The 115,343-nt window shown below is 70.2% G+C and carries 93 protein-coding genes, 2 tRNA genes and 1 pseudogene (1 of these 96 only partly in view); 43 read left to right on the top strand and 53 right to left on the bottom strand.

Features of this window, described 5'->3' with window-relative positions; all coding sequences use genetic code 11:
- Nucleotides 1–393: 393 nt before the first annotated feature.
- Complete coding sequence (locus ACFY12_RS24640) at nt 394–2,109, top strand: hypothetical protein (protein ID WP_390718051.1); 1,716 nt, start codon at nt 394–396, stop codon at nt 2,107–2,109.
- On the opposite strand, the gene ACFY12_RS24635 is transcribed toward ACFY12_RS24640, so the two are convergent.
- The gene (locus ACFY12_RS24635; RefSeq protein ID WP_390718050.1) at nt 2,110–3,186 is read right to left on the bottom strand and encodes a DUF6083 domain-containing protein; all 1,077 of its coding nucleotides are present in this window, start codon (nt 3,184–3,186) and stop codon (nt 2,110–2,112) included.
- A gap of 675 nt (nt 3,187–3,861) precedes the next feature.
- Here ACFY12_RS24635 and ACFY12_RS24630 point away from each other — a divergent pair.
- Nucleotides 3,862–5,382 carry a UvrD-helicase domain-containing protein gene (locus ACFY12_RS24630; protein WP_390718219.1) on the top strand — a complete coding sequence of 507 codons (1,521 nt, stop codon included), beginning with the start codon at nt 3,862–3,864 and terminating at the stop codon, nt 5,380–5,382.
- A gap of 91 nt (nt 5,383–5,473) precedes the next feature.
- On the opposite strand, the gene ACFY12_RS24625 is transcribed toward ACFY12_RS24630, so the two are convergent.
- The 7 genes from ACFY12_RS24625 to topA all read right to left on the bottom strand — a co-directional run bounded on the left by ACFY12_RS24625 (nt 5,474) and on the right by topA (nt 18,031).
- Entirely contained in the window at nt 5,474–6,082 is a 609-nt protein-coding gene (locus ACFY12_RS24625) for a hypothetical protein (protein WP_390718049.1), read from the bottom strand.
- 708 nt (nt 6,083–6,790) lie between these two features.
- On the bottom strand, nt 6,791–7,411 hold the full coding sequence (locus ACFY12_RS24620; RefSeq protein ID WP_390718048.1) for a hypothetical protein: 621 nt from the start codon (nt 7,409–7,411) through the stop codon (nt 6,791–6,793).
- Between the two features lie 267 nt (nt 7,412–7,678).
- Nucleotides 7,679–7,752: transfer RNA gene (locus tag ACFY12_RS24615), tRNA-Thr, on the bottom strand.
- Nucleotides 7,753–7,855: 103 nt separating this feature from the next.
- Nucleotides 7,856–9,448, bottom strand: coding sequence for an alpha/beta hydrolase (locus ACFY12_RS24610; RefSeq protein ID WP_390718047.1), 1,593 nt, complete (start codon nt 9,446–9,448; stop codon nt 7,856–7,858).
- Nucleotides 9,449–9,761: 313 nt separating this feature from the next.
- Complete coding sequence (locus ACFY12_RS24605) at nt 9,762–11,084, bottom strand: DNA polymerase III subunit delta' (protein ID WP_390718046.1); 1,323 nt, start codon at nt 11,082–11,084, stop codon at nt 9,762–9,764.
- 342 nt (nt 11,085–11,426) lie between these two features.
- Complete coding sequence (gene tmk, locus ACFY12_RS24600) at nt 11,427–14,939, bottom strand: dTMP kinase (protein WP_390718045.1); 3,513 nt, start codon at nt 14,937–14,939, stop codon at nt 11,427–11,429.
- Nucleotides 14,940–15,148: 209 nt separating this feature from the next.
- Nucleotides 15,149–18,031, bottom strand: a complete 2,883-nt coding sequence (gene topA / locus ACFY12_RS24595; protein ID WP_390718044.1) for a type I DNA topoisomerase — start codon at nt 18,029–18,031, stop codon at nt 15,149–15,151.
- 707 nt (nt 18,032–18,738) lie between these two features.
- Here topA and ACFY12_RS24590 point away from each other — a divergent pair.
- Complete coding sequence (locus ACFY12_RS24590) at nt 18,739–19,077, top strand: hypothetical protein (RefSeq protein WP_390718043.1); 339 nt, start codon at nt 18,739–18,741, stop codon at nt 19,075–19,077.
- The gene (locus ACFY12_RS24585; protein ID WP_390718042.1) at nt 19,074–19,481 is read left to right on the top strand and encodes a DUF2752 domain-containing protein; all 408 of its coding nucleotides are present in this window, start codon (nt 19,074–19,076) and stop codon (nt 19,479–19,481) included. Before ACFY12_RS24590 ends, ACFY12_RS24585 begins: the two co-directional genes overlap by 4 nt.
- A 125-nt stretch (nt 19,482–19,606) precedes the next feature.
- Here the strand turns inward: ACFY12_RS24585 and ACFY12_RS24580 are convergent, their stop codons facing one another.
- From ACFY12_RS24580 to bldG, 8 genes are all read right to left on the bottom strand, one after another.
- Entirely contained in the window at nt 19,607–20,014 is a 408-nt protein-coding gene (locus ACFY12_RS24580) for a hypothetical protein (protein ID WP_390718041.1), read from the bottom strand.
- Nucleotides 20,015–20,320: 306 nt separating this feature from the next.
- Nucleotides 20,321–20,518 (bottom strand): hypothetical protein, encoded by a 198-nt coding sequence (locus ACFY12_RS24575; protein WP_390718040.1) that lies wholly within the window; start codon nt 20,516–20,518, stop codon nt 20,321–20,323.
- 66 nt (nt 20,519–20,584) lie between these two features.
- Nucleotides 20,585–22,162, bottom strand: a complete 1,578-nt coding sequence (locus ACFY12_RS24570) for a methyltransferase (RefSeq protein ID WP_390718039.1) — start codon at nt 22,160–22,162, stop codon at nt 20,585–20,587.
- Nucleotides 22,163–22,341: 179 nt separating this feature from the next.
- Nucleotides 22,342–22,923 (bottom strand): small secreted protein, encoded by a 582-nt coding sequence (locus ACFY12_RS24565; RefSeq protein WP_390718038.1) that lies wholly within the window; start codon nt 22,921–22,923, stop codon nt 22,342–22,344.
- A 271-nt stretch (nt 22,924–23,194) separates the two neighbouring features.
- Nucleotides 23,195–25,600, bottom strand: coding sequence for a sodium-translocating pyrophosphatase (locus ACFY12_RS24560; RefSeq protein ID WP_390718037.1), 2,406 nt, complete (start codon nt 25,598–25,600; stop codon nt 23,195–23,197).
- A gap of 731 nt (nt 25,601–26,331) precedes the next feature.
- The gene (locus ACFY12_RS24555) at nt 26,332–27,228 is read right to left on the bottom strand and encodes an IS982 family transposase (RefSeq protein WP_390718036.1); all 897 of its coding nucleotides are present in this window, start codon (nt 27,226–27,228) and stop codon (nt 26,332–26,334) included.
- A gap of 54 nt (nt 27,229–27,282) precedes the next feature.
- A complete protein-coding gene (locus ACFY12_RS24550; RefSeq protein ID WP_390718035.1) occupies nt 27,283–27,729 on the bottom strand; it encodes an ATP-binding protein in 447 nt (148 codons plus the stop codon).
- A 107-nt stretch (nt 27,730–27,836) separates the two neighbouring features.
- A complete protein-coding gene (gene bldG / locus ACFY12_RS24545; RefSeq protein ID WP_328300060.1) occupies nt 27,837–28,178 on the bottom strand; it encodes an anti-sigma factor antagonist BldG in 342 nt (113 codons plus the stop codon).
- Between the two features lie 162 nt (nt 28,179–28,340).
- Between bldG and ACFY12_RS24540 the strand changes: the two genes are divergently transcribed.
- Nucleotides 28,341–30,740 carry a DEAD/DEAH box helicase gene (locus ACFY12_RS24540; RefSeq protein WP_390718034.1) on the top strand — a complete coding sequence of 800 codons (2,400 nt, stop codon included), beginning with the start codon at nt 28,341–28,343 and terminating at the stop codon, nt 30,738–30,740.
- 129 nt (nt 30,741–30,869) lie between these two features.
- Here the strand turns inward: ACFY12_RS24540 and ACFY12_RS24535 are convergent.
- From ACFY12_RS24535 to ssd, 7 genes and pseudogenes are all read right to left on the bottom strand, one after another.
- Nucleotides 30,870–31,142 (bottom strand): annotated as a pseudogene (locus tag ACFY12_RS24535) (Rv3654c family TadE-like protein); the annotation flags it as partial.
- A complete protein-coding gene (locus ACFY12_RS24530) occupies nt 31,117–31,572 on the bottom strand; it encodes a TadE family type IV pilus minor pilin (RefSeq protein ID WP_390718033.1) in 456 nt (151 codons plus the stop codon). The gene ACFY12_RS24530 and the pseudogene ACFY12_RS24535, both read right to left, overlap by 26 nt.
- Nucleotides 31,559–31,876 carry a DUF4244 domain-containing protein gene (locus ACFY12_RS24525; RefSeq protein WP_390718032.1) on the bottom strand — a complete coding sequence of 106 codons (318 nt, stop codon included), beginning with the start codon at nt 31,874–31,876 and terminating at the stop codon, nt 31,559–31,561. Before ACFY12_RS24525 ends, ACFY12_RS24530 begins: the two co-directional genes overlap by 14 nt.
- 155 nt (nt 31,877–32,031) lie before the next feature.
- Nucleotides 32,032–32,850 (bottom strand): type II secretion system F family protein, encoded by an 819-nt coding sequence (locus ACFY12_RS24520; RefSeq protein WP_390718031.1) that lies wholly within the window; start codon nt 32,848–32,850, stop codon nt 32,032–32,034.
- The gene (locus ACFY12_RS24515) at nt 32,847–33,812 is read right to left on the bottom strand and encodes a type II secretion system F family protein (RefSeq protein WP_390718030.1); all 966 of its coding nucleotides are present in this window, start codon (nt 33,810–33,812) and stop codon (nt 32,847–32,849) included. Before ACFY12_RS24515 ends, ACFY12_RS24520 begins: the two co-directional genes overlap by 4 nt.
- The gene (locus ACFY12_RS24510) at nt 33,809–35,035 is read right to left on the bottom strand and encodes a TadA family conjugal transfer-associated ATPase (protein ID WP_390718029.1); all 1,227 of its coding nucleotides are present in this window, start codon (nt 35,033–35,035) and stop codon (nt 33,809–33,811) included. Before ACFY12_RS24510 ends, ACFY12_RS24515 begins: the two co-directional genes overlap by 4 nt.
- A 50-nt stretch (nt 35,036–35,085) precedes the next feature.
- Nucleotides 35,086–36,336: a septum site-determining protein Ssd gene (ssd, locus tag ACFY12_RS24505; RefSeq protein WP_390718028.1), complete on the bottom strand. Its 1,251-nt coding sequence runs from the start codon at nt 36,334–36,336 to the stop codon at nt 35,086–35,088.
- A gap of 503 nt (nt 36,337–36,839) precedes the next feature.
- Here ssd and ACFY12_RS24500 point away from each other — a divergent pair.
- Complete coding sequence (locus tag ACFY12_RS24500) at nt 36,840–37,742, top strand: HAD family hydrolase (protein WP_390718027.1); 903 nt, start codon at nt 36,840–36,842, stop codon at nt 37,740–37,742.
- Nucleotides 37,743–38,161: 419 nt separating this feature from the next.
- On the opposite strand, the gene ACFY12_RS24495 is transcribed toward ACFY12_RS24500, so the two are convergent.
- Nucleotides 38,162–39,019 carry an oxidoreductase gene (locus tag ACFY12_RS24495; RefSeq protein ID WP_390718026.1) on the bottom strand — a complete coding sequence of 286 codons (858 nt, stop codon included), beginning with the start codon at nt 39,017–39,019 and terminating at the stop codon, nt 38,162–38,164.
- Nucleotides 39,020–39,120: 101 nt separating this feature from the next.
- Here ACFY12_RS24495 and ACFY12_RS24490 point away from each other — a divergent pair, with 101 nt between their 5' ends.
- The 7 genes from ACFY12_RS24490 (at nt 39,121) to ACFY12_RS24460 (ending at nt 48,573) form a co-directional block, all read left to right on the top strand.
- Complete coding sequence (locus ACFY12_RS24490; protein ID WP_390718025.1) at nt 39,121–40,107, top strand: ATP-binding protein; 987 nt, start codon at nt 39,121–39,123, stop codon at nt 40,105–40,107.
- 311 nt (nt 40,108–40,418) lie between these two features.
- Nucleotides 40,419–42,791 carry a SulP family inorganic anion transporter gene (locus tag ACFY12_RS24485; protein WP_390718024.1) on the top strand — a complete coding sequence of 791 codons (2,373 nt, stop codon included), beginning with the start codon at nt 40,419–40,421 and terminating at the stop codon, nt 42,789–42,791.
- Between the two features lie 148 nt (nt 42,792–42,939).
- Entirely contained in the window at nt 42,940–44,925 is a 1,986-nt protein-coding gene (acs, locus tag ACFY12_RS24480) for an acetate--CoA ligase (protein ID WP_390718023.1), read from the top strand.
- Between the two features lie 380 nt (nt 44,926–45,305).
- Complete coding sequence (gene nhaA / locus ACFY12_RS24475) at nt 45,306–46,700, top strand: Na+/H+ antiporter NhaA (protein WP_390718022.1); 1,395 nt, start codon at nt 45,306–45,308, stop codon at nt 46,698–46,700.
- A 44-nt stretch (nt 46,701–46,744) separates the two neighbouring features.
- Nucleotides 46,745–47,203: a phage holin family protein gene (locus ACFY12_RS24470; protein WP_390718021.1), complete on the top strand. Its 459-nt coding sequence runs from the start codon at nt 46,745–46,747 to the stop codon at nt 47,201–47,203.
- Nucleotides 47,200–48,138: an alpha/beta fold hydrolase gene (locus ACFY12_RS24465; protein WP_390718020.1), complete on the top strand. Its 939-nt coding sequence runs from the start codon at nt 47,200–47,202 to the stop codon at nt 48,136–48,138. The genes ACFY12_RS24470 and ACFY12_RS24465 overlap by 4 nt, the downstream gene beginning before the upstream one ends.
- A 237-nt stretch (nt 48,139–48,375) precedes the next feature.
- Nucleotides 48,376–48,573: a hypothetical protein gene (locus ACFY12_RS24460; RefSeq protein WP_066931205.1), complete on the top strand. Its 198-nt coding sequence runs from the start codon at nt 48,376–48,378 to the stop codon at nt 48,571–48,573.
- Nucleotides 48,574–48,684: 111 nt separating this feature from the next.
- On the opposite strand, the gene ACFY12_RS24455 is transcribed toward ACFY12_RS24460, so the two are convergent.
- The 3 genes from ACFY12_RS24455 to nth form a co-directional block, all read right to left on the bottom strand.
- Complete coding sequence (locus ACFY12_RS24455; RefSeq protein ID WP_390718019.1) at nt 48,685–49,884, bottom strand: MarP family serine protease; 1,200 nt, start codon at nt 49,882–49,884, stop codon at nt 48,685–48,687.
- 13 nt (nt 49,885–49,897) lie between these two features.
- Nucleotides 49,898–50,644, bottom strand: a complete 747-nt coding sequence (locus ACFY12_RS24450; protein ID WP_390718018.1) for an NUDIX hydrolase — start codon at nt 50,642–50,644, stop codon at nt 49,898–49,900.
- A 78-nt stretch (nt 50,645–50,722) separates the two neighbouring features.
- Nucleotides 50,723–51,652 carry an endonuclease III gene (gene nth, locus ACFY12_RS24445; RefSeq protein ID WP_390718017.1) on the bottom strand — a complete coding sequence of 310 codons (930 nt, stop codon included), beginning with the start codon at nt 51,650–51,652 and terminating at the stop codon, nt 50,723–50,725.
- Nucleotides 51,653–52,070: 418 nt separating this feature from the next.
- On the opposite strand from nth, the gene ACFY12_RS24440 reads away from it, so the two are divergent.
- Complete coding sequence (locus ACFY12_RS24440; protein ID WP_003981529.1) at nt 52,071–52,745, top strand: Crp/Fnr family transcriptional regulator; 675 nt, start codon at nt 52,071–52,073, stop codon at nt 52,743–52,745.
- A gap of 120 nt (nt 52,746–52,865) precedes the next feature.
- On the opposite strand, the gene ACFY12_RS24435 is transcribed toward ACFY12_RS24440, so the two are convergent.
- The 4 genes from ACFY12_RS24435 to ACFY12_RS24420 all read right to left on the bottom strand — a co-directional run bounded on the left by ACFY12_RS24435 (nt 52,866) and on the right by ACFY12_RS24420 (nt 55,772).
- A complete protein-coding gene (locus ACFY12_RS24435; protein ID WP_390718016.1) occupies nt 52,866–53,705 on the bottom strand; it encodes an MBL fold metallo-hydrolase in 840 nt (279 codons plus the stop codon).
- Nucleotides 53,702–54,913: an NUDIX hydrolase gene (locus tag ACFY12_RS24430; RefSeq protein ID WP_390718015.1), complete on the bottom strand. Its 1,212-nt coding sequence runs from the start codon at nt 54,911–54,913 to the stop codon at nt 53,702–53,704. The genes ACFY12_RS24435 and ACFY12_RS24430 overlap by 4 nt, the downstream gene beginning before the upstream one ends.
- A 227-nt stretch (nt 54,914–55,140) precedes the next feature.
- Nucleotides 55,141–55,605 (bottom strand): RidA family protein, encoded by a 465-nt coding sequence (locus tag ACFY12_RS24425; protein ID WP_390718014.1) that lies wholly within the window; start codon nt 55,603–55,605, stop codon nt 55,141–55,143.
- Nucleotides 55,602–55,772, bottom strand: coding sequence for a DUF4177 domain-containing protein (locus tag ACFY12_RS24420; RefSeq protein WP_390718013.1), 171 nt, complete (start codon nt 55,770–55,772; stop codon nt 55,602–55,604). Before ACFY12_RS24420 ends, ACFY12_RS24425 begins: the two co-directional genes overlap by 4 nt.
- A gap of 1,252 nt (nt 55,773–57,024) precedes the next feature.
- Between ACFY12_RS24420 and ACFY12_RS24415 the strand changes: the two genes are divergently transcribed.
- Together ACFY12_RS24415 and ACFY12_RS24410 are read left to right on the top strand one after the other, a co-directional pair.
- On the top strand, nt 57,025–58,179 hold the full coding sequence (locus ACFY12_RS24415) for an ArsA-related P-loop ATPase (RefSeq protein WP_390718012.1): 1,155 nt from the start codon (nt 57,025–57,027) through the stop codon (nt 58,177–58,179).
- A 14-nt stretch (nt 58,180–58,193) separates the two neighbouring features.
- On the top strand, nt 58,194–59,606 hold the full coding sequence (locus ACFY12_RS24410; protein WP_390718218.1) for an ArsA family ATPase: 1,413 nt from the start codon (nt 58,194–58,196) through the stop codon (nt 59,604–59,606).
- Nucleotides 59,607–59,722: 116 nt separating this feature from the next.
- Here ACFY12_RS24410 and ACFY12_RS24405 read toward each other — a convergent pair whose 3' ends face one another.
- Nucleotides 59,723–60,064 carry a WhiB family transcriptional regulator gene (locus ACFY12_RS24405; RefSeq protein WP_384427848.1) on the bottom strand — a complete coding sequence of 114 codons (342 nt, stop codon included), beginning with the start codon at nt 60,062–60,064 and terminating at the stop codon, nt 59,723–59,725.
- Nucleotides 60,065–60,446: 382 nt separating this feature from the next.
- Between ACFY12_RS24405 and ACFY12_RS24400 the strand changes: the two genes are divergently transcribed.
- The gene (locus ACFY12_RS24400) at nt 60,447–62,669 is read left to right on the top strand and encodes a transglycosylase domain-containing protein (RefSeq protein WP_390718011.1); all 2,223 of its coding nucleotides are present in this window, start codon (nt 60,447–60,449) and stop codon (nt 62,667–62,669) included.
- A gap of 242 nt (nt 62,670–62,911) precedes the next feature.
- On the opposite strand, the gene ACFY12_RS24395 is transcribed toward ACFY12_RS24400, so the two are convergent.
- Nucleotides 62,912–63,376: a GatB/YqeY domain-containing protein gene (locus ACFY12_RS24395; RefSeq protein ID WP_390718010.1), complete on the bottom strand. Its 465-nt coding sequence runs from the start codon at nt 63,374–63,376 to the stop codon at nt 62,912–62,914.
- A 190-nt stretch (nt 63,377–63,566) separates the two neighbouring features.
- On the opposite strand from ACFY12_RS24395, the gene ACFY12_RS24390 reads away from it, so the two are divergent.
- Entirely contained in the window at nt 63,567–64,493 is a 927-nt protein-coding gene (locus ACFY12_RS24390; protein ID WP_390718009.1) for a metallophosphoesterase, read from the top strand.
- A gap of 178 nt (nt 64,494–64,671) precedes the next feature.
- Nucleotides 64,672–64,745: transfer RNA gene (locus tag ACFY12_RS24385), tRNA-Pro, on the top strand.
- A 123-nt stretch (nt 64,746–64,868) separates the two neighbouring features.
- Here the strand turns inward: ACFY12_RS24385 and ACFY12_RS24380 are convergent.
- The 3 genes from ACFY12_RS24380 to ACFY12_RS24370 all read right to left on the bottom strand — a co-directional run bounded on the left by ACFY12_RS24380 (nt 64,869) and on the right by ACFY12_RS24370 (nt 67,452).
- Entirely contained in the window at nt 64,869–66,383 is a 1,515-nt protein-coding gene (locus ACFY12_RS24380; RefSeq protein ID WP_390718008.1) for a LacI family DNA-binding transcriptional regulator, read from the bottom strand.
- Between the two features lie 27 nt (nt 66,384–66,410).
- Nucleotides 66,411–66,791, bottom strand: coding sequence for a helix-turn-helix domain-containing protein (locus ACFY12_RS24375; protein WP_390718007.1), 381 nt, complete (start codon nt 66,789–66,791; stop codon nt 66,411–66,413).
- A 118-nt stretch (nt 66,792–66,909) separates the two neighbouring features.
- A complete protein-coding gene (locus ACFY12_RS24370; protein ID WP_390718006.1) occupies nt 66,910–67,452 on the bottom strand; it encodes a helix-turn-helix domain-containing protein in 543 nt (180 codons plus the stop codon).
- 344 nt (nt 67,453–67,796) lie between these two features.
- On the opposite strand from ACFY12_RS24370, the gene ACFY12_RS24365 reads away from it, so the two are divergent.
- From ACFY12_RS24365 to ACFY12_RS24330, 8 genes are all read left to right on the top strand, one after another.
- Nucleotides 67,797–68,714 (top strand): hypothetical protein, encoded by a 918-nt coding sequence (locus ACFY12_RS24365; protein ID WP_390718005.1) that lies wholly within the window; start codon nt 67,797–67,799, stop codon nt 68,712–68,714.
- Entirely contained in the window at nt 68,711–69,418 is a 708-nt protein-coding gene (locus tag ACFY12_RS24360) for an ATP-binding protein (RefSeq protein WP_390718004.1), read from the top strand. Before ACFY12_RS24365 ends, ACFY12_RS24360 begins: the two co-directional genes overlap by 4 nt.
- Before the next feature lie 92 nt (nt 69,419–69,510).
- A complete protein-coding gene (locus ACFY12_RS24355) occupies nt 69,511–70,332 on the top strand; it encodes a DUF2637 domain-containing protein (RefSeq protein ID WP_390718003.1) in 822 nt (273 codons plus the stop codon).
- 409 nt (nt 70,333–70,741) lie between these two features.
- The gene (gene mobC, locus ACFY12_RS24350) at nt 70,742–71,128 is read left to right on the top strand and encodes a plasmid mobilization relaxosome protein MobC (protein WP_390718002.1); all 387 of its coding nucleotides are present in this window, start codon (nt 70,742–70,744) and stop codon (nt 71,126–71,128) included.
- A gap of 4 nt (nt 71,129–71,132) precedes the next feature.
- On the top strand, nt 71,133–72,842 hold the full coding sequence (locus ACFY12_RS24345; protein WP_390718001.1) for a relaxase/mobilization nuclease domain-containing protein: 1,710 nt from the start codon (nt 71,133–71,135) through the stop codon (nt 72,840–72,842).
- Between the two features lie 238 nt (nt 72,843–73,080).
- Nucleotides 73,081–73,413 carry a WXG100 family type VII secretion target gene (locus ACFY12_RS24340; protein WP_390718000.1) on the top strand — a complete coding sequence of 111 codons (333 nt, stop codon included), beginning with the start codon at nt 73,081–73,083 and terminating at the stop codon, nt 73,411–73,413.
- Nucleotides 73,410–74,753: a WXG100 family type VII secretion target gene (locus ACFY12_RS24335; protein WP_390717999.1), complete on the top strand. Its 1,344-nt coding sequence runs from the start codon at nt 73,410–73,412 to the stop codon at nt 74,751–74,753. Before ACFY12_RS24340 ends, ACFY12_RS24335 begins: the two co-directional genes overlap by 4 nt.
- Before the next feature lie 11 nt (nt 74,754–74,764).
- Nucleotides 74,765–75,220, top strand: coding sequence for a hypothetical protein (locus tag ACFY12_RS24330; protein WP_390717998.1), 456 nt, complete (start codon nt 74,765–74,767; stop codon nt 75,218–75,220).
- Between the two features lie 55 nt (nt 75,221–75,275).
- On the opposite strand, the gene ACFY12_RS24325 is transcribed toward ACFY12_RS24330, so the two are convergent.
- Nucleotides 75,276–75,830 (bottom strand): flavoprotein, encoded by a 555-nt coding sequence (locus tag ACFY12_RS24325; protein WP_390717997.1) that lies wholly within the window; start codon nt 75,828–75,830, stop codon nt 75,276–75,278.
- Entirely contained in the window at nt 75,827–77,089 is a 1,263-nt protein-coding gene (locus tag ACFY12_RS24320; protein WP_390717996.1) for a helix-turn-helix domain-containing protein, read from the bottom strand. The genes ACFY12_RS24325 and ACFY12_RS24320 overlap by 4 nt, the downstream gene beginning before the upstream one ends.
- A gap of 177 nt (nt 77,090–77,266) precedes the next feature.
- Here ACFY12_RS24320 and ACFY12_RS24315 point away from each other — a divergent pair, with 177 nt between their 5' ends.
- The 8 genes from ACFY12_RS24315 (at nt 77,267) to ACFY12_RS24280 (ending at nt 85,019) form a co-directional block, all read left to right on the top strand.
- Nucleotides 77,267–77,704 carry an ATP-binding protein gene (locus ACFY12_RS24315; protein ID WP_390717995.1) on the top strand — a complete coding sequence of 146 codons (438 nt, stop codon included), beginning with the start codon at nt 77,267–77,269 and terminating at the stop codon, nt 77,702–77,704.
- A 2-nt stretch (nt 77,705–77,706) separates the two neighbouring features.
- A complete protein-coding gene (locus ACFY12_RS24310) occupies nt 77,707–79,029 on the top strand; it encodes a UDP-N-acetylglucosamine 1-carboxyvinyltransferase (RefSeq protein ID WP_390717994.1) in 1,323 nt (440 codons plus the stop codon).
- Nucleotides 79,026–80,249 carry a metallophosphoesterase gene (locus ACFY12_RS24305; RefSeq protein WP_390717993.1) on the top strand — a complete coding sequence of 408 codons (1,224 nt, stop codon included), beginning with the start codon at nt 79,026–79,028 and terminating at the stop codon, nt 80,247–80,249. Before ACFY12_RS24310 ends, ACFY12_RS24305 begins: the two co-directional genes overlap by 4 nt.
- Nucleotides 80,246–80,785 (top strand): dCTP deaminase, encoded by a 540-nt coding sequence (dcd, locus tag ACFY12_RS24300; protein ID WP_390717992.1) that lies wholly within the window; start codon nt 80,246–80,248, stop codon nt 80,783–80,785. Before ACFY12_RS24305 ends, dcd begins: the two co-directional genes overlap by 4 nt.
- Nucleotides 80,782–81,321 (top strand): deoxycytidine triphosphate deaminase, encoded by a 540-nt coding sequence (locus ACFY12_RS24295; protein WP_390717991.1) that lies wholly within the window; start codon nt 80,782–80,784, stop codon nt 81,319–81,321. Before dcd ends, ACFY12_RS24295 begins: the two co-directional genes overlap by 4 nt.
- Nucleotides 81,318–82,415: a glycosyltransferase family 4 protein gene (locus tag ACFY12_RS24290; protein WP_390717990.1), complete on the top strand. Its 1,098-nt coding sequence runs from the start codon at nt 81,318–81,320 to the stop codon at nt 82,413–82,415. Before ACFY12_RS24295 ends, ACFY12_RS24290 begins: the two co-directional genes overlap by 4 nt.
- A gap of 82 nt (nt 82,416–82,497) precedes the next feature.
- Nucleotides 82,498–83,541, top strand: a complete 1,044-nt coding sequence (locus ACFY12_RS24285) for a serine hydrolase domain-containing protein (protein WP_390717989.1) — start codon at nt 82,498–82,500, stop codon at nt 83,539–83,541.
- Between the two features lie 983 nt (nt 83,542–84,524).
- Complete coding sequence (locus ACFY12_RS24280; protein WP_390717988.1) at nt 84,525–85,019, top strand: hypothetical protein; 495 nt, start codon at nt 84,525–84,527, stop codon at nt 85,017–85,019.
- A gap of 10 nt (nt 85,020–85,029) precedes the next feature.
- Here the strand turns inward: ACFY12_RS24280 and ACFY12_RS24275 are convergent, their stop codons facing one another.
- Nucleotides 85,030–85,587, bottom strand: coding sequence for a hypothetical protein (locus tag ACFY12_RS24275; RefSeq protein ID WP_390717987.1), 558 nt, complete (start codon nt 85,585–85,587; stop codon nt 85,030–85,032).
- A 481-nt stretch (nt 85,588–86,068) separates the two neighbouring features.
- Here ACFY12_RS24275 and mgtE point away from each other — a divergent pair, with 481 nt between their 5' ends.
- Nucleotides 86,069–87,436, top strand: a complete 1,368-nt coding sequence (mgtE, locus tag ACFY12_RS24270) for a magnesium transporter (RefSeq protein ID WP_390717986.1) — start codon at nt 86,069–86,071, stop codon at nt 87,434–87,436.
- Between the two features lie 85 nt (nt 87,437–87,521).
- On the opposite strand, the gene ACFY12_RS24265 is transcribed toward mgtE, so the two are convergent.
- Nucleotides 87,522–92,282, bottom strand: a complete 4,761-nt coding sequence (locus tag ACFY12_RS24265; RefSeq protein WP_390717985.1) for an HAD-IC family P-type ATPase — start codon at nt 92,280–92,282, stop codon at nt 87,522–87,524.
- A gap of 199 nt (nt 92,283–92,481) precedes the next feature.
- On the opposite strand from ACFY12_RS24265, the gene ACFY12_RS24260 reads away from it, so the two are divergent.
- Nucleotides 92,482–92,952 (top strand): hypothetical protein, encoded by a 471-nt coding sequence (locus ACFY12_RS24260; protein WP_390717984.1) that lies wholly within the window; start codon nt 92,482–92,484, stop codon nt 92,950–92,952.
- A 51-nt stretch (nt 92,953–93,003) separates the two neighbouring features.
- The gene (locus tag ACFY12_RS24255; RefSeq protein WP_390717983.1) at nt 93,004–93,330 is read left to right on the top strand and encodes a transposase; all 327 of its coding nucleotides are present in this window, start codon (nt 93,004–93,006) and stop codon (nt 93,328–93,330) included.
- A 104-nt stretch (nt 93,331–93,434) separates the two neighbouring features.
- Here the strand turns inward: ACFY12_RS24255 and ACFY12_RS24250 are convergent, their stop codons facing one another.
- The 3 genes from ACFY12_RS24250 to ACFY12_RS24240 all read right to left on the bottom strand — a co-directional run bounded on the left by ACFY12_RS24250 (nt 93,435) and on the right by ACFY12_RS24240 (nt 95,398).
- The gene (locus ACFY12_RS24250) at nt 93,435–94,010 is read right to left on the bottom strand and encodes a sigma-70 family RNA polymerase sigma factor (protein ID WP_390717982.1); all 576 of its coding nucleotides are present in this window, start codon (nt 94,008–94,010) and stop codon (nt 93,435–93,437) included.
- A 418-nt stretch (nt 94,011–94,428) separates the two neighbouring features.
- Nucleotides 94,429–95,079: a hypothetical protein gene (locus tag ACFY12_RS24245; protein ID WP_390717981.1), complete on the bottom strand. Its 651-nt coding sequence runs from the start codon at nt 95,077–95,079 to the stop codon at nt 94,429–94,431.
- Nucleotides 95,080–95,125: 46 nt separating this feature from the next.
- Entirely contained in the window at nt 95,126–95,398 is a 273-nt protein-coding gene (locus tag ACFY12_RS24240; RefSeq protein WP_390717980.1) for a hypothetical protein, read from the bottom strand.
- A gap of 200 nt (nt 95,399–95,598) precedes the next feature.
- On the opposite strand from ACFY12_RS24240, the gene ACFY12_RS24235 reads away from it, so the two are divergent.
- Both ACFY12_RS24235 and ACFY12_RS24230 read left to right on the top strand, forming a co-directional pair.
- Entirely contained in the window at nt 95,599–96,720 is a 1,122-nt protein-coding gene (locus tag ACFY12_RS24235) for an MFS transporter (RefSeq protein WP_390718217.1), read from the top strand.
- Nucleotides 96,721–96,732: 12 nt separating this feature from the next.
- Entirely contained in the window at nt 96,733–97,809 is a 1,077-nt protein-coding gene (locus ACFY12_RS24230) for a sugar ABC transporter permease (RefSeq protein WP_390717979.1), read from the top strand.
- Here ACFY12_RS24230 and ACFY12_RS24225 read toward each other — a convergent pair.
- Nucleotides 97,799–99,016, bottom strand: a complete 1,218-nt coding sequence (locus tag ACFY12_RS24225) for an acyl-CoA dehydrogenase family protein (protein WP_390718216.1) — start codon at nt 99,014–99,016, stop codon at nt 97,799–97,801. The genes ACFY12_RS24230 and ACFY12_RS24225 overlap by 11 nt on opposite strands.
- 177 nt (nt 99,017–99,193) lie before the next feature.
- On the opposite strand from ACFY12_RS24225, the gene ACFY12_RS24220 reads away from it, so the two are divergent.
- Complete coding sequence (locus tag ACFY12_RS24220; protein WP_390718215.1) at nt 99,194–100,999, top strand: CoA transferase; 1,806 nt, start codon at nt 99,194–99,196, stop codon at nt 100,997–100,999.
- Nucleotides 100,996–102,711 (top strand): class I adenylate-forming enzyme family protein, encoded by a 1,716-nt coding sequence (locus tag ACFY12_RS24215; RefSeq protein ID WP_390717978.1) that lies wholly within the window; start codon nt 100,996–100,998, stop codon nt 102,709–102,711. Before ACFY12_RS24220 ends, ACFY12_RS24215 begins: the two co-directional genes overlap by 4 nt.
- A 58-nt stretch (nt 102,712–102,769) precedes the next feature.
- On the opposite strand, the gene ACFY12_RS24210 is transcribed toward ACFY12_RS24215, so the two are convergent.
- The 6 genes from ACFY12_RS24210 to ACFY12_RS24185 all read right to left on the bottom strand — a co-directional run bounded on the left by ACFY12_RS24210 (nt 102,770) and on the right by ACFY12_RS24185 (nt 112,453).
- Nucleotides 102,770–103,591 (bottom strand): ABC transporter substrate-binding protein, encoded by an 822-nt coding sequence (locus ACFY12_RS24210; RefSeq protein ID WP_390717977.1) that lies wholly within the window; start codon nt 103,589–103,591, stop codon nt 102,770–102,772.
- Entirely contained in the window at nt 103,534–104,412 is an 879-nt protein-coding gene (locus tag ACFY12_RS24205; RefSeq protein ID WP_390717976.1) for a metal ABC transporter permease, read from the bottom strand. The genes ACFY12_RS24210 and ACFY12_RS24205 overlap by 58 nt, the downstream gene beginning before the upstream one ends.
- On the bottom strand, nt 104,409–105,074 hold the full coding sequence (locus tag ACFY12_RS24200) for a metal ABC transporter ATP-binding protein (RefSeq protein WP_390717975.1): 666 nt from the start codon (nt 105,072–105,074) through the stop codon (nt 104,409–104,411). Before ACFY12_RS24200 ends, ACFY12_RS24205 begins: the two co-directional genes overlap by 4 nt.
- 933 nt (nt 105,075–106,007) lie before the next feature.
- Entirely contained in the window at nt 106,008–107,174 is a 1,167-nt protein-coding gene (locus ACFY12_RS24195; protein WP_390717974.1) for a serine hydrolase domain-containing protein, read from the bottom strand.
- Nucleotides 107,175–107,333: 159 nt separating this feature from the next.
- Complete coding sequence (locus ACFY12_RS24190; RefSeq protein ID WP_390717973.1) at nt 107,334–110,468, bottom strand: BTAD domain-containing putative transcriptional regulator; 3,135 nt, start codon at nt 110,466–110,468, stop codon at nt 107,334–107,336.
- Between the two features lie 428 nt (nt 110,469–110,896).
- Entirely contained in the window at nt 110,897–112,453 is a 1,557-nt protein-coding gene (locus ACFY12_RS24185; protein WP_390717972.1) for an FAD-dependent monooxygenase, read from the bottom strand.
- Nucleotides 112,454–112,490: 37 nt separating this feature from the next.
- Between ACFY12_RS24185 and ACFY12_RS24180 the strand changes: the two genes are divergently transcribed.
- Nucleotides 112,491–113,237: a TetR/AcrR family transcriptional regulator gene (locus ACFY12_RS24180; RefSeq protein ID WP_390717971.1), complete on the top strand. Its 747-nt coding sequence runs from the start codon at nt 112,491–112,493 to the stop codon at nt 113,235–113,237.
- Nucleotides 113,238–113,314: 77 nt separating this feature from the next.
- Here ACFY12_RS24180 and ACFY12_RS24175 read toward each other — a convergent pair whose 3' ends face one another.
- The 3 genes from ACFY12_RS24175 to ACFY12_RS24165 all read right to left on the bottom strand — a co-directional run.
- The gene (locus ACFY12_RS24175; protein WP_390717970.1) at nt 113,315–114,220 is read right to left on the bottom strand and encodes a maleylpyruvate isomerase family mycothiol-dependent enzyme; all 906 of its coding nucleotides are present in this window, start codon (nt 114,218–114,220) and stop codon (nt 113,315–113,317) included.
- Between the two features lie 153 nt (nt 114,221–114,373).
- Nucleotides 114,374–114,997 (bottom strand): hypothetical protein, encoded by a 624-nt coding sequence (locus ACFY12_RS24170; RefSeq protein ID WP_390717969.1) that lies wholly within the window; start codon nt 114,995–114,997, stop codon nt 114,374–114,376.
- Between the two features lie 261 nt (nt 114,998–115,258).
- Nucleotides 115,259–115,343, bottom strand: the final stretch of a protein-coding gene (locus ACFY12_RS24165; RefSeq protein WP_390717968.1) for an ABC transporter permease. The gene runs 2,642 nt beyond the window's last position; only the last 85 of its 2,727 coding nucleotides appear in the window; its start codon lies beyond the right edge, outside the window; the stop codon is at nt 115,259–115,261.

Genomic DNA, 115,343 nt, shown 5'->3' with positions numbered 1-115,343 from the left:
ATTGCGGCCGACCTCGTTACGGTGCAGCCCTCGGAGGAGGACCCACACCTGAAGGTGATCATCACCGCCGATGTCTCCTCCGAGGTGCGCTCGATGTGCCTGGCCTACTGGGCACTGGCCCCGGACGGGGCCTGGAAGCACGCGGTACCAGACCCATCGACCACAGCAACGGTCTCAGCCAGCTCCCATGCCGTGGCGTTGCGGTTGGCGTGCTCCCAGTGCGGGCATCCCGTGTCCGTTCGTACCCGAGGTCAACTGGCCCGGCTCCAGTCCCCCGGGCGCCGCTGCGCTTCCTGTACTTCCTCGGTAGTGCCACGGCCCGCAGACGGCGAAGCCGCAACATCGACCGGACGGAATGACGAGCCTGAGCCCCAGGCCCTGATCCCCCGGCCTGTGATCGAGCCGGTCGCCGAAGCACCTGAGGAACTGGTCGCGCTGGGGCGACGGTACTGGGAGATCGTCGCGCGGGACCCGAACTCAGCCTGGGTCGCCTGGCGTTTCAGAGCGACGAGCTTGGAAATCCATGGCTGGGGCAAGCCCCACGTCGCCGCGGCCGCAGGGGTCCGGGCGATCCTGCCCGACCGGTCCTGCCCACGCTGCGCGGGACCACTGACTCTGACCTCGCGGTGGGCCTATCAGCAGTTGTCCGAAGGCGGCGACCCTGCCTGCGTGGACTGCACCCCGCGCATACAGGACGCACTCCGCCGCCTGCACGCCCCCGAACACGTTGCCGAACGTACGGCCTTGCAGGAGCAGGCGCAGCGCGCACGAAGCGAGCAGGACATCAAGCGCCAGTGGTCAGCACAGCAACGGGAGGCCATCCGGGATGGCTATCCGGTGCGCCACCTTAAGGAAGCGCCGATCCCACATGCGGCTGTCCGCACCGAACTTACTGCGCTAGCGCTGCTGCGCTACGCCGCGAGCGCGAACCCGCTGGGCCCGGTCGACCAATGGGAGGCCCTGCTTCTTCCGGAGCCGCAGCTGGTGGCGGGCGCGGTAGCCGAGACCGTCCGGGCTGGGCTGTTGGCCGTCCACCCCGACAGCGTCACCAGCGCCTTCATCTGGGAGGAACCCCAGACCGCCGAGGAGGCTCTCGCAAAAGCCGGCGGTGACCTGGACGCGGTTGGGCAGCCTGAGCTGTCGGACCGCTACTATCCGACACGCGCTGCGCACTACTCGCCTTACGGATCCGGCCTGGGCACGGGCGCGGCTGGCCTGGACGCCCATCTGATCGACCGCCTCAACCCGGCCCGGATGACACTCGAACGGCAGCACGAGCTGATCGACGTGCTGGTAGAACTCATCGCCCGTGAAGCCCTGCGCTACTTCGACTACCAGCTCCAGGTCCGGCACCTGCCCGCCGTGCCAGACACGCACTTCGTCCGGCTTCGCGATGCTACCGAACGCGCCGCAGGGGCACTGTCCCTCGGCGAGATCAACAATCTGGCCTGGCGCGCCGCAGTTCGGGCAGCCGACGCCGCACAGATCCATCCCGGCGCCCCACGGGCGAACATGAGCACCCACGCGGTGAACCGCTTCGAAGCGTACGTGCAGGACGCCATGGGCGGAGGGCTCGACTATCCGCTCAAGCCATACACGAACAGCAATGTCGAACTCAGCGCCGCGACACGGACGCTGTTCTACACCGTGCTGGAAAAGAATCCCGTCACTACCACCCGTGCCGACGCAGAGAGGGACATGCCCCCAGCCGTCCCACCTGCCACCCCGGGCGAAGACACGTCTCCGGACACGGTTCAGCCGCTGCCCTTGGACGCATCGCTGGCATGGCTGCGCCTGCACCCAGAGCACTGGACCCCCGAAGGCTTCATCGAGTACCTCCAGGGGCTGCAGAGTCTGGAAGACGGCCCCGATACCAACACCAGCGCTTCAGTGCTGGCCGAGGCCGCCACGTCCCTGACCGCCGTATGGCGCGATCTGTCCGGGGCCACCGGTGACGCCCACACCGCAGCTCTCGGTGCCGCCTCCGCGGCGCGGCTGATGACTACCCCGGTTATCTACGACCTGGTAGGCGGGAACTGCGGGCAATGGATCCTCGACGGCTTCGTTACGCAGTCCGAGGCGAGAAGAGAATCGGAAGCCGGAAAGTGACTAAGGCAGGGTGCCGTCGGAGGCGGTGGTGCCTTGTTCAGCGACCGTCGGCTCCTCCTCGGTGGAAGGCGCTCGGACGGCTGATGCCCCGACCTGCCACTTTGCGTGGACGGCGCGTCGGCGATTGGCTCGCTTCTCGCATTGCCAGCACAGCCAGCCGTGTTCGACGGCGATGACCGTGCTGTTGTGGCAGTCGTCCGTGGCGCAGCGTTGCCGTTTTGCGCGGCCCAAGGGGAGTTCCCATTCTCGGGCGGACGAGGCCCGGTAGCCTGCGGGTCGGTCGCTGATCAGAAAGTCGCCGTGCCTGTATGGGTCGAAGGTGACCAGTTCCATGGGGGAAGCATCGGGGTAGGACCCGTACTTCCCGTGGTCGTGGCAGCGTTGGCGCAGCCATCGCAGCGCATGCTGGTAATCGATTTTGTCGATACTCCACACCCACGTCCGACCACGGAGCTCGAGGAAGGTCATCTGCCCCGCACGGCCCGGCAAGTGGGGAGCGTCGATCTGTTCCCAATACCCCTCGTCTTCGTCGAGGACCAATCCCTCGCAACGGCCTTCGGCTGTGGCAGCCACACAGGTCAGCTCATCTAGAGGGCCAGGGCAGATACGGAGCAGTCCGCTGCATTTGATGAGATGACGAATACCGCCACGCTCTTCCGCAGTAGCCGGATCAGGCTCTTGCACCTCGGCCTCGCCACGCGGCCCGACCGGCGCAGGCACGAACAACCCCTCGGCGATCGCCTTCTGTATGCCGATGGCCAGGGCGCGCACCAGGGGCTGCATGGCGGGATCGAGGTCGTCGTGTTCGACGGCCGGACAGACCGAGGAGTGCTTTACACGGCAGTGGCCATAATCTCGTGGATTGGCTCCCAGGTAGGCGGTGCCGTTCGACAGGTGCCAGCGGTATCGGGGAGGCACAGCCCTGACGGGGAATTCCCGCGGGATGATCGGGACGCGAGTTCCCTCGAAAGTGTCATGCCACTCGACGGAGTTCCCACACCAAGTGCAGCGCTCGACAGAGTCCTTGACTGGCGTCTTCGACTGGCTGCTGTGCCAGATCCGCATCCGTGAACTCACGGCGACTCCCGGAGAGACAGGGGAGAAGGGCCGGCCGTCACAAACGGCCACTTCGCCCAACACGAAAGGCAGGTCTCCCGTTTTGGGCAGTTCGGGTGATTTACGGTTCCGGATTGGCGTCCCGATAAATTACCCTCTGCACTCAATCGAGTACTCTCAGGGGAGGCGTGGATGAGTGGCGAACCGCCGTCAGAGGAGCGGAAAGCGCAGTCGGCCCCGCCCAACGATGACCAGATGGAGCTGTTTACAGCGCCTGCCGAGGCGCCGCCGATCCCGGTACGTTCCGCCGCGCTCCATCCCCAGGCCGAACTGCGCCGTCTCGTTGCCGAACTGACGCGACGCTCGGGCTTGCCTTACCCAGAGGTAAACAACCGCATCAACCGCGAAATCGGCGTGCGCAGCCGGGCGGGTGCCGACCTGGACGTCATCCAGAAGGCAGTGGCCTTCGCACGAGGCTGGCTGGAGCAACTACGGGCTTCCACCCCGGACGAGCCCGAACGCGCGGCACCGCTGACAGCGCCTGACCTGCAGATCAGCCATCGCGATCGGCCGCCGTCTGCACCTGTCCCGCAGTCCTCCGTCTCCGCGCCAGGCGCGCTTGACAGGTCGGGCTACGACCGAGGTCTCCCGGCGCCCCGCCATCGCCCCTCTCCGACAAGGGAGCAGGAGGCAGCCATCGCCGGATTCCGCTCGGGCCAGAACCTCGCACTGCAGGCCGGTGCTGGCACAGGGAAGACCACTACGCTGGTGATGCTGGCCCAAAGCGACCGCCGACGGGGCCGGTACGTGGCCTACAACACGTCAATTGCAACAGACGCCCGTAGGAAGTTCCCGGCCAACGTCAACTGCCGGACCGCGCATTCTCTGGCCTTCGCGGCTGTCGGCAACCGCTACACCGAACGGCTCAACGCCCCTCGCCAGCCCAGCTGGAAGACAGGCGAGGCTCTAGGTATCGCCGTCAACATGACCGTGCGGATCGGTGACCGCAAGGTGACCAACAAAGCCCTCTCATACACCGTGCTGCGCACCGTGAAGCGGTTCTGCTACTCGGCCGACACCGACTTCCGCCCGCACCACGTCCCCATGCTCCGCGGCCTGGAAGACCAACACTTTCACTTCCAGCTGGCCAACATCGTCCTTCCCTACGCCCGCCGAGCCTGGGAGGACCTGCAGCACCCCGAGGAAGGCGTGGTCCGCTTCGAGCACGACCACTACCTGAAAATGTGGGCCCTGAACAAGCCGAAGATCCACGCCGATTACCTGCTCCTGGACGAAGCCCAGGACACCAACCCGGTGATCGAGGAGGTCTTCACCAACCAGCGCACGCATGCCCAGCTGGTCATGGTCGGCGATTCCGCCCAGGCCATCTACGGCTGGCGGGGAGCACGGGACGTCATGACCGACTTCGACGGCGACCAGCTCTCCCTGTCGCAGTCCTTCCGGTTCGGCCCAGCCCTGGCGGAGGAAGCCAACCGGTGGCTGGCGATCGTAGAAGCACCAATCCGCTTGCAGGGCGCCCCCGACATAGACACCTTCATCGGGCCGGTCGCGGACCCGGACGCGATCCTGTGCCGCACCAACGTCGGCGCCATGATGGAGATCCTCGATCTGCTCAACAACAACCGCCGGGTCGCTCTGGTTGGAGGCGGCGATGCCCTGGCTGCCCTGGCCAACGCCGCGGCTGATCTCAAAGCCGGGCGCCGCACGACCCATCCCGAACTTGTGCTCTTCCAAAACTGGGGCGAGTTGCAGGAGTACGCCACCTACGATCCATCCGGGCAGGACTTGCTGCCCCTCGTCGACGTAATCGACGAGCACGGCGTCGAAGTCATCCTGGACGCCGTGCAACGCCTCAGCCCCGAAAGCCAGGCAGAAGTCACCGTCTCCACCGCCCACAAGGCCAAAGGCCGCGAATGGCCATCCGTACGGATCGCACCGGACTTCGAGCCCGCCCCCAGCGACGAAGTCGACGAAGAAGGCGACCCGCTACCCAAGGAACTCAATCTGGAAGAGGCCCGCTTGGCCTACGTCGCCGTCACACGAGCTCGCCGCCGACTCGACCCAGGCGGTCTCGGCTGGATCAGCGATCACCCCGACGGCAGCCCGGATGACAGCCCCGCACCAAACGCTCCGCTTTCGCCCTGGGACAAGCTCGGGCCCCTCCCGTCGGACGGAGCTGCGCGCTGCGCGCAGTAGCACTCGCGAGCCGGGGCCAGCGCGCGACGGAGGGCCGGCGAAGGCAGCCTCTTCGCCAGGCGAAGCCTCCCAGCAAGCCAGAAATGCCAGTTCAGGTGCCTGATAGGAGATCCTGCGCGGAACTGGCCGAGTCCTTATTGTCTTTCTGGGAGCTACGCATGGCATCCGCAATCGCTGCCGCTGCCTCCGCGGCGATGTCGGCTGGAAGGGATGCTTGGAGACCGGCCTTGACGGCCTGCATGACCCGGTTCAGGGTGTCGCGTCTACCTCGATCGCGAGCTTCGTCGGCGGCGATGCGTGTCTCTTCGCTCAACCCAGCCAACCACGCTGTCTGCGTCGCCTGCCCAAGGCACTCCGCGAGTTTCAGAACGTCGACGATTGCATGCATAAAAGTGGATTCGGCCGGGTGATTATCGTCCGTGACTGGAGTCCACAGCGAGAGCGCACGCTCGACCTCTCGTGTCCCAGGACGCTGGTCAAGTGATGCACCACCACTGAGCAATGCCCGCCATGCCGCGTTGATCAACCCGCAACGAATGGCGGAGGCGACGTGCCCCACCTCGGCGATGTAGTCGAGGAGGTCGGCTCGGGTGGCGCACTCACCACCGACGCGAAGAATCTCTTCGCCGGCCCGCTGGACGGCCCTGTTCTGCTCCATGGCCGATTCACTTCCGGACTGGGCGACGGGGCTCTCGTCCACTGCGGATTCTCCTTGCTGATGCTGGGTGGCCAAGCCGCCAGATAGAAAAACGGGGAAGCAGCAGAAACTTGAACATGTCCCGTCAGACTGGCGCGGTTTGGTCTAAGCCGGGCAGTTGCTGGCGTGCCGCAATAGCGACGCGCTGCGGAAAATCGTCATCCCTACTCTAGGTCCAGCAGCCACCGCAGCCGCAGGATCCGACAGCCGTGCCGTGAGTCTTCCAGCGCTGTTGGTGTCACATGACCGATATCCCGACACGTGCCCATAGCCTGCCGCCATGGCGGATGCAACAGAACGTCCGGAACCTCTCTGGGGTTTCCTGACCGGACAGACCAGCGACCGAGTACGCAGCCTACGGATCTGGTGTGCCTGGTGCTGCGTGTGGCACATCCACGGCGTCCCGGCCGACACTGCGCCAGGAACCACGGGACATCGCAGGGCGCATTGCTACGGGAAGAACTCGCCCCACCAGGCCCCTGGATACACCTTCACCGTGGCCAACGCCCCGTTCGAGGCCGTCGAAGCGACGATCAGACAAGCCACTTACCGACAACAGGTAATCATTAAGCAAGGTCGAAGCACCCCGGCAATCGAACGGCTCCGCTCCCAACCGACACCAACCTGAGGGCAGCGGCTACGTCGGCGCAGCCCCCGTGGCCGACACGAAGGTCACTGCAGTTGCGGTGCCTCCTTCTGGCAACCGTCCGGTCATCCAGCAGCCTGTTCCCTGAGGCCGCGAGCAAGTGCGGCGTGGTGGCGCATTACGGGAGTGGTACCCGCATCCACGTTGTCCTGACCGTGGTCCTCACCGCAGGGGCAGATGCTCCAGCCGTCTTCCTCGATCCGGTCGGCCACTGTGTCCACCAGATCGGCCAGTTCGTCGAGTGCCCCGACCGGGATCTTCGCTGCGCCGTCCGCATGGTGCTTCACGAGGGCGGCGCCGATCTCCGTGGCGAGGTCCAGAAGGTGGGCGGCGGCCGGACCGTCATCGTTGAGGGTGGCGTACTTGCCGGCCTGCGATGCCGCCATGACCAGGTGGCCCAGCGCTTCGACGGGTGCGCTGACCGTACGATCGTCGATCCGCACCGGGCGAACCGCATGCGCGCCCCTCTGATCATCCTCGGAAGTCGCCCGCATGATGACCTCAGCGACAGCTTCTGGGGTTATCAGGTGGATGGCTTCCTCGCGGTCCATGCCCGCTTGCTTGGCCGCGGTCTCGACGAGATGGGTCGCGACACCCTGCACAGCCGTCGGCTCCACCTCGACTCCGTGGGTCAGCAGCACGGCGCTCGCCTGCGCCACGAGGGTCTTGAACGGGAGGGTGTCCATTGGATCTGCCACGTTGCCAGCCTAGAAGCCGTCGTTGGAGCGTTTCCACAAAACCGGTTTGATCGCCAAGGGACCTCGCCGGGCCGTTCGGCGACCCGTAGACGGTTTTTCTCGCGCACCCCTCTGCACAAGCTCTGCGCTCATGCGCTCCCCTTGCGCTCCCCTTGGATTTGGTGGCACGAACCGAAGCGCCGCCACTGGTTAAGGTGGACTCCTCCGGTAAGAGAAAAGCCAGGTCAGAGGGGGTCTGACCTGGCTTTCTCGCTGAGCCGCCTTCGGGATTCGAACCCGAGACCTACGCATTACGAGTGCGTTGCTCTGGCCAACTGAGCTAAGGCGGCGTGGTGCGCGGCCCAGTCTACACACCGTGGAGGGGTGGTTCGTACTCGGCTGAGGGGCTGGTCAGAGGGGGCGGGGGCCGGGGGGAGGCGGATGTGGGGCAGGTCACGTGCAGCGTTTGTTCTTGGGTGGGGCGGTGCCTTCGAGGAGGTAGGTGTTGATCTCGGTGTCGATGCAGTCGCTGCCGCGGCCGTAGGCGGTGTGGCCGTCGCCCTCGTAGGTGAGGAGGGTGGCGTGGGAGAGCTGCTGGGCGAGGGCCTTAGCCCAGGTGTACGGGGTGGCCGGGTCGCGGGTGGTACCGACGACGACGATCGGGGCGGCGCCCTTGGCCTCGATGCGATGGGCCGTGCCGGAGGCCTTGACCGGCCAGTACGCGCAGTTCAGAGCGACCCAGGCGAAGTTTTCGCCGAAGACCGGGGAGGCCTTGCGGAAGCTGGGCAGGGCGGCGCGGACCTCGTCCGGACTGGTGAAGGCGGGTGCGAGGTCGAGGCAGTTGACGGCGGGGTTGGCGTACATCTGGTTGGCGTAGCTGCCGTCCGGTTCGCGCTCGTAGTAGCTGTCGGAGAGGGCGAGCAGCCCGCGGCCGTTGCCGGCCTTGGCCTGGGCGAGGTACTCACGCAGCATGGGCCAGGCACGCTGGTCGTACATCGCGGCGATCACGCCCGTCATGGCGAGGGATTCGGTGAGCTTGCGCTCCTCCCCCGTCGCGACCGGTTGGGCGTCCAGTTTTTTGAAGAAGGCGGAGAGCTGCCGGCCGGCGTCCTCGGCGTTCTTGCGGCCGAGCGGGCAGTTCCGCTGCTTGATGCAGTCCTCGGCGAACGCGGTGAAGGCGGTGTTGAAACCGGCGGTCTGGTCCCGGTTGACCGTGCGGGAGTCGAGGTCCGGGTTCATGGCACCGTCGAGGACCAGGCGGCCGACCCGGGTCGGGAAGAGACCGGCGTAGGTCGCGCCGAGGTAGGTGCCGTAGGAGGCACCTACGTAGGTGAGCTTCTTGTCGCCCAGGGCGGCGCGCAGGACGTCCATGTCACGGGCGGCCTCGATGGTGGAGACATGCGCGAGCAGCTTGCCGGAGCGGGCCTTGCAGCCCTTGGCGAAGTAGCGGAAGGCGGCGGTGAGCTTGTCGACCTCGGCCGGGGTATCCGGGGTCTGGTCGGTCTCGGTGTAGCGGTCCATCTGCTTGTCGGAGAGACATGTGACCGGTGCGCTGCGGGCCACGCCACGTGGGTCCATCGCCACCATGTCGTAGCGGGCGCGGACCGAGGCGGGCTGGGGCGCGTACTGCTGGAGGTAGTCGATCGCCGAACCGCCGGGGCCGCCCGGATTCACCATGAGGGAGCCGAGCCGGCTTCCCGGGCCGGTGGCCTTCTTGCGGGCCACCGCGAGCTTCAGGTCGGTGGCTGCGCTGGGCTCGGCGTAGTCCAGGGGGGCCTTCATCGTGGTGCACTCGAAGCCGGCGACACCGCAGGGACGCCAGCTGAGCTTCTGGTCGTAGTACGGCCGGAGGTCGGCGGGCACGGCGGCCGGAAGCGGCTGGAGGGTGGCGTCTTCGACGGGGCGCTGGACGCCGGCTTCGGTCGTACGGCCCGGGGACGCGTCGGCGTCGGGGGTCGAACTTCCCGAGGAGCAGCCGGAGATCAGCAGAGCGGTGGCCGCGAGGACGGCGGCGGCGGGGGTGCGGAGCAGGCGGCTGGTGGCCATGAGCGGTCCCTTGGTGTCGATCCCTATCGATCCCTGTCGATCCCTGTTCGGTCTCTGTCGAGCTCTGTCGTTCCCTGCGGGGCGTTGTGGTTCGTTGTGGTTCGTTGTGGGGGGCGCTTGCGGTTCTTGTGGGGTCGTTGTGGATTTGCGCGGAGGGTAGTGGGGTTGCGACCTTGAGTGACGGTCTCTGGGTGGGGTGGTGGGCTTCGGGGCGGTTGATGGGTGGGTGAGGCCGGTTGGTGGTGGGGAGTGGGGTGACGGTGGGTGGTGGGGAGTGGGGTGAGGGTGGGTGGTGGTTGTGGGGCGAGGGGGGTCAGGCGGCGCGGAGGGATGCGGTCATGGCCTCCACCGCCAGCAGGGGGGCGACGTTGCGGTCGAGCGCCTCGCGGCAGGCGATCACGGCCTCTATGCGGCGCAGGGTGCGCTCGGGGGTCGAGCCCGCGGCCACGCGCTGGACGCTGTCGCGGACCTCGTCGTTGGCGAGGGGCACCGAGGCGCCCATCTGGAGGGCGAGGACGTCCCGGTAGAAACCGGTGAGGTCGACCAGGGCCAGGTCGAGGCTGTCGCGCTGGGTGCGGGTCGCCCGGCGCTTCTGCTTGTCCTGGAGCTCTTTCATCACTCCCGCCGTGCCACGGGGCAGTCGGCCGCCGGTGCCGGCCGCGGCACCGAGTGCGGCGCGCAGTTCCTCGGTCTCCTTGGCGTCGACCTCCTCGGCGACCTGCTTGGCGTCCTCACCCGCGGCATCGATGAGCTCTTGGGCGGCCTTGAGGCAGCCGCCGATGTCGTCGATGCGGAGCGGGAGTTTGAGGACCGCCGCGCGGCGGGTGCGGGCGCGCTCGTCGGTGGCCAGGCGACGGGCCCGGCCGATGTGGCCCTGGCTGGCGCGGGCGGCGCGGGCCGCGGCCTCCGGCTCGATGCCGTCCCGCCGTACGAGGAGGTCGGCGACCGCGTCCACCGGCGGCGTCCGCAGGCTGAGGTGGCGGCAGCGGGAGCGGATGGTGGGGAGGACGTCCTCGATGGAGGGGGCGCAGAGCAGCCAGACCGTACGGGGGGCTGGCTCCTCCACTGCCTTGAGCAGGACGTTGCCGGCGCCCTCGGTGAGGCGGTCGGCGTCCTCCAGGACGATCACCTGCCAGCGGCCGCCAGCCGGGGAGAGGGAGGAGCGGCGGACCAGGTCGCGGGTCTCCTTGACGCCGATGGAGAGCAGGTCCGTACGGACGATCTCGACGTCGGCGTGGGTGCCGACCATGGTCGTATGGCAGCCGTCGCAGAAGCCGCAGCCGGGCGTACCGCCGAGGGCGCGGTCGGGGCTGACGCACTGGAGGGCGGCGGCGAAGGCGCGGGCCACAGTGGAGCGGCCGGAGCCGGGCGGGCCCGTGAACAGCCAGGCGTGCGTCATCTGGGAGGCGCCGCCGCGGCCGGCCGAAGGGCCCTGTTCCTCCCCCTGCTCCTCTCGCGCCGGGTCCGCACCCGACGCGGGCTCCGCATCCGGCACCGACCCCCGGCCTGGCTGCGCGCCGAGGCGCGCCTTCTGCGCGGCGTGCTCGGCGGTGACCAGGGCGTCCGCATCGCGTGCGGCCGCGGCCAGCTGCGCCGTCACCCGGTCCTGGCCGACCAGGTCGTCCCATACCGCCATCGCTGCCTGCCGTTCCTGTCTGTTCCGTGCTGGTCCTGACTCGCCTGACCCATTGTGGTGCAACCCACTGACAAACGAATCCCGAAGCCGGGGGCCGGGCCACTCGCGGGCGGTCGTCCGGAGGCAGGGGAAGGGGAGCGGAGGAGGCGGTGAGGGGGCGGTGAGGGGGTGGTGGAGCGGGAGGCTGGTGGAAGGCGGAAACGGCTGTGGCCGCAGCGTTTGTGCTGCGGCCACAGCCGGTGTGACGGGGAGGGGAGGGGCCGGAAGCCCTCTCCGGACGGCGCTTCGGCGAGAGCTCCGAACACGACTTCGGCGAGGGCTCCGAATGGGGCGGTCCTTCGGCTAACGGCGGCGTCCGCGGCCGCCACGGCGGCCGTCATCGCCGGTGCCGCTCGTACCCCTGGTACCGCTGCCACCCTCAGTGCCGCCGGTACCGCTCGTACCCCTGGTACCGCTGCCACCCTCAGTGCCGCCGGTACCCCCGGCTCCGCCGTCCGCTTCCTCGTCCGGATGCGGGCCGAGCAGCTCATCGGCGAGCGTCGGCAGATCGTCGAGCGGGGTCTCCTCCGCCCAATCGGGTCGGCGGCGGCCGCGCTGCGGCGGCTGCGGGCTCTCGACGGGCCGGCCGGTCGCCGGGTCGATCTGCGGGAGTTCGCGGGTGCGCTCGATGCCCGAATCGGCGGCGGCAGGTGCCCCGGGCGCTGCGCCGTTCGGGTTCTCCTCGCGGAACATCCACGGCGGCACCCGGTCGGCGGGGTCATCGGCCCGTACGGGCGGCAGCACCGCGGTCTCCTCCGCGTCGGAGCCCCCGGAGGCCCGGCGCGGATCCCGCACCGGAGGCAGCACGGCCGTCTCGTCTGCCGCACCGGATGCGGAGGCCGCTGATACGGAGGCAGCGGACGTCGAGGAACCGGATGCGGAGGCCCCGGATACGGAGGGCGAGCCGGATGAGGGCGAGCCGGATGACGCGTCGTCACGTACGCCGCCGGCGTCCGCACCATCGCCCTCCGCGCCACCGTTCCCCACGCCGTCGGTCTCCGCGCCACCGTTCTCCACGCCGTCGGTCTCCGCGCCACCGCCCTCCGCATAGCGCTTCCGCAGATCCGCCACCGGCGTCTCGGCCGTCGGCGCCTCAGCGGCCTCAGCCGCCTTCGCCGCCTCGGCCTCCGCCCTGGCCTCCGCGGCGGCCGCCGCCTCGGCTGCCGCCACCCGTGCCTGTTCGGCGCGCAGCAGGGCCTCCTCCGCCTTGCGCTGCTTCTCCAGCCGGCGCTCCTCGGCCTCCTTGCGCAGCCGGGCCTGCTCCTCGTGCTCCTTGCGCAGCCGCTCCCGCTCGGCCTGGCGGGCCCGTTCCTCGGCCTCGCGGCGCTGCCGCTCCGCCTCCGCCGCCTGCCGGGCCTCCTCGGCACGCTGCCGGGCTTCGGCCGCCTGACGGGCCGCCTCCAGCGCCTTGGCCTGCTCGGCCTCCTGCCTCTTGCGCTCCTCTTCCTCGGCGCGGAGTTTGGCGAGCTGCGCCTCGCGCTCGCGCTCCAGGCGCTCCTCCTCGGCCTTGCGCGCGGCCTCCTCCTCGGCCCGGCGGCGGGCCTCTTCCTCGGCCGCCTTACGGGCCTCGGCCTGCGCCTCGAGCTCGGCCTCGGACAGCGGCAGCACCTGGTCGAGGCGGTGGCGTACGACGGTGGTGACGGACTCCGGCTCCTGGCCGGCGTCGATGACGAGGTAGCGCGCCGGGTCGGCGGCGGCCAGGGTCAGGAACCCGGCCCGTACCCGCTGGTGGAATTCGGCGGGCTCGGACTCCATCCGGTCGGGGGCCTCGGTGAAGCGCTCGCGGGCGGTCTCCGGGGAGATGTCGAGCAGCACGGTCAGATGCGGGACCAGGCCACCCGTTGCCCAGCGGTTGATCCGGGCGATCTCCGTGGGCGCGAGGTCGCGGCCGGCGCCCTGGTAGGCGACGGAAGAGTCGATGTAGCGGTCGGTGATGACGACCGCGCCGCGCTCCAGGGCGGGCCGGATGACGCTGTTGACGTGCTCGGCGCGGTCGGCGGCGAACATCAGCGCCTCGGCACGGTCCGAGAGCCCGGTCGTCGCGACGTCCAGGATGATCGAGCGCAGCCGCTTGCCGATGGCGGTGGCGCCCGGCTCGCGGGTCACCACGACCTCGTGGCCCTTGCCACGGATCCACTCGGCGAGCGCCTCGACCTGGGTGGACTTGCCGGCGCCGTCGCCGCCTTCCAGGGCGATGAAGAAGCCGGTGGGGGCGGGCGCCTGGTCCGGGTCGCCGCCGCCGTGCAGTGCCTCGCGCAGATCGCGCCGCAGCGGTACGCCCGCCCGGTCGTCGAGCTTGCTCAGGACCCAGGCGGCGACCGGCAGCAGCAGGGCGCCGACCAGCATCAGGGTGTAGGACGCGCCCCCGTAGGCGACGGCGAAGGCGCCGTCCCCGAGGTGGTGCGGGCCGATGACGGCGGCCAGCAGCGGCGCGGCGAGGGCGGCCAGCGCGACCGTGAGCCGGACGACGGCGTGCAGATGCTCGGTCGTACGGGCGGTGCGGAACTCCTCGGACTCCTGGTCCAGCAGGACGTGCCCCGTATGGGCGGCGGTGCCGGCGCTCACACCGGCCAGCAGGGCCAGCACCAGGACCGTCGTGGTGTCCGGGACCAGGCCCATGGCCAGCAGCGACACACCGGTCGCGGCCACCGCGAGGGCGAGCAGCCGGCGCCGGGAGAGCGCGGGCAGCACCCGGCGGGCACCGCGGATGCCGACGACGGTGCCGCCGGTCAGCGCGAGCACCAGCAGGGCGAAGGTGGCCGGTCCGCCGGCCAGATCGGAGGCGCGCAGTACGGCGAGGACGACGGCGGCGGCGATCCCGGCAGCGACCGACGCGCAGGCCAGCACCAGCAGCGGAACCGCGCCCGTACGGCCCTTGTCCGTCCCCGCCTGCCCCGCCTGCTGCCCCTGCTCCCCCTGGGTGGCCGGGGCAGCCGGGGCCTTGGGCCGGCGCAGCCCCTCCAGAGGGGAGCGCGGCCGCGGCGTGGCGGTACCGGGGAACTCGATGAAGTAGAGGATCGATACGGACGCGGCGAACAGACCGGCGGCCACATAGGAGCCGAGGGCGGCTTCGTGGCGGACGAACCACTCGACGCCGGTGCCCAGCAGCTTGCTGACGAGCGTGACGACCACCAGGGCGGCGGCCGCCACCGGCAGTGCCACGAAGGTGGTGCGCAGGGAGAGGCGGCGCAGCGCGTCCATGTTGTCGGGCAGCGGCCTCACGGCGGCGCCCTCGGGAGGAGGCGTGGGCAGCAGTGCGGGCGCGGCGCTGTCCCGGCAGACGGTCCAGAAGCGCTCGGCGACGCCGGTGACGAAGACCGTGACCAGCACCCAGGCCAGCGCGCTGCCCGGTGTCCAGTCGATCCAGAGGGGGGCGACGACCAGCAGCGCGAGCCGCAGCCCGTCGGCGCCCATCATCGTCCAGCGCCGGTCCAGCGGACCGGAGGACACGGCTCCGCCCGCGCGCCGAACGGCGGGAGAGATCAGCGCGGACACCGGGCCCAGCAGAACCGCCCCGAAGAGCAGCGTCGCCAGCATCCGGGCCGCGAAGACCGCGGTGACCGCGAAGGCGGCGCCCTGGTAGCCACCGCCGAGGACGGCCTCGGCCCCCGGCGGTACGTACAGCGCCGCCTGGAGGGCGAGCAGTACCAGGACGAGCATGGACAGGGCATCGCCGATGGCCCCGACACCGTGGGCGCTCCACAGTCGCTTCAGCGGGGGGAAGCGCAACAGGGCTCGCATCGCGCGCTCGCGGGAATCCGCCGCCAGGGCGCCTGATGTGGGGGTCACGACCGTTGGCTGCTCGGCTCGCGTCATCTCGCCAGCCTATCGGGACGGCGGGCGCCTTCGGGCGTCCACCCGAACAAGCGGGCGGGATCAAAAGCGAGCGGACGGGATCAGCGGGCGGACTCAAAAGCGAGCGGATGGGATCAGCGGACGGGATCAAAGGCGAACGGGCGGGCTCGGCGGATACGTTCCGCCGAGCCCGCCCGTCCCGCCTGTCCCGGCCGCCCAGGCCGTACTGCCTAGTCCTCGGCCGACGCCGTCGCCGTCGCTGTCGCCGAAGCCGCCGTCTTCTTGGCCGCCGCAGTCTTCGCCGTGGCCTTCTTGGCGGTCGTCTTCTTCGCCGCGGTGGTCTTCGCGGTGGTCTTCTTCGCCGCGGTCTTCTTGGCAGTCGTCTTCTTGGCGGTGGTCTTCTTCGCCGCCGCCTTCTTCGCCGGTGCCTTCTTGGCGGTCGTCTTCTTCGCCGGCCCCTTGGCGCGCTTCTCCGCCAGAAGCTCGTAGCCGCGCTCGGCGGTGATCGTCTCGACGTCGTCGTCCCGGCGCAGCGTCGCGTTGGTCTCGCCGTCGGTGACGTACGGGCCGAACCGCCCGTCCTTGACCACCACCGGCTTGCCGCTGACCGGGTCCGTGCCCAGCTCCTTCAGCGGCGGCTTGGCGGCGGCCCGCCCGCGCTGCTTGGGCTGTGCGTAGATCGCCAGCGCCTCGTCCAGCGTGATGGTGAAGAGCTGCTCCTCGCTCTCCAGGGAGCGCGAGTCGGTGCCCTTCTTGAGGTACGGGCCGTAGCGGCCGTTCTGCGCGGTGATCTCCACGCCCTCGGGGTCCGCGCCCACGACCCGCGGCAGCGACATCAGCTTGAGCGCGTCCGCCAGGGTCACGGTGTCCAGGGACATCGACTTGAAGAGCGAGGCCGTGCGCGGCTTCACCGCGTTCTTGCCGGTCTTCGGGGTGCCCTCGGGCAGGATCTCGGTGACGTACGGGCCGTAGCGGCCGTCCTTGGCGACGATCTCGTTGCCGCTGTCCGGGTCGACACCCAGCACGAAGTCGCCGCTGGGCTTGGCCAGCAGCTCCTCCGCGTACTCCACGGTCAGCTCGTCGGGTGCCAGGTCCTGCGGGACGTCGGCCCGCTGGTGGCCCTCCTCGCCCTTCTCCCCGCGCTCGACGTACGGGCCGTAGCGGCCGACCCGCAGCTTGATGTCGTCGCTGACCGGGAAGGACGAGATCTCGCGGGCGTCGATCGCGCCGAGGTCCTCGACCAGCTCCTTGAGCCCGCCGAGGTGGTCGCCGTCGCCGTTGCCGGCCTCCGCGGCGCCGCCGGAGCCCTCGCCCTCGCCGAAGTAGAAGCGCCGCAGCCACGGCACGGCCTGCGCCTCTCCACGGGCGATGCGGTCGAGGTCGTCCTCCATCTTGGCGGTGAAGCTGTAGTCGACCAGCCGGCCGAAGTGCTTCTCCAGGAGGTTGACCACCGCGAAGGAGAGGAAGGAGGGGACGAGCGCGGTGCCCTTCTTGAAGACATAGCCGCGGTCGAGGATGGTGCCGATGATCGACGCGTAGGTCGACGGGCGGCCGATCTCGCGCTCTTCCAGCTCCTTGACCAGCGTGGCTTCGGTGTAGCGGGCGGGCGGCTTGGTGGCGTGGCCGTCGGCGGTGATCTCCCGCGCGGCCAGCGGGTCGCCCTCGGCGACCTGCGGCAGCCGGCGCTCGCGGTCGTCCAGCTCGGCGTTGGGGTCGTCGGCGCCCTCCACGTAGGCCTTGAGGAAGCCGTGGAAGGTGATGGTCTTGCCGGACGCGGTGAACTCGGCGTCCCGGCCGTCGGCGGACCGCCCGCCGATCTTGACGGTGACGGAGTTACCGGTCGCGTCCTTCATCTGCGAGGCAACGGTCCGCTTCCAGATCAGCTCGTAGAGCCGGAACTGATCGCCGGTCAGGCCGGTCTCGGCCGGGGTGCGGAAGCGGTCGCCGGAGGGGCGGATCGCCTCGTGCGCCTCCTGGGCGTTCTTGACCTTGCCTGCGTAGGTGCGTGGCTTGTCCGGCAGGTAGTTCGCACCGTACAGATGGGTCACCTGCGCCCGGGCCGCGGCGATCGCGGTGTCCGAGAGCGTGGTGGAGTCCGTACGCATATAGGTGATGAAGCCGTTCTCGTACAGCTTCTGCGCCACCTGCATGGTCGCCTTGGCGCCGAAGCCGAGCTTGCGGCTGGCCTCCTGCTGGAGGGTGGTCGTACGGAACGGGGCGTACGGCGAGCGGCGGTACGGCTTGGACTCGACCGAGCGGACCGAGAAGTCGGTGTTCTCGAGGGCGGCGGCGAGCGCGCGGGCGTTCGCCTCGTCCAGGTGGAGCACGTCGCTGTTCTTCAGCTGCCCGTTCGGGCCGAAGTCGCGGCCCTGGGCGACGCGGCGGCCGTCGACGGTGTTCAGGCGGGCGGTCAGCGTCGACGGGTCGCTGGCATCGCCGGCGCGCCCGGTGGCAAAGGTGCCGGTCAGGTCCCAGTACTCGGCGGAGCGGAAGGCGATGCGCTCGCGCTCCCGCTCGACTACGAGCCGGGTCGCGACGGACTGCACCCGGCCGGCCGACAGCCGGGGCATGACCTTCTTCCACAGGACCGGGGAGACCTCGTAGCCGTAGAGGCGGTCGAGGATCCGGCGGGTCTCCTGGGCGTCGACCAGCTTCTGGTTCAGACCGCGCGGATGGGCGACGGCCTCCCGGATCGCGTCCTTGGTGATCTCGTGGAAGACCATCCGCTTGACCGGGACCTTGGGCTTGAGGATCTCCTGGAGGTGCCAGGCGATGGCCTCGCCCTCCCGGTCCTCATCGGTGGCGAGGTAGAGCTCGTCGGACTCGGCCAGCAGCGCCTTGAGCTTCTTGACCTGATCCCGTTTGTCGCTGTTGACCACGTAGATCGGCTGGAAGTCGGCGTCGACGTTCACCCCGAGCCGGGCCCAGGGCTCCCCCTTGTACTTCGCCGGAACCTCCGCGGCGCCGTTGGGGAGGTCGCGGATGTGCCCCACGCTGGCCTCGACCACATAGCCGGGGCCGAGGTAGCCCTTGATCGTCTTCGCCTTGGCGGGCGACTCGACGATGACAAGTCGGCGGCCGCCGCCCTCTGTGGCTTCGCTGGTCGGGGACAACTTCGCTCTTCTCTCCGGTCGACGCTGGGAATGCCCCCGGCCGGACGCCGGGGAGGCACTGCGGTGACGCTTGACGCTGCGGAGTGTGACGGTACCTCCCGCCCCCGTGTCAAACGGAAAAACCCCGCAACGCCACTCGAACGGTAACCCGACTACATGCCTTCATGCCGCCCGGACCGCCTCAGCCGCTTTCCACGGGCCCAGGAGCGGCCGCCGTACAGCCGCTGTACATCCACTGCGAATCATGGCGCGCCGACGGGTTTCGGACGGGTTTCCCGCGTCCGCCCCGGTCATCGGCGGCGCCGCTCCGGGCCCCTACGTACGCCACCGGCGGTTCCGGACAGTGCCGATACATAACGGTCCGTGTGCGCGATGGCGGTCACCTCAATACAGCAGAGTGGCGGTCACCTCGATACGGCTCTCAGCGGCAGCTGCGTCCACCTCGATACGGCAGATGAGCAGACAGGCGGACTGGCAGGATGGGCGGTGCGCGGCTCACCGCCGGCGCGCCGCGCGCCGCCGCCGTCAGCCACTCTCTCGGGGGGGGAACCTCACCCATGGCGCATCAGTACCCCGGACCGCCACCGGAGCAGCCGCCGGGCCCGCACACGCCAGGTCCCTACACTCCGGGTCCCCACGCTTCGGGTCCTCATGCTTCGGGGCCCCACGCTTCGGGGCCCCACACGCCAGGCTTCCACCCGGGCGGGGTGACGTGGTCGCTCGGCGATATCGCGGTGAGCGGCGACACGATCGTGACGCCGGCCGGGTCGATGCCGCTCAAGGGCGCCATATGGACGGCGACGGACATGTCGCGGACGGAGGAGAAGATCCCGGCGCATGCCATCGTGCTCGCCGTCGTCTTCTTCCTCTTCTGTCTGCTGGGGCTGCTCTTCCTGCTCATGAAGGAGCGGGTGACGGCCGGCTTTGTGCAGGTCACAGTGGTCAGCGGTGGCCGGCACCACTCCACGATGGTCCCGGTGCAGTCGCGCGAGCAGGTGATGTTCGTGCTCAACCAGGTGAACTACGCCAGGTCGCTGAGCGCATGAGCACCGCCACTGGCCCGGCCGTGCGGAACCGCACCATCCGCCAGGCATCGGTAACGCTCGGCATCGGTGCGGCTGCCGCCGTCTACCTGTGGCACACCAATCCACACCAGCCCGGGCAGCTGTTGCTCCCGTGTCCGTTCCGATGGGCCACCGGGCTGCTGTGCCCGGCGTGCGGCGGGACGCGGATGGCGTACGACCTGATGCACGGCGATGTCGTGGCGGCGTTCCACGACAACGCCGTGCTGCTCACGCTGGGCGTGCCGGCCGTGGCGTACGCCGCCGGGCGCTGGCTGGCCTCCGGGCTCCGCGGACGCCGGTACCGGCCGGGCCTGACGGCCCGCGGCAACGCCGTGGTGCTCGGCATCGCCGCGGTGTGGATGATCGCCCGCAATCTCGTCGGGTGACGACCGGCCCATAGCGACGACCGGCCCATAGCGACGTCGATCCCGATGTCGCTATGGGCCGGTCGTCGCTATGGGCCGGTCAGCCGACGCTCAGCGGACCGGTCCGTCAACCAGTCCGCCCACGATCAGCGGACGGTGACCTTGACCACCGGCGAAACCGTCGCGCCGGAGGCTATCCGGAGCTCATTGACACCCTTGATGCCGAGCTTGACCCGGACCGAGTACGAGCCGTTCTTGTTGACCGGCGCCTGCGCGGGCAGCGAAACCCACTTCTTGCCCTGCTTCTGCTGAACGCCGACCTTGGTGCCCGCCTTGATGCCCTTGGCCACGCCGGTGATCCGGAACTCCTGCCAGGCCTTGACCGTGGTCGCGCTGGCCTTGGCGGTCAGCGAGGCGGCGGCGGGCTTGGCGGCCGCCGCGACCGGCTTGGCGGCGTGGACGTCCTGCGGTGCGGCGAAGGCTGCGGCCGAGCCTCCGGCGAGCAGGGAGACGGCGATGGCGCCGACGGTGGCGTAGCGAAGTGCACGGTTCATGAGAATTCCTTACGGTGTGTGGGCCGTTGGTGACCTTCACCGAGGAACATGACCGGGAGCCTCCCGCCGTTCCACACACCGCCGCCTATCGGCCAACTGTCGGCCGGCTGTTACAGAACCGTCCGAAAGTGCCCCACAGGGGCGCCGGTACGGGCGTGGCGGTGCGCTCTCGCGAGAGCTTCGGCCGGACCAGGGCCAGGGCCAGGGCGCGCGCAGGGCCAAGGCTTTCGCAGGGCCAGAGCTTTCGCGGGGCCAGGGCTCTCATAGACGTCAGGGCTCTCATGGACGCCAGGCCTCTCGTAAGGACTACAGCGCCACCAGCAGCCCGCACCCCGTGGCCAGGAAGACCACCCCGGCGAGCAGCGCCGCCCCGGTGGCGGCCGGCCGGCTCACGCCGTCGGCGACCGGTGCGCCGGTCCGTACGCAGATGCCCGTCCACACCAGCAGTACGGCACCGAACAGCGCGAACACCAGCCCGGCGAACACCTCGGGTCCACTCTCCATACGGGCAGCGTGGCACCCCGGGACGGCATCCCGGCGAACGCCGGATGAACGCTCAGCCCTCCCCCGTCAGTCCCCCACTCCCACCCCCGCCCCCGGGCCCCCGGCCGCCACCGGCTCCAGGAACCCCTGCTCGACCAGCGTCCGGATCGAGGCCGGCGTACGGTCCCGCAGCAGGACCGGGTCCTCGCCGACGAGCTGGGCGATGGCGTCCAGGATCCGGCCGGCCGGCAGCGAGCCGTCGCACACCCCGGCGAAACCCGCACCGACCGTGTCCACCTTCGTCGCCCGCCGCATTCCGCGGTTCTGACGCAGCACCACATGCTCGGGGTCCTCCGCCCCGGGCAGCCCGACCTGCTCCTGCACCACCTCGTCGGCGAGCCGGAAGTGGCCGGCCAGCAGCGCGGCGTCGTCCGTGGCCCGCAGATAGTCCCGCCGCTCGAAGTGGCGCACCACCACCTCCCCCAGCGGCTGTTCGACCGGATGCGGCCACTCCTCGACGGTGACGGACGGGCTGTCGGACCCGGACTTGCGCAGGGTGATCCAGCCGAAGCCGACGGCCCTCGTCTTCCGTGCCTCGAACTCGTCGAGCCAGGCGTCGTACTGCGCGGCGTACGCCTCCGCGCCGGCCCGGTGGGCACCGGCGTCCCGCAACCACAGCTCGGCGTACTGGGTGATGTCCTGCACCTCGCGCTGCACGATCCAGGCGTCGCAGCCGCGCGGCACCCAGGAGCGCAGCCGTTCGTGCCACTCCTCGCCCGCGACGTGCTGCCAGTTGGCCAGCAGCTGGCAGTACCCGCCGTCGTTGAGGTGCGCGGCCGACTGCTGGACCAGCGTCCGGCACAGGTCGTCACCGCCCATGCCGCCGTCGCGGTAGGTGAGCCGGGCCCCGTCGGCGGGCCGGGGCGAGATCACGAACGGCGGGTTGGACACAATGAGGTCATAGGTCTCGCCCGCGACCGGCTCGAACAGCGAACCCTCCCGCAGATCCGCGGTGCCCGCCCCGGAGAGCGCCAGCGTCAGCGCGGCGATCCGCAGCGCTCGGGGGTTGAGGTCGGTGCCGGTGACCCGGGTCGCGTGCTGGGCGGCGTGCAGCGCCTGGATGCCGGAGCCCGTACCGAGGTCGAGGGCTTTGGTGACCGGCCGGCGCACCGTGATCCCGGCGAGGGTCGTGGACGCGCCGCCGACGCCGAGCACCAGCTCCGAGCGGTCCACGTCCCCGACGCCCCGGATACCGCCCGCGCCGCCGACCGCGCAGCCCAGGTCGGAGACGATCCACCAGTCCTGCCCCTCGGGCCCGCCGTACGGGCGTACGTCCACCGTGGCGCGGACCTCGTCCCCGTCCTGCACCAGCCAGCCGTCGGCGAGGCACTCCGCGACCGGCAGGGCCGTCCGCGCCCGCCGCAGCTCCACCGGGCGCTGTAGCAGGAACAGCCGCACCAGCGTCTCCAGCGGACTGTCGCCGCGGGTCGCCCGCAGCGCGGGGACGGTCTCGCTGCGAGCCAGCGCGGCGTACGCCGACGCGCCGAGCAGGTCCAGCAGCCCGTCGGCGGTGAAGGCGGCGGCCAGCAACGCCGCACGCAGCCGGGCGGTTCGGTCGTGGCTCTCGGGGTCCTGGACATCTGCGGTGGGGAGGTGCGTACTCACATCCCCCATTGTCGGTCCTGCCACTGACAATCGGCGACGGCCCGGCGCCACGCCTCATCTCGGGCGCGTCGCCGGGCCGTCCTGAGCAGCCGGTGCCGGTGCGGTGCGCGCTCCCGGCCGCCGCCCCGCCTACGACTTCCTACTGCTTCCCACTGCTTCCTACTGCTTCCTCAGACTGCCTACGACTTCTTGGGCGTGGCCTTCGGCGCACCGGAGGCGCCCTGGCTCTGACAGCCCGTCTGCTTGGCCATCGCCACGCCGACGTCCCCGGCCTCCAGCTTCTTGAAGGCCGCCTCGCTCTGCTTGTTGAGCTTGTTGATGCCCTTGGACAGGTTCCGCAGGCCGTCCGCGAACTTGAGCTTGTCCTTGACGTCGAGGCCGTTGACCTGCGTCTTGAGGTCCGCGTAGCCCTTGGACAGCGAGTTGAGCTCCTTGACCGCGTCCTTCTGGGCCTGCTCGCCGTTGTCGGTGGGCGGCCCCCCGGCCTTGTCCAGGTTCTTGGCGAGCGCGGCGTAGGCGTCGGAGATCTTCTGGAAGGCCGCCGAGTCTGTCTCCTGGACCTTCTTGGAGTCGGTGTTGCCGCTGTCCGCCGTCTGCATGGCGGCGTTGGCGTCCTGGATCTTCTTGAACTGCGTCTGCGCGGGGTCGCAGAACGACTTCGCCCAGTCGTCGAGCTTCTTGCCCTCGTCCTCGCCGCAGCCGGTCAGCGCGAGCAACAGTGCGGCACCGCCCGACAGTGCAGCCACAAGCTTCTTGTTCACCGGAAGCTTCTTGTTCACCGGATTGGTCCCTTCCATGGCTCTCGGCCCCGGAACATACACGTTCGAAGGGCCCGGCCCCGGGGTCGGGCATCCCGTCCGCCCCTCATTGCAGCCATTTGCATCAAGGGCGGGCCCGAGGCCGTACGACCGCGCGGGCACGCGGAGGGCGGGTGGCCGGCGTCCATGAGTCTGCATGAACGACGGCTTCCACCCGCCCAGTTGAGCGTTCCGCTCTGCCTTCCGGTAGCCGGTCGGCGGCCATCCGGTCCGGTCAGGACGCCACCGCGGTCTCGGCCGACTTGGCGATGTTCTCCTTCTCCTCGGAGTTGCCTTCGTCACCCACGGCGATACCGCGCCGCTTGGACGCGTACACCGCGCCGACGATGACGGCGAGCGCCAGCACCGCGACCCCGATCCGTACGCCCAGACTCTTGTCCTCGCCGTACGAGAACTTGACCACGGCGGGGGCGATCAGCAGCGCCACCAGGTTCATGACCTTCAGCAGCGGGTTGATCGCGGGGCCCGCGGTGTCCTTGAACGGGTCGCCGACGGTGTCGCCGATGACGGTCGCGGCGTGCGCCTCACTGCCCTTGCCGCCGTGGTGGCCGTCCTCGACCAGCTTCTTGGCGTTGTCCCAGGCGCCACCGGAGTTGGCGAGGAAGACGGCCATCAGCGTGCCGGTGCCGATCGCGCCGGCCAGGAACGAGCCGAGCGCGCCGACGCCGAGCAGGAAGCCCACCGCGATCGGGGTGAGGACCGCCAGCAGCCCGGGGGTGGCCAGTTCGCGCAGCGCGTCCTTGGTGCAGATGTCGACGACCCGCCCGTACTCCGGCTTCTCGGTGTAGTCCATGATCCCGGGCCTGTCGCGGAACTGCCGGCGTACCTCGAAGACCACCGAACCGGCCGACCGCGACACCGCGTTGATCGCCAGCCCGGAGAACAGGAAGACGACCGAGGCGCCGAGGACGAGTCCGACCAGGTTGTTGGGCTGCGAGATGTCCAGGCTGAGCCCCATCCCGCTGGCGGCGCTGCCGACTTCCCGTACGGCGGTGGCGATCGCGTCCCGGTAGGAGCCGAAGAGCGCGGACGCGGCCAGGACGGCGGTGGCGATGGCGATACCCTTGGTGATGGCCTTCGTCGTGTTGCCGACGGCGTCCAGATCGGTCAGCACCTTCGCGCCGTCGCCCGTGACATCACCCGACATCTCGGCGATGCCCTGCGCGTTGTCGGAGACGGGACCGAATGTGTCCATCGCCACGATCACGCCGACGGTGGTCAGCAGGCCGGTGCCGGCCAGCGCCACCGCGAACAGCGCCAGCGTGATGGAGGCGCCGCCCAGCAGGAACGCCCCGTAGACCCCGAGGCCGATCAGCACCGCCGAGTAGACGGCGGACTCCAGGCCGACCGAGATACCGGAGAGGACGACGGTGGCCGGCCCGGTCAGCGAGGTCTTCCCGATGTCCCGTACAGGCCGCCGGTTGGTCTCGGTGAAGTAGCCGGTCAGCTGCTGGATCAGGGCGGCGAGCACGATGCCGATGGCGACCGCCACCAGCGCCAGCATCCGCGGGTCGCCGCTGCGGGACAGGAGGGCCGCATCGGTGACGCCGGTCAGGTCGCGGTAGCTGGACGGCAGGTAGGTGTAGACCGCGGCGGCCACCAGGGCCAGCGAGATGGCCGCGGAGATGAAGAAGCCGCGGTTGATGGCCGTCATTCCGCTGCGGTCGCGGCGCCGGGGCGCCACGACGAAGATGCCGATCATCGCGGTGAGCACGCCGATCGCCGGCACCAGCAGCGGGAAGGCGAGCCCGGCGTCGCCGAACGCCGCCGTGCCCAGGATGAGGGCGGCGACCAGGGTCACCGCGTACGACTCGAACAGGTCGGCCGCCATACCGGCGCAGTCGCCGACGTTGTCACCCACGTTGTCCGCGATGGTCGCGGCGTTGCGCGGGTCGTCCTCGGGGATGCCCTGCTCGACCTTGCCGACGAGGTCGGCGCCGACGTCCGCGGCCTTGGTGAAGATGCCGCCGCCGACCCTCATGAACATGGCGATCAGCGCGGCGCCGAGGCCGAAGCCCTCCAACACCTTGGGGGCATCGACCGCGTACACCAGCACCACGCACGACGCGCCGAGCAGGCCCAGGCCGACGGTGAACATGCCGACCACACCACCGGTACGGAATGCGATCTTCATCGCTTTGTGCGCGACCGCCGTAAGATCCCTTTCCCGGTTGTCCCCCTCATCCGGTGTGGCCTCCCGGGCAGCCGCCGCGACCCGCACATTGCTGCGCACCGCGAGCCACATGCCGATATAGCCGGTGGCCGCCGAGAATCCGGCACCGACCAGGAAGAAGGCGCTGCGTCCGGCGCGCTGCGTCCAATTGTCCGCGGGCAGCAGCATGAGCAGGAAGAACACCACGACGGCGAATACCCCGAGGGTCCGCAACTGCCGGGCCAGGTAGGCATTCGCGCCTTCCTGCACGGCCGCCGCGATCTTCTTCATACTGTCGGTTCCCTCGCCGGCCGAGAGCACCTGGCGGACCAGCACTGCCGCGACAGCCAGCGCCGCCAGGGCGACCACGGCGATCACCAGCACGATGCCGCGGTTGCCCGCCGTCAGCGAGGGCCCGGCCAGAAGAGAGGGGGTGTCAAGCATCTGAGGGGTGTAAGGCCCCGCCATTCGTCCTCCTTGACGTTTGGCACATGGGCGCGCGGAAGCACGCTCAGGCGTCCTGAGCTAGATGTGGACGGGATTGTAGGGAGCCCCCGTTGATCAAAACAGGGCGCGTCAAAGGGAATTCGCCGGTAGCGGCGAAGATCAAAAGGCTGACGCCGCACCGAATTCGCCCGGACGAAGGAAAGCGCGGAATTCACTGACCGCGCCACGATGATCTACCTGTCATACTGATCGTCAATTGCCGCCCACTGATCGCTGCTGCTCAACGGCTCGATCCCGGGACGCACGCCACCTGAAGCACGGGTAACACCGGAGCCCCCTCAGCCCCGCCCGCGCCCACACCCCCACCCCACGCCGCCCCACCCACTCCCCCCGACACCCCACGACGGGCCGTCAGACCTCGTCCGGATCACACCACCTGGCCCAGCACCAGAACCCGAACCACCACAGGACACCGCCACACCACATCAGCCCCAGCAGCCTTCAAACACGGCCACGAGCCCCCGAGCCCGCACCCGCCAGCCCGTACGTCTCGGCCGGACGATTCGCCGCTCATAGGCGCGTACGTCGGTCGCCGCTCATACGGTGCTCATAGGTGCGTACGTCGCCGCCCATACGGTGCGTACGCCACGGGAATAACGCCCCCAGCCCGCCTTGTTGCGGCCTACAAGGGGCGCCGACGTCCCCTAGGGGAAGTGTTCGACCGTCCCCTAGACGAGTCTTTCCGAATGCGGTCAGTGATCGTAGGCGGTCAGTGAGCGGCTGACCGCCTGGCTGGTGCGGAAGTTGTGCCAGATCGCAGCGGTCAGTGCGAGGATGCGTTGGGCGATGCGTATGGCGACGCCTTCGCGGGTACGTCCGCCGTGTTGTTCCAGGTCGAGCTGGCCTTTGAGGGTGTCGTTGACCGACTCGATGAGCTGGCGGACCTTCTTGAGCATCAGCTCTGCGGGGCGGGTGGCCTCGCGTTTCGTCGAGGGCCGCAGCAGCGTGATGCCCTGTTCGGACAGGGACTGCTCGAAGGGCTTGGACGCGAAGCCCTTGTCCGTGATCAGCAGCAGGCCGGGGCGTTCGCGCACGAGTGGGGCGTCGACCTCCAGCATCGCCGCCAGCACCTCGAGTTCACCAAGCTTTGGGCTGGCCAGTGCCCACATCAGCGGCATGCCTGATGGGGTGCACACCAGGAACAGGCGCAGTCCCCAGTAGAAGCGTGAGTGGGACGCGCAGTAGCCGTAGCCGGCCCAGCCTGCTACCTCGGAACGCTTGACGGTGGGGCGTGATGTGCCGCAGGGCACCGGCGTGGAGTCGCACAGCCACACGGTGTCGTGCCAGAAGTCGGTGTCCTTGCCCAGAACCCGGATCAGGCGCTTGACCTGCGGCGCCGCAGCCCGCAAACGCTTGTTGTAACCGGCGTCCTGCGGGATGTACGGAAACATTCCCCGATAGTGCACCCGCACATGCCGCAGCCAGCGTGCCTCACTGTGGAAGCCGAGAAGGGCCTGCATCACGGCCAGGCACAGCAACTCCGAGTAGCTCAGCTTCGGCGGCCTGCCCGGAAGCCTGGCAACCCCAGCCCAGTCATCGTCGATCTTCACGTACAGTGCGGTCACGAGGGTGGGTATGTTCGTCGTCACAAACGGATCTTGACCACCCTCGCCTTATGCCCGCAGGCATTTGGAAAGACTCGTCTAGGGGACGACCACGGCCGTTGTCGTCGGCCAGGTCATGCGGATCATCCCGCCCGCCTCGTCGGACGTCACCTCGACGTCGTCGACCAGTCCACTGATGACCGCGAGGCCCATCTCGTCCTCGCCCTCGGGCTCGCCCTCCGCCGGACCCTCGTCGGTCTCGGCGGCGCCGCGCGCACCGGCCGTACCGGAGCCGCCGGGCACCCCGTCGCCCACCTCGATCGAGAACTTCTTCTCGTCCTCGATCAGCACGACCCGTACCGGGTCCGCGATGTCATGGCTCTCGTGCAGCCCTACGGCCCGGCTGCAGGCCTCGCCCACGGCGAGCCGCACCTCGTCCAGCACGGCCTCGTCCACCCCCGCGCGCCGTGCCACGGCGGCCGCGACCAGTCGCGCGGTGCGGACGTGTTCGGGAAGGGCGCTGAAGCGCAGTTCGACGGTGGCCATGCCATCCCCCTCGATATGCGGGCGTGCGACGTAGGGGGCCGGACACCCGTCCGGGACCCCCCACTGCTTCCTCCCCCGCACCGACGGCGCGGGGGACCGGTAAGCCGTCAGTCAGTGGCGTTGACGGCTTCGTCGACCGAGGTGTGAATCGGGAACACCTTGGTCAGACCGGTGATACGGAAGATCTTGAGAATGCGCTCCTGGTTGCAGACCAGGCGCAGCGAGCCCTCATGGGCACGCACCCGCTTGAGCCCGCCGACCAGCACGCCGAGCCCGGTGGAGTCCAGGAAGTCGACACGTTCCATGTCCACCACGAGGTGGTAGCTTCCGTCGTTCACAAGCTCGACCAGCTGCTCCCGCAGCTTGGGCGCGGTGTATACATCAATCTCGCCACCGACCTCGACGACCGTACGGTCGCCGACGGTCCGGGTCGACAGGGACAGGTCCACGGATCCTCCAGCACCTTGCTATCGAGCGGTCGCCCCCCTGGGGCCTCCCCACCGAAGGTAGGGGCGGATCTGGCAGCCGCCATGGCATTCAATCACTTACCGGCAGGCGTGCACGACGCCCTTTGAGCATTGTCCGTCACTCCGGTGACACACTCGGTGCCGATGGCCTCCAATCGACTCCCGCCGGATGCGGGCGCGCGCCCTGCCCCAGGCATGATTCTCGAACGTCTCGCCCGGGGCGCGACCCGCGCTGCGCGCATCACTCATACGGAGCACTTGCCCCCGCGCATCGGCAGCCATGCCGCCTGGCCGGAACGTATCCGCCCGGAAGTGATCGACGCCATCCGTTCGACCGGAATCGACCGTCCCTGGACCCACCAGGCACGGACGTCCGAACACGCGCTGCGCGGCGAGTCGGTGGTCGTCGCCACCGGCACCGCCTCGGGCAAGTCGCTGGCATACCTCGCGCCGGTCCTCTCCACGCTCCTGGACGGCTCCGAGGCGCCCAACGGACGGGGGGCCACGGCTCTGTACCTGGCCCCCACGAAGGCGTTGGCGGCCGACCAGCGGCGCGCCGTACGTGAGCTGGCCGCCCCGCTGGGCACGGCGATCCGGCCCGCGGTGTACGACGGTGACACCCCCGTCGAGGAGCGCGAGTGGGTCCGGCAGTACGCCAACTACGTCCTGACCAACCCCGACATGCTGCACCGCGGCATCCTGCCGTCGCACCCCCGCTGGTCCTCCTTCCTGCGGGCGCTCCGCTACGTCGTGATCGACGAGTGCCACACCTACCGCGGGGTCTTCGGCTCCCACGTCGCCCAGGTCGTCCGGCGACTGCGCCGGATCTGCGCGCGGTACGGCTCCGAGCCGGTCTTTCTGCTGGCCTCCGCCACGGCCGCGGAGCCGGCCCGGGCCGCGGCCCGGCTCATCGGACTGCCCGTGGCGGAGATCACGGAGGACACCTCGCCGCGCGGCGAGTTGGTCTTCGCCCTGTGGGAGCCGCCACTGACCGAACTCCACGGTGAGCGGGGCGCCCCGGTCCGCCGTACCGCCACCGCGGAGAGCGCCGATCTGCTCACCGACCTCGCCGTCCAGGGGGTCCGCACCGTCGCCTTCGTCCGTTCCCGGCGCGGCGCCGAGCTGATCGCCCTGATCGCGCAGGAGCGGCTGGCGGAGGTCGACCGTTCGCTTCCCGGCCGGGTCGCCGCGTACCGCGGCGGATACCTCCCCGAGGAACGCCGCGCCCTGGAACGCGCCCTGCACAGCGGTGATCTGCTCGGCCTGGCCGCCACCACCGCGCTGGAGCTGGGGGTGGACGTCTCCGGCCTCGACGCCGTGGTCATGGCGGGCTATCCGGGGACCCGCGCGTCCCTGTGGCAGCAGGCCGGCCGTGCGGGCCGCTCCGGGCAGGGCGCGCTCGCCGTGCTGGTGGCCCGCGACGACCCGCTGGACACCTACCTCGTCCACCATCCCGAGGCCCTCTTCGACCAGCCCGTCGAGTCGACGGTGCTCGACCCCGACAATCCCTATGTCCTCGCCCCGCACCTGTGTGCCGCCGCCGCTGAACTTCCCCTCACCGAGGCCGACTTCCCGCTCTTCGGGCCGGCGAGCGCCGGACTGATGCCGCAGCTGGAGACGACCGGTCTGCTGCGCCGACGCGCCAGGGCCTGGCACTGGACGCGCCGTGAGCGGGCCGCCGACCTCACCGATATCCGTGGCCAGGGCGGCTCCCCCGTGCAGGTCGTGGAGGCCGGCACCGGGCGGCTGCTGGGCACGGTGGACGCCGCGGCCGCGCACACCACCGTCCACGACGGCGCGGTCCACCTCCACCAGGGGCGCACGTATGTCGTCCAGCACCTTGATCTGGAGGACGATGTCGCCCTCGTCGAGGAGGCCAGTCCGCCGTACTCCACGACCGCCCGGGACACCACCGCCATCTCCATCCTGGAGACCGACACCGCGATCCCCTGGGGCGATGCCCGGCTCTGCTTCGGCTCCGTCGAGGTCACCAATCAGGTCGTCTCCTTCCTGCGCCGCAAACTCATCACCGGCGAGGTCCTGGGCGAGACCAAGCTCGATCTGCCGCCCCGTACGCTGCGCACCCGCGCGGTGTGGTGGACGGTCACCGAGGACCAGCTCGACGCGGCCCGGGTCGGCCCGCAGCAGCTGGGCGGTGCGCTGCACGCCGCGGAGCACGCCTCCATCGGCATGCTGCCGCTCTTCGCCACCTGCGACCGCTGGGACATCGGAGGCGTCTCGGTCCCGCTCCATCCGGACACCCTGCTGCCGACCGTTTTCGTCTACGACGGCCATCCGGGCGGCGCGGGCTTCGCCGAGCGGGCCTTCCATACGGCCGCCGACTGGCTCACCGCCACCCGCGACGCCATCGCCTCCTGTGAGTGCGAGGCGGGGTGTCCCTCCTGCATCCAGTCCCCCAAGTGCGGCAACGGCAATGACCCGCTGCACAAGCGGGGCGCCATCCGCTTGCTGGCCGAACTCCTCCGGGGGGTCCCCGGGGCGGCGGGGTGCCCGGAGGGAGCTCCGGCCGCCCCGGATGCCTAACGGGGTACGCGGCCCGATGGCCGGCCGCAAGGTGGGGATGGGGATGGGGATGGAGATGGGGGTGCCGGGCGGGCCCGCCCGCGCCCTGACGCGCGCCACGTACGGACGGCCGCCCGCCTCGACCGAAACATCCGCGACGGCACCGGTCACCGTGCACCGCACCAGGCGGGTGTGCTGTCCCACCGCCACCCGGCGGGCCACCGCGCACGCGCGGACTGGGCCCTGCACCGCACGGTCCGCCGCGGCCAGTGCGGCCAGGTCCGCGGCCCCGCCCGCCCGGTGGCGTGCGGTGACGGACTGACCCACGGCGACCAGGGCCAGGAAGACCGCGCACAGTGCCGCGGCGGCGAAGACCGTACAGAGCGTCGCCGAGCCGTCATCCCCGTACCGTGTCCTCCGCAAGAGCCACCGCCTCCCCTCGGACCCGGAGCGTCAGCCGTCCCGCACCGGGCAACTCGGCCTCGACTCGTACCCGCACCAGATCGCCCTCCCGGTCCAGCACGATCCGTGCGTCCCGTGGAGCCACCCCTCGCGCCGCGGCGATCACCGCCGTCCGGGCTTCCGACCGCGCCGCCGCCCGCGCCCCGGCCCGTGCCGCGTCCACGCACTCGATACGGGCACAGATCGCCATCAGCCCCCAGATGAGCGCCGCGACGACCACCAGCACTACGGGCATGACCATGGCCGTCTCCGCCGTCACAGATCCGGCGTCACGTGCGGCCCGCGGGATGCCTCGGGCGCATGGGCCGACGCCGCCCTCGCCGTTGCCCAGGCCCTCGCCCATGCCCTCGCCGCTGTCCCTGCCCTTGCCCTTGCTGTCAGACCTGGGCATGGAGCGCCCGCTCGAGCAGCGACTGCAGCATCTCCTTGACCACCGGGCTCGTCACGAGCTTGTACAGCACCAGGGCCAGTGCGCATGCCGCGAGCGTCACCATGGCGTACTCCGCCGTCGCCATCCCCCGGTCGTCGGCCGTCGCCCGGCGCAGCCTCGTCCACCACCGTCGGTACCGTGCGCACATTCCGGTGCCCGTCATCCCCGCGTTGGCCATCACCGCGCCGGCCATTCCCGCGCTCGCCTCTCCGGCCTTTGTCATGCCGTTCCCAGCCCTCACGTTCATCTCGTTCATTTCACTCATCTGATTCCTCGTCATCTCGCCCCTCGTCGTCTCGTTCCTCGTCATCTCGTTCCTCGCCATCTCGTCCTCCGTTCCGCCGGCCCTTCACCGGCTTGGCACACGCTTCGTCCACAGATCAGTTACGTCGGATCAGTTACGCGGATGAGTTACGCGGATCAGCCACGTCCCATCAGGGCGCCGGCCAGGCCGATCAGCACCGGGACCAGCCCGAGCACCAGGAAGGCCGGCAGAAAGCACACCGTCAGCGGGAGGGTGACCAGCACCCCGGCCCGCCGGGCCCGTGCGGCCACCGTTCTGGCCTGCTCAGCCCGGAGTTCGGCTGCGACGCGGGAGACCGGATCGACGGCCGGAACCCCGGCTGTCGCGGCGCGCTCCATACAGCGGGCCAGCCCCTCGGCCCCGGGGAGGGCGGCCAGTTGCGGCCATACGACGGCTGGATCGCCGCCCAGCCGGAGCTCCGCCGCCACCTGGCGAAGCCGTTCTGCGACCGGGCCGTCGAGTGCGCGGCCCACCGCCTCGGCGGCCTCCCGTGGACCGGCCCCCGCGGCGAGGCATGCCGCCAGCAGGTCGCCGGCCGGCGCCAGTTCCGTGCGTATCCGCCCGGCCGTCAACCGCGCTGCCTCCGTACGCTGTTGGTGACGCAGCCAGCGGTACGCACCGAGGCCCGCGGCGAGTCCCGCGAGGACACCGGGCACCCCACCGACGAGGATGGTCGCGAAACCGGCTGCCGCCAGGGGCAGAGCCCAGGCCTGTGGCCCGCCGCCGCCCTGTCCACGACCGTTCCGCTCATGACCGTTCCGGCCACGACCGCCCCGTCCGCCAACAGCCCGTCCGGCACCGGTGCCGCATACCGCCGGCACCCGTCGCCGTACGGTCCGCTCGCGGTACCGCTCCCGTACCAGCGCCAGGGCCCACACCACCGCCAACAGGGCGGCGAGCGCCATCCCCACCCTGTGGACAACTTCCCCACTCATGCCGCTCCCGCTCCCTCTGTACCTTCCGCGCCTTCCGCGCCTTCCGCTTGCGCGACGATCCGGGCCGTCCAGACCATCCCGCCCCACTCCAGGAGCCCACCGGTCACCAAACAGACCCAGCCGACCGGCGTGTGCAGCAGAACCCGCAGCGGGGCAGCACCCAGTGCGCCGCCCATCAGGAGTCCGCCCGCCGGAAGCAGCGCGAGCATCAGCGCGGTGGCCCTCGGGCCCGCCAACTGGGCTTTGAGGTCTTCGCGTTGGTCTCGCCGGGCACGGAGGCCGGCCGCGATCCGTTCCAGCCCGGAGGCGAGTCCCGCGCCGCCCTCGACCGCCACCTGCCAGCACGCCGCCACCCCGGTCAGGCCCGCGGCGCCTGGCAGCCGTGCCGCGGCACGCAGCGCCCCGGGAACGTCTCCTCCGTAGCGCGCGGCCGCCATCAGCGCCACGCCCGCCGTTCCGAGATCCGGTGCCCCTGTGGCGAGCAGGGCCTGGGCCGGCTGCCGGCCGGCCCGCAGCTCGCCCGCCACTGCCGCGCAGAGCCTGATCACCGCCGCGGTCCGCCGGTCCCGGGCCCGCTCCGCCGCACGGTCGGCCAGCCGACGCCGCACGACGTACCCGGCCACCGGTGAGGCGAGCAACGGCAGCACGGACTCGCCCAGCACCCCCAGCACCAGCCCCGCCGGCAGGCACCAGACCTCTCGCCCGAGGCCGCCTGGCCCGCCTGGCCCGCCTGGGATCCTTCGCGATACGGCTCCCTCTTCGGCCGCCCGACGCGACCACCGCTTCCGCGCCCCCTCGCCCGGCAGCCGCTCCCGCCACCCCTCCGGCCGGTGCTCACCACCGCCGCCCCCGAGGAGCGCCCGGGCTCGGCGCCGCGTCTCGCCCCGCCCAGCGGCCGCCAGCCGGACCGCGGCCCCCGCGCAGAACACCGCGGCCGACAGCGCCAGCCCGGCCCCGCTCACCGCAGCTCACCCCCGCCCCGCTCGCATAGTTGCCTCAACCGCCCCCAGCCGCGCCCCTCTTGGAATCCGACCGGGCTCCAGACCGCGGCCGGAACGGTCACCACGAAGCCGTCCCGGTCCCGCTCCAGCACATGGAGCTCGGCGATCCGGCGCCGACCGGCCCGGTTGCGTACGACATGCAGCACCACCGACAGTGCGGCCGCCAACTGGCTGTGCAGCGCGGCACGGTCCAGGCCCGCGGCCGATCCGAGCGCCTCCAGACGGGCGGGGACATCGCATGCGGCGTTGGCATGGACCGTGCCGCAGCCGCCCTCATGGCCCGTATTGAGCGCGGCCAGCAGATCCGTGACCTCGGCGCCGCGTACCTCGCCGACCACCAGCCGGTCCGGGCGCATCCGCAGCGCCTGCCGTACGAGATCCCGTAGCGTCACCCGGCCGACGCCCTCCTGGTTGGCGGGGCGGGTCTCCAGTCGGACGACATGGGGGTGGTCCGGCCGCAGCTCCGCGGAGTCCTCGGCGAGCACGATCCGCTCGGCCGGGCCGACCAGGCCGAGCAGTGTGCTGAGGAGAGTGGTCTTGCCCGCGCCCGTGCCGCCGCTGATCACGAACGACAGCCGGGCCGCCAGGATCGCCTTGAGCAGCCGGTCGCCGCCCGGCGGGACCGTCCCGGCCGCCACCAGCTCGGCGAGGCCGAAGGCGCGCGGCCGCAGCACCCGTAAGGACAGGCAGGTCCCGGCGACCGCGACCGGCGGCAGTACGGCATGCAGCCGGGTGCCGTCGGGGAGCCGGGCGTCCACCCACGGCCGGGCGTCGTCCAGCCGCCGGCCGGCCACCGCCGCCAGCCGCTGGGCGAGTCTGCGGACTTCGGCCGCGTCCCGGAAGCGGACGTCCGTACGTTCCAGGCCAGCGCCGCGGTCGACCCACACCTCGTCCGGTGCGGTGACGAGCACATCCGTCACATCCGGCGCGGCCAGCAGCGGCTCCAGCGGCCCACTGCCCACCATCTCGGACCGCAACGCGGCCACCACGCCCAGCACTTCGGCATCCCCCAGCAGTCGGCCTTCCTCGCGCAGCGCCACCGCCATCCGGGCCGGTGTCGGCTCCGCCCCGCTCTCGGCCAGCCTTCGGCGCACCACGTCCAACAGGTCCTGCCCCGGCCCTCGGCTCGTATCCAGCCGCCGCGCCGTAGCCGGCCGTCGTGTCGCATCCAGCCCTCGCGTCATGCCCGTCCCCCGTGTCGTTCCGATTGCCTGCGTCGTTCCCGTTCCCTGTGTCATGACCAGCCCCCGTCCCGGCCTTCCGCCCGGCGACCGGCCGCACCGGCCGCACCGGCCGCACCGGCCGCACCGGCCACCGAGCCCTCACCCACCGCCGAGCCCGTACCGTGAGCGGCTCCCTCCGCTTCCCCACTCCCCTCACGGCCCTCGCCCGCCCCGGCCCGTGCCCAGAACTCCATGCAGAACCGCGCCAGCGGGCCCCGCATCCGCGCTCCCGGTGGAACACCGCGCGACAGATCCGCCGACAGGCCGGTCTCCCAGGGCAGTTCACCGGCCAGGGGCAGGTCCATGAGGCGGGCGATATCGGCCGGGGGCAGGCCGTGGCCATGCCGTTCCGGGGCGGCACGGGCCACGACGCGGAGGTCCGTGAGCACCCGCTGTACGCCGACGGCCGCCCGTTGGGCCGCCGCGACCGCGCGCAGTTCCGTGGGGACGAGCAGCAGACCCACGTCCACCTGGGCCAGCGCCTCCGCCGTCGCCTCGTCGACCTGGCGGGGCAGGTCAACCACCACGACGCCGCCACGCCGGCGGGCCGCGGCCATGACCGCGCGCATGGCGGGCGGCGGGATGGCCACATCGGAGCCCCGGTCCCAGCTGAGCACCCGCAGGGAGTGCAGCCGGGGCAGTGATTCCTCCAGGGCGGCGCAGGCCACCCGGCCGCGCGATTCGGTGAAAGCCGGCCAGCGGAGCCCCTTCTCCTTCTCACCGCCCAGCAGGACATCCAGGCCGCCGCCCAGCGGATCCGCATCGACGAGCAGGGTGCGCCGGCCCGTACGGGCGGCGGTGACGGCCAGCGCGCCGGCCAGGGTGCTCGCCCCGGCGCCGCCGCGGCCGCCGATGACGCCGACGGTCAGGGCCGGCGGCCCGACGCCCTCGACCGCGTCGGCGATCCGGTCGACCAGCCAGTGTTCGCCCTCGGGGAGGGCGAGGACCCGCTCGGCCCCGATGGCGACGGCCTGGCACCAGGGCTCACGGTCGTCCGTGTCCGGCCCGATGAGGATGACGCCCGGCCGACGCGATGCGCCGTGCAGGCGGTGTGCGCAGTCGTCCCCGACGATCACGAGGGGGGCTGCCCGCCAGGCGCCCGTATGGGCCGGCAGGCCCGGTGCCGCTTCGGGCAGAGTGCCGGCCGCGGCGCACAGCCGCAGCAGATCGTCGAGGAGGCGCTCGTCCTCGGTGATGATCAGTGGTCCGCCGCGGTTCTCGCCGCTCCGTGCCGGTCGCGCCGATCGTGTGGTCGCCGCCATGTTCCGTCCCCCTGTCGCTGCCTGGCTCGCTCCTCCGCGAGCACGCGGACTTTTACGATGCAGCGATCGGGAAATCCGAGTGGATCTTGATTCGAATCTGTGGACAACTTCGCGACTGTGGATATCCCCGTCACCTATTCCAGCGACGGGCGGCCCCTTCTGGGGCAGAAGAGAGGGCCGTGCGGGGCTCGTCCGTGAAGCTCCCGGGAACTCATGAGGAGGGTTCCCCAGAGCAGCATGTTGACTACCATGGGTAACCAAAACGGAACGCCCGCGACGACGGTGCCGCGCGGGCGAGAAGAGCGATTGACCGGCGTCCGGCGGCGGGACATGCGCCCGGACATGCGACGACCCCCGCCGGGGGGGAGAGCGGGGGTCGTCCCCACGGCCGGCTCGGGGGGGGAGGAGCCGGACCGGGTTAGCACGGTCGCGAACGATCCGTGACTTCCATGGTGTACCCGAGAGCCTTCTCAGGCAAACCCACGCGCCACACCTTACGCCGAATGGTGGGCGCCTATGCTCGCCCCGTGGAAAACCACTCCGTGCCTCACTCGACTCCCCGTACCGCCGCGTTCTTCGACTTGGACAAGACCGTCATTGCAAAGTCGAGCACGCTGACCTTCAGCAAGTCGTTCTACCAAGGCGGCCTGATCAATCGGCGGGCCGTCCTGCGCACCGCGTACGCGCAGTTCGTGTTCCTCGCCGGCGGCGCCGATCACGATCAGATGGAGCGGATGCGTGAATATCTCTCCTCGCTGTGCCGCGGCTGGGATGTGGCCCAGGTGCGGGAGATCGTCGCCGAGACTCTGCACGATCTGATCGACCCGATCATTTACGACGAGGCGGCCTCGCTCATCGAGGAACATCACGCCGCCGGACGGGATGTCGTCATCGTCTCCACATCGGGCGCCGAGGTCGTCGGACCGATCGGCGAGCTCCTCGGCGCCGACCGCGTGGTGGCCACCCGTATGGTCGTCGGGGCGGACGGCCGCTTCACCGGAGAGGTGGAGTATTACGCGTACGGACCGACCAAGGCGGAGGCCGTCCGGGAGCTCGCCGCGTCCGAGGGATATGACCTCGAACGCTGCTATGCGTACAGCGATTCGGCGACCGATGTCCCGATGCTTTCGGCGGTCGGGTACCCCTTCGCGGTCAATCCGGACCGGGCGCTGCGCCGCGAGGCGGTGGCGCGGGGGTGGCCGGTGCTCTCCTTCAACCGCCCGGTCCCGCTCAAGCAGCGGCTGCCGGCACTGCCCTCGCGCCCGGCCCTCGCCGCCATGGCAGCGGTGGGCGCGGCCATGGCCACCGCGACGCTGGTCTGGTACGCGAGCCGCCGGAAATCCACAAAGGTGCGCCTCGGCGGTATTGGCCGTAAGCGGGACACCGCCCGTAATGCCCGCGTTTGAAGCCAAACGTAAAGATCTGTGGCCCAGGGTTCCGCTTCCCCGGCACGAGGAGTACAAAGGACTTGACGGCCCGCGTGACCAAGGACATCCGAGAGGAACACCTATAACGCAGCAAGTGGCCCACGGACCGATGCATGAATGCCAGGCACCCACGCGACGCCGACCCGTCGATTACGGGCCAGCCGCACCAGGTAACCGGACGAAGATTCCGACCTGATGGGCACATATTCGAGCACGCTTGGTAACCCGGCGGACATGCCAGCGGCGGTACCACCGATTGGTACCGCCGCAACCCTGTTCAGGCGCCGTTCACACCTGTTCGGGCGGCCGTTCAAGGCGCCGGTCCGGGCGAATGAAGCAAAGCTTCCGGAATTCCCGGACAGCATCCGGACCTTCACCGCGCCGTCACTTTCGCGGCCTTATGCCGCACCGCGCTGCAGCGCCTCGCAGACCGCGGTGCTCTCCCGTACGCCGAGTTCCACCGCGCGCCCGCAGTGTGCGATCCATGCCGCGACGCCCTCCGGGGTGCCGGAGACATAGCCCTCCAGGGCGGCGACATAGGCCGCGCGGCCCAGTTCGGCGTGCCCGACCTCGGCGGGGCAGATCGCCTTCGGGTCGAGCCCGCTGCCGACCAGCACGATCCGCTCCGCCGCCCGGGCGACCAGCCCGTTGTGCGAGGCGAACGGCCGCAGCGCGAGCAGCTCGCCGTGCACCACCGCCGCGGCCACCAGGGCCGGCGCCTCGGTACCGGCGAGCAGGAGCCGCGACAGGCCGTCCAGCCGCCCGGCGACCTCTTCGGCGTCCGGCAGCGGCAGTTCGACGAGCGGTTCGGCCACCGGCTCACCGGCCAGGCGGGGCCGCCCCACGGTCTCGTCCGGCGCTTCCTTTCCGGCCGCCACGAGATGGAGCCGCGCCAGCACCCGCAGCGGCGACTGCCGCCATACGCTCAGCAGCTGGCCCGCCTCGGCGGTCAGCCGCAGCGCCGCGCCGACCGTCCGCGGCTCCCCTTCGACACTGAAGTCGGTGCGGCGCCTCAGCTCTTCGAGCGCCCAGTCGGCCCCGGCCAGCGCCGCGGAACCGCGCGCTCCACGCAGCGCCGCCTCGGCGCTGACCTCATTGCTGCGACGCCGCATGATCCGGTGGCCGTAGACCCGGTCGACGCTCTTCCGTACGGCGTCCACGGAGTCGGCGACCCCCGGGAGCGAGGCCAGGGTCGCCAGCGGATCGGCACTCGGGTGCGGGGGTGCGGGGGACGCCCCCCGGGAGATTCCAGCCATGGGTACGACCCTACGCACCACCGGGCCGGGCCCCTCGAAGGAGTGGTCTTCTTCACGCAAACCTCTCACCCAGAGGAATATCGACATTACGCTTGGTGAACATGAAGATCGCTTTCGTAGGCAAGGGCGGCAGCGGCAAAACCACCCTGTCCTCCCTGTTCATCCGGCACCTCGCCGCGGCCCGGGTCCCCGTGATCGCGGTGGACGCCGACATCAACCAGCACCTGGGCGCCGCGCTCGGCCTCGACGAGGCGGAGGCCGCCGCACTGCCCGCGATGGGCGCTCATCTCCCGCTGATCAAGGACTACTTGCGCGGGAGCAACCCGCGGATCCCGTCCGCCGCCGCCATGATCAAGACCACCCCGCCCGGGGAGGGATCGCGGCTGCTGCGCGTCGGCGAGGACAACCCCGTCTACGACGCCTGCGCGCGGACGGTGGAGCTCGACGGCGCCGGCGTCCGGCTGATGGCCACCGGGCCGTTCACCGAGTCCGATCTGGGGGTGGCCTGTTACCACTCCAAGGTCGGCGCGGTCGAACTGTGCCTGAACCACCTGGTCGACGGGCGCGAGGAGTATGTCGTCGTCGATATGACGGCCGGTTCCGACTCCTTCGCCTCTGGGATGTTCACCCGTTTCGACATGACCTTCCTGGTCGCCGAGCCGACCCGTAAGGGCGTCGCCGTCTACCGCCAGTACAAGGAGTACGCGCGGGACTTCGGCGTGGCCCTGAGGGTGGTGGGCAACAAGGTGCAGGGCCCGGACGATGTGGCTTTCCTGCGCGAGGAGGTGGGCGACGACCTGCTGGTGACGGTCGGGCACTCCGAGTGGGTGCGCGCCATGGAGAAGGGCCGCCCGGCCCGTTTCGCCTACCTCGAGCAGGCCGCCCGCCGCGCCCTGGAGGCGCTGCACGACACGGCGGACGCGGCCTACGGGCGGCGCGACTGGGAGCGCTATACGCGCCAGATGGTGCACTTCCACCTCAAGAACGCGGAGAGCTGGGGCAATGCGAAGACCGGGGTCGACCTGGCCGCCCAGGTCGACCCCGCCTTCGTACTCTTCGAAGGAACGGCCGCCCCGCAGCCTGTGTAACCTGCCGCGCCGCGCGCGCCCAGGGTGGCCCGGAGTCTGCGGGCCACCCCTCCAGGCGCAGGGACCTCCGGAAAGGTTTTCCCAAAAACCACACCATCCTGAAATTCACCCAATAGAGGGACATATTGCGGCGAATGCCCGCAAAGACTTCTCACTCCCTTTACCTGTCATTACGATCCATTTACCGATGCTTGAGGGTCACCGGATCGTCACCCACCGCGACGCACGCCGGTCGGCTCGCCTCCCGCCGCAGTACACCGCCGCCCCACGATCACGCCCCGCGCGATCGCGTCGCCCCGGAGGAGACGGGAATGCCGCAGATCGAGAAGTCCCCGCCGCAGCCGCCGCGCGCCCCGTACCGCACCGAGCCCCCGCTCGGCGAGACCCCGCTCGGCGAGACCCCTGAGCCCCCTCCTGGGCCGCGTACCCGCCGGGAGGAACCCCGCACGAGGAAGGCGGGCCGGTCCGCCGTCCGCCGGGACCTCTCCGCCTCGGCCGTCGTCTTCCTGCTCGCCGTCCCGCTGTCCCTGGGCATCGCGCTGGCCACCGGCGCCCCGCCACAGGCCGGGTTGGTCGCCGCGGCCGTCGGCGGCATCGTCGCGGGACTGCTCGGCGGCGCCCCGCTCCAGGTGAGCGGGGCGGCCACCGGCCTCCTGGTGGTCGTCACCGACCTGGTTCAGCACTACGGATGGCGGGCCACCTGCGCCATCACGGTCCTGGCCGGACTCGCCCAACTCGCCCTGGGCGCCCTGCGCGTGGCCCGTGCGGCGCTGGCCATCAGTCCGGCGATCGTGCACGGCACACTGGCCGGCATCGGTGCCACCATCGCCATCGGGCAGCTCCATGTGGTGCTCGGCGGCAGCCCGGACAGCTCAGCGCTCGACAACACCGCCGCACTGCCCGGCCAGTTGGCGCATCCGCACCTGGCCGCCCTGCTGATCGGCGCCGCCACCGTCGCCGTACTGGCCGGCTGGGGGCGGCTGCCGGGCCGCGTCGGCCGATGGCTGCGGGTGCTGCCGGCCCCGCTGGCCGCGGTGCTCGCCGCGACGGCCGCGAGCGCGGGAGCGGCCGTACCGCGCGTCGAGCTGCCGTCCTGGGGGATGCCCGAGCTGCCCACGCTGCCGGACGCGTCGGTTCCGGCCCTCGCGGCCGCGGTCCTGACCGTCACCCTCGTCGCCAGTATGGAGTCACTGCTGTCCGCGGTGGCCGTGGACCGGTTGGCGGCCGAGCGGCCGGACGCCCCTACGGGCCGCACCCGGCTCAACCGGGAACTGGCCGGCCAGGGGGTGGCCAATGCCGTCTCCGGACTCCTGGGCGGGCTGCCGGTCTCCGGGGGTGCGATCCGCGGCTCGGCCAACGTACGAGCCGGTGCGGCGACCCGGCGCGCCACCGTGCTGCACGGCGTATGGGTACTGCTGTGCGCGGGCCTGTCGGCCGCCGTTCTGGAGCTGATCCCGCTGGCCGCGCTCGCCGCGCTGGTGATGGTCGTCGGCGTACGGATGGTGAGCTTCGCGCACATCCGCCATGTGCAGCGGCACCGCGAATTCCCGGTGTACGCCGCCACCTTGGGCGGGGTCGTCCTCTTCGGCGTCTTCCAGGGCGTACTGACGGGCATCGCGGTCGCGGGCTTCCTGGCGCTGCGCCGGCTGACCCACACCCGGGTCACGGTGACGCAGGAGGGCGAGGGCTACCGGGTGTGCGTCAGCGGGCAGTTGACGTTTCTGGCGGTGCCGCGGCTGACCCGGGCACTGGCGCTGGTGCCGGCGCACACCGAGGTGGTCATCGAACTGCGCGGATCCTTCATGGACCATGCCGCGTACGAGGCACTGCAGTCCTGGAGCAACGCCCATAGGGCGCACGGTGGCTGGGTGACCCTTGGGGGCCGTGCGAGCCGCCCGCTCACCGAGCCGGCCGGCTCGCACTCCTGCCGACCGTGGACGCCGTGGCGCAATCACCACTGCACCCGGCCCGCCCCGGACCTCACCGCCTCCCCGGAGAGCAGCGGCGGCCAACTGCTGGGCGGGGTCAGCGCGTTCCAGCGCCACACGGCTCCGCTCGTACGGGAGGAGCTCGCCCGGCTGGCGCGCGAGGGCCAGCGGCCCACCCAGCTCTTCCTCACCTGCGCGGACTCCCGGCTGGTCACGAGCATGATCACGTCCAGCGGGCCGGGCGATCTGTTCACCGTGCGCAACGTCGGCAACCTGATGCCGCCGCCCGGTTCGGACGCCTCATGCGACTCGGTGGGTGCGGCGGTCGAGTACGCGGTGGAGGTGCTGCGGGTCGGCTCGATCACGGTGTGCGGGCATTCCGGGTGCGGCGCCATGGGGGCGCTGCTCGACTCCGCCGCTCCGAAGGAGGACCAGCCGACGCCGCTCTCCCGCTGGCTGCGGCACGGGCGGCCGAGCCTGGCGCGGATGCAGCGCATCGGCCGGCTGGGGCGGGGCGATGTCGCCCTGAGCGGGCGACCGGTGACCGACGATCAGGAACGGCTGGCGCTCGTCAACGTCCGGCAGCAGCTCGACCACCTCCGGGCGCATGCGTGTGTCGCCCGCCGGGTGGCCGAAGGGACGCTCACGCTCCACGGCATGTACTTCCACGTCGGCGAGGCCCAGGCGTACCTGCTCGACGAGGCCACCGGGCAGTTCCGCGCGGTCCGCGGCGAGTCGGCTCCGCGGACGGCCTGACCTGCGCGGCCGCCTCCCCGCACCCGCCGAACGGACCGCCTGCCCACAGGTCTACACCAATACTTTTCCACAGCCCTTGTCAGCGCGGGCCGCGGGCTGATGAGCTATGGCCCGGGACACATCGGACGCCCTGGGAAAGGGAGAAGTTGTGAGCAACGAAAGCCTGGCCAGCCTGTTGAAGGAGGAGCGGCGCTTCGCTCCGCCCGCCGAACTGGCCGCGAACGCCAACGTCACGGCGGCGGCGTACGAACAGGCCGCAGCGGACCGGCTGGGCTTCTGGGCCACCCAGGCACAACGCCTGACCTGGGAGAGCGAGCCCACCGAGACGCTCGACTGGTCCAACCCGCCGTTCGCCAAGTGGTTCGCCGACGGCAAGCTCAACGTCGCGTACAACTGCGTGGACCGCCATGTGGAGGCGGGCCTCGGCGACCGGGTCGCCATCCACTTCGAGGGCGAGCCGGGCGACACCCGCGCCCTCACCTACGCCGAGCTGCAGCGCGAGGTCTCCCGCGCCGCCAACGCCCTGACGGAGCTGGGCGTTGAGGCAGGCGACCGGGTCGCGATCTATATGCCGATGATCCCGGAGACGGTCGTCGCCATGCTCGCCTGCGCCCGCCTTGGTGCCCCGCACTCCGTCGTCTTCGGCGGCTTCTCGGCGGACGCACTGGCGACCCGTATCAACGACGCCGACGCCCGGGTCGTCATCACGGCCGACGGCGGCTACCGCCGGGGCAAGCCGAGCGCGCTGAAGCCCGCCGTGGACGAGGCACTCGCCAAGCCCGGCACGGAGAACGTCCGCAGCGTCCTCGTCGTACGCCGCACGGGCCAGGACGTCGCCTGGACCGAGGGCCGGGACGTGTGGTGGCACGACCTCGTCGAGCGCCAGAGCGACCAGCACACGCCCGAGGCCTTCGACGCCGAGCACCCGCTCTTCATCCTCTACACCTCGGGCACCACGGGTAAGCCCAAGGGCATCCTGCACACCACCGGCGGCTACCTCACCCAGGTGGCGTACACCCACCACGCGGTTTTCGACCTCAAGCCGGAGACCGACGTCTACTGGTGCACCGCCGACGTCGGCTGGGTGACCGGCCACTCGTACATCACCTACGGCCCGCTCGCCAACGGCGCGACCGAGGTGCTCTACGAGGGCACGCCCGACAGCCCGCACCAGGGGCGCTGGTGGGAGATCGTGCAGAAGTACGGCGTGACGATCCTGTACACCGCGCCGACCGCGATCCGCGCCTGTATGAAGTGGGGCGACGACATCCCGGCGAAGTTCGACCTGTCGTCCCTGCGCGTCCTGGGGTCCGTCGGTGAGCCGATCAACCCCGAGGCCTGGGTCTGGTACCGCAAGCACATCGGTGCCGACCTGACGCCGGTCGTCGACACCTGGTGGCAGACCGAGACCGGCGCGATGATGCTCAGCCCGCTGCCGGGCGTCACGGAGACCAAGCCCGGCTCGGCGCAGCTGCCGCTGCCCGGTATCGCCGCCACCGTCGTGGACGACGAGGCCCGCGAAGTCCCGGACGGGGCCGGCGGCTACCTCGTGCTGACCGAGCCCTGGCCGTCCATGCTCCGCACGATCTGGGGCGACGACCAGCGCTACCTCGACACCTACTGGTCACGCTTCGACGGCAAGTACTTCGCCGGCGACGGCGCCAAGAAGGACGAGGACGGCGACATCTGGCTGCTGGGCCGGGTGGACGACGTGATGCTGGTGTCCGGGCACAACATCTCCACCACCGAGGTCGAGTCGGCGCTGGTCTCGCATCCGAAGGTGGCCGAGGCCGCGGTCGTCGGCGCCACCGACCCGCAGACCACCCAGGCCATCTGCGCCTTCGTCATCCTGCGCGGCGGTGCGGCCGGGGCGGAGACGTCCTCCGCCGACGCGGAGGGGAGCCTGGTCGAGGAGCTGCGGGCGCATGTCGCCAAGCAGCTCGGGCCGATCGCCAAGCCCAAGCGGATCCTGCCGGTCGCGGAGCTGCCCAAGACCCGCTCGGGCAAGATCATGCGGCGGCTGCTGCGCGACGTCGCCGAGAACCGCGACCTCGGTGACGTGACCACGCTCACCGACTCCTCGGTGATGGACCTGATCCAGGCGAAGCTGCCGAGCGCCGCGAGCGAGGACTGACGCCGCCGCCAGGCCAGGGCCTAGGCACCGGCGAGGACGGAGCGGAACGAGCGACGGAGGGGCATCCGGGCCACAGCGGCCGGGGTGCCCCTCCGCCGTGCTCCGGCGCTCTCCGCTGCCCCAGCGCCCGCAGCCCCCGGCGGCCCGCTGCCCGGCGCCTGCCAGTCCCTCTCCCCACCCCGCCCGCAGCCCGGCGGCCGGCCTCCACGCCCTGAGAGCCGCCCGAATTGCCCGTAAAGTGAGACCGCCGAATAGCGCTTCGGGCCAGCCCGGTAAAGTAGGAGCAGCGTCAACGACGCGTAAAGATCTGGGTGCGCCGGGAAGTCTGGTCGGCAACTGCCACAGCCATACGCAGCTGCCGAAGCCCGGAGGTCCCGCACATGACTGCACCCACCCCCCGCCGCTCCCTCTTCCTCGGGCGCATGTCGCTTCCCGAGCGGAACTTCATAGCCGACGCGCTGCGCACCGAGACGGTCGGCGGCGTCCTCCTCCTCGTCGCCGCCCTGACCGCCCTGATCTGGGCGAACACCATGGGCGGAAGCTACGAGGCGGTCCGCGGCTTCCACCTCGGCCCGGCCTCCCTGGGCCTGGACCTGTCCATCCAGCACTGGGCCGCCAACGGCCTGCTCGCGGTCTTCTTCTTCGTGGCCGGTATCGAGCTCAAGCGCGAACTGGTCGCCGGCGAACTCCGGGATCGCCGGGCCGCCGCGCTCCCCGTGATCGCCGCGGTCTGCGGTATGGCGGTGCCGGCGCTCGTCTACACCGCCGTCAACACCATCGGCGGCGGCTCGCTGCAGGGCTGGGCGGTCCCCACCGCCACCGACATCGCCTTCGCACTCGCCGTGCTCGCCGTCATCGGCACGTCCCTGCCGTCCGCACTGCGCGCCTTCCTGCTCACCCTCGCCGTCGTCGACGACCTCTTCGCGATCCTGATCATCGCGACCTTCTTCACCTCGAAGATCAACTTCGTGGCGCTCGGCCTCGCCGTCGCCGGCCTGGGGCTCTTCTACCTGCTGCTGCGCAAGGGTGTCCGCGGCTGGTACGTCTACGTCCCGCTCGCCGTGGTCATCTGGGCCCTGATGGAGAACAGCGGGGTGCACGCCACCATCGCCGGTGTCGCCATGGGCCTGATGCTGCGCTGCCACCGCCATGACGGCGAGAAGCACTCCCCCGGCGAGCACATCGAGCACCTGGTCCGCCCGATCTCGGCCGGACTGGCGGTGCCGCTGTTCGCCCTGTTCTCCGCCGGCGTGGCGATATCCGGCAACGCCCTCCACGACGTGTTCACCCAGCCGGAGACACTCGGCGTCGTCCTCGGCCTGGTGGTGGGCAAGGCGGTGGGCATCTTCGGCGGTACGTGGTGCACCGCCCGCTTCACCAAGGCCGAGCTGAACCCCGACCTCAAGTGGCCGGACGTCTTCGCGGTCGCGTCCCTCGCCGGTATCGGCTTCACCGTCTCCCTGCTGATCGGCGAACTCGCCTTCACCGACGATCTGGCGCTGGCCGACGAGATCAAGGCCTCGGTGCTGATCGGCTCGCTGCTCGCGGCCGTCTGCGCCGGCATCCTCCTCAAGCTCCGCAACGCCAAGTACAGGAAGCTCTGCGAGGACGAGGAGCGGGACGAGGACCTCGACGGCATCCCCGACATCTACGAACTCGACAATCCGGAGTACCACCTCCGGATGGCCGCGATCCACGAGGCCAAGGCCGCCGAGCACCGGCGGCGGGCCGAAGTGGCCTCCGGTATGCACACCGGCGACGATGGTCCGGCATGATCTGAGAGGCTTTGCAACCGGGTGACGAGAAGAGGGAGACGGCGATGAGCGCAGCCGACGCGGGCGGGGAGCGCAGCCTCGGGCAGCTGGTGGCCACGGCCACCGCCGAGATGTCCGCACTGGTCCACGACGAGATCGCACTGGCCAAGGCGGAGCTGCGGCAGGACGCCAAGCGGGCGGGCATCGGCAGCGCCGCGTTCCTCGTGGCGGGCGCACTGGCGCTGTTCGCACTGCCGGTGCTGAGTTTCGCGGCGGCGTACGGCATCCACAACCTCGGCCTGGGGCTCGCCTGGTCCTTCCTGATCGTGGGCGGCGCCTTCCTGGCCCTGGCCGGTCTGCTGGTCCTGCTCGCGCTCGCCAAGCTCAAGAAGATCAAGAAGCCGGAGAAGTCCATCAACTCCGCCAAGCAGACCGCGGCCGTCCTGCAGAAGGCCAAGCCACACCCCCGAGTGGACGCCGCGGACCACCCGGTCCTGGAGTCTGTGACACGCTCATCGGTATGACAGCTGCCGACAGCACCGCCTCGGTCGTCCGTGTCGACGTCCCCGGCGGGTACGAGGTGTCGCACCGTGACGTCGCGGCCAACGGCGCGCGCTTCCACATCGCCGAGATGGGCGACGGCCCGCTGGTGCTGCTGCTGCACGGCTTCCCGCAGTTCTGGTGGACCTGGCGGCACCAGCTCCCGGCGCTCGCCGAGGCGGGCTTCCGCGCGGTCGCCATGGACCTGCGGGGCGTCGGCGGCAGCGACCGCACCCCGCGCGGCTACGACCCGGCGAACCTCGCGCTGGACATCACCGGCGTCATCCGCTCCCTGGGTGAGCCGGACGCCGCGCTCGTCGGGCACGACCTGGGCGGCTACCTGGCCTGGACGGCGGCGGTGATGCGGCCCAAGCTGGTGCGCCGGCTCGTGGTGGAGTCCATGCCGCACCCCCGGCGCTGGCGCGCGGCGATGCTCGCCGACGTCCGGCAGAGCGCCCGCAGTTCACACATCTGGAGCTTCCAGCGGCCCTGGCTGCCGGAGCGCGCGCTGACCGCCGACGACGCGGCCCTGGTGGGCCGGATGATCCGGGACTGGTCCGGGCCCCAGCCGCCGTACGACGAGGCGATCGAGGTCTACCGGCGGGCGATGAGCATCCCTTCGACGGCGCACTGCTCGATCGAGCCGTACCGCTGGATGGTGCGGTCGCTGGCCCGCCCCGACGGCATCCAGTTCAACCGGCGGATGAAGCTGCCCGTACGGGTACCGACGCTGCATCTGCACGGCTCGCTGGACCCGGTGATGCGTACCCGCAGCGCGGCGGGCTCCGGCGAGTACGTCGAGGCGCCGTACCGGTGGCGGCTCTTCGACGGGCTGGGGCACTTCCCCCACGAGGAGGACCCGGTCGCGTTCTCCACCGAGCTGATCAACTGGCTGAAGGATCCGGAACCGGACCGGTAGGCCCCGGAACCGGACCGGCAGGCCCCGGCCTCACACTCCGGTCGTCGGACTCCCGTCGTCCGGTCCCGTACGACCAGGCGCCGACGTACGCTGAGCGGTTGGTCCGGACCGCTCAGCGGTACCCGTTCGCATCGGACTCGAACACTCGCCTGACGAACGGCCACTTGCCCGGCGCATAGGCCAATTGGCCGTCCCCGCGGCGGTTACGGACCTTGGGGCACGGGCAGAGTCGAGGGTATGGGCTGGACGCACGACTACCGTGACGTGGCACGCAACCGCCGCAGCAGCGCCGCTGCCGTGGGCACACAGGACAGGGGCACACCGGATTTCGAGTCCGGTACGTCCCCTGAGCCGGCGCACCCGATGGGCATCCCGCGCATCCTGCGCCGCAGAGCGCGCTGGATGAGCGCGCGCCTGCGCCATCCCCGCGGCTGAGCCGCTCACCCACCGGCGCACGCCGTCAGCCGCACGGCGCGCCCCCCAGCGCCCGAGCTCCCCGAGCGCCCCCGAGGACGGCCGCTTCCCGTCAGACCGCGCTCCTCGCGCTCAGATCGCGCAGCCCTGGCTGTCGACCTGCTGACGGGCCGTACGGCCCTTAAGGACGTCCTGACGGACCTCATCGGCGGTCAGCGCGTAACCGGTGTGCGAGTCGTCCAGCGACTTCGCGAAGACGACGCCGTAGACCTCGCCCTCAGGGGTGAGCAGCGGACCGCCGGAGTTGCCCTGCCGGACCGTGGCGTAGAGCGAGTAGACATCACGGCCGACCGTGCCGCGGTGGTAGATGTCCGGACCGTTGGCCTGGATACGGGCCCGGACACGGGCCGCGCGGACGTCATAGCCGCCGTTCTCCGGGAAGCCGGCGACGATCGCGCTCTTGCCGCTGCTCGCGTCCGCGTCGGCGAACCGCAGCGCGGGGGCGTCGAGCGAGGGCACGTCCAGAACCGCGATATCGCGCTCCCAGTCGTAGAGCACGACCGTGGCGTCGTACATCCGGCCCTCGCCGCCCACCTGGACGGTCGGCTCGCTCACCCCGCCCACGACATGGGCGTTGGTCATCACGCGGTGCCGCGCGAAGACGAAGCCGCTGCCCTCCAGCACCTTGCCGCAGCCGGGAGCCGTGCCCACGACCTTGACGATGCTGCGCTTGGCCTGAGCGGCCACCGGGCTGGTGGCCAGTCGGGGATCGGGCGCCGGCACATGGGTGATCGGTTCGTTGGAGAACGGCGTGAAGACCTGCGGGAAGCCGTTCTGCGCGAGGACCGAGGAGAAGTCCGCGAACCAGGTGCCGGCCTGCTGGGGCATCACCCGGGACACCCCGAGCAGCACCTTGGAGTTACGGACCTCCTTGCCGAGGGTCGGCAGGGACGTACCGGCCAGCGCGGAGCCGATCAGCCAGGCGACCAGCAGCATCGCCACCACGTTGACCAGCGCGCCACCGGTCGCGTCCAGGGCCCTCGCCGGTGACCAGGTGATGTGGCGGCGCAGTTTGTTGCCCAGATGGGTGGTGAGCGCCTGGCCCACGGATGCGCACACGATCACGATGGCGACCGCGGCGATGGCCGCGAAGGTGCCGGGGGTGGCATCGCCCGTGATCTCGTTCCAGATCACCGGCAGCACGTACACCGCGACCAGCCCGCCTCCGAGGAAGCCGATCACGGAGAGGATGCCGACGACGAAGCCTTGCCGGTAGCCGACGATCGCGAACCACACGGCCGCGAGCAGCAGCAGAATGTCCAGGACGTTCACGCCGGACACCGTCTCACGAGCGCCAGTCGAGCGGGACCTGCTTGTCGCGGTCCCACGGAATCTCCCACCCCGCGTAATGCAGGATGCGGTCGATCACACCCGCCGTAAAACCCCAGACCAGAGCGTCCTCGACGAGGAATGCCGGACCGGTGTGGCCGCTCGGGTGGCGGGTGGTCACGCGATGGGCGGGATCCGTGAGATCCGCCACGGGAACCGTGAAGACCCGGGCGGTCTCCGCCTGGTCGACCGCGCCCACCGGGCTCGGCCGCCGCCACCACCCCAGGACCGGCGTCACCACGAAGCCGCTGACGGGGATGTAGAGCCGCGGCAGCACACCGAAGACCTGCACACCGGACGGGTCCAGGCCGGTCTCCTCCCGGGCCTCACGCAGCGCCGCCCGCACCGGCCCGGGGCCCTCGGGGTCGCCGTCCTCCGGGTCGAGCGCGCCACCGGGGAAGGAGGGCTGGCCGGCGTGGGAGCGCAGCGTGCCGGCGCGCTCCATCAGGAGCAGCTCGGGGCCGCGCGGACCGTGGCCGAAGAGGATCAGCACCGCGGACTGCCGGCCGCCGTTCTCGGGCGGCAGGAAACGGCTGAGCTGACGCGGCTCGACCGTGGCGGCCGCCCGCACCACCGGGTCCAGCCACTCGGGCAGGCCATCGGCCGTGATCGCGACCGTGGCCGCCGCCGCGGCCTCGTCGCCCCCCGCCGGACCACGGGGCTCCGCTTCCTCCCCGTACCGCTGCTCCCGTGCGCTCCTCATACGCGCCCCCTCAGGCCTGGCTTCGATGGTGGGATGGTGCGATGGCGCGGTCAGGCCTCAGGCGCACCGCGGACGCGATCATGACGCGCTCACCGGGGGCGCCATCGGCGGCGCGGGCTGCCCCGGATAGCCGGCCGGCGGCTTCAGCCGCTGCCCCGGCTGGCCGCCGAGCTCGTACTTGAGCAGCTTCCTGGCCTTCTCCGGGTCCGTCTCGCCCTCGCCGTAGGCGGGGCAGAGCGGGGCGATGGCGCAGGCCCCGCAGGCGGGCCTGCGGGAGTGGCAGACGCGGCGGCCGTGGAAGACGACGCGGTGCGACAGCATCGTCCACTCGCTCTTGGGGAAGATCTCGGCGACGTCCGCCTCGACCTTCTCCGCGTCCTGGTGGGTGGTCCAGCCGAAGCGACGCGCGAGACGGCCGAAGTGGGTGTCCACCGTGATGCCCGGTACGCCGAAGGCGTTGCCCAGCACCACATTGGCGGTCTTGCGGCCCACCCCGGGGAGCGTGACCAGGTCCTCCAGGCGGCCGGGCACCTCGCCGCCGAAGCGGTCGCGCAGCGCCGCGGACAGGCCCAGCAGCGACTTCGCCTTGGCCCGGAAGAAGCCGGTGGGCCGGATCAGCTCCTCCAGCTTCTCCGGGGGCATCGCGGCCATGTCCTCGGGCGTCGGGCAGAGCGCGAACAGCCGCGGGGTGGTCTGGTTGACCCTCAGGTCGGTGGTCTGCGCGGACAGCACCGTCGCGACCAGCAGCTCGAAGGGGTTGGTGAAGTCCAGCTCGGGGTGGGCGTACGGATACAGCTCGGCCAGCTCGCGATTGATCCGGCGGGCGCGGCGCACCATGGCGACCCGCGACTCGGGCTTGCGGGCGGGCGTCTTCTTGGTGGCGGTCTTCGCGGTGGGGGCCTTCTTGGCTGCCGTCTTCGCGGTGGCGGTCTTCGTGGTGGTTGCCTTCTTGACGGTCTTCCGGGCGACCTTCTTGGCCGCCGACGGCTTCTCAGGGGTCTCGTTCACGGCGGCCTTCTTCCCTGCCAAGGTCGTGCCTTCCGGGCTGGTGTCCTGCGCCGTCGCCCGCGACGCGCCGGACCTCCGGACGATCGACTTCCGGTTGCCCGTCGCCCCGGGGGGCGATTTGCTACTTTTATCCGAATCGGACGATCCGCCGGACGCCTGTTCGCCCACAGCGGAATCACGCCGTGTACTCACCCGTCCGGCCCCCAGTCCTCTGCTCTCACCGGCGTATTGGACACTCGGCCAGACTAAGGCCACCCACTGACATCCGGCTTGATCACCGTTATTCGTCACCCCAATCGGCCCCCTGCCTTATGGCTGAGGCCACCGGTCCGGCAAACTTGTGATTGATCGCACTGTTTTGCATTCCGGCATGATGGGGACCACAGTCCCCCGGAGCATGTCGACAAGGAGAGATCTCGTGGACGACGTTCTGCGGCGCGCACCGCTCTTCGCGGCGCTCGATGACGAGCAGGCGGCCGAGCTGCGCGCCTCGATGGGAGAGGTCACGCTCGCCCGCGGCGACGCCCTGTTCCACGAAGGGGACCCCGGCGACCGCCTCTACGTGGTCACCGAGGGCAAGGTAAAGCTGCACCGCACTTCCCCCGACGGCCGGGAGAACATGCTCGCCGTGCTCGGCCCCGGAGAGCTGATCGGCGAGCTCTCCCTCTTCGACCCGGGCCCGCGCACCGCCACCGCCACCGCGCTGACCGAGGTGAAGCTGCTCGGCCTGGGCCACGGAGACCTTCAGCCATGGCTGAACGCCCGCCCCGAGGTCGCCACGGCCCTGCTGCGCGCGGTCGCCCGCCGACTGCGCAAGACCAACGACCAGATGTCCGACCTGGTCTTCTCGGACGTACCGGGCCGCGTGGCGCGCGCCCTGCTCGACCTGTCGCGCCGCTTCGGTGTGCAGTCCGAGGAAGGCATCCACGTCGTGCACGACCTGACGCAGGAAGAGCTGGCCCAACTGGTCGGCGCCTCGCGCGAGACGGTCAACAAGGCGCTCGCGGACTTCGCCGGCCGCGGCTGGCTGCGCCTGGAGGCGCGCGCCGTGATCCTGCTGGACGTCGAGCGGCTGGCCAAGCGCTCCCGCTGACCCGGCCCGCAAACGGCCCCAGGGCCCCGCTCCGGCGGGGCCCTTCGCCATGGGCCCGGAGAGGCTCTTCACCTTCGCGCCTTCACGCCTTCACGCCTTCACGCCCGGCGCCCTTCGCCACTACGCGCCGTCGATCAGCCCGTGCTCCCCCAGGTAGTCAAGCTGCGCACGTACCGAAAGCTCGGCCGCCGGCCACAGGGACCGGTCGACGTCGGCGTACACGTTCGCGACGACCTCGGCGGGCGTGCGATGGCCGGCCTCGACCGCGGTCTCCACCTGGGCCAGCCGGTGGGCACGGTGCGCCAGATAGAACTCCACCGCCCCTTGGGCGTCGTTCAGCACCGGCCCGTGCCCCGGGAGGACGGTCGCCACCCCGTCGTCCACCGTGAGCGAGCGCAGTCGGCGCAGCGAGTCCAGGTAGTCGCCCAGCCGCCCGTCGGGGTGTGCCACCACGGTGGTGCCGCGTCCCAGGATCGTGTCACCGGACAGCACCGCGCGGTCGGCGGGGAGGTGGAAGCAGAGTGAGTCCGCGGTGTGCCCCGGTGTGGGCACCACGCGCAGCTCCAGACCGCCAGTGGTGACGACATCGCCCGCCGCCAGCCCCTCGTCACCGAGGCACAGGGCCGGATCCAGCGCCCGTACAGCCGAATGGGTCAGCTCGGCGAACCGGGCGGCCCCCTCGGCGTGGTCCGGGTGACCGTGGGTCAGCAGCGTCAGCGCAATGCGCTTGCCGGCCCGCTCGGCGGTGTCGATGACGGCCCTGAGGTGGCCCTCGTCGAGCGGCCCCGGGTCGATGACGACGGCGAGGTCGGAGTCCGGCTCCGCGACGATCCAGGTGTTGGTGCCGTCCAGCGTCATCGCCGACGGGTTCGGGGCGAGCACACAGTGGGCGCGCGCGGTGGCCGGCCCGGAGATCGCTCCGCCACGGGGCTGGCCCGGGAGGGCGGCTGCTTCGGTCATGTGGGGGTCCCTCCCTGGGTACGAGCGGCGCCTGAAGGGCCGTCGGCTGCGCCGTTTCCGGCGGCGCCACCGTCTGTGTCGGTCCGCGCGCTGTGCCCGGTGGATTCGGTGGGCTCGGCGGATCGGGTGCGCTCGGCGGATTGGGCGCGCTCAGTGGTTTGGGTGTGCTCGGCGGATTGGGTGTGCTGCGTGAATCCGATGTGCTTGGTGAATTCATCGTGCCCCGGCCAGCTCAACACGATCTCGCCACCCACCAGGCGTGCCTGAGCCAGCACCGGCGTCAGGTCCTGGCCCTCCGCGGCGGCCAGCACCTCGGCGGCGGTGGCGTACGGCTGGATCGCGCGCAGGGTCGCGATCGTCGGCGGCATCATCAGCAACTCGCCCCGGTCGTAGCCGGCCGCGGCCTCCTCGGGGCGGATCCACACGGCGAGGTCCGCCTCTGAAGACACGGCGGACGCGGCAGATGAGGCGGATGAAGCGGATGAAGCGGCCGCGTCAGACGTGACAGGCGTCCCCCCGGCTCCGGCTCCGGACCCGGCTCCGGACCCGGCCCCGGAGCTGATCGGCGCACCTTGGGGAAGAGTGCGCTGGCCCTCGGGCAGCGCGGCGACGAAGAACCAGGTGTCGTAGCGCCGGGGCTCGAACTCCGGAGTGATCCAGCGCGCCCACACACCCAGCAGATCGGAGCGCAGGACCAGGCCGCGACGCCCAAGGAAGTCGGCGAAGGACAGCTCATGGGCAACCAGGGCGGCGCGGTCCGCCTCCCACTCCTCGCCCGTGGTGTCCGCGACAACGGTGTCGGCCGAGGTGCCGGCGAGCAGCACACCCGCCTCCTCGAACGTCTCCCGGACCGCCGCGCAGATGATGGCCTGCGCGGTGCCCGGATCGACGCCCATACGGACCGCCCACTGGGCGAGCGAGGGCCCGGCCCAGGCCACCGGACGCTCGTCCCGTGGGTCGACGGCACCACCCGGATAGGCGTACGCGCCCCCGGCGAAGGCCATGGAGGTGCGCCGCCGCAGCATGTGGACGGCAGGGCCACCGCCGGATCCCCACACCCCCGCTTCCTGCGACTCCTCCGGGTCCCGCAGCAGCAGGACGGTCGCGGCCCGACGGGGCTCGGCAGGCGCCAGCTCACCGCGCGCGAGCGCCCGGATGCGGTCAGGCCACTCCGGCGGGTACCACTGGCCATTGGTCGTCGACGACATGGCCGGATGCTATGCGCTCGCACGGGGATGTTCGAGGGCCACTTTCGAGCCGGTGGTTGACGGGGCGGGCGGGCGCCTCTCCGCTGCTGAGCGCGAGGCCCGGCTCGCCGCGCTCGCGCCACTGCCCCTTCCCCGAAAGGGCCACTGCCCCTTCCCGAAAGGGAGGGGGCAGTGGAAGCGAACGCGCGACACGCAGCGGCTATGGCGAAGTGGCCGCAACGAAGCCGCTACTCCGCCACCTCGACCTGGATCTCCACCTCGACCGGCGCGTCGATCGGCAGCACCGCCACGCCGACCGCCGACCGGGCGTGCACACCCTTGACGCCGAGGATCTCGCCGAGCAGCTCGCTGGCGCCGTTGACGACGCCCGGCTGTCCGGTGAAGTCCGGCGCGGAAGCCACGAAGCCGACGACCTTGACGACCCGCTGGATCTTGTCGAGGTCGCCGATGACGGACTTCACAGCGGCCAGCGCGTTGAGCGCGCAGGTCGCGGCGAGTTCCTTGGCCTGCTCCGGGCTGACCTCGGCACCGACCTTGCCGGTGGCCGGCAGCGCACCGTCCACCATCGGCAGCTGGCCGGAGGTGAAGACGTACGAGCCGGAGCGCACCGCGGGCTGGTACGTGGCCAGCGGCGGCACGACCTCCGGCAGTTTGAGCCCGAGCGCTGCGATCTTGTCCTCTACGGCGCTCACGCCTTCTCCCGCTTCATGTAGGCCACCAGCTGCTCGGGGTTGTTCGGGCCCGGCACGCACTGGACCAGCTCCCAGCCGTCCTCGCCCCAGGTGTCCAGAATCTGCTTCGTCGCGTGCACGAGCAGCGGCACGGTCGCGTATTCATACTTTCGGCACGGGGTGCCCATGGTCTCTCCCGAGGTAGTCGGCGGCATGACGATTCACGCAGCAGCATACGAGCGCCCGTCCCACGGCTGTGAGAACGGGGCAGGCGCCCCAAAGGAGCCAACTCCTCACAACGCCCCGTCGGCGGCTCGTACTTCTGCGCACGCCCCCACCGGGCACAACCCCAAGAAGGGCGACCAGGCGGCCGACCCTCGCTTTCCATTGCCGGGAGAGTTGCCCATGACATCTGGCTGCCGAGTGGCTGGCCGGCACTGAAATCAAGGACTGATACATCGTTCGCCGAAAGAGGCACATTTCCTGGCCTGTCACATAAGGGCAAGCGGCCTCAGTATTCACTCCTCAATTGCTGGGGGCGAAAGAGGTTGGGCAAGTCTGTACCGCCACATTGAATGATGGAACCCGAGATCGGAAGCTCGGCGAAGTTGCCGTTACCTGCTCCGCTGCCACGGGCTGGGTGGCCCGTGTTGTGCACGCCCGAGTACTTGTCGGCGCATGAGTTGTTCACGGCTGGGGAGAGGAAATCGATAAGGCCACCGGCGGACGCGGGGGTCGCCGTAATGATTCCCGCCCCGATGGATGCCAGTGTGACTCCCAGTACGGCGATGGTACGACATGTGGACATACCTGAGGAACTCCAAGCCGAGCACGCCGGTCACGTACGCTCACCCAATTAGCCTCGCCCTATCCCCATTAGCCTCGCCTATCCGCTCGTCCACCACGCCGCGCTGATCCAGTGAGGCGGCTATGCATATGGCCAGAGCTGTGACCATGGAGGGATGACCTCAGCCATATCGGGAGAAAGACCGAGGAGAAAGACCGATGCGTGAGAGCGGTTCGGATTCTGCAAAGGTTCCACGGTCTGTGAGAGACCAACATGCGGGACGGACGGCCCGGAGTTGACCGCACGAGGGCTTTTGCCCCGGTGACAGACCGAGCACCTCGTCGACCAGGTCGGCGACGAACCGGGTCAGGTGGCCCACCGTCACGCCGCGATCGTTCTTCCTATGGGGTCCCGCCGACACCTGCTCGACTGTGAGTTCCCTCACCAGCACCAAGCGCCCAGCACCCCGCCTGGACACATCCGGCTGGCGGTCCACCCCACCGGCCAGGGACGAACCCGGTCCCCTACGGCACATCCCTGAGCCTCCCCCGCCCCGCCCCTGACCTGTCCCGGACAGTTCGCGGGCAGATCTCAGGGACTTGTCAGGTGTATCCGGTGCGTACCCGCGACGCGCACTGGTTAGGCTCCTTGACGTGAGCAGGCTCCATGTCGTCAGCGGCAAGGGCGGTACCGGCAAGACCACGGTCGCCGCCGCCCTCGCCCTCGCCCTCGCCGCCGAGGGGCGCCGTACCCTCCTGGTCGAGGTCGAGGGCCGGCAGGGCATTGCCCAGCTGTTCGAGACCGAGGCGCTTCCATACGAGGAGCGCAAGATCGCGGTGGGTCCCGCGTCGGAAGGCGCATCGCCCTGGGGCCAGCCCCGGACAGAGCCCGGCGGGGAATCTCTTCGGACCGGCGCACGGCGGGCAGGCGAGGTCCACGCACTGGCCATCGATGCCGAACGCGCCCTCCTGGACTACCTCCAGATGTTCTACAAGCTCGGCAGCGCCGGCCGAGCCCTCAAGAAACTCGGTGCGATCGACTTTGCCACGACCATCGCCCCGGGCCTGCGGGACGTCCTGCTGACCGGCAAGGCGTGCGAAGCGGTGCGCCGCAAGGACAAAAACGGCAAATTCGTCTACGACGCGGTGGTGATGGACGCCCCGCCGACCGGCCGCATCACCCGCTTCCTGAACGTCAACGACGAGGTCGCCGGCCTGGCGAAGATCGGCCCGATCCACAATCAGGCACAGGCCGTGATGCGGGTCCTCAAATCACCGGAGACCGCGGTGCATCTGGTGACACTCCTGGAGGAGATGCCGGTCCAGGAGACCGCGGACGGCGTCGCGGAGCTGCGTGCGGCCGGCATCCCCGTCGGCGGCATCGTCATCAACATGACCCGCCCGGCTCTGCTGGACAATGGCGACCTCGACACCCTCACCGCCCGCAGCGCTCGTACGGGCGTCGCCAAGGCGCTCTCCCGAGCAGGCCTCGGAACCGCCCACCGCGGCGGCGACAGGAAGGGCCAGGAGAGAGAGCAGGGGCAGAAGAGGAGGCAAGGGCAGAAGGGGCAGCGCGAAGCGCTTCCGGCCGGGGCGGTGGCGGGTGACGGGTGGGCCGACCGGCTGATCGACCCGCTGCTGGAGCAGGCACGGGAGCACGCCCAGCGGGTCGAGCTGGAACGCGCCGAACATGCCGAGCTGACCGCGCTCGGCCTGCCCACCTACGAGTTGGAACTGCTCCCCGAGGGAGTGGACCTCGCCGGGCTCTACCGACTGGCGAGAGACCTGCGGAAACAGGGGCCCATATGACCTCGATGACCTCGATGACCTCGGACAACACCACGTTGAACGCCTCGGCCCCCAGGCTGGAGGTCGATACGCTGATCGACGACCCACGTACCCGCATCGTGGTGTGCTGCGGCTCGGGCGGCGTCGGCAAGACCACCACCGCCGCGGCGCTGGGCGTACGCGCCGCCGAGCGCGGCCGCCGGGTCGTGGTGCTGACCATCGACCCGGCCCGGCGGCTGGCCCAGTCGATGGGCATCTCCGAGCTCGACAACATCCCACGCCGGGTGAAGGGCGTCGACGAGGCCGCGGGCGGCGAACTGCACGCGATGATGCTGGACATGAAGCGCACCTTCGACGAGATCGTCGAGGGCCACGCGGATGCCGACCGGGCCCGCGCGATCCTGGAGAACCCCTTCTACCAGTCGCTGTCAGCCGGTTTCGCGGGCACGCAGGAGTACATGGCCATGGAGAAGCTCGGCCAGCTCCGCGCGGACGACGAGTGGGACCTGATCATCGTCGACACCCCGCCGAGCCGTTCCGCACTGGATTTCCTGGACGCGCCCAAGCGCCTCGGGTCCTTCCTGGACGGCAAGTTCATCCGGGTGCTGATGGCGCCGGCAAAGGTCGGCGGCCGGGCCGGGATGAAGTTCCTGAACGTCGGCATGTCGATGATGACCGGGACGCTCAGCAAACTGATGGGCGGCCAACTCCTGCGCGACGTCCAGACGTTCGTGGCCGCCATGGACACCATGTTCGGCGGTTTCCGCACCCGCGCGGACGCCACCTACCGCCTGCTCCAGGCGCCCGGCACGGCGTTCCTGGTCGTGGCGGCCCCTGAGCGGGATGCCCTCCGCGAGGCGGCGTACTTCGTCGAGCGGCTAGCCGCCGAGGAGATGCCGCTGGCCGGTCTCGTTCTGAACCGCGTGCACGGCAGCGGCGCCGCCCAGTTGAGCGCCGAGCGCGCGCTGGCCGCCGCGGAGACCTTGATGGAGGACGGCCTGGCCGACGGCCCGACCGCGGCCCCGGATGCGCATGCCGAAAATAATCTTGAAACAACCGGCATTGTCGATCTAGATGACGGGAAGATTGGATCCGGTACCGCTGGCGGCCTCTCCCCCGCTGCCGCGGCGGATCACGTGACACCCACTTCGGCCTCGGCAACTCAACTGGCTGCCGGGCTGCTACGACTACACGCGGAACGCATGCAGGTCCTCGCACGCGAACGACGCACACGAGACCGCTTCACGGCGCTGCATCCCGAGGTCCCGGTGACGGAGGTTGCGGCGTTGCCCGGCGACGTCCACGACCTGGCGGGCCTGCGCGCCATCGGCGACCGCTTGGCGCTGAACGGTGCGGATCCCGACGACTCGACACCCACAACCCAGACCCCGCAGACACCGTCGGCATCGCAGACGAGATCGGCGCCACGGACCACGGCCGACAGCTAGGCACCTCACCTGGCCACGTCGTCTGATCGAGTCCGGTCAGGTCCGGTCGACCCCGGCCAGATCCGATCCAGCCGATCGCTCACCGGCCGGCCCACAGCCGGTCGTTCACCCAACGGTCACCCAACCGCCGCGTACTCGTCGAAGGTCTCGTCCTCGCAGTCCACCGGCAGAATGCCCGTGCTGCGCTCGTACTCCGTACGTGCCGTCTCCAGCAGGCGACGCCATGACGTCACGGTCGGGCGGCGGCGCAACAGCGCCCTCCGCTCGCGCTCGGTCATCCCGCCCCACACGCCGAACTCCACCCGGTTGTCCAGGGCATCGGCGAGACATTCCGTGCGTACCGGGCATCCGGTACACACTGCCTTGGCGCGGTTCTGCGCCGCCCCTTGAACGAACAGTTCGTCCGGATCGGTAGTGCGGCAAGCTGCCTGCGTACTCCAGTCGGTTACCCAGCCCATGCTGGCGCCGTCCTCTCCCGAATCGGGGCTCCCCCACGGCGGCAAACGGCATATTCACCGTTGCCAGTTGAGGACGTTACGGAAGGCAAGCAGGGTGCAACACCCCCTTCGGGCCCAATCTTGAATGGCCCGAACGGACTATGCGTACGCGGCAGATCACCCAACGGAGTGACCGCAGGGCATACGTCACTTTCCTCACAAGACAGGACAGCTCACGGCCCTGACACGGGGTTTCCGGCAGCACGCATATGCGCCTGGGGGCGCGGCCCGGGGGGAGTCGGGGTTGACGAACTGAGGCGTAACCATTCCGCTGTGATGGCTGAGAACAGGCTAAACGAACAGGTGCGCCCCTGTCCGGCGATTGAGAACGTAGGCTGCTCCCATGCCCAAGAAGCGCGATGGCGGGGGTCTGTCCAAGACGCAGCAGGCCGCCAAGTTCCTCGGTGTCAGCGTCCTGGCCGGAGCGGTGCTCGCCGGTATCGCGCTCCCGGCGGCCGGGGCGCTGGGGCTGGCGGCGAAGGGGTCGGTCGAGGGGTTCGACGAGATCCCGGCGAACTTCAAGCGGCCGCCGCTCAGCCAGCGGACCACCATTCTGGACGCCAAAGGCGGTGAGCTCGCCAAGGTCTACTCCCGCGACCGCACGGTGGTGGACCTCGACGACATGTCGCCGTACATCCAGAAGGCCATCGTGGCGATCGAGGACGCGCGCTTCTACGAGCACGGCGCCGTCGACCTGAAGGGCGTCCTGCGCGCGCTCAACAAGAACGCGCAGTCGGGCGGCGTCTCCCAGGGCGCCTCGACGCTGACCCAGCAGTATGTGAAGAACGTCTTCGTCGAGGACGCCGGCGACGACCCGACCAAGGTCGCGCAGGCCACTCAGCAGACGATCGGCCGCAAGGTCAAGGAGCTCAAGTACGCGATCCAGATCGAGAAAGAGCTCGGCAAGCGCAAGATCCTGCAGAACTACCTCAACATCACGTTCTTCGGCCAGCAGGCGTACGGCGTCGAAGCGGCGGCTCAGCGGTACTTCAGCAAACACGCCAAGGACCTGAACCTGGAGGAGTCGGCGCTGCTGGCCGGCATCGTCCAGTCGCCCAGCCGCTACGACCCGGTCAACGCCCCGCAGGAGGCGACCCGGCGGCGCAACACCGTGCTACAGCGGATGGCCGACCTGAAGGCCATCTCCCAGACGCAGGCGGACGCGGCCGCCAAGAAGCCGATCAGACTGAAGGTCAGCCGCTCCAAGAACGGCTGTATCACCGCCGCCGACGGCGCCGGCTTCTTCTGCGACTACATCCGCAAGGTCTTCCTCAGCGAGCGGGCGTTCGGCAAGACCCGCGAGGACCGCCTGAAGCGCTGGAACGAGGGCGGCATGACGATCCGCACCACGCTCGACCCGCAGGCCCAAAAGGCGATACAGGCGTCCATCAGCGCACACGTCTACGAGGACGACCCGGTCGCCACCGCCGCCACCCTCGTCGAACCGGGCACCGGCCGCATTCTCGGCATGGGCCAGTCCCGCCCGTACGGCTTCCGCGGAAACCAGACCGTGCTCAACCTCTCGGTGAACCACGACATGGGCGGCGGCGCCGGCTATCAGGCCGGCTCGACCTTCAAGCCGGTGATCGCGGCGGCCGCGCTGGAGCAGGGCATCAGCCCTGAGCAGCAGTACGCGTCGCCGTACCGGATGCCGTATCCCAGCCCGGTGCCGCGGTGCGGAGGCAACTGGACGAACGACAAAGGGTCGACCGCCCAGAACGAGAACACGACCGAGGTCGGCCCGTACTCCCTGAAGGAGGCGACCGAAAAGTCGGTCAACACCTACTTCGTCCAGCTGATCAGCGAGATGGGCATCTGCCCCGCGGTGAAGACGGCCCAGAAGATGGGCCTCGAGCAGGCGGACGGCAAGCCCCTGGAGCAGGTGCCGTCGATGGTGCTCGGCAGTCTGGGCATGTCGCCGCTCACCATGGCCTCCGGTTACGCCACCTTCGCCAACGGCGGCGAGTACTGCTCCCCCGTCGCCATCGAGTCGATCACCGACGCGCGGGGCCAGGCGATGAAGGTCCCGCGGACCAGCTGCCACCGCGCGATGTCGAAGCGGACCGCGGACACGATCAACACCCTCCTCAAGGGTGTGGTCGAGGACGGCACCGGCAAACAGGCCGGACTCCAGGGCCGCGACAGCGCCGGCAAAACCGGAACCACCGACGGCCGCTACGCCGCCTGGTTCGTCGGCTACACCCCGAACGCGGCGGGCGCGGTCTGGGTCGGCGACCCCAAGCACGAGCGCAAGATGTACGACATCACCATCGGCGGCATCCCGCACGACAAGGTCTACGGTGCCGACACCCCCGGCCCCATCTGGCGCGACGCGATGTCCGGCGCCCTGGCCAACCGGCCCGCGCCCGCTCTGCCCACCGTCCCGATCGGCGCCCCCGAGAAGGACAAGGGCCCGGACAGCGGCAGGCATCAGGGCGACGACGGCGACAAGAACCCCGGCAAGCACCGACCCGGCCGCGGCCACGACGGCGACGACAAGCCGGGCGGCGGCTGGGACATCCCGGGCTGGCCCGACTTCCTGGGCGGCGGCAACGGCGGCTGGTAGCAGCTGAGCCGGCGGCCGGAACCTACCGGCCGCCGGCCCGTCGACTCCAACAGCTCAGCAGCCCCGTCAGCTCAGCGGCCCCGTCGGCTGAACAACTTCGCCAGCTCAGCAGGCTCGTCAGCTCAACGACTCCGCCAACTCGCCGACTCCGCCAGCTCAACGACTCCACCAACTCGGCGACTCCGCCGACTCCGTGCCTCCGCCGGGCTCAGCCATTCACCCGGCCGGCAGCCTCTTCACCCTCACCCAGCCAGCAGCTTCTTCACCATCGCCGCCACGCGGCCGCCCTCGGCGCGCCCCGCCACCCGAGGGTTGACGATCTTCATGACGGCACCCATCGCCTTCGGCCCCTCGTCCCCGACGCTCCTGGCCTCCGCCACAGCCGCCGCGACCAGCGTCTCCAGCTCCTCGTCGGTCAGCGGCTGGGGCAGATACTCCGCGAGCACCTCGCCCTCGGCACGCTCCCGCGCGGCCTGAGCGTTCCGGCCGGCCTGCTCGAAGGCGTCCGCGGCCTCCCGGCGCTTCTTCGCCTCCCGCGCGATGATCTTCTCGACCTCGCCGTCGGACAGCTCACGCGCCTCCTTGCCCGCGACCTCCTCCGTCTTGATCGCGGCCAGCGTGAGCCGGAGGGTGGCGGAGCGCAGTTCGTCGCGCGCCTTGATCGCGGTGGTGAGGTCGTCGTGCAACGTGGACTTGAGCGTGGTCATGCCGTCGAGTATGCCTCCCCCCACCGACAACCGCCGCGCCTTTTCCCCCGGCCCGTCGCCCCGGCCCGCCGCCCCGCCCCCTCGGCCACCCCCACCACCACCCCCCCCCACTCCCTCGCCCCGCCCCTCCCCTGTCCTCCCACACCATCCACGACTGCGCCCACTCCCCGCACTCTGCAACGATGGAGTCATGCGCGCGCGATACGGAGTACCCCTGACCCTGACCGCAGTCGGCGCGGCCGGCCTCGCCTATGCCGCCGGCTTCGAAGTCCGCTCCTTCCGGCTGCGGCGCGTGACCGTGCCCGTACTGCCCCGCGGTATGCGTCCGTTGCGGGTCCTCCAGGTCTCCGACATCCACATGGTCCGCGGGCAGTACAAGAAGCAGCGCTGGCTGCAGTCGCTCGCCGGACTGCGCCCCGACTTCGTCATCAACACGGGCGACAACCTCTCCGACCCCGAGGGCGTCCCGGAGGCGCTGGACGCGCTGGGCCCGCTGATGGAGTTCCCCGGCGCGTACGTCTTCGGCTCGAACGACTACTACGGCCCCCGGATGCGCAACCCTGCCCGCTATCTGGTCGAGCGGATCCAGGGGCGGCACGGCCTGAACGGCAACGCCCCCGTCGTGGGCGCCATCCACAACCCCTGGGAAGAACTGCGCGACGCCTTCGACGCGGCCGGCTGGGTAGGCCTGTCCAACACCCGTGGCCGTCTCAAGCTGGAGGGCGTCGAGATCGCACTGACCGGCCTGGACGACCCGCACATCAAGCGCGACCGCTACGCCGAGGTGGCCGGCGGCCCGGAGTCCGGCGCCGACCTCTCACTGGCCGTCGTCCACGCCCCCTACCTGCGCTCCCTGGACGCCTTCACCGCCGACGGCTACCCGCTGATCCTGGCCGGCCACACCCATGGCGGCCAGCTCTGCATCCCCTTCTACGGCGCCCTCGTCACCAACTGCGACATCGACACCGACCGCGTCAAGGGCCTCTCCACCCACACGGCCGCCGGCCGCACCTCTTTCCTCCACGTCTCCGCCGGCTGCGGCACCAACCGCTACACCCCGGTCCGCTTCGCCTGCCCACCCGAGGCGACCCTGCTCACCCTCACAGCCCGGGACTGACTCCGATCACCCACCACCGGCACCGGCCACCGCTCCACCCCTCGCCTTCCCCCCACCCCTCCCCATGATCGGCATCTTGATCGACATCGCGACACCCCAGGTCAGGCCCGCTCTGCGGTGCCACAGGAACCGGATTTCGCGTACGGGGATCGGTCCGCTAAAGTAGAGCTCGTTGCTTCGGGGTGTGGCGCAGCTTGGCAGCGCGCTTCGTTCGGGACGAAGAGGTCGTGGGTTCAAATCCCGCCACCCCGACTGAAGGAACACCAGGTCAGGAGCCTGATCCACTAAGTGGATCAGGCTCCTGATTCGTTTCCAGGGCCCTTTTGGGAGCCGTTTGGGAGCCAACTTCGAAATCCAGCTCCCGGGTCGCCCCTACTAACGCAGCATCAGCCGTGCCTGCAGAAGCTCGTTGAGAACGCGCACGGGTGATGTGGGACACATCGCCAGGCGGGCGTCGAGCGCCGCCTCCCACTGCCCGGTCAGGCCGATCATGAGGCGCTTGCGCATGCCAGCGGTGACGTGGGCGTAACGCGCCGAGACGGAGCCGTCGAGGTGGCCCATGCGCTCGTCCATGAGGACCTTCTCTGTGCCGAGGTCCTCCATCATGGTCCGGTGGGTGTGGCGCAGGCCGTGGGGAGTGAGCCCCTTGGCGATCGGGAGCCAGCAGGCTTCGGCGCGCTCGCTGGCGTTACGCCCTCGCGCGGGAACACCGGGCCAGGGCTCGCCGAGGACCGGCACAGGGCGTGCCTCCTGCGGCGCCTTCTTCGGATACCAGCCGGAGGCCGCCGGGGTGAACAGCCAGGTGGCAAAACCGTTTCGGCGCCAGTGGGCTGCGTGCTCCGACACGACGCCGCCCCGTACGAACCCGAGGTCCGCGATGGCCTGCTCCACCTTTGCCCGCGTTGCTTCGGCGACGCGGTCGGGGCGGTTGAGGACGTTGGACACCGTGCCCGTCGAGACTCCGGCGCGGCGGGCGACGTCGACGAGCTTCGCGCCCTGGTGGCCACCGGTGCGTGCCGCACCCTGCCCTCGGAAGACGTACGTCCGGCCATGGCACGGGCACGGCTTCGGCTTCGTACGCGCGATGTGGTTGGCGACCAAAGCGGACAGCCAGTCCATCGAGCCGATGGTGCGGTAGCTGTCGTCCTTGGGCGGGCAGCGCAGCAGCTCGCCGGTGTCGAGTTCGTACAGCTGCCACTCGACGCGGAACGCCCCGGGGCGGACGAACTCGGTTTCCAGGCCGACGATTTCGCCCCAGCGCTTGCCGGTGTACCCCTTGAGGACCACGCCAACGAACTCGTCGTCGCGGCCAGAGAGCAGGGAAGCCCGCTCTGCGGTCAGCAGGATGCCGAGCGCATCGGTGATGACCTTCTCCGGGCCACGGCCCCGAGAGCGGCCAGCGCGCTTGCCTCGCCCGCGTCGCCTGGCAGCCGGATTGGACGTGATCAGGCCCTCGTCGATCGCGTCCTCGAAGATCAGGTGGAGCGTCGAGCGCCAGGTTTTGACGCTGGAGGCCGCGTAGGCGGCCTTCTCCTTCTTCTCCCACAGGTCGACGTCCGTGCGCAGGATGCCGGCGAGCGCCTTGTCCTCGAACTCGGGGAGCAGATGCTCCTCGATGTGGCGCTTGTAGTTCTGCATCGTCGAGGCGGCCAGGTCCTGGGCCTCGTACCAGCGGCTCGCGTATTCACCGAAGGACTCCTGGCCCAGTGCCGGGTCGCGCCAGTCGCCGCGCCGGTACTTGTTCTCGGCCTCGCTCGCGGCACGTTGGGCCTCGCCCTTGGTGGCGAACTTGAGCGCCTTGCCGTTCTCGTCGACGACCGTGTGGTGTTGGCCAGGTGCGATCTTGTACCGGCCGCGCCAGTAGCTTCCGCGCTTCTCCGCGAAACCCACGCATTCCTCCCCTTCTGCGTCGTCGCGCTATGCGGCGGTCCCGAACTGGCTTTGGCGAGCGCGGCGTGGAGGCCGGGCGCGCAGACGAGCCATGGGCACGGGCACAGCGGACGGTGAGGGAGCCTGCGGAGCTGGCGCCTTGGGGGTGGCAGCAGCCACAGCGCGCTGCTGAGAGGTGGCCGGGCGGGCCTCGTACATGCGGATGATCTCCGCGAGGTGGTCGCCGGTGAATCGGTAGGCGCGGCCGACCCGGGTGAAGGGAATCAGCCGTCGGCGGGCACGGTCTTTGACCCACCAGGCGGAGCAGCCGAGGACTTCGGCGACTTCCTCGGGGAGGTAGAGACGTGGCAGGCCGACATCGGAACGCGAAGCCGGTGCGGAGGCAGGGGGTATTGCAGGTCGGTGCAAGGGTGGTCCTCATTTGGCGGGCCGGGGCGGCAACCCCGGCCTGGCCGGTGATCGTGGGATGGGCGTTGGTGGGAGAGGTCCGGGCAGGCGGTGACCGCCATGCCCGGACGAAGAGGCTTCAGCCTTCGGACCCTGCGTCGGGGGCGTCCTTCGTCGTGCCTGGCCGTGGTCGTACGCCGTGCTTCATGAAATGCCATGGGGAGTCCGGGTTGTCGGCGATCTCCTCGGCGATGGCCTGCTTCACGGCGTTGTCGACCTCCTCGTAGATGTCGGGGTGCTCGTCGAGGTAGCGGTCAAGGGCATCTCTGGCTTCGCTGAAGGCCAGGTTGGCCCGCTGGGTCTCGCGGAAGGCCCGTCGGATCTGTTCCACGAGCTCCATGGCGCGGGCGTGCTGGGCCATCTTCGGAGGGCCGATGAGGCTTTCGAGGGAGATGCCGAAGACCTCGGCAAAGCCGATCGCCTCATCGAGGTTGACCCGCCGCTTGCGGTTCTCGATGCGCCACACGGCGGATGGGTTCATCTCGAAGCCGGCCTCGTTGAGCCGGTCCGACAGGGCGTTCGTGCCCCAGCCGCGGGCCTCGCGCTCCAGCTTGATGCGCACGGCGGCGTTCTCCTCGCCCCGGAACACCGGCTGATCGCCGGACTCCGTGTCGTCCTCCACGGGCGACAGCCCCTTCCTTAGGTAGCAGTCCACTGCGGTTTGCAGTAGGAACTGTAGCACACTCTCCTGCGAAACGTAGGGCGCTCCTGCAATCGGCAGAACACGTGGTACGATTGATCTCCCAACCGCCCACGACCCCGAAATGCAAGAAGCCCCGGCGCGCGAACGCCGGGGCCGAAGCAAAACCCCCATCAACCGCCCATCCCTGAACGATCTACCGGCCAGGCCGAGGTTGCCGCCTCGATGGCCTGCCGTGTGAGGAGCTCTATGCCCCACAGTACGTGCCCGAGTACTGCCCCCGCACCCCCGTTGCGTCGCCCGTCCGCGAAGGCGGGGCGATAGCCATGGCGCGCATACGCACCATCAAGCCGGAAGCCTTCGCTTCCGAGTCCCTGGCATCAGTGTCCCTCTCCGCAGAGCGGACCTTCTTCGGCCTGCTCACCCAAGCCGACGACCACGGCCGCTTCCGCGACCAGGCCGCCGTCATCGCCGGACTGCTCTGGCCCCTTCGCCCCGAGCACGGGCCCATAGGTGTCGAGGACGACCTGGCCCAGCTCGACGGCGCCGACCTGATCTGCCGGTACGAGGGCGAGGACGGCAAGCGGTACCTCCACGTCGTCACCTGGCACCACCACCAGAAGATCAACCGGCCCAGCGGGGTCCGTCATCCGGCCTGCCCGCATCATGACGGAGCACCGCGCAGTGAGCCGTCACCGGCATCGCAGGGAGCCCTCATCCCTTTCTCCGTGTCCCCTCACGGAGGACTCACCGAAGGCTCACGCGAAATGCGCGAGCCCTCCGTGACACGCGACGAATCCGCAGGTCAACACGGATTCAGCGAGCCCTCCACGAGGGCGCAGGGAGGACTCACCGAACCCTCCGTGAGCCCTCACGATCCGGATCTAGGACCTAGGATCATGGATCTAGGATCAGTACCTGTGGGAGCCGCAAGCGGCCCCGCGCCGGATACCGTCTCGGCCCAGCAACTGATCGGCGAATTCGTCGCCGCGTGCGCCCACCGACCGCCCGAGAGGCTCCTCGGCCATCTCGGACGCGAGGTCAACCAACTCCTCGGCGAGGGCATCACCCCCGACCACATCCGCGCCGGGCTGGAGCGTCTGCGCACCAAGGGCCTGAGCCCCAGCGTGCTGCCCAGCCTCGTCAACGAGGCCATGAACGCCACGCAGCCCACCTCCCGTGCGGCGCACCGGCCCTGGACCAACCCCACCGACGTCGAGGCCGCTTACGGGGGTGAGCTGTGACCACAACCGCCACAGCCACCCGTGATCCGCAGCGCGTCGGCGCCCTGGCCAACCGGCTCAACGCGATCCTCACCGACCGAGGCATCGACCCCACCGTGGCTCCTGCGGAGCCGCCTGCCGAGCCTGTGACCGCCGCGCTGGAGCTGGCCGACGCCCGCATCCCGGTCCGGTACCGCAACGCCCTCGCCGACCACCCGCAGGTCGCCACCTGGGTCGAGGAGATCACCCGCGCTGGTCGGCCGGGGCCCGGTGGAGCTCCGGGTATCGCGCACGGTCCGTCGCTGCTGATCGCCGGACCCACCGGCACCGGCAAAACCCACCAGGCGTACGGCGCGGTGCGCTCACTGCTGGCCACGGGCGTCCGGCTGCGCTGGGAAGCCGCCATCGCAGCCGACCTGTACGCCAGCCTGCGCCCCCGCCAAGGCCACGACCCCGAGCGCGCCCTGTGGTCGCTCGGCCGGTGCCCGCTGCTGATACTCGACGACCTTGGCGCGGCCAAGACCTCGGAGTGGACCGAGGAGCTGACGTACCGGCTGATCAACCGCCGCTACAACGAGATGCTTCCGACCCTGGTCACCACCAACCTGCCGATCGCAGAGCTGCGCGGCGCCGTAGGTGACCGCGTCGCCTCCCGCCTCGCCGAGATGACCACCCGCGTCATCCTCGACGGCGCCGACCGCAGAAGGCAGCCCACCGGCCATTAACAGGCCCTTGCGCCCTGCGTGTCCTCACCCCACATTCCCGCCGCCCGCACCGGGTCACCCCATCGGCGCGGCGGACTCTACGGAGACCCTGCATGACACACCTCGCCCTGGCCGCCCCTGCCACAAATCCCATAACCCGCACCACTGGTGAACGCCGCGCCACCGCCTGGGACCGCGCCGCGATCACCGCCCTCGGCGCCTCCGGATGCGCCCTCTCGTACGACGCGCTGCAGCAGATGGCCATCGCCATCCACATCCGCGGCCTGCTGACCTACCTCTTCCCCCTCGTCGTCGACGGGTTCATCGCCTACGGTGTCCGCGCCCTGATCATCCTGCGCACCGCGCCCTTCCGCTCGCGGCTGTACGTATGGGCCCTGTTCGGCACTGCCACGACAGCCAGTATCTGGGCCAACGCCCTGCACGCCGTACGTCTCAATCAGCAAGCCCCGCAAGCGGGTCTGCGCCTCGGAGACCTCACCGTCGGAGTGCTCTCGACCCTCGCGCCACTGGCCCTCGCCGGTGCCGTCCACCTCTACATCCTGATCGCCCGCCACACCCCGCCCCCGGAGTCCTCAGCCGGCGACCGCACGGAACCGGCTCCGCATCCACGCGACTGCACGGAAGCCGGTCGCCCCCACCCGGATCGGCAAGATGAGGCCGACGGTCCCCGACAAGCCTCGGCCCCCGAGACCACGACCAACCGCCGCTACGGACGACCCCCAGGCGCCGAAATGGATGTCCTGCTCGGCATCGCACGCAAGGCGATCGACACGCACGGAAAGTCCACCCGCGCCATCGTGCGCGACGCGGTCCGCGAAGCCGAACTCACCCTCGCCGAAGACCGGCTCACCGAACTCATGAGCCTCCTGCGGACCGAGTCGAAACAGCACCAGGACCAGGGCCACACCGCCTGACCGGATATCCGGTCAGCCCACCCGTTACGCCCTGCGGACCGGCAGACCGCGACGCCCCGGGACCACGACCGCCCCGTCTCCCACACGCCGCTTCGGCCGTGGTCCCCACGCTCGTCCGCGTAGATGCGGACCAGCAGACCAACTCCTCCCCCGCCAACCCTCACCCGCCGGAGAACCACCCCGCATGCACACCCCGAACCCCGATGACCTCACCCCTCACGACCAGACGCAGAACTCCACCCCCGCACCAGACGCAGCAAGTTGTCGGGTAAGGAGTCCTTACCCGGCCTCCGCCCCTGGGGAGGCGGAGGCATCCGGCGCCGAGGGGGCGCCAGAGTCGGCCGGCCCAGGGGAGCCGACCGAGACGGGGACCAGCAAGCCGTCGTCGAAAGCACCGCAGAAGAAGCCCGTGCAGCATCGCCGTCTGCGTGACAAGCAGCTTCGCGAGCACCGCTTCCATCCCCGCTACAACGACGACGAGTTCGCCCTCGTAAAGAACGCTGCTGCCCTGAGCAAGATGGCAGCGGGCGGCTACGTCGCCGAATGCCCCCTCGCTGCCGCCCGCGCTGACGACCCCACCGCAGCCGTGGCCGACTACCGCGCCATGGTGAAAGCGCTGATGGCCGCCAACGGACAGCTCGGCAAGATCGGCAGCAACCTCAACCAGCTCACCTGGCACCTCAACAAGGACGGCGCCTGGCCCCACCACGACACCGTCCAACGGCTCCTGGACCGCGTCGAAGCGTCCATCGCCGAGCTGGACACCGCCGTCGCCCAGGTCACAGAAGGGCGGTGAGTCAGTGATACCGAAGATCATCCTCGGTACGGGTCCGAACGCCACGCGCCGCACGATCGGCTACCTCTTCGGCAAGGGCCGGGCCAACGAGCACACCGATCCGCACCTGGTGGCCTCCTGGAACGGCTTCGCCCCCGACCCCGGCCGCAGCCCCCACCGCAATCCCAAGGAGGTGGAGGACCAGCTCGCCGCACAGCTCAATCAGCCCGTGAAGATGCTGGGCGAGAAGGCACCCAAGTACACCGTGTGGCACTGCCCCGTGCGCGCCGCACCCGAAGACCCGATCCTCACCGACGCCCAGTGGGCCGACATCGCCCGCCGGATCGTGGCCGCCGCCGGCATCGCCCCCGAAGGCGACGAGGAAGCCTGCCGCTGGGTAGCCGTCCGCCATGCCGACGACCACATCCACATCGCCGCCACCCTCGTCCGCCAGGACGGCAAACGCCCTCGCCGCGACCACGACCAACGCGCCGTCCAGCGCGAGGCACGCAAGATCGAAGTCGACTACGGGCTCAGGCGGCTCAAGCCCGGCGACGGCACCGCCGCCAAACGCCCCACCAGCAAAGAGCACTTCAAGGCCAAGCGCCTGGGCCAAGACGCCGCCACCCGCGACGTCCTGCGCCTGCGCGTGCGCCGCGCCGTCGCCGCCGCAGCCGACGAGGCTGAGTTCTTCGCCCTGCTGGAGGCCACAGACGTGACCGTGCGCCTCAAGCTCGGCCCTTCCGGCGACGCGCTTGGCTGCAACTTCGCCCTGCCCGGCGACACCAACGACAAGGGCGAGCCGGTCTTCTACGCCGGCTCCACCCTCGCCCCCGACCTGTCCCTGCCCAAGATCCGCGAACGCATCGCCTCCACCGGCCCCGAATCGGTCAGCGTCCCATCGGGTAACCCGTGGCATCAGGCCACCGCCGCCACCGAACGCATCCCCAGCCACCTGATCGGCAGCGACGAGGCAGTGGCCCAAGGGCATCTGGAAGTGCTCGGCGGGGCGCTGGACCTACTTCCAGTCGTCGCACCTGCCACGGTGAAGGCCGACCTCGAACGGGCCGCCGCCGTCTTCGAGCGCGCCACCCGCTCCCGCATCACCGGTGACCGCGACAGCGCCTGCGTCCTACGCCGCAGCATCCAGACGATCTGGCGCGACCGGCCCCCGGACGGGGACGGCGCCGGGTTCGCCATGCTCCTGGACACCATGCTCACCGCGGTCGCCTACGCCATGCACTGGCACCGCACCCGCCAGCACGCCCAGCAGGAAGCCGCAGCCCAGCAAGCCCTCATCCACCTACACACCGCATACGCCCATATAGCCGAACCGGTCCTGGCCGGCCTCACGCACCGCACCCCCAGCCTCCACATGAAGCGCCGCTACGCCCACCACCTCCAAGAGGCGGCACCCGAGCACGCCGAGCGCATCCTGAACGACCCTGCCTGGGACGCACTCGCCACCGTCCTCGCCGAGGCAGAAAGCGCCGGGCACAACGCCTCCACCGTCCTCGACCAAGCAGTGGGCCAACGCACCCTGGACGACGCCCGCAACCCCGCCCGCGCACTGACCTGGCGCGTCCGCCGCCTCGGCGAACGCCACGCCCCCAGCCCACTGGCACAAGCCGCCAACGCCCGCAGCAGCCGTGCGACGCAGCTACGTCCCACCCCGCCACAGCCTCACGCTGCGGCCAACGAAGCCACGCCCACGCGTCATCGTCCGCGTCGCTGAACACGTCGGATTCTGCGGCCGGAGGTCAGCAGCCATGAAGCAGTAGACGTCAACGCTGAAAGGGCTCCATCGGTTGGAGCCCTTTCAGCAGTTCACAGCCTGATTCGAGCATGCCCACCCACCAAAACTGGCCGAATCAAGTCCCCATAGGCATGCCGGCTTGAACACCTCCGACAGCGCTGTCAGTCCCTCCCTGTAGGTTGGAAGGCGAGTGGAGGTAGACCGTCAAGGGGGGATCGTGGCCGCTTCCGGCTTCGACATAGACACAGACCAGTTGAAAACCGAAGCGCCAAAATTCCACCGGGAGTCGGTGGCGCTGGAGAAGGCCACAGAAAAGCTCAAGCACTCCCTGGCCGCGCTCGGTTCGCCATGGGGAGATGACGAACAGGGACAGAAGTTCCGAGACGCGTATACCCCTCATCGCGACCAGATCGAACGGGCCGCCCACGCTCTGGTCAAAGGGCTGGCGAGCATCCACAAGTCCATGAAGGACATGGCCGACAACCATGAGGAGTCCGACCAGTCCAGCGCCTCCGGCTTCAAGGACGGCGGCCATGGTGGTGCACATTGAGCGCTTCCGACAAGGTGAAGGAGGTCGTGCAGGACCTCACCGGCATGTGGTTTCCGGAGGGCGACGAGGACGAACTCCGGGAAGCTGCCCGAGCCTGGCGCACATACGTCGACGACATCGAGGACTGCACCGCGGCAGCGCATAAATCAGCGCAGGACGTCATCGACAACAACAAAGGCCAGTCGATTGAGGCGTTCTCGTCATTCTGGCGCAAGTACCACGGCGGAGGCAAGGGCTACCTGGACGATCTAGCCTCTGCCGCCCGAGACATGGCCAAAGCACTGGACAAGTTCGCCGACCAGATCGCCGAGGCCAAGAGCAAGATCAAGCATGAACTGGAGATCGCCGGCGCAGTCCTCGTCGCGGGTACCGCGCTGGCCGTATTCACCGGCGGAATCACCGAAGTCGCCGCCGTTGGCGCAGCCGAGACCATCGCCGCGGCAGCCAGTGCGGCCGGGGTCGCCGTGTCGGCCACCGTTGCAGAGATCGCCGGAACGGTCCTGGCGACCGCTGCCATCGGCGGCCTCGATGCGATCACCGTCGATGTCGTCGTCGCCCAGGGCGGCAGGAACCTGCTGGGCGAACAGAGCGGCATCAACCTCGCCGAGATCAAAGACGCAGGCGTCACCGGTGTCCTCATGGGAGGCGCCATCGGAGGCGCGGCCCGCACAGCACGAGCCATTTCAAGAGCCGGCGGCCTCAAGACCGTGCTCAGGAATTTCGACGACATACACCTCGAATCCTTGGGCTTCGGCAGCCCACGACTCGCGACGGCCGGCGGTGGACACCTGCCACGCGGCTCCGCTTCACGCATGTTCCGCACCGGGAACGGCGACGAGGTCCCCGCTCTCCCACCCCCTCCTCGGCGAGGGCAACTAGCGAAGGGGAACGGCGGTCCCTCACTGGAGCAGGTGCGGAAGATGCGCGACAAGCGCAAGCGCTGGTCCACAGGAGAAGACCACGTGCGCAAGATGTACGGCGGCCAGCCCGAGAAGCACTACCCCGTACCCACGAACCAGGACCCCAAGTACCCCGTCACCGCCAGAGGCGGCCGGAAGGTCGACGTACCCGTCCAACTGCCCGACGGCCGGACACTCGGACTTGAGGTGAAGACATACCAGCAGTACCGCATGGTCGAAATAGCCCCCGGCCAGCACGCACCCCAGCAAGTAGAGGTGCCGCTCAGCAAGCACATCAAAGAGCAGATCCACAAAGACATCGCGCTACGAAGAATGGACCCGGGATTCGACCCCCGGTGGGTGTTCCTTCACGCAGGACCTTCACAGGAATTGCGCGAATACCTTAAGGAAGCCGGTATCATATTCGTGGAACACCACTAGGGAGAGAAGGAATGCAGACTTCCGAGGCGGACCAGGCACGGGCCAACCTCGACCAGTGGGCTCAGGACGCGCACGAGAACGTGCTGGGCATCGCCGAGATGCTCAACGTCCCCGCCGAGCAATACGAGCAGGACACGCTGATCCTCATCGGCCCGCTGCAGGATTACGTTTCCCAGCTCCCGCTTGACGACTTCGAGCAGGACGACTGGGTCACCCTCCACAATGACCTGGCCGCCTATGTGGCGGATGTCGGAATTCGCGAGCACGGCGCGTCGTGGAAGGTCCTGAACGACGAGACCTCGCCCCGCGGCTTCCGATACGTCATCGAAGGCACGGCACACGATGGCGAAGCCAGCCACGTGGACCCGTTCGATGTCGTCATGGAGGAATTCGGAAACCTCCCGATCCAGATCGCCCGAATGCTCGCCAACGCAGAAGTGGCAATCGGCGTGAATCCCCTTATCTGAGGTGGTTTCAAGCGACTGCGGCCCGATGCGTCACCCGCATCGGGCCGCAGTCGCTTCACATCCGTCCCGACGCCTCCGGGGTAAGCAGTTCCAGCGCTTCCTCCCAGCGGAAACGATCCGCCCCTCCGCCGGCCTTCGGTCGGTGCGGCTCGTACGAGCCGATCAGGACGCCCATCTCACGCAGCCGGTCCAGGCTCTGCCGGTACGCAGGGTGGGCGGCCTGGGCAGAGTTCAGATACGGGAGGACAGCGGTGGGAATGCCGAAGCCGTACGCCTCGCACAGGATGCCCACCGCGAGGGTGTCGGAGATCCCGGCAGCCCATTTGTTGATCGTGTTGAAGGTGGCCGGGGCGACCGCGATGGCGTCCGCCGGCGGGAGGGGACGAGGGTCGCCGGGACTGCGCCAGGCGGAACGGATCGGGTAGCCGGTCTGCGCCTCGACCGCCATCGCGTCGATGAAGCCGAGACCCTGCGGAGTAGCGATGACCCCGACATCCCAGTTCGCCTCCTGGGCAGCAGTGATCAGCTTGCCGACGTCGCCCGCATTCCCGGCTGCGCACACAACGACGTACAGGAACGGCTTCTTCGACTGGTCGGGCTGATCACTCACGCGGGGACTCCCAGCTGTCGGCTGAAGTGGTGCAGTTCGGGCAGGGCGCGGCGGCGGTCACGGGCAGCCATGTCGGCGACCAGTTCCCTTACAGCAGGCCGACGGATGTCCTGGGCCGCGCAGCTCTCCGCGATCCGCAGAGCCTGGTAGCCGTCGGCGAGCCTCCCCTGCTGACTGTATGCGCGTGCTGCCTCCACCCATAGGGCGGCCCGTCGCTCGGGGACCGGGATGTGCCGGCGCATGAGGGGGCGGGCGGTCTCCAGGGCCACCCCCGCGTCGCCGAAGGTAACCGCGGCGCTGACCGCGTGGAGGGCGACGTTGGTAGGGCTGAAGTTGGCCCAGGCGTCGGGGCGGTCGAGCGCGACGTAGCGGGCAACGTCCTTCGCCTCGACGATGAAGTCCTTGGTGGCCGAGCGGTCGCCGCCGGTGCTGGCGGCGGTTACGCCGCGCAGGAGCAGGAGGCCGAGGGCCGCGAGGTAGCGCGGAGAGCGCTTGTCGTAGGCGCCGGTGAGCTGGTCGGCGGTGTGCCGGACGACGGTTACGGCCTGGGTGGTGTGTTTCTCGCGGGCTAGTAAATGCGCCTGGACGCGGACGCTGGAGGCCAGGACGACCGGGTCGCCACAGCGCTCGGCCTCGGCCATGGCACGGCCGACCGCCAGCCAGGCATTGCCGTGATCACTGAGCTTGAGGAGCAGGCTGGCGGAGGTCTGGTACGCGGTGGCCAGGAGGCCGACGGCCTGGCTGGAACCCGTCGCGGCGTGCCGGAGGTTGCCGATCAGAGCGGGCAGCACGCGTTCCAACTCGGCATAGTCGCAGGTGCAGAAGAGCCGCCGGGCCGCAGTGACACGGTCGCTGAGCCCTGGTGTGTCCTGGGGTTCCTCGGCAGAGGCAGGTATCGGGCCTGGGAGGAGCGAGTGGACGAGATCGCCGTGGCCAGCGACCGGTGTGGTGGGTGCTGTGAGGGCGGCGATGCTGGCGGCGAGGAAGGTACGGCGGTGCATGTCCTCTGTCTCAGGGTCGCAGGTGCTGGTTTCCGGCATGGCGGCGAGGCCGACGGCGGGCAAAGGGATGCCGAGTTCCAGCGCGGCTGCCCGCACCACGCGGGAGTCCTCAGTCCCCCGGCCCTGTTCCAGACGGCTCAGCTTGGACTGGTGGTAGCCCAGTGCGGTGGCGACGTCCGCCTGGGAGCGTTTCGCGAGCATGCGCGCCCGCCGGATCACTTCACCGATCCGTCTCGCCTCGTCGTATGCATCGGCCATCTGCGCCACGGCCCCTTCCGCCGCCGACGATCCTGCCTGCTCAACAGAGCGTAGTAGCACTGCACTTGGTACTCATGCAGGTCCTGCATAAGAAATGCAGCACCAGCACCTGGGGTGGTCCGCCCTCTGCCGGCGCCGGTTCCGTGGAGTTGCCGCACTCGCCTGGGAGGCCAGCCCATGGAACCGCAGCACCTCAGCTTCTCCGTACCCGGCACGACGCGCGCCGCAGCAGCCGCGCGACACCGGCTCGCCGCCGAGATGCACGACTGGGGCCTACCGGCCGACAGCGAGGCACTGCACACCGCTGAGCTGATGGCCGGCGAACTGCTTTCGAACGCTGTGCAGCACGCAGGTCCCGGCGCCATCACCCTGGCTGCCCGCTGCGACGGCAACGCCGTACGTGTCGAGGTCAGTGACAGCAACCGCGAGCTGCCCCGGCCCAGGTCGCCCAGCGAAGTCGATGAGCACGGCCGGGGCCTGTTCATCGTCGCAGCTCTGGCCGACCGGTACGCCGTCGAGCCGACTGAGTCGGGCAAACGGTGCTGGGCCGAAGTCCACCTGCGAGCAGCCCCAAGTTCCCACGTCGCACTACAGGTTCCGCTTCCGAGGAGATGACCGTGACAACCGCTCGGACACCAGCCATTACCTCCGAGGTAATCGCCATCCGTCCCGGCCCGCCGCTTTCCGGGGCCGTGACCGTCGACGGTTCCAAGAACGCCGCCCTGCCGCTCCTCGCTGCGACAGCCGCCTTGCGTCGGTCTGTCCAGCTGTCCAACGTCCCGGCCAACGACGATGTCCAGGCCATGCTCATGCTGCTCCAGCACGCAGGCCACGGAGTCGCCCGCCAGGTCGGCGAGCCCCACACGGTCCTGGTGCGGCCGACCCACGGTATGCACATCGCGCCGGAATTCCACGCCACCGCTGCCCGTATCCGTGCCTCGTACTACCTGGTTCCCGCGCTCCTCGCCGTTCACGGACGGGCCGTACTGCCCTGGCCGGGCGGCTGCCGGATCGGTGAACGCGGCATGGAGCAGCACTTCAAGGTGTACGAGGCGTTCGGCGACCGCACTCTCGTCAACGACCACGGCTACAGCGTCGAAGCCGGCGAGAGCCGCACCGGCTCGGTATCGGTGATGCTGCCGTTCCGCTCGCGCGGCGCGAGCATCGCAGCAATGCTGCGCGCCGTGGTGTCCGGGCGACCGCTACGACTGGGGCAGCCGAACCTCTCGCCCGAAGTCATCAGCGTCCTGCGGGCGCTTCAGGCAGCCGGATGGGAGACCCACGCCGACGATCGCGTCCTCTCCCTGGCTCCGCCTGCTTCCCCTCCGCAGGAGCCGGTGGCCTGGGTCGTACCCGGAGACAAGGTCGAAGCAGGCACCCTGGCCTGCGCCATTGCCACCACCCGCGGAAACAGCCGCATCGAGGGCGTACACAGTAAGGACGTGGCACCGATGGTGGCCGCATTGCGCCGACTCGGCGTGCCCGTCGACGCCCAGCAGAACGCTCTCATCATCCGTGCAGAGGGAACCCGCCCCACACATCAGCCCCTGCGAGCCATCGCCTCGCTCTCTCCCGGCGGACTGGACGCCGATTTCGAACCGGCCTTGATGGCCCTGACATTGAGCATGCCGGGCACCCACCTCTTCGCCGATGCGATCAACCCAGGCCGTCACGGCAACCTCATCCCCCAGCTCGCCCGCCTGAGTGCCAACATCCACGAGACCTCCCCCACCCAGTGCCGCCTGACCGGGCCGCAGCAGCTGACCGGGGCCGGAGTGGAGGCCACCGACATCCGCACCGGGTCGGCCCTGCTCATCGCCGGCCTCACTGCCCGGGGCGTCACCACCCTCGGCGGCCTCGAACAGCTCCGCCGAGGCCACGCCGACCTTCCCACCAAGCTGCTCGCACTCGGCGCCGACATCTGCGAGGTCACCCCATGAACGTTCCACGCGCCCTGCGACGGATCGCGGCCACCACCGACGTCCACTCCTCGTTCGACAACGCCCTGCCGATGCTGACCCACCTGCACGCCATCCAGCCGGAGACACTGATCGTCGATTGCGGCGACTACTTCGAAGGCAGCGGCTACTACAGCCTCGGCCACGGACGTATCGAAACAGCGATCCTCCAGGGCCTCTACGACGTGATCGCGCCCGGGAACCACGGCTGGATCCACCACTTCGAACCCCCGGTCCGGGACATCACCGTGTGCGCGAACACCGTCGATGCCGCCACCGGCCAACCGCTCTTCCGCCGCCTGCACACCGCCCGCATCGACGGGCAGCGCGTCGGCATCACTGCGGTCATCGGCACGCAGGCATTCCGCTCCATCCCCATCGATCAACGGGCCGGCCATCGTGCCATCGAACCGTCCCAGGCCCTGCGCAAAGTGATGCTGGCGCATCACCATGAGGTCGACTCCTGGGTAGTGCTGAGCCACTCCGGCTTCGTAGAGGACCTCGAACTGGCTGCCGCCTGCCCCTTCCTCGACGTGATCTCCGCCGGTCACTGCCACAGCGACCAGTACTGCCCCGTCCAGGTGGGCGAGACCCTCGTTCTCAAGGGCCGTGAACTCGGCGTCGGCTACGCCCTCGCCGAACCGTCCCCCGCGGGATGGACGGCACGCACCACCCGCTTCACCGACGTCACCAGCAAAGCTGGGCTACCGCCCCAGCTCGCCTCCACCCATAACCGGATCGAGGGCCTGAGAGACCGCCTGGCCCTGCCTATCGGCGCCGTCACCAAGCAGTACCGAGGCCGGGTTCTCGATCGCAGACTCCTCCTCGGCGACCTCGCCACCCGGCTCCACACCGCCCTCGGTGCCGAAGCCGTCATCCTCAACGAGACCGCCCTGCGTTCCACCCGGCTCGACGACGTCCTCACCTTCGGCGACCTCCTCGCCATCGAGCCCTTCAATAACCAGCTCGTCCACGCCCGCGTCCCCGATGCGCTGAGCGACAACTCTGGTGCGCTGCTGGCCCACCTCACCAAGAGCGCAGGCCCCTTGGTCACCGAACCGGCACCGATGCCGCTGCATCTGCCAACCGTGCTGACCACCAACTACCTCGCCGAGAGCTACCTGGACGGCCGCACCCACCAAGCCGGCCTCCGCCTCCGCCAGGCCCTCCATCGGATCCTGACCGAAGGAACCCACCGATGATCCTGACCGGCCCGGAAATCACCGCAGCCACGGCCGATGGCCGTCTGCGCATCACCCCCTTCGACGATGCGCAGGTCAACCCCAACAGCTACAACGTCCGCCTCGGCCCGACCCTTCTCACCTACGTCGCCCCTGTCCTCGACGCCCACCAGCACAACCCGACCCGCCCGATCGAGATCGGCACCGACGGCTACGTCCTCAAACCCGGCCAGCTTTACCTCGGCCACACCATCGAACAGGTCGGCTCCGACACCTTCGTCCCCCTCCTCTTCGGCCGCTCCTCCGTCGGCCGGCTCGGCCTGTTCGTCGAAATCACCGCCCCCATCGGCGACATCGGCTTCCATGGCCAGTGGACCCTGATGCTCTCCCCCATCCGCCCCTTACGCATCTACGCAGGCATGAAGATCGGCCAGATCATGTTCTTCGTCGCCGTCGGCCCCATCACTCCGTACTCGGGCAAGTACCAGGCAGCCACCGGACCCAAGCCCTCCGCCTACTGGCAAGACGTCGTCCCGCTGGAAGCGGTAGCGCCGTGATCCTTACCGGCCCCGCCATCGCCGCCGCCCACACCGCGGGCGAGATCACCATCGACCCCTACGACCCCAACAGGCTCTCCTCCAACGCCTACGACTGGTCTCTCGGCGACGAACTGCGCATCTGCGATGGAGAGCTCGACGCCGCCGCCCCGACCTCCTCCACCCAGGTCACCATCCCCCGCACAGGATTCGTGCTGGAACCCAGCCTGCTCTACCTCGGTGTCACCCACGAGAAGACCGGTTCGGAGACCTACGCACAGCTCCTCAACGGCGACCGCACCATCGGCGCCCTCGGGATCTGGGTCCACGTCTCCGCCCCGCTCGGCCACCAAGGCCACGCCATCCGCTGGACCCTGGAAATCCGCGCCAGCCAACCGGTCCGCATCTATCCCGGCATGACCTTCGGCAAGCTCGTCTTCCTGCAACCCCTCGGCGCTGCGGCCAGCTACCAGCAACACGGCCTCAAGTACACGGCCAGCCAGGGAATCGAGACCTCCCGCCTGTACGAGGAAATCCCAGGGATCTGCCGACCATGAACGCCAAGGTAGCCACCGCCCTCGACCTCCCTTTCCCCAGCCCCGGCGGCAGCGTCGAGCTCTTCCTCGACCTCTACACCGGGGACAGGGCCCTCATTCCCGCACGAGCCTTCATGCTCGCCCCCGCCAGCCCCAGCCCCCAACTGCCCGCCGGGCTCGACCTGCTGCCAGTCGTCGGCAAGTGTCTCGAAGGCCCGGCCTTCCACCGCTACGTAGCAGCCCTCCAACGGGCCCTGACCAAGGCGATCGCCCTGGACCACATCGGCGTCCTCCACCTCCAGCACCTCACCTTCGGTGGTACCCCCGCGCTGATCAAGGCCCTGCCCGAGCACCCGCGCATCGCGCTCGTGCATGGCACCGACCTGCTGTTCGCCGAAGCCCACCGCAGCCAGCACAAGGTCCTCACCGAGTCCGTGCGGCTCGCCGACGCCATCGTCGTGCCGACCTCGGCCATGGCCGACCGGCTCCTGCGGATCGCGCCTACTACCGACCGCACGAAGATCGCCCACATTCCCTGGGGCATCCCCGACCGAATCCTGGCCCACCCACCGCACAGATCGCCCCGCCCGCCCGGCAGCCCCTTCCGGCTGCTGTACGCCGGACGGCTCACGTCAGAGAAAGGCGCCGAGAACCTGCTGTCTGCCCTCGCGGCCGTCCAGGGCGTCGAGCTGAGCATCGCCGCCCCGCAATACCAGTTCCACGCCCTCACCCACGCCGTACAGCAGTCCGGCGTCAAGATCCGGTACCTCGGCTGGCTCCGTCGTCCACAGCTGTGGAGGACGTTCACCGAGCACGACGTACTCGTCATGCCCTCCACCACTCTGGAGGCCATGGGCCTGGTCGCTCTGGAAGCCCAAGCCTGCGGCCTGCCCGTGCTCTACCAGCCCGTCCCCGGCCTGGCCAACACGCTCGCCGCCTCCGGCACCGCGACCGACTTCACCCACCCCGCAGCCGTTGCCCGGGACATCGACCGCCTCCGTACGACCCCTGGGCTGCTGGCCGCCTTGCGGCAGGCCGGTCGAACCAACGCCGTCCGCTACCCGCTCAGCGCCACCGCCAAGGCCCTGACCGAACTCGGCCACCGGATCAGTTGACCACCCCGCCACGTTCCCCAGCCGGGCCCGCCCGCCTCACTACGCTGACGGACGGGCCCGCACCGCGACATCGGAGATGTTCATGGAAGACAGCACCGACCGGATCAAGCAGCTCGTGGCGGACGGCGTCCGCGACAACGTCTACCCCGGTGCGGTGTGGGCCATCGGCAACGCCGCAGGCACGAAGGCCGCAGGCACCGCCGGCGTCCTCGACCCCGCCGAACCGGACATCCCCATGCGACCGGACACGGTCTTCGACGTCGCCAGCCTGACCAAGATCCTGGCCGTCTGGTCCACGATCGGCACCCTCTGGGAAGACGGCGCCCTCCCACTCGACGACCCCCTCGGCACCTTCTGGCCCGAGGTCACAAGCCACCCCCTCGGCCAGGTCACCACCCGCCAACTGCTCACGCACACCGCCGGCGTACCGCTGCGAGCCCAGCTGAAGAACCTCTACGGCACCGACCCGGCTGCCGTCCGGGCCGGCGTCCTCCACGAAGCCCTGCACCGGCCGCCCGGCGAGGCCGTCGAATACACCGACCGGGCCGCACTCATCCTCGGCTACCTCGCCGAACACCTCTCCGACCAGCGCCTCGACCAACTCGCCCACACCCGCATCTGGCAGCCCCTAGGCATGACCCACACCCGCTTCGGCCCACTGCCCCCCGAACTGACCGCCCGCTGCGCCCCGACCGAACTCGACGAAAACACCGGCCGCCACCTCAAGGGCACCGCACACGACTTCTCCGCCCGCCTCCTCAGCGGCGTCTGCGGCATCGCCGGCGCCTTCTCCCTCCTGGACGACCTCGCCCGCTTCCTCCGGTACATGCTCGACCCCACGACGACCGCCACAGCACCGGGATTCGGGCCGAACTGGGTCGAAGAATCGCTCAACGTCCAGACCGGAACACTGGAGCCCGTCCGCGGCCTCTTCTGGCACCCCGCCCCCGGCACCGACCCCGCCGACCGCTCGTACGTGCACTACGGCTTCACCGGCACCGGCATGTGGATCTCTCCCAAACGAGGAACCTGGGCCGTCCTGCTGACGAACAAGCTCTACTACACCCGCGACCGCGAACCGTTGACCCGTATCCGCAATGCCTTCCGGGGCCTGGCCTTCAGTTGAAGAAGCTGCGCGATCCACACCCATCTCGCGCATGAGGGAACAGTCAGCGACCACGACACGGCGCACCCGCTCGTCCTAGTCACCGAGGCCATCAGAACGCCGACCCAGACCAGCCAACACGGGATGCCGAATGCCCGTTCCCTGAGGGAACAGGGCAGGTGTTCCTACAAGGAACAGACGGCTCGTTCCCTCGGGAAACGCCGGGGGGCGCTGCTCGGTATCACCGTTGCCAGACGCGATGCTCTGTCGCGCCGCCTACATGAGGCAGTGACCACATCGTTCCCACGCGACACGCGCTGTATTGCCGTGCGTCGCCTGGAGCGGGTTTTCGCGTTTGATCCCCTCCCAGACCCCCTCATCTGGCGCCATCACCCATCCCCAGCCCGCCTCTCGGTGGCTCTTGGAGGGGTGATGGTTGCACTTGTGGGGCAGGTGCGCCACGCCGTGGGGAGATATGAGGATCACGGCGTACCGGGGCGATGCTGTTCCAGGTCGAACTCCCGCTTCGCTTCTAGCAGTTGCACCGTTGACAGACCTCGAAACATCCATGGCATAGATCCTTGCAGCCCCGGCAGTCAGGACAGCTGTTCTTCACACACGTCCCCAGAAAGTGCTTCACATGCGCACACCGGGTCATCGGCGAGGTCACGGAGAACGGCAGCCACGCCGGCCGAGGCCGCAGATCTTGACGCCGCGCCGCGCGCCAGCGCCGTGCCCTCCGCGTGCCCTAACGGACGGCAAAACACGGTCAACACGGGTGCCCTCCGACACTCCTCGCCCTGCCCCGCAGCCCGTGTTTACGCAGGTCAGTCCCTCAATGGCGATCACGCGCCCCGTTGATTCCCAAGCTCAGAGCGCGGGTTGGATTCCCGTCACCCGCTCCATAGCGAAGGCCCAGGTCAGCGACCTGGGCCTTGGTTGTTGTCTCGCCCCTCCGGGGTCAGCGTGTCCTCCGCGCGCGCGATCCTTCTTATCGTGGCGCAATGGGAAACATATTCAAGGGCGGAGGGCAGAGCCTCTATCTGTCCAACGGCGGCACGGATGTCTTCGTCGACGTCCTGATGCTTGCCGTATCCGATCTCGCCAGCGATACCTGGGACTACCGCTTCGCCGCTCTCCTCACGCTGCAGGACCAGAACGTCATGGGGCGCGGGACCGTCGGCTTCGACCTGGAGGAGATCGACTGGGGTCGGAACCTTACTGAGCAGACTCGGGCCAAGGGCTTCGTGCTGCGCGCCGCTGACCTCGCCCTACATCGGTGCCGATGGGATGAACTGGGGTACGAACCGCCCTTCGCGCACGGCTACCTGCGACAGTTCAAGACCATGGTCGAGGCGTTCGACCCGGCCACAGCCGTGCGTCACGATGGCGTCTTCCCTCGCCCAAGCCAGGCAGCAAGGGCTTCATGCGTACATCACCGCATTCTGAGCGCGATACCGCACTGGGAAGGCTGCCGCTTCTGCACCGGTCGTCCATAGCGGCTGTGAATCAGTTGACATCGAGATACGGACGGGCAGCATCTGCGAATTGCTGCCGTGCCCGACGGACGGCGGCATTGTCTGTGTTCCAGTCGAACGGAGGGAGCTCAGGGTCGCGGGTCCACCCTTCCGCCGACATGCTCAGAGTTACGCACGCTCGCTCAAGGCTGCGGGCAGCCTCCGCAACATCCCTCGGGCCGTACATCTCAACGACCGCGAGCGTGTCCCTCATATGTGCAAGCGTTTCACTGACAGCCCGCTCTTTGTCTGTCCTGGCCCGCCGTGTGCGGCCCCAAGGGGCGGAGTACCTCGCAGCACGCCGTTCCCGCAGAGTCTGCACGTCGAACGCCCGGGACTGCAGTTCGATGGCGAGTGCAAGGAACGCCGTATACGCGTTGTCTCTCCTTGCGCGCACCCAATGCATGTGTGCAGCAGCCGTCTGGTGCCTCATGGCATCCAGGGCAGCGTCAGCTTGGGCTCTCGCGCTGCGGGCTTGAGCCAGAGCCCCCACTAGGGCAAAGCCTCCGCCGACGAAAGCTCCAGCCAAGGCGGCCATGAGTTCATTCATGACCACTGATCCTGCTGTATGAACCGAATGATCATCGCAGCTTGCAGTCTTGGCAGTTGAGCAGGCGTCGAGCGCCCCGGGCGGGACGATCCCTCGCCCCGCCCCATCAAGATCAACGCACAAGCCGTTGACCCGTATCCGCAATGCCTTCCGAAGCCTGGTCTTCAGCTGAAGAGTGGATGCCAGCCAGGGCACGCTTCCTCGTGCCCTTCGGGCGGCTACCGGTTCGAGCATCAGGTACTCGCCGAACGCTTCCGTGCCCGACAGGCGTGCGCGGTATCCTGCGGTCGCGCCTTCGTCCTGGCGTGGTGTACCGGCAGTGGATCTGAAAGCGGGGGTGGTGCTGCGATGCGCAGTGAACCTCCTAGTCCGTATGCCGCGTAGTGCCGTCGTTCCGCTGCGGTAAGAGCGGAGTGTCGAGCGGTGCTCGCGTGCGGTTGATGCCCGATGTTCGATCCCACTGCTGTGCCGAGGACCCGCCATGCCGCAATCACATCTGTCCCCCGAGCCGAGCGCGGAGCCGGCCGAGTCGTTGCAGGACATCATCGAGGACCACCGGCTGGACGCTGCCCAGGAGTGGCTGGAGACATATCCGCCGTATGTGATCGCCGATGAGCTGGCGCGGATAGACGCCGTCGACGCAGGGGTGGCGTTCCGGCTGCTGGACAAGGACCGGGCGCTGGCGGTGTTCGAGGAGCTGGAGCCGGTCGACCAGCAGCAGATCCTGGAAGGGCTGCGGAACCGCTCCTTCCTGGATCTCGTCGAGGGCATGGACCCCGATGACCGGGCCAGGATGCTGAAGGAGGCCCCTGCCAAGGTCGTCAAGCGGGTGCTGGCCGGGCTGAGCGCGCACGAGCGGCGGATGACCTCCGCGCTGCTCGGCTACCCGGAGGGCTCGGTCGGCCGCTATATGACGCCCGAGGTGGTGGCGCTGCCGCAGGATCTGACCGTAGAGCAGGCGCTGCGGGCGGTACGGGCGAAGGGGGCGGACGCGGAGACGGTCTATACGCTGCCCGTGGTGGACTCCGGCCGTCGGCTGACCGGCATCGTGGAGCTGCGCGAGCTGGTGCTCAACTCACCGGACATGATGGTCTCCGAGCTGGTCGTGACCGAGCCGGCGTCGGCATACGCGACCGATTCCGCCGAGTCCGCAGCCCGTCTGATGCGGGAGACCAACGACCTGAACCTGCCCGTCGTCGACAGCGAGGACCGGCTCGTCGGGCTGTTCACCATCGACGACGCTGTGGAGGTTATCGAGGCGGCCGACACCGAGGATGTCGCCCGCCAGGCCGGTGCCGCCCCCTGGGCCGGTCACTACATGGCGGCCTCCGTCTGGCAGCTCGCCCGCTACCGGGCGCTGTGGCTGTGCCTGCTGCTGGTCGCGGCGACCCTCACCGTCGGTGTGACCCGGGCGTTCGAGGCCACCTTGGAGCAGGTCGCCGCCCTTGCCCTGTTCATCCCCATGCTCATCGGGGCGGGCGGCAACGCCGGCGCCCAGGCCGCCACCGCGTGCGTACGTGCCCTGGCGGTCGGCGAAGTCCGCGGCTCGGACCTGCTGAAGGTGATCTGGCGGGAATGCCGGGTGGGCCTGGTCCTGGGCTCGCTGCTGGCCATGCTCGGCCTGGTAGTGGGCACGTTGGTCGTCAGCGCGAAGATCGCCCTGGTGGTCGGCGTCACCCTGGTGCTCATCTGTGGGTGGGCGGCGACCATCGGCGGCACCATGCCGCTGCTGGCCAAGCGGCTGCGGATCGATCCGGCGGTCGTCTCCGCCCCGATGGTCACCACCCTGGTGGACGCCACCGGCCTGGTCATCTACTTCCTGTCGGCGAAGGCTGTTCTGAGCATCTGACGCAGCTGACCACCCTGGGGAGCGTCTGCCCCGCCGGGATGGAGCGTATGACCACCCGGCGAGGGTGGCCGACCATCCGCGGCCTTCAGCTGACACCTGGAGCGGGAGCGGCGGGGCTGTGCACCGGCAATCCGAGGCCGGCGAGCATCTCGCCCATGCGGCCGACCAGGTCCGCCGAGGCCAGCGCGGGTACGGGCACGGTGGGCGGCGGCGCTTCCTCTCCGGCACCGGTCTCGGCTCCCGTGCCGCCACCCGTCTCGGATCCCGTCCCGCCATCGGTCTCGGTTCCCGTCCCGGACCCGGTCTCGGCCTCGGTCTCGGTTTCCGAGGGCAGCCAACCCCATGACGACATACGGCGGGCCAGCGGGTCCAGCGCCGTGTGGAGGAGCGTCGCGGCGGTGATGGCCGCGAGGGTGATGCCCCAGCCGACGGGGCCCAGCGGTGTGGACCCGAAGAAGTGGCTGACGCCGGGGGTCTGGATGACGCCGACGAGGACGGCGGCGGAGCCGAGCGTGGCGGTGAGGACCTTGCGGTCCAGGCCACCGCTGGCGAGGGTCTGGGCGAGCTGGGCGCCGACCACGGCGGCCAGCGCCACGGTCCTCGCCCGGCGCTGGGTGCCGGTGAGGCGGGCGGCCATCCAGGCGAGTCCCGCGCCGAGGGCGGTGGTCAGTCCCCGCTGGAGCATCTCCCGGGTGAGCGCGGTCCCCAGTGACTGGTGGGGGCCTTCCTTGAGCAGTTGTTCTGCGCTGTCCTCGGCCGGGGTGCGTACGGCGATGGCGAGTGCCGGGGCGAGGTCGGTGAGGAGGTTGACGAGCATGATCTGACGTGCGCTCAGCGGCGTGGCGCCGGTCAGGGCGGAGGCGAGCACGCTGAAGGTGACCTCGCCGAGGTTGCCGCCGATGAGGATGGCCAGTGCGGTCCTGACCGAGATCCACATCGCCCGTCCTTCGGTGAGGGCGGTGACGATGGTCTCCAGGCGGTCGTCGCCGATGATCAGGTCGGCGGCGGCGGTGGCCGCGGGGGTGCCGCGCCGCCCCAGCGCGATGCCGACATCGGCGAGGCGGATGGCGGGGGCGTCATTGGCGCCGTCGCCGGTCATCGCCACGACGCGGCCCAGGCGCTGGAATCCCTGGACGATGCGGACCTTGTGGTGCGGGGTGCACCGGGCGACCACGTCGATCGTCGGCAGCAGCGCGTCGAGGGCGTCGTCGTCAAGCTCCTCCAATTCCGGTCCCGTGCATACGGTTTGGTCGGGGTCGCCGGTGACGGAGGCGGCGATGGCCTCGGCAGTGGCCGGGTGGTCCCCGGTGAGCAGGACGGTGTGCACGCCTGCCGCGCGGAGCCGGGCGGTGGCCGGTGCGGCCTGGGGACGTACCGGGTCGGCCAGGATGACGAAGCCGCGGAGGACCAGGCCCTCCACCGCGTCGTCGGTGAGTTCTTCGCCCGCCCGCATCCTGCGTTCGGCCACGGCCAGGACGCGGCGGCCGGCGCCGGCGAGTTCCTCGACGGTCGCGGTGAGCGCCTTGCGCACCGTGCCGTCGAGGATGGTCTCGGTCCCGTCCAGGTGCCGGTGCAGGCAGCGGTCCAGCACGGTCTCGGGGGCGCCCTTGATGCTGAGCAGAGCGCCGTGGGAGGTGCGTCCGACGGTGGCGTGGTAGCCGCGGGAGGGGTCGAAGGGCAGGGTGTCGGTGCGCCGCCAGCGGGGTGCGCCGCGGTTGGCCGCCACGCGTGCCCGGCGGGCCCCTGCGTGCACCGCCCGGTCGGTCTGGTGGGCCATCGGCTCCGACTGCCGGGCCGCGGGGACCGCGCGCAACGCGGCGGCCAGGACCGCCTGGTGCGGGGCGGCCAGCCGGTCGAGTGGGAGCATCCGGTCCCCGTCGCTGACCGCGACGAGTTGGAGGTTTCCCTCCGTGAGGGTGCCGGTCTTGTCGAAACAGAGCACATCGGCCCGGCCCAGCGCCTCGATCGTGCGGGGGTTGCGCACCAGCGCGCCGTGCTCGGCAAGGCGGCGGGCGGCGGCCAGCTGGGCCGCGTTGACCAGGAACGGGAGCCCTTCGGGAACCGAGGCGACGGCCAGGTTCACCGCCGAGGCCAGGCTCTCGGTGAGCGGCCGCCCGTGCAGCAGACCAGCTCCGGCCACCGCGGCCGCCGAGGCGGCCGCCACCGGCAGGCTGGCCTTCGTCAGCTTCGACAGACGGGCCTCGACCCCGGTGTGCGGAGCCGCTTCCCGCGCGGTGGCCATACTGCGCCCGGCCTCGGTGGCCACACCGGTGGCGACGACGACCGCCACGGCCTGCCCGGCGGAGACCGTGGTGCCCTCGTAGACCATGGACCGGCGTTCGGTGAGATGAGCGGCGGCCACCGGCGCCGGGTCCTTGGCCACCGGCAACGACTCGCCGGTCAGCGACGACTCGTCGACCTCCAGCCCTTCGGCCTCCACCAGCCGGCAGTCGGCGGGCACCACGTCCTCGGGCCGGAGCAGGACAATGTCTCCCGGTACCAACTCCTCGGCTATGACCAGCCGTTCGGCACCGGCACGCCGCACCCGGGCCCCGATGGCGGAACGGGCGGTCAGCTCCGCGAGGGCGCGCTCGGTACGCACCCGCTGGACACCCCCGACCAGCGCGGAGATGGCCGTGATCGCGGCAACCAGCGCGGCGTCCGTCCGTGACCCCACGGCGGCGGCCAGGGCGGCACCGCCCGCGAGCACCGGCGTCAGCGGATTGGCCAGCTCCTCGATGAACGCCGACGGCAGACCGGTCCGCGGCGGTGCCCCCGCGCCGGACGAGTCCCTGGCCCGTGCGGCGGCCTCCTGCGCGGACAGCCCGTCGCCCCTCGTACGCAGCCGGGCGAGGGCCCGTTCGGACGGCATCAGGTGCCAGGCGACGGTCTCCGTGGCGGGAGCGATGGGGCGCGCGCACAACTGCCGGGCCCGCCAGAGCCCCAGGCCGTAGGCGACCGCCCCCGCCGTGTTACCCGCTGTCTGCCCCCGCGAACACGCCTGCCAGGCCGGCGCCCGCAGCGCCGCGACCCCGCCGACGCCGCTACCGCTCGCCGCCAGCACCGCACTGTCCCGGTCGACCTGGCGCGCCACTCCGATTCCGGTCAGGATCAACGCCGCCGCATCCAGATCCGTACCCACCAGCAGGTGGGCACCCCAGGCCGGCGGCTCCCCCTCCCGGTGGACCCCGACCCCGCAGTCGGAGGCGCCCAGCGCCCGGCGATTCCCCGACACCAGCAGCACCACCGCCCCATCCGTCTGCAACGCCCGTACGGACGCAGTCAGTTGGACGCCCGTAGGCACCCTCGCGTCGGCGAACCCGAACGCCGGGTCGGGCTCATCGCTGGCGAGGACCAGACGGACCCCCGACCGGCGCGCGGCCGCCGCCAGCGCCTGCGCGCCCGGCAGCGTCTGTTCCGAAACCCCCGCCACGGCCCTCAGACGGTGCCGGAAAGCCAGGCCCAGTACGAGTTCGCTGCCGCGGCGCCGCAACCGGGCGGCGGCCCGCCGCCCCGTACGCCCCACCAGCTCCAGCTCCTCCAACGGGCCCAGCACCCAGCCCTCGTCATCGCGGCGGACCCGCTGGGGCGCGGTGGGGACGAACAGGGCGAAGAGCCGGTCGGCCACCCGCTCGGCGACCGGCTCGGCGATTGGCTCGGCAGCCCGCCCGGCCCCTCGTTCGCTCTCGGCGTCTCGTTCGCTCTCGGCGTCGCCGAACAGCGCCAGATCGGCCAGCTCGAAACGGCCGCTGCGCAACGCGTCCACATCCAGCAGTACCGTGTCCACCTGCCCCAGCCGGCGCAGCGCACTGCGGTCCATCGCCACCACACCGCGCAGGGCCAGGAACCGGTGGAGGCTGGTCGCGAAGCCCTCCCGCCCGGCCTCCGGAGCCTTCGGCACGGTCGACAGCGCCACCGCCAGCCCGCGCCGCAGCCCCGCGTACGGTGCGGTCAGCGCCCCGACGAGACCACCGACCCCCATAGCCCGCTCGGCATAGCGCGCCGCCACGTCCTGGTGCACCTCCGGCCGCTCCCCCACGATCGGCTCAGCCGCCGCATCCTCCGGCCCCGCCACCAGCCTCGACTCCGCCCGCGCCCACGCAGCCAGACCGGCGTTCGCCTCCCTCCACTGCGCCACCCGCTGCACGACATCGAGCGCCAACCCGCCGCCACGCGTGGCCACGCCCTGGACCAGGGCATTGAGCACCGGCAGCCCCGGTACCACCGACTGCGGCAGCTCGCGACCGATCAGACCCGTCGTCACCAGCCTGCGCAGCCGCGGGTGGGACTGCACGGCCTGCGCCAACGCCCCCACTTCCGCCGGCAGCGGCGTCCACGGCGACAGCCACGTGACCCCCGTGAGCATCAGCCCCAAGACGTCCGCGGCGATCACCGGCAGCGTCTGCCGCCTGCGCGGCCCCTCGCACGGGTGACTCGGCTCGGGGCACCACTCGTCGAACTCACCCGGCGCCGCAGTGGCAGCGGCGCCGTGCGCCTCGGCGTGTGCGATGCGCCGGATCAGCTCCCGCTGAGAGGGCGGCGGCGAGCCCAGCTCCACGACCACCCGCTCCGACGGCGCGTTCACCCGCGCCCACACCACCCCCGGATGCTCCTCCAGAGCCCGCTCCACGAAACGGGCCACCCACATCCCACGCGGCCCCTGCACACCGCGAACCTCGATATGGCAACGCCCCGGGCGCGACCACACATCCCGGCGCCCGTGCCCGACCACCAACGCAACCGCGTCACCGGCCCAGCGCACACCGGCGCTCACCACACTCTCCCCCAGCGCCCCCAGCGGCCCCGGCAACGGCAACGGCAGCCGCACCCCCGGCGAAACCCACATCCGCGGCCACCTCCCACCACCAGGTCGCCCACTGCCCGCATCCGTATCCGTATCCGGCCATCGTGACCCGCCCCGGACACCGCCGCCCGCCAGGACCGTCCAAACGGCTTCCCAGCTCGCAGGCCCATCCGCCCGCAGGTAGCGTTCAACCCGAGGGGGACGCGACCGAGATCCGACCCGCGAGCGGATGTGAACAGCCGTGACCACACCGAAGCCTGCTGGGAAACGCCCGGGCAAGGCGGGCACCACCAAGACGTCGTCCAGCCCCGCCACCAAGACGAAGTCCCGCCCGTCGTCGAAGGCGAAGGGCCCGGCACGCCCCGCCGGCAAGGCGACCACGACGTCACCGAAGTCGCCCCAGAAGTCCTCGAAGGCACGGAAGAAGACCCCCACCGCGCAGCCCGCCGGGCACACGATCAGCGTCACCGTCCCGCCGCTCGGCGACGCGGCCACGAAGGCCGTCGCCGCCGCGGCCGTCCCCGTGGAGGTCGCCCGCCGCGCCCTGCCCGCCAAAGGCGGCCTGCCCCTCTACCTGGGGCTCGGCGCCCTCGGAGTCGTGGGCGCCCTCGACTGGCCGGTAGCCGTAGGCATCGGCATCGGGTACGCCATCCTCCGGCACGACGGCCCCCTCACACCGCCCTCCCACGACAAGCCCCACTCCGGAACCTGACCGGCCACCACCGGGGTGCATGGCTCGGAAGTCTGAACCACACCGGCTTCGTTGGAGGTCCTCAATCCTGGAGAATTAGAACTTATAGCAGCGAAGAAGAAGTATCCAGACGATCACCGCGAGCGGGCGACGCGGATGGTGTTCGACGTCCGAGAGCAGACCGGGACGCGGATGGGCTCGATCTCGAAGGTCGCCGACCAGCTCAGAGTGCATCGCGAGGCCCTGCGGACGTGGGTGCACCAGGCTGAGATCGACGGCGGCAAGCGCCCCGGTGCGAGCACGTCGGATGCCCAGCGGATAGCCGAGCTGGAACGGGAAAACCGGGGACTGCGGCGGGCAGACGAGATCCTCCAGGTCGACGGGGCGAGGAAGATGTGACACCAGCTCCGCCGCGAGGGCGGTTCACGCCACCCCGGACGGACACTGTCCGCCGTGCGAGGTGGCGCGCCAGCAACACCGTGATCACCTGGAACCAGAGCTGGTCATACCGCGACCGCCTGAGGGACTCGCGCGCAGGTTTCGGCAGACCTCAGCCAGCCAGTGAGGTCGGCACGGGCACGAGCCACCCGGGAACGCACCGTACCTATGGGACAGCCCACGACCGCCGCGGCATCCGCGTACGGCATCCCCACCATCTGCGTGAGAACGAATGCTTCACGCCGCTCGCGATCCAGTGCATCGACCAGTTCGCCCAACGCCACGCCGTCGTCGAAGCCCGGCAGTCCGCTGGGCTGCCGGTGTTCCGCGACCGCCTGCCAGTCGCTCACGTCGGCGATGCGCGGGCGGGCGGCGGCGGACCGGTAGCGGTCGATCACCACACGGCGGGCGATGGACAGCAGCCAGGTACGGGCGCAGGAACGCCCGGCGAATCCCGGCAGACTGGTGAGGGCGCGCACAAAGGTCTCCTGGGCCAGGTCATCGGCGCTGTTGGTGTCGCCGCTCAGGTGCGCCACGAATCTCCATACGTGGTGGTGGGAGGCTCGTATGAAGCGCTCGACGGCGTCGGGGTCACCGTCCCGTGCGGCCAGGGCCAGGCCAGTCAGTTGTTCGTCGTCCACGGTCCGCTTGCCACGGGCTGGTCCAGCAAGGGCAGGAATCATCGCCACATGTCCTTCGGAGGGTGCGGGCCGCACCAGGGCATGGCACGGCCCGTCGGTGAGCGGCACTCCGCATACCCGCACGGCGGTCGATGACAACCGTCAACGGGCGACGGTCACGACCGTACGTCTCTGGGCAGGTCGGAGGGCCGCAGGGCCAAGGGCCGGCGTGTGGGACAGCAACGCTCACGGAGCTGAGAGAAAGGCAGCCGCGCGGACACGCCGGTACTCCGCCCGCCACCGATTCAATGCACCTGGCACAAAGGGGGGAGTGGGGGATCCCGGACGACTTCGACAACACTGCGTCATGAACGACGTTGGCGTCGTTGACGGCATTGCTGATTCCCGGACGGGGCCGGGAAAGTCTCAGGACGAGCGGTCAGCAGGAGACTGCGAGCCTTGGCGGGCCTCTGCGGCAGACGATGTAGTGCAGGAGCACCCCGCGCAGTCGTGCGACATGACTCGCGGTGGCCACCGGGCGTGCGGACGGTTTCAGGCCGGTCCAGCCCAACGTCGTCAGGACCAGCAGCAGGGGCGCGAACAACGCCGCGGCCGCACTGCGGGCCAGCTGGAACGCGGCCGCCTCACCGCGCCACAGCCACAACCCGCACACCAGCGCGGCCAACGTGTGGGCGAGGAGCATGCCGAGCGACCCGTGGCCGGAGTGCATCAGATGCATCTGACCCATATCGCCATGCATTGCTGCCATATGCCTCATGTGTGCGGCAGAGGTGGCGGAAATTTCGGCCATGCCCGCCATACCGCCGCACGACTGCGCCAGGCCGAACAAGGAGTGCAGACCAAGTTGGGCTACGACGGTGGAAGCGGTCACGGCAAACCCGCCGCGTTCCCGCCCGGCCAGCCACCAGGCCACTGCGCCCGTACTACCGAATGCGGCAACGAGCACCCACCAGGGCAAAGGCTGCGCGGACATCAACGCATGCCCCAGGGCCGCGGTCGGCACGCACACGGCCGCGAAAATCGCGGCGCGCGCAGCGCGTGAAACCGACCCGGCAGTCATGTTGGCCATCGTGCCAGCCGGTTCGCCCGCCCGGGAGGGGGCGTGATGCCTCGGCTTAGTTGTTGTCCAGGTCTGCAACAACACATCGTGGGCGGTCTGTTGAGGGGTGACCCCCTGTCCCTTTGTCCTCATCCGCAAAACCTTCGTCTCGCCGCCGCGGCTGGGCGAGGATCAGCATGATCAGCGCGACTCCGCGGGTGACGCGGGCGTCCTGGGCGCGGCGAGGTGCGCCCAGGCCCTTGCCGGTCGGGCGGCGGCGCCGCCACATCACCACGCCGCTGATGGCCATGCCGATGACGGCGAGGCAGGTACCGAGGGGTTCAGCCACGACCGGGAACTGGCGACCTGGCCCATACGACTGACTGGGGCAGGCCCGTGAAGGGGTCACAGGCCGGTTCTTCGGGAGGGGCTGCTGCGGTGCAGGTGAAGCGAGGGACGGAGACGGAAGCGGAGGCCGCCGGGCCCGATGGCGGCATAGCCCGGTCACGAGGGGCGGGCCCGGCGGCGACCGTGCTGCTGACGTGCGCGATGGCCTTTTCGATGATGCAGCTCTTCCTGATCGGGGCGCTCGGACCACGACTGATCGGTGAGCTGGGTATCTCGCGGACGGTGCTGGGGCTGACGACCACGGCGGGCTTCGGTGCGGCGGCACTGCTGTCGCCGGTGGCGGGGCGGTTGGTGGACCGGGTCGGTCCGCGGCGCTGTCTGGTGGCGTTGTTGCTGCTCACCGGCGTCTCGTTGGCACTGATCGGAGCCGCTCCGGGGGCGGCGGTGCTGCTGGCTGCGGTGGCACTCGGCGGTCTGCCGCAGGCCCTGGCCAATCCGGCGACCAACAAGGTGATCCTGGCGACCGTTCCGGCCGAGCGGCGCGGTGGGGTCACCGGGCTCAAGCAGTCCGGAGTCCAGTTCGGTGCTTTCCTGGCGGGACTGCCGCTGTCGTTGCTGGCGGAGGGGGTGGGCTGGCGCGGCGCGATGTGGACGGCGGCGGGCACGGCGGCGTTGGCTGCGGTGTGGGCCGCCCTCGTGCTGCCGCCCGACGCAGCGGCCGCGACGGCTCCCAGCCGACGCCCCGACTCGTCCTCACACGGTGCGACGAAGCGGCTGGCGGTCTTCTCCCTGCTGCTCGGCTGCGGTATCGCCTCGGTCAACACCTACCTGGCGCTGTTCGGCTCGCAGCGGCTGGGCCTCTCGCCGACCACGGCCGCCGCACTGGTGGCTGTTCTGGGCGTCGCCGGCATCGGCGGGCGCATGGGGTGGTCGCGCGCGGCAGGGCGGCCGGGACGTGCCGCGTCGCTGCCCGCCCTGCTGGCGGCCGGCTCGGTGGGCGCGGCTCTGCTGCTCGCCGCCGCCGTCCTGGCACATCCGCTGGCGTGGGTGGCCGCCATCGCCGTCGGATCGTTCGCGGTGGCGGCGAATGCGGTGTCCATGGTCCTGGTGATGCAGCACGCGGCGCCGGACCGTGCCGGGCAGGACTCGGCGCTGGTGTCGGCGGGCTTCTTCGCCGGGTTCGCTGTGGGACCACCGCTGTTCGGCGCGTTGGTGTCGGCCTCCGGCTACGCACCGGGGTGGCTTCTGGTGGCCGCCGAGTTCATGGTGGCGGCGGTGGTTGCCGTGCCGCTGATGTCGCGCCGCCGCGAAGAGGCGGAATGAAGCAGAATGAATATGTCGTCAGGAAAGGCTGGTTGGGCCGAGTTGGCGCTGGCGTCCGTGTTGGCGCGGGTCTCGGTGACAGCTGACGAGATCGGTCCACGCTTCCCTCTGTACGCGGACCCGGATACCGGGTCCTGGACGACCACCTCCCGGGGTTCATGGACCGGCGGCTTCTGGGCCGGGCTGTTGTGGTTGCGGGCGCTGTCCACGGGTGACCCGGCGCATCGGAAGGCGGCAGCCGACTGCACACAGCGGTTGCGGTGCTGGGTCGAGCAGGACACGGCCACGCGCGGCCTGGTGCTCTGGTACGGCACCGCGTTGGCCTGCAGGTCGGGCGGTGACAAGGCGGCGGGCGACCTGATGGAGGAGGCGGCGCGGGCCTGTCTGGCCTCGTATGACGCGGAGTTGGGGCTGCTGCCATGGGGCGATGCCTTCGGCGGGCCGCGGCTGCTGGCGCGGGCGGACGGGGTGCCTGGGCTCGTACCGCTACTGACGCACGCGCCGGGCGATGGGCCGGCCGCCGCGTACAGCCACCTCACCCGGCACCTCGAACTCTGCCTGTCCGAGAACCCACCACGTCCCGCCTGGCAGGCCCAGACACAGGGGTCATGGACGGCCTATCCCGAGCCCGCGCCCGGCTGGAGCCGTACGGCGGCGTGGCTGCTGCTGGCGGTCGCCGACGGACTGCACCTCGGGGACGAGAACGACAGTCTGCGGAAGGCGGCAGGACGCCTTGCCGCACTGCGCCTCGCACCGGATGCGCGGCTGATCCCGCCGGCGCAGGACGCACGTCCGCACGGCCCGGTCGATACATCGGCCGCAGCGATCGAGGCGGTGGCCGCGTTGAAGCTGGCCGCGCTCGCGCGGTCCACGGGCGACGAGCAGGCAGGAGACCGGCTGGCGGTCCGGGCGCACCTGATCCTGCGCCTGTTGACTGAAGTACACCTGTCCCCAACGGGCGCATTGCAGGACGGCTGCTACGACGCCGAGCGTGGCCTCGCCACCCGCCACGAGCTGATCTGGGGAGACTTCTTCCTTGCGTGGGGGCTGGCGCTCCTCACCGGGCTGACGGAGCCGTTCACGATGTGACGTCGTAAGCACGCAGGACCCGACGTGCCACCGCGGCGATATGCAGCTCATCCGGACCGTCCAGCAGCCGCGCCGCGCGCCCCATCCGGAACAGCGACGGCAGGGCGGTGTCCGGCCCGAGTCCGGCCGCGCCGTGCACCTGGATCGCGGCGTCGGCGACCTGTTGCAGCATCCGGGCCGCCGCGACCTTGACGAGCCCCGTCTCCAGTCGGGTGTCCTCGCCCGCGTCCAGGCGGGCCACCGCCTCGTACACCAGCGGCCTGGTCGTCCGGATCGCCAGCAAGGAGTCGAAGACCAGCTGCTGGACGAGCTGACGGTCGGCCAGCGGGCCGGAGGTCTGGGTCCGCGACCGGGCTCGTACGCACATCAGGTCGAAGGCCCGCTCGGCCTGTCCGAGCCAGCACAGACAGCGCAGGATGCGGCCGAGCCGTAGCCGCTCGCCGGCGATGTGCAGCGCTGTGCCGCGTTCGCCGACCATGTGTTCCGGGGGCACGGTGACGCCGTCGAGTTCGATCTCCCACTGGCCGCCCACCCCGAGGACGGGTAGTTCGCGCACCACCCGGAATCCGGACGCGGATGTGGGCACCAGGAACAGCGACAGGTCCACCGGATTGTCGCCAGTCCGTGCCATGACGGTCACCAGGTCGGCCTCGCCCGCACCCGTGATGAACCATTTACGGCCGTGTAGGGTCCACGTCCCATCGGTCCCGGGCTCGGCGCGAGTGGAGGTCAGTGCGGGGTCGGTGCCTGGTGTGTCGGGCTCGGTCATCGCATAGCAAGTGCGCAGCTCGCCCGCGGCAATGCGTCGCAAATAGCGCTCCTTGACGGGCGCGGTGGCGTGGCGGCCGAGCATCAGCACGTCCAGCAAGGGCGCGGAGCCGAGGGTGGCAGGACCGTGGTCGCTGGCCCCTTCGGCTTCGGCCAGATGCGCGTAACGAGACGGCGGAAGCCCCTGCCCCCCGATCTCAGCCGGCAACGGCAGGGCCCACAGCCCCGCGCCCTTCGCCTCCCCCTGGAGTCTGAGCAGTTCGGCGCGTGCGGCCGGCCCGCCCGAGTCGAGCAGTGGCTCGCTGCGCATCACCCGTTCCCGCACGAACGCCGCTATGCGCCCTCGCAGTTCGGCGAGGCCGGGTGGGCAGTCCGGCAGACCGAACCCGACCCGGCCGAGGGACGAGTCTGCACTCGGGGTGGCCTGCGCGTGATCCATTGGGTTCACGGCTTTCCTCCGCATTCACCGGGAACTCGGTGAACTGATAATCCGACTTTCTGGCTGTGGAGTTGGTCGGCCCAGGCCGTCGTCCAGTTCCCGTACGTCCGCACGTCCAGGTCCGTAGGCGATACGCGGTGCACCCTGCCACCGCGGGAGAGGAGTGCCGTGAACGCCCTGGGGCATCCCACTGTCATCGGTGCAGGCCGACCGCTGGAGAAGGTGGACGTACGGGTCTTCGGCCCTGCCGTGCTCACCGCACCGGCACTCGCCCATCTGCGGGCGCTAGGCGCAAGGGCACCGGCATCGCCGGCCGTGCCAAAAGGCTCCGCCCGGTACGCCCTGACCGGCGCGGGAATGGGACCGGGCGAGATCACCGCACACACCGCCTGGGCGGACGTCCTGTCCGAGGCGGATGCCGTCGACGAGGCAACCGTCCAGGCAGCCAGCGGAATGATGCATGTGCACGGGAGACGCGATGGCGGGCCCCGGGGTCTCGCCGTCGACTACGCCGCCACCTGCGCCTCGGTCCTCACCGTGCAGGGCCTGCTCGCCGCGCTCCTGAGGCAGGCACGTGACGGGAGCGGGGCCACCGAAATCACCACCGGGGCCGACCGGGCGGCGCTGCTGACGATCTCCCAGTACGTCGCCGCGGCGAATGCGCCCGAAGCGGAGGCCGTGCCCTCGGCTCCCGGCGGCCCACCGTTCACCGCCGCCTGCGGCACCCGCTTCGAGCTGGAGGCGCTGGAGCCCGCTCCCTGGGCCCGGTTCTGGCGCCAACTCGGCGCGCCAGAGGAGGCGATACGCAGCGGCTGGCCCGCCTTCCAGTTCCGTTACGCCACCGCCTGCGCGCCCCTTCCCCAGGCCCTGCGTCGGACGACGAACGCCGCCTCCTGGGCCCGAATACGGGAGGCTGCGGCCTCATCGGGGGCCGAGGTGTGCGCCCTGCGGGCACTGGCCGAGCGGGCAGCGGAGGCGACGCCCGCCGCGCCATGGACCCTCACGCCGCATCCCGGGGAGGCCGACTCCCCGTCCACTGCCCTCCCCCTCCCCACCGGCACCCTCCCCCTCTCCGGCCTGACCGTGCTGGAAGCTGGCCGCCGCATCCAGGCCCCGCTCGCCGCCCATCTCCTTGGCCTGCTCGGCGCGAACGTCGTACGGATCGAACCGCCCGGTGGCGATCCGCTGCGCGGGATGCCTCCGTGCATCTCGGGCGTCTCCGCCCGCTGGCTCGCCCTCAACCGGGGCAAGCGGGCCGTGGAGATCGATATCAAGTCCCTTGCCGGTCAGGCCGAATTGCGCGAGCTGGCTGCCGACGCGGACGTCTTCCTGCACAACTGGGCGCCGGGCAAGGCAGAGCAGTGCGGGCTGGGCGTCGATCGGCTCGCGTCCGTCAACCCGCGTCTGGTGTACGCGTACACCAGCGGTTGGGCGGGCCGCCTGCCCGATGCCCCCATGGGTACCGACTTCATGGTCCAGGCCCGTACCGGCGTCGGCGAAGCGGCCCGGCCCGCCGACGAGCCGCCCGCCCCGTCCCTCATGACCTTGATCGACGTACTCGGCGGACTGGTCGGCGCCGAGGCCGTGCTGGCCGGGCTGCTGCTGCGGGAGCGCACCGGTCGCGGCGCGCGGGTGGAGTCCTCGCTGCTCGGCGCCGCGGAGACGCTCACCGCACCCGCGCTGCGACGGGCCGCAGCGGGCCAGGATCCGCGCCACCCGGCCGGATTCCGCCGCCCACTGCCGACAGCCGACGGGTGGGTGGCACCGGCCGACGACTTCGCGCACACGGCCCGCGCCGAGTCGGTGCGGCTACGCGACATGACGTCAGACCAGGCAGTCGCCACCCTGCGCACGCATGGCCGGTCCGCCACGGCCGTCACCACCGACCTCGCCGCGCTGCCGGAAGACCCACGCATGCTCGGCACCTTCACCCGCGATGTGCACGGTTCCCTCGTCGTTCCCCCGCCCTGGAGGTTCGCATGACCGTCCGGTCCCCGTCCCAGCTCTCCCCCCGGTTCCACGACTCCCGGTTCCACGATCTTGTTCCTGCGCCGCTGCGTCGCGCCTGGGCCGCCGAAGGCCACTGCCCCGACCTGGACCTGTACGCGCTGTTCCGAGCACGACGCATAACCGACCCGCACGCCGCAGCCGTGATCGACGCACGAGGCGAGGTCAGTTACGCCGAACTGGACCACCAGGCACGATGTCTTGCCGCCGGGCTCGCTGAAACGGGTGTCTGCCCTGGTGACGTCGTAGGCGTCCAGCTCCCCAACGGCAGAGAGGCGGTGGCGGCCGACCTCGCCGTGGCCGCACTCGGCGCGGTCGTCCTGCCCTTCCCGGTCGGACGGAGCGGGCGCGAGGCCCTGTCACTGCTCGGCCGCTCCGGAGCCCGCGCGGTCGTCGCCGCCGCCGAACACCGCGGCGTCGAGCACGCACGCGAACTGGCCGAACTCTCCACCACGTCCGGTGCGCTGCCCGCCCTGCGCGCAGTGATCGCCGCAGGACCCGGACCAGCCCCCGAAGGCTGTCTGTCGCTGGCCGACCTCTTCCGCACCGACGCGACCGCGTTCGCTCCCGCGCGCCCCGACCCCGACACCGTGGCCCGGATCCTGGTCTCGTCCGGCTCCGAAGCCGAGCCCAAGATGGTGGCCTACTCCCACAACGCGCTCGCCGGCGGCCGCGGCAACTCGCTCGCCTCCCTACTCCCGGACGGCATGCGCCCCCGCTGCCTGTTCCTGGTGCCGCTCGGTTCGGCCTTCGGCAGCAGCGGAACCGCCGTCACCCTCGCCCAGCACGGCGGATCCCTCATCCTCCTCGACCACTTCACGCCCGACGCCGCCCTGGACGCGATCTGCACCCACTGGCCCACCCACGTCCTGGGCGTGCCCACCATGGTGCGCATGATGCTCGATCGGCTGCCGGACGGACGCACCCTCCCGACCGGGATCACCGCTCTCGTACTCGGCGGCTCCGCGCTCGACGCCGCCACCTGCGACGAGGCCCGCCGGACCTTCGGCTGTGCCGTGGTCAACCTCTACGGTTCGGCAGACGGCGTGCACTGCCACGGCGGCCTGCCCGACCGTGACCCTCCCGCCAACAGCCAGGACAGTGGCCCAGGCATCGCGGTCGGCCGACCCGATCCTCGCGTCTGCGAGATCCGGATAGCCCCGCTGCCCGGAAGCACCTCCGCCGAAGAGGGAGAGATCATCGCCCGCGGCCCGATGACCCCACTCTGCTACGTCGGCGCACCCGAGCTGAACATGCGCTACCGCACGGCCGACGGCTGGGTCCGTACCGGCGACCTCGGCATGCTGGACACCGACGGCACCCTGCGCGTCGTCGGCCGTCTGAAGGACATCGTCATCCGCGGCGGCGCGAACATCAGCCCCGCCGAGGTCGAAGGCGAGCTCTCCTCCCACCCCGACGTACGCGATGTGCTGTGCGTCGGAGTCCCCGATCCGCTCATGGGCGAACGACTCGCGGCCTGCGTCGTCCCAAGGCCCGGGCGGAAACCGGCACTTGAGAGCCTCTGCGCCCACCTGGACGCCCGTGGCCTGGAACGCCGCAAACATCCGGAGCGCCTGCTGCTGGTGACCGAGGAACTGCCCCTCACCCCGGCGGGCAAGCCCGACCGCGCAGCCCTACGGGAGCGGGCTGCCGCCGAATTCCCCACCGAGCACGCGCAGGCAGGCTGACGGCACAGGGGGAGGGGCCGCGCACAGCGGCCCCTCCCCCCACCTTGTGAGGCGACGGTCAGGAACCGGAGAACGCCTTCTCCATCTGCCCGGCCGCCTTGCGGTAGACGCCCAGCAGGTCCAGGTCCGCGCCCGGATAGTTCACGATGTTCAGCTGCTTGGCGCCCGAGCCTGGCAGCACCGTCCCGGTCGACATGTTCTCGTTCTCCAGCACGAACTTCGGCTTCTTCGCCGACAGCGCGGACAGCTGAGCGGGCGTGACCGCCTCCGGGCCGTACGTACCGACCACCTTTGCCCCCGCCAGCTTCGCCGCCCACGTCGTGAACATCTGCGCCGCCACCACCGGAGCCTTGCCTCCAGGCCAGGCGGCCTTCACCTGCTTGGCCAGAGAGTCCCACTCCGCCGAGAACTTACCGTTCCACTTAGCAGCGGCCTGCTCCGTCCCGAACTTCTTCCCCAGCTTCGTCACCTCGGCCTTGGTCGCCTCAGGCCCGTTGTCCAGCTTGACCTCGACCACCTTCGCCTTGCCGCCCGCCGCGTCCTTGATCCGCCCCGCGAACGGTTCGAACGAGGCGTACAGGACGTAGTCGGCATCGGCGACCTTGGTCAGATCGGAGGGCTTCAGGTCGTAGTCGGGCGCATGCTTGATCGAGGCGGGAACGATGGACGTGACGTTCTTAGCCCCGGCAGCCTTCGCCAGCGCCGCCTCCCAGCTGGAGGTGGCGACCACGACGGGACCCGACGACTTGCCGGCCTTTTCCCCGCCTCCCTTGCCGGCGCCAGCGCCGCCACCGCAGCCGGTCAGCAGGACCAGGCCCGCACTCAGTGCAGTGACGGTGGCGACGGGACGGAAGGGGAAGCTGAAGCGGACGTACGCCATGACGAAGTTCTCCGTTCAGGGATGAGATGCGCGGCAAGGGCGACCGCCCCCGCAGCGAGGACGAGCACCGGCCCGGGCGGCAGATCCCAGGCCAGCGAGATCACAAAGCCCACGACGTTCACCACGACGCCGATACCGATCGCCCACAGCGTGATCGAAACCAACGACCGGCCCAGGCGACGGGCGGCGAGCGCCGGAAGCAGCGTCAGCGCGTCCACCAGCAACGCGCCCGTCAAGCGAATGGCACCGGCCACCGAGACCGCCACCAGAACCAGCAGCACAACGGTCAGCCGCTGCACCGCCACCCCGGAACACCAGGCCAACTCCCGGTCGTGCAGCAGCAGTGCCAGCTCGCGACGCCGCCAGACGAACACCCCCGGCACAGCCACCGCCAGCACACCCAGCACCACAAGGTCGCTCGGCCGCACCGCCAGAATCGACCCCCAGAGCAGCGCGAACGCCCCATTGGCATTCACCCCGGACAACGCCAGCATCAACAGCGCGGCCGCGATGGCCAGGCTCATCAACAGCCCCATAGCCCCCGAAAGGCCATCCGCAGTACGTGCCAACGGAGCCACCCCCGCCCCCGCCAGCGCACACGCCACCAGCCCACACACCACCGGGTCCAGCCCCACCAACTGCCCCACCGCGATGCCCAGCAGCGCCACATGCATCATCGCGAACCGCACCGGCATGATGTCCAGCCCAACGATCACCACACCCACAACCGGCAGCCCAAAGGCGGCCAACAGCAGCCCGACCCCCGCCCGCTGCACCGGCACCAACTGCAACAGATCACCGACCTGCCCCCACGCGCTCACGCCACCTCCCGCAGTCGCCCGGCAGCCATCTCCAGCGTCCGATCACACCGCGCCGCCATCGCCCGGTCATGCGTCACGACGATCAGCGTCACCGGCAGCGAAGTGAGCACCTCGGCGGCCTCCTCCTGCCCCGCGAAGTCCAGCGCCGCGGTCGGCTCGTCCGCGAGCAGCACCCCCGCCCCGGCCGCCACACACCCCACCGCCCGCGCCAGATGCATCCGCTGCAACTGCCCACCCGAGAGACCACCCACCGGCCGGTCCGCGAGATCCCCCACGCCCAGCCGCTCCGCCGCCCGAGCCGCCTCCCCCGGAACACCGCTGCTCGCCAGCAACTCCTGCGCAAGCAACGGAAAGCGCCCGGCGGCAGGCCGCTGTGGAATCCACCCACATGCCCGCCGCCGCCAGGCCCACTCGGCGGCACTACGCGTCCCCCGTCCACCGACCAGAATCTCCCCCTCAAACCGCCGATGCAGCCCGAGCACCGCCCGCAACAGCGTCGTCTTCCCCGACCCGTTCGTCCCGGTCAGCGCAACCCGCTCACCAGCACGCACCTCCAGATCGACCCCACTTACGGCCTCCAGACGCCCATGCCGGCACACCACCCCCCGCAGCCGCACATCGAGCGCGCCCGCACCGCCCGCCTGCGGTGCCTCCAGGGACACCGATCGATCCTCGCTCCGCTCCACGCCCCACTAGTCGGCTCGACCACACGTCGAGTTCCCGTGCAATGCGTTCCTGTCGACGGCAACCGCTCGACGCCGGGAACATCCGCGACGGCGTCCTCCATGGGACCCCGCACCACGCACCGTGCGAATCCGTCGAGACACCACTGCTGCGGGCAGAACCCCACTGAGGAGCGAACGGGAGCCACCATTGGACGAGCGTCGCCCAGTTCCACACCGGCCGGATCGTGCACACTTCCCCATAGCAATCCGGCCGAACAGCACAGCAGCTTGACGAGTGACTGGAGCCTGGCGACGGGCTTCAACCCGGCCTGGCAGTGGGAGTGGCGATCACCGTGCCACTTCCGTGCCAGATGGAGCGGTAACCAACGGCCAACATGGGTGAGAGATTCAACCGGGCACGCCTACCCCAGCTGCAGCGTCTTAGCTGGTCAGGAAGCCACTGGCCACCCGAAAGCCCCCTGATTCCCAAGCTCAGAGCGCGGGTTCGATTCCCGTCACCTCCTCCAGGCAGAAGCCCCAGGTCGGAGACCTGGGGCTTGTTCGTTGTCCAGACATTTTCGGGGCGCGTGCCATCCGCGTGCCACGACCGGCACGTGACAAGTGCTCCCCCTCTGCCCCTGGGAGCCGTTTGGGAGCCGACTCGCTCCCCGAGCCCTCCCAGCGCCACCCGAGACCCACCGAGACCAGCACCCTGACCAGGGGAAACGCCAAACAGGCAGGTGCTGATCCCGCCCGAACCTCATTCGGGACGAAGAGGTCGTGGGTTCAAATCCCGCCACCCCGACTGAAGAAACAACAGGTCAGGGGCCTGATCCGCGAAAGCGGGTCAGGCCCCTGACTCGTTCCTCGGGCAGCACTGGCGAGCTGTCCACGAGCGATCTCGGTGGACGCGCTGACAAGGTTTTGCTGCTACAGGCCCTCGATGGCGGGTGTGCCGAACTCCGCCTCAATGATCTTGAAGAGGATCGCCCAGGTTTTGAACTCGGTGTTGGTATGCAGGGCGATGGTGTGCTCGCCGTCGGGGGTACCCACGATGGCTATGTGGGACCCCCAGAAGCTGCCGCCGATACCGCGCAGCGTCAGTCCGCCGGTGACCGCCTTGTCCAGCTCGTACAGGCCGAGGCCGTACCGGGCGTGGGGCATCCAGCTGCCGCCCTCGGTGGAGACCGTGGTCCACATCTCGCGGTGCTGGGCGTCCGGCAGCAGGCTGCCGGACGCGAACGCGTTGGACACCCGGATCATGTCGCCGGTCGTGGAGATGACGTTGCCGGCGGCCCAGCCCCACGAGCTGTTGAACTCGGTGACGTCGAGGGGGGCGAGGGAAGGATCTTCCAGCAGTGACTGCCAGTTCTCCGCGGTGATTTCCGCCGGGTCGACGCCGTCCTTCAAAAACAGCCCCGAGTACGCCCGCGGATGCGGATTCGGGTATCCCGTGTCGTCGGCAGGGCGCACGTAGGTGTGGGTCAGGCCGAGCGGCTGGACGACCGTGCGGTCGACTTCCTCGGCGTAGCTGTTGCCGGTGGCCTTTTCGATGATGGCGCCGGCGAGGTAGAAGCCGCCGTTGGAGTACGTGAAGCGTTCGCCCGGCTCGTGGACCGGCGGCTGGGACACGGCGATCTTCAGCAGCTCGTCGGTGGTCCAGGGGTCGAAGCGGTGCTTGGTGAACCCGGAGCGGGTGGCGTAGCGGTATGACAGCTCCGGCGCGATGCCGGTGGGGAACAGGCCGCTGGTGTTGTTGAGCAGATGCCTGATGGTGATCTTGTTGCCGTCGTAGCCGTTGACGTTCAGCAGGCCGGGCAGCCACTGCTCCACCGTGTCGTCGAGGCTCAGCCTCCCCTCGGCCTCCAGCTGCAGCACCGCGGCGGCGGTCAGGGCCTTGCTGCAGCTCCCGGTGTGCACATACTCCCCAGGCTGGCGCCGGCGGCCAGTCTTGATGTCGGCCACTCCCGCGGAGCCGAACCAGGTCCCGTTCGCGTCCTTCACCTCGGCGACGATGCCGGGCACGCCCACCTCGCCCACCGCCCAGTCGAGCACCTGCTGGACCTTCTCGCGCCCGGGGCTTACGGAGTTCGTCATGTCGATTCCCTTCCAGAGGGGAGCCGCCAGGTCCCTTCCCGGTACCCGGCGGTTCGCCCGCTCGTTCAGTACGCCGTAACGATGTCGACCGGTGATGACAGGCGTCTGATGGCGCTCTGACAGCCGAGGTGTGCTGCCGTCAGACGGGATCAGGCGGGATCAGACGGCCAGGCGGTCGAGTGCGTCCTGCCGTGGCATCTCGGCGCCCCGGCGGTACGCCTGGTCGTATGCCGCTTGGCCGAGCCGCCGCGCGAGTGCGGTGGCGAGCTCGCGTAGCTCCGGGGCGCCGTCGTCGAAGGCGCCGCGGATGGCCTGGCTCATGCCGAGCGCGGTGGCCGCGCCTGCTGGATCGCCTTCCGCGAGCAGCAGCCCGGCAAGGTGCTGGGCGGCCGGTGCGATGTCCCGGTGGGCGAACGCCGCGCGGATGGTCCTGGGCAGCAGTTCGCGCGCCCGTACGGTGTCGCCGGCCGCCAGGAGGTTCGCCATCCTCGCTGACGCGATCCGGTCCTCGATCGCCTCGTCGGACAGGGATGATGTCTCGCGGGCGAGGGCCACCATCCGGTCGAGCGCTTGGTCGGACCGTTCCGGCTCGCCGGCACGGTGGTACAGCTCGGCCAGGGCGACCAGGACTTCGCTCTCCATGAGTCGCCCGCCGCGGTCCCAGGCCGCCCGCTCGGCCGCGTCGATGTCGCGCCGGGCGCCCTCCAGGTCGCCGGCGCGCATCCGCTCGGTGGCGAGCGCGAGCCGGTAGGGGATCTCGTCCTGCGGAGCGAGTGCGATGCTCCGCTGGTAGGCGGCGATCGCCTTCTCGTCATCGCCCTGGATGGAGTGGACGTGTGCCACGCCTGCCAGCGCCATCGCCGTCCACAGGCGGTCGCCCGTCTGCTCGAACTCGCGCAACGCGTGCGCCAGCGCCCTCACGCTGCCCTCCCAGTCGCCGCGATCGTGACGTATGAAGGCGTCCACCATGTACGTGCAGGCGGTGGCCCACCGGTCCGGGCGGCTGCGCACCTCGCGTATCCGGCGTTCGACCAGATCGTCCAGGCCGAGCAGGTGGCCCATCGGAAGCGTCACCAGCAGCACCATCGGATAACGCTCCAGCGCGCCGGTGTGCGCGCAGTCTTCGAGCACGGCGCGCACCCGCTCGGCGTCGAGGGTCGGCCCGCCGGCGCCGGCCAGGAGGTGGAGCGCGGTGAAGGCGGCCCGGGCGTCCTCGGGCAACGCGTCGCCGAACTCCAACACCCCCGCTACGAAGGTTTCGGCCCGCGTGTCATACCGCAGCGTGTTCCAGTACCAGTAGAGCGGACCGAGGAGCCGGATCGCGGTATCCGCGTCCTGGCCGTCGATGGCTGCCCGCAGCGCGAACACCAGGTTGTCGTACTCGGCCGCGAAGAGCTCCAGCGATTCCTGCTGCTGACCGGAGCGCAGCCGCGGTTCGTGTTCCTCGGCCAACGTGGCGAAGTGCCGTGTGAACCGGTCCTGTACCGACTCGCGTTCAACGGCGTTCAGCAGCTTGTCGGCGGCGTACGCGCGAATGGTCTCCAGCATCCGGTAGCCGTTCCCGGCCTGCTCCACAATGGACTTGTCGACCAGCGAACCGAGAACGTAGATGACGTCGCCGGCCGGCAGCGTCCGCTCATCCGAACACACTGCCTCGGCCGCGGCGTCACCGAATCTGGCGGGAAACACCGACATGCGCCGTGCCAGCGCCCTCTCCTGGTCGGTCAGCAGGTCCCAGCTCCACTCGATCACCGCGTACAGGGTGCGCTGGCGCGCCTGCGCCGCCCTGTTGCCCGTGGACAGCAGCCGGAACCGGTCGTCGAGCCGCCGCGCGATCTGGTCGGCGCTCATCGACCGCAGCCGGGCCGCGGCCAGCTCCAGGGCGAGCGGCAACCCGTCCAGCCGCCGTACCACCTCCCCCACCGGGCCCACGGTGGACTCGTCGAGCGCGAAACCGGGCCGTACGGCTACCGCCCGGTCGACGAACAGCCGTACCGCGGCCGACTCGGCAGCTCCGCTCGCATCCGCGTTCTCCTGAGGCAGGTCGAGCGGGCCGAGGCGGCAGAGCGCCTCGCCCATGACCTCCAGCGGCTCCCTGCTGGTGGCGAGGATGGTCAAGTGCGGCCGGCGCTCCAGCAATTGACCGGCGAACTCCGCGACGGCCCCGATGACATGCTCGGAGTTGTCCAGGACGAGCACGGCCTCGCCCGCGCCGAGCAACTCGGCCACCCGATCCAGCGGCTCGGCCCGACCGCCACCGGAGGGCCGGCCGTTGGACGTGCTGAGCGCGCCGAGGACCGCGTCGGCAACTCCACCGGAGCTGCCCACCCCGACCAACGCAACCAGCCACAACCGGCCATGCCGATAGGCCCGATGCCGGGACGCCGCCTCCACGGCCAGCCGGGTCTTGCCCACACCCCCGGGGCCGACGACAGTGACCAGCCGGGAGGCATCCATCAGCTCGGCGAGCAAGGTCAGCTCGCTGTCCCGGCCGACGAACGTGGTCAGCCGCGCCGGCAGACGGCCCGGCGCCACCTCGGATCGCGCCGCGGGCCGAGCCGGCCCTCCGCGCAGCACGGCCAGATGGGTCTCCTGGACTTCGGCCGAGGGATCGACGCCGAGCTCGTCAGCAAGCCTGCCGCGAACCTCCTCGTACACGGCCAGCGCGTCGGACTGGCGGCCGGCCGCATGCAGCGCGCGCATGCGCAGCGCGGCCAGCCGTTCCCGCAGCGGATGATCCGCGGACGCCGCCTCCAGGTCGGCCAGGATCTCGGCATGGTGGCCGAGCCGCAGCTCCGCTTCGAAGCGGTCTTCGAGGGCCGCGGTGCGCAGTTCCTCCAGCCGCGCGCCGGCCGTGCCGGCGAACGGGGCCCCGAGCACGTCGGCGAGCGCGGGCCCCCGCCACAGCGCGAGTGCCTCGCCTAGCAGGGCCGCAGCCTCCTGCGGCATGCCCGCGGCGAGTTCCCGCCTGCCCCGTGCGGCCAGCTCCTCGAACCGATGCGCGTCCACGTTCTCCGCCGGCACGGCAAGCCGGTAGCCCACCGCGACCGACTCCAGGGTCCCGGTGCCGCTCAGGGCCTTCCGCAGCCGATACACCAGCGCGTGCAACGCGTTGACCGCTTCTGCAGGCGGATTCGCGCCCCACAAGCCGTCGATGAGCGACTCCGACGACACTCCCTCGCCCGTGGCCAGCGCCAACTGGCCCAGCAACATACGCAGCCTGACACCCGCGATGTCGATCGGCGCCCCGTCGTCGGTGAACGCCCGGACTGGCCCGAGCACCGCTATCCGCATCCCCACCGGCCCTTCACAACCGCCCAGCACTCCCCGCCTCGGTCGCAGCCGGGACAGCCCGGCGCACATCCCATCGTGCTGCACGGGCCACACCAGGCCGAGAGCGTGCCGGAAACGGCGCGAGAGTCACAGCCGCCGGCCGTGCCCACCGCGAGCAGAACGAGCAGCCCGAAGCGCGGTGGCACCCCCTGCCCCTCGTCGGCTCGCCCCGTCCAGCACCAAGTCACTCGGATGCACCGAATCTGCTCGTTGGACCACATGGCACTGCTTGGACTGCTCGTTGGACCGCTTGGACTGTGCGGGGAGTCTCTCACATGCGTCCGGGCGAATATTCTCCCGGAGGACGGCCCCGAGGAGGTGGCAACGGTGGTGCTGGGCCACGCGGTTGTGTAACGCCCCCCGCCATGCGGGCTCCCCGCACGGCGTCGTCATCCGGTAGGCGACAACTCCGTCGCGCTGCCCCGGCCGTTCAGCAGCGCGGCGAACGCCTCGGTGGCCGCGGTGGGATCCGTGCCCCGCCAGGCGATGACGTGATCCGGCCTGACGAGCAGGGACTGTTCGGCGGGCAGGAAGTCCACGTCGCAGTGGTGTACGGCGAGGCCGGTCCGGCCGGGCGTGGGGTGCGGGGTGCGGTTGCCGGTCAACAGGGCCCAGCCGGGACCGGCGAGGTCGATCGTCGACCGGGTGCGGGCCTGGTCGAGCCAGCGGTGGGGGATGCGGGTGCCGATCCGGCCGACGGGGTTGAATTCGGTGATCGGTTCAGGGTCGTTGGCCTTCTCCGGATCGTTGGCCTTCTCCGGGTCGTTGCAGAGGGCGCCTTCGGTGTACTGGAAGCCGCCTGCAGCCAGGACGAGGGTGTGAGCGAGCGTGGGTTCGGGTGCCGACATCAGATCGCGGAGGTTCAAAGTACGGCGACTCGACTGGTCGGCCGCGAACCATCCGGCCGGACGGCGCTCCGCGTCGTAGCTGTCCAGTAGCGCCGGTGCCGCATGGCCACGCAGGACGGCGGCGAGTTTCCAGCCCAGGTTGTGTGCGTCGGCGATTCCGGTATTGGCGCCGCTGGCGGCGAAGGGCGGCATGACGTGCGCGGCGTCACCGGCCAGATGGACCCGGCCCGAGGAGTAGCGGTCGGCGATGAGCATCTCGGCCTGCCAGGGCAGGACGCTGCGGATTTCGAGGTCCGGGGCGGGAACGCCGAGGGCCGCGCGAAGGGCGGCGGGCCAGTCCCGGTCGATGGCCTTGCCGTTGCCCATGAACACCCAGCGGTGACGGCCGTCGACGGAGGCCAGTGCGCCGGGTGCGTCCGGGTGCTCGAGCTGGCAGAGGTTGAACTCCCGGCCGCGGACGACCTCGCCGAGATCGGCGTGGAAGTACACGTTCACGCTCGGCTCGCCTATGGCCCCGCGGCCGGAGCGGCCGATGCCCAGTGCCTGGCGTATGGGGCTGCGAGCGCCGTCGGCGGCGACCAGGTACCGGGCCCGCAGTCGCGAACGGTCCCCGCCCACGCGGTCGAGGAGGTCGGCGACCACCTCGTCGTCGTGCTGCTCGAAGGCGACGAGCTCGGTGTCGAAGCGCACCGTGGCTCCGGCGTCGACCGCGGCCTGGCGGAGCACCGGCTCCAGCACGTCCTGGGCGATCAGGCAGGGCGCCTCCGGGCTGACCTCGACGACGGCTCCGCCCGGACCCGACGGTTGCCACGGCGGCAGCTGCTCGGCCTCGGCCAGCGTCCGTCCCACGGCCATACGGTCGTGACCGGCGAGATCACGTGCCGCGTGATGGACCAGCTCGGCCAGTCCGAGTTCCCGGAAGATCTCCATGCTGCGCATGTGGAAGCGGCGGGCCTTGGGCTGTGGCGAGGTGGTCGACCGCTTCTCCACCACCGTCACCGCCACACCGTGGTGGCGCAGCACCAACGCGGTGGTGAGTCCCACCAGTCCGCCGCCCACCACGAGTACCTCGGAAGTCGGTGTACGTTGTCCACTCATGGTGGACAACGTACACCACGGTTACAGTGAATCCACCATGACTTCTTCCGAACGCCGGCTCATCCCCGGTGGGCTGGTGTGGTTCGACGAGCCCGCGCCACCGCGCGCCACCGAGCAGCTCAGCCGCGAGCGCATCGTGACCGCCGCGATGGAACTGGCCGATGAGCAGGCGCCCGGCGAGATCACCATGCGGGCACTCGCCGCGCGGCTGGGCGTACGCAGCCCGATGGCCCTGTACCGCTACGTCGGCAGCAAAGACGGCCTGGTCGACCTCATGACCGACCAGGTCTACGGCCAGATCACCGTGCCGCGGGGCCACGGCTGGCGGGAAGCGCTCCGGGGGCTCGGCCGTACCAGTTGGGACGCGGTGCAGCGCCACCCTTGGTTCGCGCGCCTCGCCTTCAGCCGTCCCCCGATGGGGCCCAACGCCCTCCACCTCTACGACACCGCACTGGCCGAACTCGAACCGCTCGGACTCGACGCGGCAACCCGCATGGGATTCATCAAGACCGTGCTCGGCCACGTCCTGGGCTCCGGACTCGCACTGCTGGAGGAACACACCATGCGGGCCCGGGTCGGACTCCACTCGGACAGCGACCTGGCCGCCGCCGCAGCCCCCTACTTCGAACGCATCGCGGCCGCGGGCAAGCACCCCCACTTCATCGGCTGGGCCACCGACCCCCAGCGCCTCACCCCTGAACCCCAGTCCTTCGAGCAGGTCCAGGAATGGCTCCTCGACGGACTCGCCACCCTGCTCCCGCCAGAGGACCGGCCCCCGGCCTGACGGTCACCATCAATCCGGGCGAGGCGGAAGCCGAGCGCTCCCGTCTGACCGGTGGACACGCCATGCTCATGTAGGTGTCAGTAGACGATGGAGACGATCCGGCAGGCAGCTTCGGCCAGTTGACGGTCGCCGTCGATCCGGGCACGAGCCAGGGCGGTGTCCGGATCGATACCGCGTGTGCACAGGCGCCACGCGGTCTCCGCGTCCACACGTACGAGGGCGGCGGGTTGCCCGGCGTCCGGCTCAGCCAGGGACCACCGGGACCCGGTCGCGGTGACGGAGGCGGTGGCAGTGACGGAGGCAGAGGCGGTGGCAGAGGCGGTGGCGGTCCAGGTGCCGCCGGCCGGGCCGTCGACGATCATCTGGATCTGCGTGCCGACAGGTGCTGTGGTGTCACGAAGGGTGTGGGGCAGGGCACGCATGAAGGTGTCCAGGACCACGGACAGGACACGCGGGTCGGGGTCGGTGGCCAGGCCGGCGGCGTGGCGGATCTGCTGGCGGTGAGTCCAGAACTCGGTGAAGTCACGGGCGCTGTCCAACCACATCGGCGCCGGATCGGCACCGGCCCACGACACGCCCAGCGAGAGGGCAGCGGGGTCTGCGTTCTCGAAGAAGCGGGCCACCTGCCCGCCGATCAGGTCCAGGGTGCCGGTGAGCGCAGCCGGGCTCACCCGGGCCATGGCATCCACCCACTCCTGGTTGATGCGGTGGATGAACGCTTCCAGCGTCTCACCGAGCGCGAAACCGGGCCCTTCCCGGTGACCGTCACGGTCCCGGGCGAGGCGCCCGTAGAAGTCGCCGAGGAGGTGCGCGGCCAGATCACGCACCGTCCAGCCCGGCACTGCCTCCTTGCCCCAGTCGGCAGGCGCCAGGCCACGCAGTGTGGCCATCAGCGCCGCGTGCTCAGGGGCGAACAGAGGGCGGGCATCGATCGGGGCGCCGAGCCAGGTATGGTCCGGGACGGCATCGGGCTGGGAGGTCATGGCCAAAGCCTGCTCCCCGGATGCCCGGTCGACTACTGAATATTCCGCATGTTCCGTTCGCTCATGGTGTGAATCACCCTGTGAAGGGGTGGGGCAGAGGGTCCGTCGGCATGTCGACGGACCCTCGCCACAACGCGCTGACAAGCAGCGCGGCTACCGAGCGGTGGAGCAGTAGCTCTGGATCTCTTGGGACGTCATCTCCGCTTCGTCCGCCACGAGGGACGGTGTGCGCTCCTGCATGGCGGCGAAGATGTGGTCGAGGAGGTAGTAGGTGTAGCCGACGCCGCTGTCGTTGTACCGCTTGACGAACAGTGATCCCTCGACGGATTTCATGTGCTTGACGGCCTTGACGAAACCGGCCTTCCGGGGCTTGATCGTGGCGTTGAGCTCTTCCGTGGTGCTGGTCTCCCAGTTCCAGGAATGGGCTTCCTCGTACTTGGCCTGGATCGAGCCTTTGACGGCGATGTCGAACGGGCTTCCTCCTGCCTCGGCGCCCAGGGTGACGCCCGTCGTTATGGTGTAACTCCCGCCGAATTTCCGGGAGACGGCGTACTTGGCGCCGAGGCTCTCCGTCCGGGAGCAGTTGTACTTCTTCTCCGAGACGACCTCGGGCGCCGTGTCGAACGTCTGAGGCGGGTTCCCGTACGGCCTGAACTGGCATTCGCTTGCGTTGTTCTGGCAGTAGGCGATCAGTTCGGCGGCCAGCTTCGGGTCCTTGCCGGCGTCCTGGCCTTTGACCTCGTCCGCGTGCGCCGCCACCGGCGTGAGGAACGTCAACGCCGCGAGGGGGGGCCACGATCGCGCTCACGCGCCGTGCGGTACGGCCGGACCGGCGCTCGGCTCCGCCGCTCCGTTGGTCTCGACGAGCAGGGATGGTGCACTGTGCTGTCATGGTTGTCACGGTTGTCACGCGAATCTCCTTAACTGTCGGGAACTACTGGGAACTGCTGGGAATTGCTGGGAACTTCTCGGGCGTCGACCGCTGGTCGGCCGCGCCGCTCTTCAGATGGCTTTCGGGGGGGGGGACCGCCGCGTGGCTCAGGTCGACTGGATCGCGCGCAGCATGTTCAGACGGGCCGCTCTGCGGGCCGGCCAGATGGCGGCCAGGACGCCGATCATCAGG

Origin of the sequence: Streptomyces sp. NPDC001339 (genome assembly GCF_042895955.1) — a bacterium.
In the GTDB taxonomy this organism is placed as follows: domain Bacteria; phylum Actinomycetota; class Actinomycetes; order Streptomycetales; family Streptomycetaceae; genus Streptomyces.
This window is presented reverse-complemented; position numbering and strand designations above follow the sequence as displayed.

Excerpts from the sequence above, each read along its gene's own strand:
- ACFY12_RS24410 (WP_390718218.1), top strand. The coding sequence starts at position 58,194 with ATGACCTCGGACAACACCACGTTGAACGCCTCGGCCCCCAGGCTGGAG.
- ACFY12_RS24215 (WP_390717978.1), top strand. The coding sequence starts at position 100,996 with ATGACCGTCCGGTCCCCGTCCCAGCTCTCCCCCCGGTTCCACGACTCC.
- ACFY12_RS24525 (WP_390718032.1), bottom strand. The coding sequence starts at position 31,876 with ATGAGTGAAATGAACGAGATGAACGTGAGGGCTGGGAACGGCATGACA.
- ACFY12_RS24365 (WP_390718005.1), top strand. The coding sequence starts at position 67,797 with ATGGCGCGCATACGCACCATCAAGCCGGAAGCCTTCGCTTCCGAGTCC.
- ACFY12_RS24470 (WP_390718021.1), top strand. The coding sequence starts at position 46,745 with ATGAGCGCAGCCGACGCGGGCGGGGAGCGCAGCCTCGGGCAGCTGGTG.
- ACFY12_RS24580 (WP_390718041.1), bottom strand. The coding sequence starts at position 20,014 with ATGAACCGTGCACTTCGCTACGCCACCGTCGGCGCCATCGCCGTCTCC.
- ACFY12_RS24280 (WP_390717988.1), top strand. The coding sequence starts at position 84,525 with ATGGGAAACATATTCAAGGGCGGAGGGCAGAGCCTCTATCTGTCCAAC.
- ACFY12_RS24265 (WP_390717985.1), bottom strand. The coding sequence starts at position 92,282 with ATGTGGGTTTCGCCGGGGGTGCGGCTGCCGTTGCCGTTGCCGGGGCCG.
- ACFY12_RS24490 (WP_390718025.1), top strand. The coding sequence starts at position 39,121 with ATGAAGATCGCTTTCGTAGGCAAGGGCGGCAGCGGCAAAACCACCCTG.
- ACFY12_RS24225 (WP_390718216.1), bottom strand. The coding sequence starts at position 99,016 with ATGGATCACGCGCAGGCCACCCCGAGTGCAGACTCGTCCCTCGGCCGG.
- ACFY12_RS24540 (WP_390718034.1), top strand. The coding sequence starts at position 28,341 with ATGGCCTCCAATCGACTCCCGCCGGATGCGGGCGCGCGCCCTGCCCCA.
- mgtE (WP_390717986.1), top strand. The coding sequence starts at position 86,069 with ATGCCGCAATCACATCTGTCCCCCGAGCCGAGCGCGGAGCCGGCCGAG.
- ssd (WP_390718028.1), bottom strand. The coding sequence starts at position 36,336 with ATGGCGGCGACCACACGATCGGCGCGACCGGCACGGAGCGGCGAGAAC.
- ACFY12_RS24460 (WP_066931205.1), top strand. The coding sequence starts at position 48,376 with ATGGGCTGGACGCACGACTACCGTGACGTGGCACGCAACCGCCGCAGC.
- ACFY12_RS24495 (WP_390718026.1), bottom strand. The coding sequence starts at position 39,019 with ATGGCTGGAATCTCCCGGGGGGCGTCCCCCGCACCCCCGCACCCGAGT.
- ACFY12_RS24400 (WP_390718011.1), top strand. The coding sequence starts at position 60,447 with ATGCCCAAGAAGCGCGATGGCGGGGGTCTGTCCAAGACGCAGCAGGCC.
- ACFY12_RS24530 (WP_390718033.1), bottom strand. The coding sequence starts at position 31,572 with ATGCCCAGGTCTGACAGCAAGGGCAAGGGCAGGGACAGCGGCGAGGGC.
- ACFY12_RS24610 (WP_390718047.1), bottom strand. The coding sequence starts at position 9,448 with ATGGCCACCAGCCGCCTGCTCCGCACCCCCGCCGCCGCCGTCCTCGCG.
- ACFY12_RS24285 (WP_390717989.1), top strand. The coding sequence starts at position 82,498 with ATGGAAGACAGCACCGACCGGATCAAGCAGCTCGTGGCGGACGGCGTC.
- ACFY12_RS24575 (WP_390718040.1), bottom strand. The coding sequence starts at position 20,518 with ATGGAGAGTGGACCCGAGGTGTTCGCCGGGCTGGTGTTCGCGCTGTTC.
- ACFY12_RS24500 (WP_390718027.1), top strand. The coding sequence starts at position 36,840 with ATGGTGGGCGCCTATGCTCGCCCCGTGGAAAACCACTCCGTGCCTCAC.
- ACFY12_RS24420 (WP_390718013.1), bottom strand. The coding sequence starts at position 55,772 with ATGGGCACCCCGTGCCGAAAGTATGAATACGCGACCGTGCCGCTGCTC.
- ACFY12_RS24275 (WP_390717987.1), bottom strand. The coding sequence starts at position 85,587 with ATGAATGAACTCATGGCCGCCTTGGCTGGAGCTTTCGTCGGCGGAGGC.
- ACFY12_RS24510 (WP_390718029.1), bottom strand. The coding sequence starts at position 35,035 with ATGACGCGAGGGCTGGATGCGACACGACGGCCGGCTACGGCGCGGCGG.
- ACFY12_RS24315 (WP_390717995.1), top strand. The coding sequence starts at position 77,267 with ATGGAACCGCAGCACCTCAGCTTCTCCGTACCCGGCACGACGCGCGCC.
- ACFY12_RS24395 (WP_390718010.1), bottom strand. The coding sequence starts at position 63,376 with ATGACCACGCTCAAGTCCACGTTGCACGACGACCTCACCACCGCGATC.
- ACFY12_RS24330 (WP_390717998.1), top strand. The coding sequence starts at position 74,765 with ATGCAGACTTCCGAGGCGGACCAGGCACGGGCCAACCTCGACCAGTGG.
- ACFY12_RS24305 (WP_390717993.1), top strand. The coding sequence starts at position 79,026 with ATGAACGTTCCACGCGCCCTGCGACGGATCGCGGCCACCACCGACGTC.
- ACFY12_RS24195 (WP_390717974.1), bottom strand. The coding sequence starts at position 107,174 with ATGACGAACTCCGTAAGCCCCGGGCGCGAGAAGGTCCAGCAGGTGCTC.
- ACFY12_RS24290 (WP_390717990.1), top strand. The coding sequence starts at position 81,318 with ATGAACGCCAAGGTAGCCACCGCCCTCGACCTCCCTTTCCCCAGCCCC.
- ACFY12_RS24550 (WP_390718035.1), bottom strand. The coding sequence starts at position 27,729 with ATGGCCACCGTCGAACTGCGCTTCAGCGCCCTTCCCGAACACGTCCGC.
- ACFY12_RS24560 (WP_390718037.1), bottom strand. The coding sequence starts at position 25,600 with ATGGCGGGGCCTTACACCCCTCAGATGCTTGACACCCCCTCTCTTCTG.
- ACFY12_RS24430 (WP_390718015.1), bottom strand. The coding sequence starts at position 54,913 with ATGTCGTCGACGACCAATGGCCAGTGGTACCCGCCGGAGTGGCCTGAC.
- ACFY12_RS24210 (WP_390717977.1), bottom strand. The coding sequence starts at position 103,591 with ATGGCGTACGTCCGCTTCAGCTTCCCCTTCCGTCCCGTCGCCACCGTC.
- ACFY12_RS24190 (WP_390717973.1), bottom strand. The coding sequence starts at position 110,468 with ATGCGGATAGCGGTGCTCGGGCCAGTCCGGGCGTTCACCGACGACGGG.
- ACFY12_RS24245 (WP_390717981.1), bottom strand. The coding sequence starts at position 95,079 with ATGGCCAACATGACTGCCGGGTCGGTTTCACGCGCTGCGCGCGCCGCG.
- ACFY12_RS24520 (WP_390718031.1), bottom strand. The coding sequence starts at position 32,850 with ATGAGTGGGGAAGTTGTCCACAGGGTGGGGATGGCGCTCGCCGCCCTG.
- ACFY12_RS24320 (WP_390717996.1), bottom strand. The coding sequence starts at position 77,089 with ATGGCCGATGCATACGACGAGGCGAGACGGATCGGTGAAGTGATCCGG.
- ACFY12_RS24605 (WP_390718046.1), bottom strand. The coding sequence starts at position 11,084 with ATGGCGGTATGGGACGACCTGGTCGGCCAGGACCGGGTGACGGCGCAG.
- ACFY12_RS24230 (WP_390717979.1), top strand. The coding sequence starts at position 96,733 with ATGTCGTCAGGAAAGGCTGGTTGGGCCGAGTTGGCGCTGGCGTCCGTG.
- ACFY12_RS24465 (WP_390718020.1), top strand. The coding sequence starts at position 47,200 with ATGACAGCTGCCGACAGCACCGCCTCGGTCGTCCGTGTCGACGTCCCC.
- ACFY12_RS24405 (WP_384427848.1), bottom strand. The coding sequence starts at position 60,064 with ATGGGCTGGGTAACCGACTGGAGTACGCAGGCAGCTTGCCGCACTACC.
- ACFY12_RS24435 (WP_390718016.1), bottom strand. The coding sequence starts at position 53,705 with ATGACCGAAGCAGCCGCCCTCCCGGGCCAGCCCCGTGGCGGAGCGATC.
- ACFY12_RS24355 (WP_390718003.1), top strand. The coding sequence starts at position 69,511 with ATGACACACCTCGCCCTGGCCGCCCCTGCCACAAATCCCATAACCCGC.
- nhaA (WP_390718022.1), top strand. The coding sequence starts at position 45,306 with ATGACTGCACCCACCCCCCGCCGCTCCCTCTTCCTCGGGCGCATGTCG.
- ACFY12_RS24450 (WP_390718018.1), bottom strand. The coding sequence starts at position 50,644 with ATGAGGAGCGCACGGGAGCAGCGGTACGGGGAGGAAGCGGAGCCCCGT.
- ACFY12_RS24620 (WP_390718048.1), bottom strand. The coding sequence starts at position 7,411 with ATGGACACCCTCCCGTTCAAGACCCTCGTGGCGCAGGCGAGCGCCGTG.
- ACFY12_RS24185 (WP_390717972.1), bottom strand. The coding sequence starts at position 112,453 with ATGAGTGGACAACGTACACCGACTTCCGAGGTACTCGTGGTGGGCGGC.
- tmk (WP_390718045.1), bottom strand. The coding sequence starts at position 14,939 with ATGACGCGAGCCGAGCAGCCAACGGTCGTGACCCCCACATCAGGCGCC.
- ACFY12_RS24390 (WP_390718009.1), top strand. The coding sequence starts at position 63,567 with ATGCGCGCGCGATACGGAGTACCCCTGACCCTGACCGCAGTCGGCGCG.
- ACFY12_RS24175 (WP_390717970.1), bottom strand. The coding sequence starts at position 114,220 with ATGACCTCCCAGCCCGATGCCGTCCCGGACCATACCTGGCTCGGCGCC.
- ACFY12_RS24235 (WP_390718217.1), top strand. The coding sequence starts at position 95,599 with ATGGCCTTTTCGATGATGCAGCTCTTCCTGATCGGGGCGCTCGGACCA.
- ACFY12_RS24180 (WP_390717971.1), top strand. The coding sequence starts at position 112,491 with ATGACTTCTTCCGAACGCCGGCTCATCCCCGGTGGGCTGGTGTGGTTC.
- ACFY12_RS24585 (WP_390718042.1), top strand. The coding sequence starts at position 19,074 with ATGAGCACCGCCACTGGCCCGGCCGTGCGGAACCGCACCATCCGCCAG.
- dcd (WP_390717992.1), top strand. The coding sequence starts at position 80,246 with ATGATCCTGACCGGCCCGGAAATCACCGCAGCCACGGCCGATGGCCGT.
- ACFY12_RS24485 (WP_390718024.1), top strand. The coding sequence starts at position 40,419 with ATGCCGCAGATCGAGAAGTCCCCGCCGCAGCCGCCGCGCGCCCCGTAC.